This window comes from Microbulbifer sp. THAF38 (genome assembly GCF_009363535.1).
GTDB lineage: Bacteria > Pseudomonadota > Gammaproteobacteria > Pseudomonadales > Cellvibrionaceae > Microbulbifer.
In genome coordinates, this window is the sequence record NZ_CP045369.1 from 4,570,344 (window position 1) to 4,683,451 (window position 113,108).

At 53.5% G+C, this 113,108-nt stretch carries 104 protein-coding genes (1 of these 104 only partly in view); 36 read left to right on the plus strand and 68 right to left on the minus strand.

Annotated elements, in window-relative coordinates; all coding sequences use genetic code 11:
• From coaD to FIU95_RS19890, 3 genes are all read left to right on the plus strand, one after another.
• Positions 1–94, plus strand: the 3' portion of a protein-coding gene (coaD, locus tag FIU95_RS19880; RefSeq protein WP_152455845.1) for a pantetheine-phosphate adenylyltransferase. 383 nt of this gene lie to the left of the window's left edge; only the last 94 of its 477 coding nucleotides appear in the window; its start codon lies beyond the left edge, outside the window; it ends in the stop codon at positions 92–94.
• Between the two features lie 62 nt (positions 95–156).
• Complete coding sequence (gene ggt, locus FIU95_RS19885) at positions 157–1,875, plus strand: gamma-glutamyltransferase (RefSeq protein ID WP_152455847.1); 1,719 nt, start codon at positions 157–159, stop codon at positions 1,873–1,875.
• A 179-nt stretch (positions 1,876–2,054) separates the two neighbouring features.
• Positions 2,055–3,692: an NAD-dependent malic enzyme gene (locus tag FIU95_RS19890; protein ID WP_152455849.1), complete on the plus strand. Its 1,638-nt coding sequence runs from the start codon at positions 2,055–2,057 to the stop codon at positions 3,690–3,692.
• 55 nt (positions 3,693–3,747) lie between these two features.
• Here the strand turns inward: FIU95_RS19890 and FIU95_RS19895 are convergent, their stop codons facing one another.
• The 7 genes from FIU95_RS19895 to radC all read right to left on the minus strand — a co-directional run bounded on the left by FIU95_RS19895 (position 3,748) and on the right by radC (position 8,512).
• Entirely contained in the window at positions 3,748–5,409 is a 1,662-nt protein-coding gene (locus FIU95_RS19895; protein WP_172975467.1) for an amidohydrolase, read from the minus strand.
• An 85-nt stretch (positions 5,410–5,494) separates the two neighbouring features.
• Positions 5,495–6,034, minus strand: a complete 540-nt coding sequence (locus FIU95_RS19900) for a disulfide bond formation protein B (RefSeq protein ID WP_216646286.1) — start codon at positions 6,032–6,034, stop codon at positions 5,495–5,497.
• Positions 6,035–6,047: 13 nt separating this feature from the next.
• On the minus strand, positions 6,048–6,206 hold the full coding sequence (locus tag FIU95_RS21260; protein WP_172975468.1) for a DUF5993 family protein: 159 nt from the start codon (positions 6,204–6,206) through the stop codon (positions 6,048–6,050).
• A gap of 73 nt (positions 6,207–6,279) precedes the next feature.
• Positions 6,280–7,095, minus strand: a complete 816-nt coding sequence (mutM, locus tag FIU95_RS19905; protein ID WP_152455853.1) for a bifunctional DNA-formamidopyrimidine glycosylase/DNA-(apurinic or apyrimidinic site) lyase — start codon at positions 7,093–7,095, stop codon at positions 6,280–6,282.
• 86 nt (positions 7,096–7,181) lie between these two features.
• Complete coding sequence (gene rpmG, locus FIU95_RS19910; protein WP_020413983.1) at positions 7,182–7,337, minus strand: 50S ribosomal protein L33; 156 nt, start codon at positions 7,335–7,337, stop codon at positions 7,182–7,184.
• A 36-nt stretch (positions 7,338–7,373) separates the two neighbouring features.
• Positions 7,374–7,610, minus strand: coding sequence for a 50S ribosomal protein L28 (gene rpmB, locus FIU95_RS19915; RefSeq protein ID WP_020413982.1), 237 nt, complete (start codon positions 7,608–7,610; stop codon positions 7,374–7,376).
• 227 nt (positions 7,611–7,837) lie between these two features.
• Positions 7,838–8,512, minus strand: coding sequence for a DNA repair protein RadC (gene radC / locus FIU95_RS19920; protein ID WP_152455855.1), 675 nt, complete (start codon positions 8,510–8,512; stop codon positions 7,838–7,840).
• 151 nt (positions 8,513–8,663) lie between these two features.
• Between radC and coaBC the strand changes: the two genes are divergently transcribed.
• The 4 genes from coaBC (at position 8,664) to slmA (ending at position 14,101) form a co-directional block, all read left to right on the plus strand.
• The gene (gene coaBC, locus FIU95_RS19925) at positions 8,664–9,872 is read left to right on the plus strand and encodes a bifunctional phosphopantothenoylcysteine decarboxylase/phosphopantothenate--cysteine ligase CoaBC (protein ID WP_152455857.1); all 1,209 of its coding nucleotides are present in this window, start codon (positions 8,664–8,666) and stop codon (positions 9,870–9,872) included.
• 22 nt (positions 9,873–9,894) lie between these two features.
• Complete coding sequence (locus tag FIU95_RS21590; protein ID WP_152455859.1) at positions 9,895–12,288, plus strand: phosphomannomutase/phosphoglucomutase; 2,394 nt, start codon at positions 9,895–9,897, stop codon at positions 12,286–12,288.
• 159 nt (positions 12,289–12,447) lie between these two features.
• Positions 12,448–13,350 (plus strand): acetylglutamate kinase, encoded by a 903-nt coding sequence (gene argB / locus FIU95_RS19935; RefSeq protein ID WP_152455861.1) that lies wholly within the window; start codon positions 12,448–12,450, stop codon positions 13,348–13,350.
• Positions 13,351–13,492: 142 nt separating this feature from the next.
• The gene (gene slmA, locus FIU95_RS19940) at positions 13,493–14,101 is read left to right on the plus strand and encodes a nucleoid occlusion factor SlmA (RefSeq protein ID WP_152455863.1); all 609 of its coding nucleotides are present in this window, start codon (positions 13,493–13,495) and stop codon (positions 14,099–14,101) included.
• Positions 14,102–14,197: 96 nt separating this feature from the next.
• On the opposite strand, the gene FIU95_RS19945 is transcribed toward slmA, so the two are convergent.
• Together FIU95_RS19945 and pyrE are read right to left on the minus strand one after the other, a co-directional pair.
• Positions 14,198–14,797 carry a hypothetical protein gene (locus FIU95_RS19945; protein WP_152455865.1) on the minus strand — a complete coding sequence of 200 codons (600 nt, stop codon included), beginning with the start codon at positions 14,795–14,797 and terminating at the stop codon, positions 14,198–14,200.
• Between the two features lie 50 nt (positions 14,798–14,847).
• Positions 14,848–15,498 (minus strand): orotate phosphoribosyltransferase, encoded by a 651-nt coding sequence (gene pyrE, locus FIU95_RS19950; RefSeq protein WP_152455867.1) that lies wholly within the window; start codon positions 15,496–15,498, stop codon positions 14,848–14,850.
• A 114-nt stretch (positions 15,499–15,612) separates the two neighbouring features.
• Between pyrE and FIU95_RS19955 the strand changes: the two genes are divergently transcribed.
• On the plus strand, positions 15,613–16,380 hold the full coding sequence (locus FIU95_RS19955; RefSeq protein WP_152455869.1) for an exodeoxyribonuclease III: 768 nt from the start codon (positions 15,613–15,615) through the stop codon (positions 16,378–16,380).
• Positions 16,381–16,479: 99 nt separating this feature from the next.
• On the opposite strand, the gene rph is transcribed toward FIU95_RS19955, so the two are convergent.
• The gene (gene rph / locus FIU95_RS19960; RefSeq protein WP_152455871.1) at positions 16,480–17,199 is read right to left on the minus strand and encodes a ribonuclease PH; all 720 of its coding nucleotides are present in this window, start codon (positions 17,197–17,199) and stop codon (positions 16,480–16,482) included.
• A gap of 109 nt (positions 17,200–17,308) precedes the next feature.
• Between rph and FIU95_RS19965 the strand changes: the two genes are divergently transcribed.
• The 9 genes from FIU95_RS19965 to FIU95_RS20005 all read left to right on the plus strand — a co-directional run bounded on the left by FIU95_RS19965 (position 17,309) and on the right by FIU95_RS20005 (position 28,561).
• Positions 17,309–18,196 (plus strand): YicC/YloC family endoribonuclease, encoded by an 888-nt coding sequence (locus FIU95_RS19965; protein WP_152455873.1) that lies wholly within the window; start codon positions 17,309–17,311, stop codon positions 18,194–18,196.
• A 105-nt stretch (positions 18,197–18,301) separates the two neighbouring features.
• Entirely contained in the window at positions 18,302–18,874 is a 573-nt protein-coding gene (locus FIU95_RS19970) for a rhomboid family intramembrane serine protease (RefSeq protein WP_152455874.1), read from the plus strand.
• Between the two features lie 690 nt (positions 18,875–19,564).
• Positions 19,565–21,319, plus strand: a complete 1,755-nt coding sequence (locus tag FIU95_RS19975; RefSeq protein ID WP_152455876.1) for a S8 family peptidase — start codon at positions 19,565–19,567, stop codon at positions 21,317–21,319.
• Positions 21,320–21,673: 354 nt separating this feature from the next.
• Complete coding sequence (locus FIU95_RS19980) at positions 21,674–23,071, plus strand: S8 family peptidase (RefSeq protein WP_152455878.1); 1,398 nt, start codon at positions 21,674–21,676, stop codon at positions 23,069–23,071.
• Between the two features lie 316 nt (positions 23,072–23,387).
• Positions 23,388–24,632 (plus strand): sterol desaturase family protein, encoded by a 1,245-nt coding sequence (locus tag FIU95_RS19985; RefSeq protein WP_152455880.1) that lies wholly within the window; start codon positions 23,388–23,390, stop codon positions 24,630–24,632.
• Positions 24,633–24,877: 245 nt separating this feature from the next.
• Positions 24,878–25,498, plus strand: a complete 621-nt coding sequence (gene gmk, locus FIU95_RS19990) for a guanylate kinase (protein ID WP_152455882.1) — start codon at positions 24,878–24,880, stop codon at positions 25,496–25,498.
• A 100-nt stretch (positions 25,499–25,598) separates the two neighbouring features.
• Complete coding sequence (rpoZ, locus tag FIU95_RS19995) at positions 25,599–25,862, plus strand: DNA-directed RNA polymerase subunit omega (protein WP_152456479.1); 264 nt, start codon at positions 25,599–25,601, stop codon at positions 25,860–25,862.
• Positions 25,863–25,916: 54 nt separating this feature from the next.
• Positions 25,917–28,034 carry a bifunctional GTP diphosphokinase/guanosine-3',5'-bis pyrophosphate 3'-pyrophosphohydrolase gene (gene spoT, locus FIU95_RS20000; protein ID WP_152455884.1) on the plus strand — a complete coding sequence of 706 codons (2,118 nt, stop codon included), beginning with the start codon at positions 25,917–25,919 and terminating at the stop codon, positions 28,032–28,034.
• Positions 28,035–28,177: 143 nt separating this feature from the next.
• The gene (locus FIU95_RS20005; protein ID WP_152455886.1) at positions 28,178–28,561 is read left to right on the plus strand and encodes a Rid family detoxifying hydrolase; all 384 of its coding nucleotides are present in this window, start codon (positions 28,178–28,180) and stop codon (positions 28,559–28,561) included.
• Positions 28,562–28,656: 95 nt separating this feature from the next.
• On the opposite strand, the gene FIU95_RS20010 is transcribed toward FIU95_RS20005, so the two are convergent.
• Together FIU95_RS20010 and FIU95_RS20015 are read right to left on the minus strand one after the other, a co-directional pair.
• Positions 28,657–29,541: an NAD-dependent epimerase/dehydratase family protein gene (locus FIU95_RS20010; protein ID WP_152455888.1), complete on the minus strand. Its 885-nt coding sequence runs from the start codon at positions 29,539–29,541 to the stop codon at positions 28,657–28,659.
• Positions 29,542–29,772: 231 nt separating this feature from the next.
• Positions 29,773–30,033, minus strand: a complete 261-nt coding sequence (locus tag FIU95_RS20015; protein WP_020413961.1) for a GlsB/YeaQ/YmgE family stress response membrane protein — start codon at positions 30,031–30,033, stop codon at positions 29,773–29,775.
• 189 nt (positions 30,034–30,222) lie between these two features.
• Here FIU95_RS20015 and FIU95_RS20020 point away from each other — a divergent pair, with 189 nt between their 5' ends.
• Positions 30,223–31,146: a hydrogen peroxide-inducible genes activator gene (locus FIU95_RS20020; protein ID WP_152455890.1), complete on the plus strand. Its 924-nt coding sequence runs from the start codon at positions 30,223–30,225 to the stop codon at positions 31,144–31,146.
• Positions 31,125–33,227: an ATP-dependent DNA helicase RecG gene (gene recG / locus FIU95_RS20025; protein ID WP_152455892.1), complete on the plus strand. Its 2,103-nt coding sequence runs from the start codon at positions 31,125–31,127 to the stop codon at positions 33,225–33,227. Before FIU95_RS20020 ends, recG begins: the two co-directional genes overlap by 22 nt.
• Positions 33,228–33,239: 12 nt before the next feature.
• Here the strand turns inward: recG and FIU95_RS20030 are convergent, their stop codons facing one another.
• On the minus strand, positions 33,240–34,559 hold the full coding sequence (locus FIU95_RS20030; RefSeq protein ID WP_152455894.1) for a dicarboxylate/amino acid:cation symporter: 1,320 nt from the start codon (positions 34,557–34,559) through the stop codon (positions 33,240–33,242).
• Between the two features lie 146 nt (positions 34,560–34,705).
• Here FIU95_RS20030 and FIU95_RS20035 point away from each other — a divergent pair, with 146 nt between their 5' ends.
• The 4 genes from FIU95_RS20035 to phoR all read left to right on the plus strand — a co-directional run bounded on the left by FIU95_RS20035 (position 34,706) and on the right by phoR (position 38,472).
• Positions 34,706–35,287 carry a chorismate lyase gene (locus tag FIU95_RS20035; protein ID WP_152455896.1) on the plus strand — a complete coding sequence of 194 codons (582 nt, stop codon included), beginning with the start codon at positions 34,706–34,708 and terminating at the stop codon, positions 35,285–35,287.
• 63 nt (positions 35,288–35,350) lie between these two features.
• On the plus strand, positions 35,351–36,193 hold the full coding sequence (ubiA, locus tag FIU95_RS20040) for a 4-hydroxybenzoate octaprenyltransferase (protein WP_152456480.1): 843 nt from the start codon (positions 35,351–35,353) through the stop codon (positions 36,191–36,193).
• A 109-nt stretch (positions 36,194–36,302) separates the two neighbouring features.
• Positions 36,303–37,007 carry a phosphate regulon transcriptional regulator PhoB gene (gene phoB / locus FIU95_RS20045; RefSeq protein WP_152455898.1) on the plus strand — a complete coding sequence of 235 codons (705 nt, stop codon included), beginning with the start codon at positions 36,303–36,305 and terminating at the stop codon, positions 37,005–37,007.
• 133 nt (positions 37,008–37,140) lie between these two features.
• A complete protein-coding gene (gene phoR, locus FIU95_RS20050) occupies positions 37,141–38,472 on the plus strand; it encodes a phosphate regulon sensor histidine kinase PhoR (protein ID WP_152455901.1) in 1,332 nt (443 codons plus the stop codon).
• Positions 38,473–38,494: 22 nt separating this feature from the next.
• Here the strand turns inward: phoR and FIU95_RS20055 are convergent, their stop codons facing one another.
• The 4 genes from FIU95_RS20055 to FIU95_RS20070 all read right to left on the minus strand — a co-directional run bounded on the left by FIU95_RS20055 (position 38,495) and on the right by FIU95_RS20070 (position 40,789).
• On the minus strand, positions 38,495–38,854 hold the full coding sequence (locus tag FIU95_RS20055) for a hypothetical protein (protein WP_152455903.1): 360 nt from the start codon (positions 38,852–38,854) through the stop codon (positions 38,495–38,497).
• A gap of 2 nt (positions 38,855–38,856) precedes the next feature.
• The gene (locus tag FIU95_RS20060) at positions 38,857–39,468 is read right to left on the minus strand and encodes a DUF938 domain-containing protein (RefSeq protein ID WP_152455905.1); all 612 of its coding nucleotides are present in this window, start codon (positions 39,466–39,468) and stop codon (positions 38,857–38,859) included.
• Positions 39,465–40,241 carry a peroxide stress protein YaaA gene (gene yaaA, locus FIU95_RS20065; protein ID WP_152455907.1) on the minus strand — a complete coding sequence of 259 codons (777 nt, stop codon included), beginning with the start codon at positions 40,239–40,241 and terminating at the stop codon, positions 39,465–39,467. The genes FIU95_RS20060 and yaaA overlap by 4 nt, the downstream gene beginning before the upstream one ends.
• Before the next feature lie 68 nt (positions 40,242–40,309).
• Positions 40,310–40,789 (minus strand): DUF4265 domain-containing protein, encoded by a 480-nt coding sequence (locus FIU95_RS20070; RefSeq protein WP_152455908.1) that lies wholly within the window; start codon positions 40,787–40,789, stop codon positions 40,310–40,312.
• 69 nt (positions 40,790–40,858) lie between these two features.
• On the opposite strand from FIU95_RS20070, the gene FIU95_RS20075 reads away from it, so the two are divergent.
• Positions 40,859–42,145 carry a M48 family metalloprotease gene (locus FIU95_RS20075; RefSeq protein ID WP_152455910.1) on the plus strand — a complete coding sequence of 429 codons (1,287 nt, stop codon included), beginning with the start codon at positions 40,859–40,861 and terminating at the stop codon, positions 42,143–42,145.
• Between the two features lie 71 nt (positions 42,146–42,216).
• On the opposite strand, the gene FIU95_RS20080 is transcribed toward FIU95_RS20075, so the two are convergent.
• From FIU95_RS20080 to FIU95_RS20115, 8 genes are all read right to left on the minus strand, one after another.
• Complete coding sequence (locus tag FIU95_RS20080) at positions 42,217–43,248, minus strand: putative porin (RefSeq protein WP_152455912.1); 1,032 nt, start codon at positions 43,246–43,248, stop codon at positions 42,217–42,219.
• Positions 43,249–43,404: 156 nt separating this feature from the next.
• On the minus strand, positions 43,405–44,199 hold the full coding sequence (locus tag FIU95_RS20085) for a putative porin (RefSeq protein WP_152455914.1): 795 nt from the start codon (positions 44,197–44,199) through the stop codon (positions 43,405–43,407).
• Between the two features lie 277 nt (positions 44,200–44,476).
• Complete coding sequence (locus FIU95_RS20090; RefSeq protein ID WP_152455916.1) at positions 44,477–44,800, minus strand: antibiotic biosynthesis monooxygenase; 324 nt, start codon at positions 44,798–44,800, stop codon at positions 44,477–44,479.
• Positions 44,801–45,013: 213 nt separating this feature from the next.
• Positions 45,014–45,721, minus strand: coding sequence for a phosphate signaling complex protein PhoU (gene phoU, locus FIU95_RS20095; protein WP_152455918.1), 708 nt, complete (start codon positions 45,719–45,721; stop codon positions 45,014–45,016).
• Between the two features lie 25 nt (positions 45,722–45,746).
• Positions 45,747–46,556: a phosphate ABC transporter ATP-binding protein PstB gene (gene pstB / locus FIU95_RS20100; protein ID WP_253869151.1), complete on the minus strand. Its 810-nt coding sequence runs from the start codon at positions 46,554–46,556 to the stop codon at positions 45,747–45,749.
• Between the two features lie 100 nt (positions 46,557–46,656).
• Complete coding sequence (pstA, locus tag FIU95_RS20105; protein ID WP_152455922.1) at positions 46,657–47,943, minus strand: phosphate ABC transporter permease PstA; 1,287 nt, start codon at positions 47,941–47,943, stop codon at positions 46,657–46,659.
• Complete coding sequence (gene pstC / locus FIU95_RS20110) at positions 47,936–49,315, minus strand: phosphate ABC transporter permease subunit PstC (protein ID WP_152455924.1); 1,380 nt, start codon at positions 49,313–49,315, stop codon at positions 47,936–47,938. The genes pstA and pstC overlap by 8 nt, the downstream gene beginning before the upstream one ends.
• A gap of 138 nt (positions 49,316–49,453) precedes the next feature.
• Positions 49,454–50,506 carry a PstS family phosphate ABC transporter substrate-binding protein gene (locus tag FIU95_RS20115; protein WP_152455926.1) on the minus strand — a complete coding sequence of 351 codons (1,053 nt, stop codon included), beginning with the start codon at positions 50,504–50,506 and terminating at the stop codon, positions 49,454–49,456.
• A gap of 183 nt (positions 50,507–50,689) precedes the next feature.
• On the opposite strand from FIU95_RS20115, the gene FIU95_RS20120 reads away from it, so the two are divergent.
• The 3 genes from FIU95_RS20120 to FIU95_RS20130 all read left to right on the plus strand — a co-directional run bounded on the left by FIU95_RS20120 (position 50,690) and on the right by FIU95_RS20130 (position 53,153).
• The gene (locus FIU95_RS20120) at positions 50,690–51,262 is read left to right on the plus strand and encodes a TRAP transporter small permease subunit (protein WP_152455928.1); all 573 of its coding nucleotides are present in this window, start codon (positions 50,690–50,692) and stop codon (positions 51,260–51,262) included.
• Positions 51,259–52,623, plus strand: coding sequence for a TRAP transporter large permease subunit (locus FIU95_RS20125; RefSeq protein ID WP_152455930.1), 1,365 nt, complete (start codon positions 51,259–51,261; stop codon positions 52,621–52,623). Before FIU95_RS20120 ends, FIU95_RS20125 begins: the two co-directional genes overlap by 4 nt.
• Positions 52,624–52,754: 131 nt before the next feature.
• Complete coding sequence (locus FIU95_RS20130) at positions 52,755–53,153, plus strand: acyl-CoA thioesterase (protein WP_152455932.1); 399 nt, start codon at positions 52,755–52,757, stop codon at positions 53,151–53,153.
• 37 nt (positions 53,154–53,190) lie between these two features.
• Here the strand turns inward: FIU95_RS20130 and FIU95_RS20135 are convergent, their stop codons facing one another.
• From FIU95_RS20135 to uvrD, 4 genes are all read right to left on the minus strand, one after another.
• Positions 53,191–54,057 (minus strand): hypothetical protein, encoded by an 867-nt coding sequence (locus FIU95_RS20135; RefSeq protein WP_152455934.1) that lies wholly within the window; start codon positions 54,055–54,057, stop codon positions 53,191–53,193.
• A gap of 87 nt (positions 54,058–54,144) precedes the next feature.
• On the minus strand, positions 54,145–54,849 hold the full coding sequence (locus tag FIU95_RS20140) for a hypothetical protein (RefSeq protein ID WP_152455936.1): 705 nt from the start codon (positions 54,847–54,849) through the stop codon (positions 54,145–54,147).
• 192 nt (positions 54,850–55,041) lie between these two features.
• Positions 55,042–56,169 (minus strand): TRAP transporter substrate-binding protein, encoded by a 1,128-nt coding sequence (locus FIU95_RS20145; protein ID WP_152455938.1) that lies wholly within the window; start codon positions 56,167–56,169, stop codon positions 55,042–55,044.
• Positions 56,170–56,302: 133 nt separating this feature from the next.
• Positions 56,303–58,507, minus strand: a complete 2,205-nt coding sequence (gene uvrD / locus FIU95_RS20150) for a DNA helicase II (RefSeq protein ID WP_152455941.1) — start codon at positions 58,505–58,507, stop codon at positions 56,303–56,305.
• 140 nt (positions 58,508–58,647) lie between these two features.
• Here uvrD and hexR point away from each other — a divergent pair, with 140 nt between their 5' ends.
• Together hexR and FIU95_RS20160 are read left to right on the plus strand one after the other, a co-directional pair.
• Positions 58,648–59,502, plus strand: coding sequence for a transcriptional regulator HexR (gene hexR, locus FIU95_RS20155; RefSeq protein ID WP_152455943.1), 855 nt, complete (start codon positions 58,648–58,650; stop codon positions 59,500–59,502).
• A 114-nt stretch (positions 59,503–59,616) separates the two neighbouring features.
• Positions 59,617–60,876, plus strand: a complete 1,260-nt coding sequence (locus tag FIU95_RS20160; RefSeq protein ID WP_152455945.1) for a multidrug effflux MFS transporter — start codon at positions 59,617–59,619, stop codon at positions 60,874–60,876.
• Positions 60,877–60,891: 15 nt separating this feature from the next.
• Here the strand turns inward: FIU95_RS20160 and gstA are convergent, their stop codons facing one another.
• Positions 60,892–61,497, minus strand: coding sequence for a glutathione transferase GstA (gstA, locus tag FIU95_RS20165; protein WP_152455947.1), 606 nt, complete (start codon positions 61,495–61,497; stop codon positions 60,892–60,894).
• A gap of 167 nt (positions 61,498–61,664) precedes the next feature.
• Positions 61,665–62,063, minus strand: coding sequence for a DoxX family protein (locus tag FIU95_RS20170; RefSeq protein ID WP_253868763.1), 399 nt, complete (start codon positions 62,061–62,063; stop codon positions 61,665–61,667).
• A gap of 451 nt (positions 62,064–62,514) precedes the next feature.
• Between FIU95_RS20170 and FIU95_RS20175 the strand changes: the two genes are divergently transcribed.
• Together FIU95_RS20175 and FIU95_RS20180 are read left to right on the plus strand one after the other, a co-directional pair.
• Positions 62,515–63,822, plus strand: a complete 1,308-nt coding sequence (locus tag FIU95_RS20175) for a sodium:proton antiporter (RefSeq protein WP_152455949.1) — start codon at positions 62,515–62,517, stop codon at positions 63,820–63,822.
• Between the two features lie 13 nt (positions 63,823–63,835).
• The gene (locus FIU95_RS20180) at positions 63,836–65,692 is read left to right on the plus strand and encodes a monovalent cation:proton antiporter-2 (CPA2) family protein (protein WP_152455951.1); all 1,857 of its coding nucleotides are present in this window, start codon (positions 63,836–63,838) and stop codon (positions 65,690–65,692) included.
• A 96-nt stretch (positions 65,693–65,788) separates the two neighbouring features.
• Here the strand turns inward: FIU95_RS20180 and FIU95_RS20185 are convergent, their stop codons facing one another.
• Together FIU95_RS20185 and FIU95_RS20190 are read right to left on the minus strand one after the other, a co-directional pair.
• Positions 65,789–66,154 carry a cupin domain-containing protein gene (locus FIU95_RS20185; protein ID WP_152455953.1) on the minus strand — a complete coding sequence of 122 codons (366 nt, stop codon included), beginning with the start codon at positions 66,152–66,154 and terminating at the stop codon, positions 65,789–65,791.
• 63 nt (positions 66,155–66,217) lie between these two features.
• Positions 66,218–67,837, minus strand: a complete 1,620-nt coding sequence (locus FIU95_RS20190; protein WP_152455955.1) for a Na+/H+ antiporter — start codon at positions 67,835–67,837, stop codon at positions 66,218–66,220.
• 662 nt (positions 67,838–68,499) lie between these two features.
• Between FIU95_RS20190 and FIU95_RS20195 the strand changes: the two genes are divergently transcribed.
• Both FIU95_RS20195 and FIU95_RS20200 read left to right on the plus strand, forming a co-directional pair.
• Positions 68,500–69,447, plus strand: a complete 948-nt coding sequence (locus FIU95_RS20195) for an IS30 family transposase (protein ID WP_152455957.1) — start codon at positions 68,500–68,502, stop codon at positions 69,445–69,447.
• Between the two features lie 71 nt (positions 69,448–69,518).
• Entirely contained in the window at positions 69,519–69,740 is a 222-nt protein-coding gene (locus FIU95_RS20200) for a hypothetical protein (RefSeq protein WP_152455959.1), read from the plus strand.
• Between the two features lie 126 nt (positions 69,741–69,866).
• Here the strand turns inward: FIU95_RS20200 and FIU95_RS21265 are convergent, their stop codons facing one another.
• Entirely contained in the window at positions 69,867–70,040 is a 174-nt protein-coding gene (locus FIU95_RS21265; RefSeq protein WP_172975469.1) for a hypothetical protein, read from the minus strand.
• Between the two features lie 255 nt (positions 70,041–70,295).
• On the minus strand, positions 70,296–71,144 hold the full coding sequence (locus tag FIU95_RS20205; protein WP_152455961.1) for an alpha/beta fold hydrolase: 849 nt from the start codon (positions 71,142–71,144) through the stop codon (positions 70,296–70,298).
• Between the two features lie 398 nt (positions 71,145–71,542).
• Here FIU95_RS20205 and FIU95_RS20210 point away from each other — a divergent pair, with 398 nt between their 5' ends.
• The gene (locus FIU95_RS20210; RefSeq protein WP_152455963.1) at positions 71,543–71,857 is read left to right on the plus strand and encodes a helix-turn-helix domain-containing protein; all 315 of its coding nucleotides are present in this window, start codon (positions 71,543–71,545) and stop codon (positions 71,855–71,857) included.
• 73 nt (positions 71,858–71,930) lie between these two features.
• Here the strand turns inward: FIU95_RS20210 and FIU95_RS20215 are convergent, their stop codons facing one another.
• From FIU95_RS20215 to FIU95_RS21270, 3 genes are all read right to left on the minus strand, one after another.
• The gene (locus tag FIU95_RS20215) at positions 71,931–72,194 is read right to left on the minus strand and encodes a hypothetical protein (RefSeq protein WP_152455965.1); all 264 of its coding nucleotides are present in this window, start codon (positions 72,192–72,194) and stop codon (positions 71,931–71,933) included.
• A gap of 110 nt (positions 72,195–72,304) precedes the next feature.
• Entirely contained in the window at positions 72,305–72,613 is a 309-nt protein-coding gene (locus tag FIU95_RS20220; RefSeq protein ID WP_152455967.1) for a hypothetical protein, read from the minus strand.
• A 158-nt stretch (positions 72,614–72,771) separates the two neighbouring features.
• Complete coding sequence (locus FIU95_RS21270; protein ID WP_172975470.1) at positions 72,772–72,936, minus strand: hypothetical protein; 165 nt, start codon at positions 72,934–72,936, stop codon at positions 72,772–72,774.
• Here FIU95_RS21270 and FIU95_RS20225 point away from each other — a divergent pair.
• Entirely contained in the window at positions 72,935–73,129 is a 195-nt protein-coding gene (locus FIU95_RS20225; RefSeq protein ID WP_253868765.1) for a hypothetical protein, read from the plus strand. The genes FIU95_RS21270 and FIU95_RS20225 overlap by 2 nt on opposite strands.
• Before the next feature lie 386 nt (positions 73,130–73,515).
• Here the strand turns inward: FIU95_RS20225 and FIU95_RS20230 are convergent, their stop codons facing one another.
• From FIU95_RS20230 to glmU, 7 genes are all read right to left on the minus strand, one after another.
• On the minus strand, positions 73,516–79,722 hold the full coding sequence (locus FIU95_RS20230) for an RHS repeat-associated core domain-containing protein (RefSeq protein WP_172975471.1): 6,207 nt from the start codon (positions 79,720–79,722) through the stop codon (positions 73,516–73,518).
• 1,585 nt (positions 79,723–81,307) lie between these two features.
• Positions 81,308–83,137, minus strand: a complete 1,830-nt coding sequence (glmS, locus tag FIU95_RS20235) for a glutamine--fructose-6-phosphate transaminase (isomerizing) (RefSeq protein ID WP_152455970.1) — start codon at positions 83,135–83,137, stop codon at positions 81,308–81,310.
• A 45-nt stretch (positions 83,138–83,182) separates the two neighbouring features.
• The gene (locus FIU95_RS20240) at positions 83,183–83,959 is read right to left on the minus strand and encodes a DeoR/GlpR family DNA-binding transcription regulator (RefSeq protein ID WP_152455971.1); all 777 of its coding nucleotides are present in this window, start codon (positions 83,957–83,959) and stop codon (positions 83,183–83,185) included.
• Between the two features lie 136 nt (positions 83,960–84,095).
• Entirely contained in the window at positions 84,096–85,355 is a 1,260-nt protein-coding gene (locus tag FIU95_RS20245) for a dihydrolipoamide acetyltransferase family protein (protein WP_152455972.1), read from the minus strand.
• Positions 85,352–86,347, minus strand: a complete 996-nt coding sequence (locus tag FIU95_RS20250; RefSeq protein WP_152455973.1) for an alpha-ketoacid dehydrogenase subunit beta — start codon at positions 86,345–86,347, stop codon at positions 85,352–85,354. Before FIU95_RS20250 ends, FIU95_RS20245 begins: the two co-directional genes overlap by 4 nt.
• On the minus strand, positions 86,347–87,438 hold the full coding sequence (pdhA, locus tag FIU95_RS20255; RefSeq protein WP_152455974.1) for a pyruvate dehydrogenase (acetyl-transferring) E1 component subunit alpha: 1,092 nt from the start codon (positions 87,436–87,438) through the stop codon (positions 86,347–86,349). The genes FIU95_RS20250 and pdhA overlap by 1 nt, the downstream gene beginning before the upstream one ends.
• Positions 87,439–87,560: 122 nt before the next feature.
• Positions 87,561–88,922: a bifunctional UDP-N-acetylglucosamine diphosphorylase/glucosamine-1-phosphate N-acetyltransferase GlmU gene (glmU, locus tag FIU95_RS20260; RefSeq protein WP_152456482.1), complete on the minus strand. Its 1,362-nt coding sequence runs from the start codon at positions 88,920–88,922 to the stop codon at positions 87,561–87,563.
• A 215-nt stretch (positions 88,923–89,137) separates the two neighbouring features.
• Here glmU and FIU95_RS20265 point away from each other — a divergent pair, with 215 nt between their 5' ends.
• Positions 89,138–92,488 (plus strand): amidohydrolase family protein, encoded by a 3,351-nt coding sequence (locus FIU95_RS20265; protein WP_152455975.1) that lies wholly within the window; start codon positions 89,138–89,140, stop codon positions 92,486–92,488.
• 82 nt (positions 92,489–92,570) lie between these two features.
• Here the strand turns inward: FIU95_RS20265 and FIU95_RS20270 are convergent, their stop codons facing one another.
• The 23 genes from FIU95_RS20270 to rpmH form a co-directional block, all read right to left on the minus strand.
• Positions 92,571–93,365 (minus strand): formate/nitrite transporter family protein, encoded by a 795-nt coding sequence (locus tag FIU95_RS20270; protein ID WP_152455976.1) that lies wholly within the window; start codon positions 93,363–93,365, stop codon positions 92,571–92,573.
• Between the two features lie 267 nt (positions 93,366–93,632).
• Positions 93,633–94,265 carry a glutathione S-transferase family protein gene (locus FIU95_RS20275; RefSeq protein ID WP_152455977.1) on the minus strand — a complete coding sequence of 211 codons (633 nt, stop codon included), beginning with the start codon at positions 94,263–94,265 and terminating at the stop codon, positions 93,633–93,635.
• Between the two features lie 161 nt (positions 94,266–94,426).
• Positions 94,427–94,861: a VOC family protein gene (locus FIU95_RS20280; protein ID WP_152455978.1), complete on the minus strand. Its 435-nt coding sequence runs from the start codon at positions 94,859–94,861 to the stop codon at positions 94,427–94,429.
• 20 nt (positions 94,862–94,881) lie between these two features.
• Complete coding sequence (locus FIU95_RS20285) at positions 94,882–95,703, minus strand: hypothetical protein (protein WP_152455980.1); 822 nt, start codon at positions 95,701–95,703, stop codon at positions 94,882–94,884.
• 82 nt (positions 95,704–95,785) lie between these two features.
• The gene (locus FIU95_RS20290; RefSeq protein ID WP_152455982.1) at positions 95,786–96,025 is read right to left on the minus strand and encodes a hypothetical protein; all 240 of its coding nucleotides are present in this window, start codon (positions 96,023–96,025) and stop codon (positions 95,786–95,788) included.
• 29 nt (positions 96,026–96,054) lie between these two features.
• The gene (locus FIU95_RS20295; RefSeq protein WP_020413901.1) at positions 96,055–96,474 is read right to left on the minus strand and encodes a F0F1 ATP synthase subunit epsilon; all 420 of its coding nucleotides are present in this window, start codon (positions 96,472–96,474) and stop codon (positions 96,055–96,057) included.
• Positions 96,475–96,492: 18 nt separating this feature from the next.
• Positions 96,493–97,896: a F0F1 ATP synthase subunit beta gene (gene atpD, locus FIU95_RS20300; protein WP_152455984.1), complete on the minus strand. Its 1,404-nt coding sequence runs from the start codon at positions 97,894–97,896 to the stop codon at positions 96,493–96,495.
• 59 nt (positions 97,897–97,955) lie between these two features.
• A complete protein-coding gene (gene atpG / locus FIU95_RS20305; protein ID WP_152455986.1) occupies positions 97,956–98,816 on the minus strand; it encodes a F0F1 ATP synthase subunit gamma in 861 nt (286 codons plus the stop codon).
• A gap of 77 nt (positions 98,817–98,893) precedes the next feature.
• Entirely contained in the window at positions 98,894–100,438 is a 1,545-nt protein-coding gene (atpA, locus tag FIU95_RS20310) for a F0F1 ATP synthase subunit alpha (RefSeq protein WP_152455988.1), read from the minus strand.
• A 49-nt stretch (positions 100,439–100,487) separates the two neighbouring features.
• Positions 100,488–101,024 carry a F0F1 ATP synthase subunit delta gene (locus FIU95_RS20315; RefSeq protein WP_152455990.1) on the minus strand — a complete coding sequence of 179 codons (537 nt, stop codon included), beginning with the start codon at positions 101,022–101,024 and terminating at the stop codon, positions 100,488–100,490.
• Positions 101,025–101,036: 12 nt separating this feature from the next.
• A complete protein-coding gene (locus FIU95_RS20320) occupies positions 101,037–101,507 on the minus strand; it encodes a F0F1 ATP synthase subunit B (protein WP_152455991.1) in 471 nt (156 codons plus the stop codon).
• A 52-nt stretch (positions 101,508–101,559) separates the two neighbouring features.
• Positions 101,560–101,805 (minus strand): F0F1 ATP synthase subunit C, encoded by a 246-nt coding sequence (atpE, locus tag FIU95_RS20325; RefSeq protein ID WP_020413895.1) that lies wholly within the window; start codon positions 101,803–101,805, stop codon positions 101,560–101,562.
• Between the two features lie 61 nt (positions 101,806–101,866).
• Positions 101,867–102,793, minus strand: a complete 927-nt coding sequence (gene atpB, locus FIU95_RS20330; RefSeq protein WP_152455993.1) for a F0F1 ATP synthase subunit A — start codon at positions 102,791–102,793, stop codon at positions 101,867–101,869.
• Positions 102,794–102,842: 49 nt separating this feature from the next.
• On the minus strand, positions 102,843–103,205 hold the full coding sequence (locus tag FIU95_RS20335) for an ATP synthase subunit I (RefSeq protein WP_152455995.1): 363 nt from the start codon (positions 103,203–103,205) through the stop codon (positions 102,843–102,845).
• 202 nt (positions 103,206–103,407) lie between these two features.
• The gene (locus FIU95_RS20340) at positions 103,408–104,310 is read right to left on the minus strand and encodes a ParB/RepB/Spo0J family partition protein (RefSeq protein WP_152455997.1); all 903 of its coding nucleotides are present in this window, start codon (positions 104,308–104,310) and stop codon (positions 103,408–103,410) included.
• A 12-nt stretch (positions 104,311–104,322) separates the two neighbouring features.
• A complete protein-coding gene (locus tag FIU95_RS20345) occupies positions 104,323–105,132 on the minus strand; it encodes a ParA family protein (protein ID WP_152455999.1) in 810 nt (269 codons plus the stop codon).
• A 126-nt stretch (positions 105,133–105,258) separates the two neighbouring features.
• A complete protein-coding gene (rsmG, locus tag FIU95_RS20350; protein ID WP_152456001.1) occupies positions 105,259–105,888 on the minus strand; it encodes a 16S rRNA (guanine(527)-N(7))-methyltransferase RsmG in 630 nt (209 codons plus the stop codon).
• 88 nt (positions 105,889–105,976) lie between these two features.
• Entirely contained in the window at positions 105,977–107,866 is a 1,890-nt protein-coding gene (mnmG, locus tag FIU95_RS20355) for a tRNA uridine-5-carboxymethylaminomethyl(34) synthesis enzyme MnmG (RefSeq protein WP_152456003.1), read from the minus strand.
• A gap of 948 nt (positions 107,867–108,814) precedes the next feature.
• Positions 108,815–110,191 (minus strand): tRNA uridine-5-carboxymethylaminomethyl(34) synthesis GTPase MnmE, encoded by a 1,377-nt coding sequence (mnmE, locus tag FIU95_RS20360; protein ID WP_152456005.1) that lies wholly within the window; start codon positions 110,189–110,191, stop codon positions 108,815–108,817.
• A 75-nt stretch (positions 110,192–110,266) separates the two neighbouring features.
• On the minus strand, positions 110,267–111,934 hold the full coding sequence (gene yidC / locus FIU95_RS20365) for a membrane protein insertase YidC (RefSeq protein WP_172975472.1): 1,668 nt from the start codon (positions 111,932–111,934) through the stop codon (positions 110,267–110,269).
• 8 nt (positions 111,935–111,942) lie between these two features.
• Positions 111,943–112,176, minus strand: a complete 234-nt coding sequence (yidD, locus tag FIU95_RS20370; protein WP_083922742.1) for a membrane protein insertion efficiency factor YidD — start codon at positions 112,174–112,176, stop codon at positions 111,943–111,945.
• Positions 112,173–112,559, minus strand: a complete 387-nt coding sequence (gene rnpA / locus FIU95_RS20375) for a ribonuclease P protein component (protein WP_152456009.1) — start codon at positions 112,557–112,559, stop codon at positions 112,173–112,175. Before rnpA ends, yidD begins: the two co-directional genes overlap by 4 nt.
• Before the next feature lie 26 nt (positions 112,560–112,585).
• Entirely contained in the window at positions 112,586–112,720 is a 135-nt protein-coding gene (gene rpmH / locus FIU95_RS20380) for a 50S ribosomal protein L34 (RefSeq protein ID WP_020413885.1), read from the minus strand.
• Between the last annotated feature and the right edge of the window lie 388 nt (positions 112,721–113,108).

The window sequence follows — 113,108 nt, forward strand, 5'->3', positions numbered from 1 at the left end:
GTCCCTGGTCAGAGAAATCGCTTCTCTGGGCGGTGATGTCACCAAGTTTGTTCCAACCGCCGTGCAGAAGGCACTGGAAGAGAAATTCCGCTAACTCTGGAATTGGTTATTTCTGATACACTCGAGCGGATTTTTCCACAATCCGCGGAGTGTTTCGTGCGTCACCTTCTCCTCGCCTTCGCCTTTGTTCTGAGTCCGGCCATAGCCGATGAGCCGCAGCCGGAAGTCGATACCGGCCGCAGCGCAATCAAGTCTGCCAAGGCCGAATCCTATATGGCGGTTACCGCCAACCCCCACGCCAGCCGAGCTGCCGAGCAAATCCTCGCCCTGAACGGCGGTGCCGTCGATGCTGCGATCGCTGCGCAGATGGTTTTGGGGCTAGTGGAACCTCAGTCATCGGGTATTGGCGGCGGCGCTTTTATGCTGAGCTATGACGCTAAAGATAAGCAGCTGCGTTATTACGATGGCCGGGAAACCGCGCCAGCGGGTGTGGATGAAAATTACTTTATGCACGACGGTAAACCGCGTTCATTTATGCAAGCGGTTATCGGCGGCTACTCAGTGGGAGTACCCGGCGTCATCCGCATGCTGGAAATGGCACACCAGCGCGATGGCAAACTCCCCTGGAAAGTTTTATTTCAGCCGGCCATCCAGCTTGCCGAAAATGGCTTTGAAGTTTCACCACGCCTACACCAGCTGTTGAGTAAGCTACCCCACGTAGATGCAAGACCGGCGATCGCCAATTACTTCTTTGACAGCAACGGCAACCCCCTGCCTGTCGGCCACCGGCTGAAGAACCCGGAGTATGCCCGCACACTTCGCGTAATTGCCGCTGGTGGTGCGGACGCTTTTTATAAAGGTGAAATCGCCGAGGCCATCGTCAAGGCAGTGCGGGGTGACACAAAAAATCCCGGCCTGCTTAGCCTTGAGGATATGGCCAATTATCGAGCCAAACAGCGCCAACCGCTCTGTTCCGTTTTTCTCGAATACCAGATCTGTGGTGCGGATGCCCCCTCATCGGGCGGCACCACCGTGGGCGGAATTCTGGGCATGTTGCAGGAGTTTCCCATCGCTGAAATGGAAGCCGGGGACGATCTGCTTACCCATTTGTTTATCGAGGCTTCAGAACTGGCTTTTGCCGATCGCAACACCTATTCCGCCGACTCAGATTTTATCAGTGTGCCCAGCAAGGCCCTGGTATCCCCCGCTTACTTGAGCGAGCGTGCAACCCTGATTAACCCCGACAGCGCCAACATAGCCAAACCCGGCAAGCCCAATACTGGGGCGAGCAAACGACTAACAGCCCAGTCACCGGAGATGCCCAATACCAGCCATCTAGTGATTGTGGATCGCTACGGCAATGGCGTGAGCATGACCAGCAGCATCGAAACGGGTTTTGGCTCGCGCCTGCTGGTAAAGGGTTTCCTGTTGAATAACCAGTTGACCGATTTTTCTTTCACCCCAAAAGCAGACAATGGGCAGTTGGTGGCGAACCGTATTCAGGCCGGCAAGCGACCCCGCTCTTCCATGTCGCCGACGGTGGTATTTAATAAAGATGGCAGCTTGCGCCTGCTGGTGGGCTCCCCTGGGGGCTCACGCATTATCGATTACACCGCCCGCACCATCCTCTACCATCTGGGACTGAATATGCCCATCGCCGATGCCATCGCCGCCGGCAACATTGGCGCTATCGGACGGCGTGTCGAGCTGGAGCCCGGCTTCTTTAGTCAGGACACCATCGATAAACTCAAAGGGCGCGGGCATCAGGTCATTGAGCGCAATCTCAATAGCGGTATTCACGCGATCGCGATAAAAGACAATACGCTCTATGGCGGTGCCGACCCCCGCCGGGAAGGCAGTGCCCTGGGGCACTGATTTTCTGGAGGAGGTGTATCATACGCCTCCTCAAAAAAACCAAATCCCTCCCCGGAAAGCTGCTATTCCTAAACCGGCATCCCAGATAGCAGTGTCCCTTCTTGCAGTACCCCATCTTGAGAGTGGTCCATACTTCCCCCTAGCTAGCGAGAAGCCAAAACGCAACTGGAGGGCCCCTCTTGGACCAGCGCAAAGTGGATGCCACTGGCATCGATCTCCTGCACGACCCCCGCACCAATAAGGGCACGGCTTTTACCGAGGCCGAACGCAGCAAGTTTGGCCTTAACGGCCTGATTCCCTACGCTCTGGAAACCATAGAAACCCAGGTAGAGCGGGTGATGATGCAGCTGAGCCACAAACACTCGGATATCGATCGGTTTGTCTACCTGACCGGCCTGCTGGATACCAATGAGACGCTCTTTTACCGGGTGGTGATGTCCGATCCGGTGCGCTTCCTTCCGATCATTTACGATCCCACTATCGGCGAAGCCTGTACCAAGTTCAGCCATATCATGCGCAGGGTCAGGGGTGTTTATCTGTCTATTGCGCAAAAGGGCAGTATCGCCGACTCCCTGTCCCACTGGCCGGACCGGGACATTCGCTTTATTTGTGTCACCAATGGAGGACGAATTCTGGGGCTTGGGGATATAGGCGCGAACGGCATGGGCATCCCCATTGGCAAACTGCAGCTATACACCGCCGCAGGGGGCGTGCCGCCAGAACATTTACTGCCACTCTTTTTAGATGCCGGCACCAATAATGAGCAGGTACTCGCAGACCCTCTCTATGTGGGCCTGCGTCGTAAACGCCCGGATACCGAGACGCTATACCGTTTCGTGGATGAGTTTGTGGACACCGTTCAGCAGCGCTACCCACACTGCTGTCTGCACTTTGAGGACTGGACCGGTAGTGACGCCGTCCACTTACTGCAGCGATATCGAGACAAGGTCTGCTGCTACAACGATGATATCCAGGGCACTGCGGGTATTGCCCTGGCCGGCATGATTAACGCCCTGAAAATCAAACAGGGCTCGTTAAAGGATGAAAAGATTTTCTTCGCCGGTGCCGGCTCTGCTGGCATAGGGCTTGCGGATTTATTTGTGAGTGAACTGGTCAATGAAGGGCTCAGTAGGGAAGAGGCCCAAGCCCGCATTATTATGTTCGATGAAAAGGGACTGCTGGTAAAAAGTCGTGAAGACCTCTTCGACTTCCAGCGCCCCTACGCGCACGACCAAGCCCCAACTTCACAATTATTAGAAGCGATAAAAACCCACAAGCCAACAACCTTGATTGGCGTCAGTACTGTCGGCCAATTATTTACCCAGGAAGTCGTGGAAACTATGGCTGCGCTCAACCCGCGGCCAATTATCTTTGCACTCTCCAATCCCACCGAGCACGCCGAGTGCAGCGCGGAGCAGGCCTATAGTTGGAGTCAGGGTCGAGCCATCTATGCGGCAGGCGTACAATTTCCCAAGGTCACACTCCATGGAAAAACCTACCTGCCGGGTCAAGCCAACAATTTATATATTTTTCCCGCTGTAGCCATGGCAATTTATGCAACTCGTGCTAAACGCGTTCCCGACTCACTCTTTATTGAGGCCGCCCGCGGGGTTGCCGAGCAAGTCGATCAAGATCTGTTGCAGCAGGGCTGTCTATTCCCGCCACAAGCAAAAATTTTAGAAATAGCCCAAAATACAGCAGCAAGGGTTAGCAAGAAAATCTTTGAGCTTGGACTCAGTGAACTAGAGTGCCCGAAGGATTTACTGGTATTTATTAAGGAGCATACCTACAAAGCTGAGTACTTTTCTTATTGTTAAAATTTAATCTTACTCAATAGAAAAATTAGAATGCATCCATTTGCAAGCAAGCACTTTAATTATTGAAACTCTTATTTTTTTCAGACTTTCGATCAAATACCAACCTTCCTTTGTAAAAAGTTTTTATAATTCTGGCTTCAGTTTGCTGAACTGCAGTACTCTTAAATATATTTCTATCTAAAACAATAAAATCTGCCCACTTACCCTTCTCGATACTACCTGTTTCTTTTTCCATGTTACCGGCATAGGCAGCATTAATTGTGAAAGCCTCAACCAGATCAAAAATAGGGATATGGTGATTCACTCCCCGATGAATAACCACTAAAGGGCTTACCAAGCCATTAACCTGAGTGAGATCAGAAGATAGCAGTGAGACCCCCAGGGGAAGGTATTTATTATCTCTCTTTAAGCGTTTATCTAAACGCTTCTTTGCCTTCGAGGAATCAGAATGATTTTGCAAAGCAAAAATATTTTCCGGTTGTACAAAGGCCACACTATGCGCCTGGGAGATGCCTTCCAGGGCTGTCTCTCCTTCCAAATAAGCATTGACGATAGCATTGCGCATTTCGGTACCGAATCCCGCCGACGCCAGGTCTCCCAATACTTTCCATGCCTTATTGGTTCCCTCTTTTCCGGAAACCAATATCTGTAGAGGAAGTTGGTAAGAGTGGGCTCTCTGTGCCAGAGCAGTGACTGCTTTTAAAGTTCCTGACTCGGCATCAGGCACTTTCTCAGCAATCCTCATTTGTAATTTTTTTGGAAGCCACTCGATAAAGCTTACCGAAGACAGCTTATAATCACTGATAGATATTTGACTAATTTTCTGCTGTAACTGTGAAAAATCTTTTTCGCTAAATGTTGGACTCACCACCACAGAGGACAGCACACGAATATCCATAGAGTCGATATCGGATAGCATATCAAAATAACGACTTCTGGCTTCCTTATCCTTTAAGTAAACAGCCGACTCATACAGGGTTGTCACACCACTGCTAGCCGCCAACGCCTGTATTCGCAATAAATCTGTTCGATAATCGCCGTCAGGATCTTTCGGAATTAATGCTTCTATTAACGCGACAGCGCCAGGGCCGCGTAACCAGCCGGTAGCAATACCGTGCTCATTTTTTTCTATAAATCCATTGACCGGATTTTCGCTGTCGTTATCGATTCCAGCAGCAGCCAAGCCTTCAGAGTTTGTCCAGATACTGCTTCGATCGGATGAGAATAAAATAATTGGGATAAGGTCATTGATTTGATCGAGTATCCCTTTATGCGGAGGCTCTGCAGAAAATGCCTGCATATTCCAACCATCACCAACAATTACCTGTTGCTCGGGGTTTTCTCGAATATAACGTGATACCGCCAAACGGTAGTCTTCGATGGAGTTTCCGGAAAACAAATCGATTCTTGATGCAGAACCTCGAATTTTTGCCCGTTGAAAAAACCCGGGCAATACCAGCTTACCGTTTAGATCTGCAATTTTGCTATCGGCTCCGATATAGTCCTCAACATTCGCCTCGCTGCCAACAAAGACGATGCGCCCATCCCTGATTGCCATTGCCGCAGCAATTGAGCGCACTTTATCCGCGGTGTAAATAGTAGCGTTGCGGACAATTAGCTGGGCAGGCTGACTTGGGGGGGAGTCAGAGCTTGCGCTCTTCGCCATAGGATCGCAGGAAAGGAGCAAAAGAATCGATAACAAAATTAGCCAGCGCATATAGCTACCCATCGTGTTGCCCTAACCACGCCCAGTTTTGCATGGTGACACCAACCTTATTCGATTGAGCGATCGACCAATTTACTCAAGGCCAGAGCCAGTGATAACCAAATGAGCCACTCACACAGGGACCCAGACCACACTCCAGCAGCGTGCTGGCCAGATTCGCCATCGCAATGGTAAGAAACACGATCGCAATAAATTTCTCGGGAAAAGAGAACCGACGCGGGGAAAGATTACGCCGTAAAAAGCCCAACATCATTGCGACCCCGCAATAAGCGAGTAGAGCAAAAAAAGCCAAAGCCGCCCAGGTATAGAGATGCAGGCCCAGGAAGGGCTCTCCAAACCCGGAATTTTCGGGCAGGATATGCAGCAACACTTGGCGCCCGGCAGCGGCCAATCCGGCAATACACGACAGAATGACAATGCCGTAATGGGCTGGGCGCACACCAAAACGCAAGTTCATCAGCAGCCCCAAACCCGCCATGGTGAAAGCCACTCGCTGCAGCAGACATAGGGGGCAGGGCAGTTGGTGCTGGTATAACTCGATAATAAAAGCGATCCAGAGAACCGCAGAAAGACCGAGAAGAGCCAGGGCATCGAGCCTTCGAACCATATACACCATAGTGGCACCCCGGCTAAAAGGAGAGGTCCAGCGGAGTGGCCGAGTGATAAATCAACCAGATAATGTAGATCACCATGGTCAGCAACCACCACACGGTGGCCGCGCGCTGGCGGCGCTTCCATATACACCAGGCTGAAATCAGAACGGTGAGAAAAGGCAGTACCAATACCACTGGCCATCTCCACAGACAGCAATACTCTGATACTAGTAGTAAATTCCCGCCAACGCCCTATCGCAGGGTCAACTCAGCGCTGGCAGCGAGTGCAAAAGAAGGTACTGCGCTGGCCCAGAACCATGTCCCGCACCGGGCTTCCGCAACTGGGGCAGGGTGCGCCCGCGCGGCCGTAGACATTGAGTTCCTGGGCGAAATAACCGGGTTTGCCGTCCCCCCCGATAAAGTCCCGCAGGGTGGTGCCCCCCTGGGCAATGGCGCGACTCAATACCTGCTTGATCGCCTCTACTAAGCGCAAGTAGCGGGCTTTGGAAATAGACCCTGCTTCACGGTCCGGACGGATACCCGCCAGAAATAGGGATTCACTGGCATAAATATTCCCCACTCCCACCACGATACGCCCATCCATAATGAATGTTTTCACCGACTGCTTGCGCTTGCGGGAAGAGGTGAACAAATAGTCAACACTAAAGTCCTCCGACAGCGGTTCCGGTCCCAAGTGGCTGAGCAGATCGTGGGTCAGCGGGTCTGCCGCAGTCCACAGCAGAGCGCCAAACCGGCGTGGATCTCTATAGCGAAGAATCAGCCCGCTATCGAGACGCCAGTCGACATGATCGTGTTTCTCGGGAGGCTCACCCTTCTCGACCAGGCGCAGGCTACCGGACATCCCCAGATGCCAAATGGCACAACCCCTGTCTGTATGTACTAACAGGTATTTGGCGCGCCGCTCCAGCTTCAGGATATTGGCATTTTTGATGTGCTTGGCAAAATCCAGGTCCACAGGCCAGCGTAGCCGGGGCTGTCGCACCACAACGGATCTAACCCGCTGTCCTTCCAGGTGGGGGGCAAGGCCGCGGCAGGTGGTTTCTACTTCAGGGAGTTCGGGCATCTCTCATCTCACGACGGCTTTAGCCGGGGACCGGACACAAAAAAGCCCGGCAAAAACCGGGCTCTTCTGCGAGTACGCGGGGGCAATTACTTGATTTTGCCTTCCTTGTACATAACGTGCTTGCGAACAACGGGATCGTACTTTTTGATCTCCATTTTCTCAGGCATGTTGCGCTTGTTCTTGGTAGTGGTGTAGAAGTGGCCAGTACCGGCGCTGGAATTCAGACGAATCTTCTCACGCATTGCTCAATCTCCAATCAGTTAGCTGGATACAGCTAATTATACTTTTTCGCCGCGGGCACGCAGCTCAGTCAGGACAGCGTCGATACCTTTCTTATCGATAACGCGCATGCCTTTTGCGGAAACACGCAGTTTCACAAAACGCTTCTCGGACTCAACCCAGAAACGGTGACTGTGCAGGTTCGGCACGAAGCGACGCTTGGTGCGGTTCTTAGCGTGGGATACATTGTTTCCGGTTACCGGACGCTTACCGGTTACCTGACATACCTTGGACATCTGTTGGCCTCTTCAAAACGCTTGTGCCCGCATGGCGCCAATCCTGAAGAGGAAAAGGGTGTGCGGGAACATAAAAATCGGGATTCTAATCCGGTTCCTGGATGGCGGCGGAACCTGTGCAGAATCTGGCCCGGCCGCAAAGAGCGGCGTTTTATACCAAAAGAGCCCGTAGGGAGCAAGTTTTGTACAGTACTTCTGTGTCAATCAATGCTTCTCTATTGAACTACCTACAACAGCCCCTGCTCAGCGAAGGATAAGGCCTGCCCCTCGCCCACAATCAAGTGATCCAATACCTTGATATCCACAAGCTCAAGGGCCTGCACCAAACGCTCGGTAATCCAGATATCCGCCTGGCTCGGCTCACAGATTCCCGAGGGGTGATTGTGCGCCAGAATCACGGCTGCTGCCCCACGCTGCAAAGCCACCTGTACCACCTCGCGAGGATAGACGCTGGCGGCATTCAGAGTGCCCTCAAACAGCTCCTCGAAACTGATAACGCGGTGCTGGGTATCCAGATATAGACAGCAAAAAACTTCGCGACGCCGGTGGCGCAACTGCATAGCCAGGTAGTCGCGCACCGCTGCCGGGCTACACAAAGCACTGCCTTGCCGCATAATTTCTGCTAGATGACGCCGCGCCATCTCCAACGCCGCCTGCAGCTGCACAAACTTGGCATCTCCCAGTCCGCGCGCGCGGCAAAACTGCTCCCTGTCTACCTCTAACAGGGCGCGCAGGCCACCAAACTCGCTCAGCAGGCCCCGCGCCAAATCCACTGCGGAAACGCCCGGTAGCCCCACCCGTAAAAAAATGGCCAGCAACTCGGCATCCGACAGCGCCGCGGCACCCCGCGCCAATAATTTCTCCCTGGGCCTCTCAGCTGCCGGCCAATCCTTGATCTTCATCTTCGCTCTCCGCCTTCCCTGACAGTCTTTTTTCTGTGAAATCTCTCCCCAACTCACCACAAGCACGATTTTCGCGTCTATCCTGCGCCTTATAAGTCCAGACGCAGAAATGCTAATCTAACCCGCTCGCATATATTCGGAAACTGTATCTATGTCCTCGCTGGCCGAAAAACGCATACTTTTGGGAATCAGTGGCGGTATTGCCGCCTATAAGAGCGCCGACCTTGTGCGCCGCCTGAAAGAACGCGGTGCCCAGGTAAGGGTGGTGATGAGCGCCGGCGCGCGCGAGTTTGTGCAGCCTCTGACCTTCCAGGCCCTCTCCGGCAACCCCGTGCACACCGACCTGCTGGACCCGGCGGCTGAGGCCGCCATGGGGCATATCGAGCTGGCCAAGTGGGCCGACCTGATCCTGATTGCCCCCGCCAGTGCCCAGGTGATGGCAAAGCTGGCCTGCGGTATGGCCGACGACCTGCTCACTACCCTATGCCTCGCCAGTGAGGCACCTGTGGCCCTGGCACCCGCCATGAATCAGGCCATGTGGCGCCACTCAGCCACCGCTGCCAATGCCAAAACCCTGCGTGAGCGCGGGGTACAGCTGTGGGGGCCGGCGGCTGGCAGCCAGGCCTGCGGTGACGTGGGGCCCGGCCGTATGCTGGAGCCCGCCGACTTGGCCCTGCAGGCCGAGTCCCAGTTCGGCGCCAGCGACTGCCTGCGCGGCAAGCGCGTAGCAATTACCGCCGGTCCAACCCGCGAGGCCCTGGACCCTGTGCGCTACCTGAGCAACCACAGCTCCGGCAAGATGGGCTTCGCCCTGGCTGAGGCCGCCCAGAAAGCCGGCGCCGAGGTAACCCTTATCGCCGGGCCGGTAAATCTGGCCACCCCCGTACAAGTGAAGCGCGTCGATGTCATTGATGCGCGGGATATGCAGGAGGCCGCCGAGCGCGCGGCCGACCTCTGCGATATTTTTATCAGCGCCGCCGCCGTTGCCGATTTTCGCCCCGCCTCGGTGGCAGAGCAGAAAATCAAGAAACGGGAGGGCTGCGACGAAAGTGCTATCGCCCTAGTTAAAAACCCGGATATCGTCGCCGGTATCGCCGCACGCAGCGAACGACGTCCCTTTACCGTGGGCTTTGCTGCAGAGACCCAGCAGGTCGAGCAGTACGCGCAGAGTAAACTACAGCGCAAAAACCTCGATATGATTGTCGCCAATGACGTCAGTGGCAGCGACACCGGCTTCAACAGTGATCGCAATGCCGTCACAGTGATAGATCGCCATGGCAGCACGCAACTGCCCGAGGCTCTAAAGGCCGACCTGGCGCGACAATTAATAGAAATCATTGCCGCCAAAGCGCAGCAGTAAAGGTTTACAGGCAGGAAAATCAGTGGTTTCCAACAAGAAAAATCAGGGCGAAGCGCTATTACACAAGGGGCTGTTACTACCATCGCTGTTGGCGGCCGTCGCCTGGCTCTGCGGAGCCTATTTAATCGTCGAACATATAATCACCCCCTACAACCAGGCTCAGGTACAACAGGCAACTCGAGTACAGGGAGAAACTTTCGCTCAGCGTGTACAGGCACTGCTGGGGCAGCGCGCCCAGCAGCTGCAACAACTCGAACGCAGTGAGCAGCCCCTTGAGGAGCTGCTGAAAACAGCACAACTACCGGAACAGTCTCGGGTACAGGCATTCTCGGAGTCGCAGATCCGCGTGGACGCGGGCGAAAACCCAACCCTGAACTTCGCCCTGGTGGACCTGCTCAAGCGTACTCGACAAGACAGCCAACAACCTTTGGAAATACTGCGCACCGGTGCCGACAACAGCTGGGAGCTTCACAATGCAATCAGCCTGGCCAAACAAAAAATCCTGATCAGCCAGCCCTTTGCTGTTCTGCAAAAATCCCTGGAGGCTCTCGATAAAAACCTGGGACAAATTCAACTGATCCAGAAGTTTCCCGAATCAGCTGCACAACCCCTCTGGCGCGGCGGGCAGGGCGGTGGGTTCAGCCACTCTGTAGCGATTCGGGATAGTTTTCTGCAGGTACAATTCAGCCCCTCTAATGCATTCACTCAGCAGCACAGCCTGCCAACACTGTGGATTTATCTCGCCGCTGGCGCGGGCTTGCTGCTCTCCCTGCTGTTACTGATACGCCTCCTACCGCGAGACAGCCGCGCACCCTGGGAGCGCAGCCCAAAAAGCGGGAAGCGCGAAAGTGAGAGTTTCCCAACCGCTGAGCTGCAGCAGGATAGTCAACTGGCGGTAGACCCCATGCCCCAGGGGCTGGCATCGGCGCCCAGTATCGCCCCAGAGGTTCCCGTGCAGGACATGGAAAACCGCGCTGCAGAAAGGTCAGCGTCCACATCGGGCAAACCTCAACACCAGCCCACTTCCGAGTTTCCCCACCACGTGTTTCGCGCATACGATATTCGCGGCATCGCCGGTGAGGAAATCGATGAGCCCTTTGCCTACCAGCTGGGGCGGGCGCTGGGCACCCTGGCACAGCACGCCGGAGAACAGATCCTGTTGGTGGGCCGCGATGGCCGCAACAGTAGTGCATTGCTCAGCAACTGCCTGATGGAAGGCATCCTCGATAGCGGCTGCAACAGTATCGACCTGGGCCTGATTCCATCGCCACTGCTCTACTACGCCTGCGCTAAAGGCAAGAACACCAGCAGCGGCGTTATGGTAACCGCGAGCCACAACCCGGCCGAATACAACGGCTTCAAGATCGTGCTCAAGGGCCGTCCCCTGTCCGAAGAAAAGTTACAGGGCCTACACCAGCTTATGCAGCAGGGGCCCTTTAAAAATGGGGAAGGCAGCAACCGCGAGCAGGATATTAAAGACAAATATATCGACGAGATCTTTAACAACGTGGCCCTGGCCGGGCAGCCACATCTGGTAGTGGATGCGGGCAATGGCGCCACTTCTGTCCTGGCACCACGGTTGTTCGAACAGCTGGGCTGCGCGGTAACCCCGATATTTTGCGAAGTAGATGGGGACTTCCCCAACCATCCCCCCGACCCCTCGCGTCCGGAAAACCTGCAGGCGTTGATCGACAAGGTGACAGAGGCCGGCGCAGATCTAGGGGTGGCCTTGGATGGCGACGGCGATCGCGTCACCCTGATTTCCAGCAGCGGCCGCATCGCCTGGGCCGATCAATTGGTGATGCTGCTCGCTCGAGACATTCTGGCGCGCAACCCAGGGGAAACGATCGTCTTCGATGTGAAGAGCAGCCGCACCCTGGCCCAGCTGGTCAGCCAGTATGGCGGCCGCCCGGTGATGTGGAAAACCGGCCACGCGCCGATGAAAAATAAAATGCTCGAAACCAAGGCAATTCTCGGTGGTGAGTTATCCGGCCATATTTTCATTCGGGATCGCTGGTTTGGTTTCGACGATGGTATTTACGCAGCTGCGCGCCTGCTAGAAATCATGGCCCTGCGCGAGCAGAGCTTGGATGAACTCCTAGACTCCCTGCCGCAAATGGAGAGTACTCCGGAAATATTGCTGCCCGTGGAGGAACAAGAAAAGTTCTCCCTGATAAAACAACTGCGCGAGCAAGGCGATTTTGACAATGCCGATATCAATACTGTCGATGGTCTGCGCATTGAGTTTTCTGATGGCTGGGGACTAGTACGCGCCTCCAATACCACCAGCGCATTGACGCTGCGCTTCGAGGCCGAAAATAAAGAAGCCTTGGAACGCATTCAAAAAGTAGTCATGGCACAGATAAAGAAAATTGCTCCCACTGCTGTAGTTCCCAACTGGGAGCTGCTCAACTAACGCACCTATTTTATTCAGTGCGGCACAGGCAGGTGCCGCAACCGACTCGTGGTCGGTGCTTTATTTAATCCAAAAGACACCCAACCGCGCAGTATCTTCAGCGGCAACTGGATGGCGGGGGAAAGCCAGCCAATCGCATCCCATCAAAAAGGAATGACCATGTCTCTCGATAAGAAGTCCGCTCTGCGCATCGCCCAGGTTTTGAATGAGGCTCTGCCCTATATTCAGCAATTTACCAATAAAACTGTAGTAGTGAAGTTTGGTGGCAATGCCATGGTGCATCACGAGCTGCAAAACAGCTTCGCCCGAGACATTATCCTGATGAAGCTGGTGGGCATGAACCCAGTGGTGGTTCATGGTGGCGGCCCGCAAATCGGGCTGCTGCTGAATAAACTCAATATTGAGTCCCGTTTTGTCGACGGTATGCGCGTAACCGATAGCGAGACCATGGATGTGGTGGAAATGGTGCTGGGGGGCACGGTCAACAAGCAAATTGTCAACCTGATCAATAAAAACGGCGGTCGCGCGGTGGGCGTAACAGGCAAGGATGGTTTGTTAATCGAAGCGCGTAAGCTTAACCGTAAAAACGAGAGTGCAGGCCTGCACGCCTCTGAAATTATTGATATCGGCCAGGTCGGCGAAGTGAAAAAGGTTAATACCGATGTGATCAATATGCTGATCCAAGGTGGCTTTATTCCAGTCATCGCCCCTATCGGGGTCGACAAGGAGGGGGTTTCTTACAATATCAATGCCGACCTGGTAGCAGGCAAGATCGCCGAGTGTCTGCAGGCGGAAAAGTTGATGCTGCTCACCAATGTGGCCGGGCTGCAAGATAAGCAGGGAGAAGTACTCACCGGCCTGACCACACAACAAGTGGAAGAGTTAATAAAAGACGGGACAATTTACGGCGGCATGTTACCAAAGATCGATTGTGCCCTCGACGCAGTAAAAGCTGGGGTCACTTCTGCTCATATTATCGACGGAAGGGTACCTCACGCGGTGCTGCTGGAAATATTTACCGATACCGGCGTCGGCACGCTGATTACCAATCACTCAGATTAACCATAGTGAGACATAAGACGTCGCGCATTAGCGCTTGGCAATTGAAGACAGACGTACGAATCGGTAGGATTCCGCCGCCGCAATATGAAGGCAACAAGAGCAAAAATCACCGTCCGCTCCCCAAGTGGACTAAAGGCAGTCAATGAGCAGCGAAAAAATCAATCGGCGTCAACAAATTCTGGAAGCCCTGGCACATATGCTGGAAGCCAGTCCCGGCGCACGTATTACAACTGCAGCCCTGGCCAAGGAAGTTGGCTTTTCTGAAGCGGCGCTGTACCGCCACTTCCCCAGCAAGTCGAAAATGTTTGAGGGTCTCATCGAGTTTATCGAGGAGACTATTTTCAGTCGTATCGCACTGATCCTCCAGGAGGAGCCCTCTGCCCTGGAGCGATGCCAGAGAATCCTGCACCTTCTCCTGGCATTCTGTGAGCGCAATCCGGGTATTACTCGTCTGCTCACTGGCGATGCATTGACCGGCGAGACCGAACGCCTGCACGGGCGCATCCTGCAGTTGTTTGACCGTCTGGAAACCCAAATCCGTCAGATTCTGCGTGAAGCGGAACTGCGCGAACACCTGCGCCCGACCCTACCTCTGGGCGGTGCCGCGAACCTGTTGTTGGCCAGTGCCGAGGGTCGCATAGTGCAATATGTACGCAGCGGCTTTAAACGTAAGCCTACCGAGTATTGGGCCGAACAGTGGCCAGTACTGACCTCCGGCTTTTTCCGCGAGACCGTCGCTGCGGCCAGGTAACTGGCTGTGTGTCTACTGCACCGGGATAATAAAAATAAGTGGTAAGTGGACACGCGCCTGTCAGCGCCGGGGAAATGCTTGAATGATCGGATCCGATCAGGATTTGGATGTGATTTCTGTGTAGCGTGCCGCGGCTTTATCAAACTCCTCACCGATAGAGCTGGCTTCCTCATTGCGCCGCTTGAGGCGCTCGCGCAAGACCGCGACTTCTTTCTGTAAATCGACGATACGCTGTAGAAGCTCCGGAGCTACCTCGCGGCCGCCGCGCTGGGTGCGCGCTGCCTGCGCTTCCTCCTGGGTAATCTGGCGGGTAAGACTGGTGATATTTGAGTGCATGATCGCCATGTCCTGTTCGACAATTGCCAGCTTGCGTTTGCGCGCACTCTCGATATCGGCAAGGCTGTTATATCGCTTGAGCAGCTTGCGGTCCGCCTCTTCCTGAGCCTCCTGCCGGCGCTGTGCCTCAAATTCCTCGGGGCTCAACTGTGGCGGAACCACTTCTATAACACGGCCGGAGAGGTTGAGAATTTCGTAGCCCTTGCCCACGTATTCCGGCGGTACTATTTCGTTGAGCACCACAATGCCCTGCTCATCGGTATAGCGATAGAGCACCTGTTCATCACTGGCAGCATTCGCCAGAGCACTAAACAACAAAGTGATTGAGGCCAGTAAACGTACTATGGGGGCGATTCTCAACGCTCTTCTCACTAAATGGGTGCGGCCCGCTACGACGAGCGGGCTTTTAATTAACCCGTTACGCCGTAACGTTGCCGGTAATTCACAATTTTTTGCAGGGTTTCACTGTCTTGCGACTCCTGCTCGAGGAAACTGATTATATTATCCAGCTGTACAATGCTGATTACCGGGATATTAAACTGCCGCTCAACCTGCTGAATAGCGGAGAATTCACAATCCTCGCTGGCTTTTTCCTGACGATTTAAACCGATGACCACACCGGCCGCTTCGGCACCGTGAGATTCGATGATCTGCATCACTTCACGCACCGCAGTACCGGCCGTAATCACATCATCAATGATCAAAACCTTGCCATTAAGCGGCGCACCCACTAAGGTTCCGCCTTCGCCGTGATCCTTGGCCTCTTTGCGGTTGTAGCAGAAAGGCTTATCGACCCCTTTCTGCGCCAATGCCACGGCAGTCACCGCACCCAGCGGGATGCCCTTGTAGGCCGGTCCGAAAATGACATCAAACTCTACTCCCGAAGCGATAATCGCCTCGGCGTAAGCCTGTCCCAGTGCGGCCAGTGCCGCACCGGTGTGGAAACGACCGGCATTGAAAAAATAGGGACTTTGACGGCCTGATTTCAGAGTGAAGTCACCAAAACACAACACCTGATGATCCAGGGCCAGTTGGATAAAATTGCGCTGATATTGCTGCATGGAAAATTGTTAACTATTGGCTAAGGTGAAGGGAGACCTCCCCGTAGCATTTCCGGGGATAGGCATGCAAATAATGTTTCTAATGATACACAGTCCGCTGGTAAGGGGCTAATAATGCGAATAGTGAGCTTGTCTGTAGACGGCGTTCATCAGGCCGCACAACGCGGTCTCTACGATTGGTTAGCTGAGCAGGATGCAGACATTATCTGCCTACAGGACCTGCGCTCTCTGGAGCCGGAGCTAGACCACCCCATATTCCACCCCGATGGCTATTACAGCTACTTCTTCGATTCGGGAACGCCCCATGAAAACGGCGTGGCCATCTATACGCGCAATCAGCCCAAAGCCATTATTTTCGGCATGGGTTTCGCCAACGGTGAGGATATGTACGGGCGCTATTTACAGGCGGATTTTGAACGCCTGAGCGTCGGCTCGCTATTAGCGCCGGTGGCCACCGACGAGGCTTCGCTGGAAAAGAAAGTCCAGTTTTTCGACGATATGCAAGCGCACCTGCACAAAATCAGCCGCAAGCGCCGCGACTTTATTTTCTGTGGTAATTGGGGCATGGCGCACCGCCGCGCCGATGTGCAGAACTGGCAGGACCACCAGGACAGCCCCGGTTTTATGCGTCACGAACAGCGCTGGCTGGACCAGTTGTTTAACGAGATTGGTTATGTCGACGCCTTCCGCCGCGTCGTCAAGGACACCGATGAATTTACCTGGTGGCCGAGTGGCACCGTGGGTGAGGGCGATGGCTGGCGCACCGACATGCAGATCGTATCGCACGGGTTGAAAAACCGTATCGAATACGGCGCGATCAACAAGAATGTCACCTTCTCCAGCCACCTGCCGCTGATGATGGATTACGACCTGGAAGTGTAAGCAGCGCAGGACTCGGCTCGAGACAAAGTGGGCCGGGTCCTTTTACGAATGGGCCGGCTCTACAATAGAGCCTGCCTCATCTCAGCAAACTATAAAATCTCACTCATCCAGGGCTTTCTGCTGCAATTCAATCAACTCATCGATCCCCGCCTTGCCTAAGCCAAGCATCTGCGCGAATTCTTTCTCGGAAAAAGGCTTGCCCTCCGCCGTACCCTGCACCTCGATCATGCCGCCATCTGCCGCCATCACCAGGTTCATATCGGTATCGGCCGCACTATCCTCCGGATAATCCAGATCCAGTACCGGCTCGCCTTCATAAATGCCCACAGAAACCGCCGCTACCAGATTGAGCAACGGGTCCTCGGTGAGGATTCTTTCCCGCTGCATGTGCCGAAGAGCATCCACCAACGCCACACAGGCGCCGGTAATCGCCGCCGTGCGCGTGCCGCCATCGGCCTGGATCACATCGCAGTCCAATGTAATTTGGTTCTCACCGAGTTTTTCCAGGTCCACGGCTGCACGCAGGGAGCGGCCGATCAAACGCTGAATTTCCACCGTGCGGCCGCTCTGTTTGCCCTTGGCCGCCTCGCGCGGCATACGCGAACCGGTGGAGCGCGGCAGCATGCCGTATTCGGCAGTAATCCAGCCGCTGCCCTGGCCGCGCAGGAAGCGCGGCACTTCACTCGATACTGAGGCGTTGCACAGGACCTTTGTGTCACCAAATTCTACTAACACGGAGCCCTCGGCGTGGCGGGTGTAGTTTCGGGTAATTTTTATCGGACGCAATTGCGCCGCCGCGCGGCCACTGGGACGCTGCATAGCTCACCTCAGTCAATGAATGAAAGCCCTGCATTATATACCCCCACATGGATATCCGAACGCTGTGCTATGATGCCGGGCCGATAAATACGCCTGCAGGGGACGAGCAATGGCCAATAACCGGGAACAGAACAAAGTGCGAAGCATGACAGCCTTCGGTCGCGCCGAAGCCGCTTATGCCACAGGAAACGCCATTTGGGAGCTGCGCTCGGTCAATCATCGCTACCTGGAGCCGCACTTCCGCCTGCCAGAAGTTGCCCGTCCCTTGGAAGCTCAGCTGCGCGATATCTTGCGGAAAAATTTATCCCGCGGAAAAGTGGAACTCACGCTTACGGTAAAACCCAACAACGTGGAAACTAGCGGGCTCGAAATTAACCAACCTCTGGCACAGGCACTGATTCAGGCTGCCAAACAGGTCACCGGCGGCGTAGAGGCCCAGCCGCTCAACCCCCTGCAAATTCTCCAGTGGCCCGGCGTCATCAGTGAACCGGAAGCCGATACCGAACAGCAATCCGCCACTATTTTGCAGGCATTTCGCGAAGCGCTGGAACAGCTGCGCGCAAATCGCGAACGCGAAGGTGCAGAGCTGGCCAAATTTATCGAGGCCCGTTTAAAAAGTATTGAAGAACAGGTGACATTGGTGCGGGAGCAACTGCCTCAAATTTTAGAGGCACAGAGGGAAAAACTGCGCAGCCGCCTGGAAGAGCTGTCTGTGGAACTGGACAAGGAACGCCTGGAACAGGAAATTGTACTGCTCGCTCAAAAAGCTGACGTAGACGAAGAGCTGGACCGCCTCAATGCCCACACTGTAGAAACCCGCCGGGTACTCGCCGGTGGTGGCGCTATAGGCCGACGCCTGGATTTTCTTATGCAGGAGTTTAACCGCGAAGCCAATACTCTGTCCTCCAAGTCCGTGGTAACCGATACCACCCAGGCTGCGGTAGAGTTGAAAGTATTAATCGAACAGATGCGCGAGCAAGTGCAGAATATTGAGTAAGGCAATTATGGGGTTTTTAACTGAAGCCAAACTAAAGACCCCATATTAACACTGCCCATCAGCCTTTCTCTGTCCTTTCCCACCGCACATTGAACAGTATTAGTTATGCAAAACAATATAAAATGGGTTGGGGCTATATTCTTAGTTTTAACCGCTATTGAAATTATTAATCTATTTACTGGCCGATCGCTGAACTATTTTGGCCTGATTCCTCGATCCATCAACCATCTCCCCCATATTTTTTCCGCTCCACTGTTGCATGGAAGCTTCTGGCACTTTCTGTCAAACATCGTAACCCTTTGCGTTTTCAGCTTTTTGCTATTGCAATATGGTGCGAAAACCTATTTGAAAGTGACATTGACGATTATTGTGACCACCGGGCTTGCGGTCTGGCTATTTGCCAGAGGGGGAAACCACCTGGGTGCCAGCTCAGTAATCTATGGTTACTTTGGGTTTTTACTGCTGGCCGGATTTATCAGCAAGCAGTTTCTTCGATTAATGACATCGATTTTTGTCGGATTGGTTTATGGCGGACTTATTTTCGGCGTGCTGCCACAAGGAAAGTATATTTCCTGGGAATCACACTTGTTTGGTTTTCTATTCGGCTTGATGGCTGCAAAAATGTGGGCACATACACCCAACTATATTACGGCCCGACAGGCAGCTCCTAAAAATTAACGATTTGCCTTTGGCATGCTCACAGTACGCCTACTCGGTTAACTATATCCAGATCGCATGCAAAAGAATTCAAAAAATAAATCTCCCCTCTCACAACCTGAGTAAAGCATCGAATGATGTTTTGAACTGAGTACGGTACTGCGGTGGTGATCGATAAAGAATTATCACCGCAAGATCCGGCTAGGCCATCACTGACGACTCGAACGTGCTCCGGGAAAAATCCTGAGGCAAACAAATCTCTTTGTAAACTCTTTTGCGGACTCCCCTGTAAACGCCTCGGAATGGCATTAGGTGAGTTCCTGTCTTTCCGGGAAATGACATTATTTTTTCTTAACGCTATTAACCATTTCTCATCAGCCAGCCCCCGTGAACTACAACACACCCTCCTATTGACCAAGTTCTCGTTACCTGATTTTTTTCTGAAAATTTATAAATTTGTCGCCATAAGCCACACAATTACCAGTTCCTCCACTGAGGACAATAATTTCAAAATCGTTATATACCTGTATCAAAATGAAACCTTGGTACTATTTTGGGTCTTTTTAACCGCCAAAAGCCTAATAAGGCGGCTATCCGGATCTCTCTGTTGGCGGATTTTTTTCTGTCAGTGGGAGCTCTTTTCAGGAGTGACCGGCACACCAAATGACCTATTGGTGGCCGGAAAACAACAATTTCGAAGAGATAACAATAATGACCTCACCATTAAAAAGCCTTCGGCAGAAGACTGCTCTGGCAAGCGTATTCACACTGCTGTGCACCGCGCCCTTCACCGCCCTGGCTCAGAGTGCTGACAACACCCAGCTAACGGATCGCATCATCGTCAAATACAAGGAAAGTGCCAAAGTAGGCCGTGCAGCCAGTATGGCCAGGGACACTGTGGAAAAGGCCTCCCGTCGCGCTGGCCACAAAATGCGCCACCTGCGCCGTATGGCCACAGGCGCTCAGGTAATGCGCCTGGAAGGTCGCAAAAACAGAGCGGAAATGAACGCGATTATCAACCGCCTGAAGCAGGACCCGGATGTTGAATACGCTGAACCGGATTTGATGATGCACGCAATGGCTGTGCCCAATGACTCCAGTTACCTCAATCAATGGCACTATTATGAGTCCACCGGCGGCCTGAACCTGCCATCGGCCTGGGATGTCACCCAAGGTGAGGGAGCAGTTGTCGCGGTACTCGATACCGGTTACCGCCCACACCCCGATCTGGTGGACAATATTCTGCCGGGCTATGACATGATTTCCGACACCTTTGTGTCTGTAGACGGCGATGGCCGCGATAGCGACGCCACAGATCCGGGCGACTGGTTTGCCGATAAAGCCTGTGGCGATGATCCGAACATTCCCTCGGAAAGTGATAGCAGCTGGCATGGCACCCACGTCGCCGGCACCATCGCTGGGGTCACCAACAACAATATGGGTATCGCCGGTGTTGCCTACAAAGCCAAGATCGTACCGATACGTGTGCTCGGCCGCTGCGGTGGCTATACCTCGGATATTGCCGACGGCATTATCTGGGGCGCCGGCGGTTCTGTCAGCGGCTTGCCGACCAACCCCAACCCCGCACAAGTGCTCAACCTGAGCCTCGGTGGCGGTGGCAGCTGTGACACCACCACACAGGCCGCCATTAATACCGCGCGCAGCCTCGGCGCTACCGTCGTAGTCGCCGCCGGTAATGACTCAAGTAATGCCAGCCAATATTCTCCCGCCAGCTGCGATGGGGTAATTACCATTGCGTCGACCAACCGCGATGGTGGCCGCTCTTACTTTTCCAATTACGGCAGCGTTGTGGATGTTGCAGCACCGGGGGGCGCACAGAGCTTCGCTAACGATCCCGATGGCATTCTCTCCACCCACAATAGTGGCAGTACGATCGCGGGCAGCGATAGCTACGTCTACATGCAGGGCACCAGTATGGCAGCGCCCCATGTTGCCGGTGCGGCCGCACTACTGTATTCGGTAAACCCCAGCCTGGGCCCCGACGACATCGAATCAATACTCACCACCACCGCACGCAGCTTCCCGTCTTCATGCAGTGGCTGTGGTGCCGGTATCGTCGATGCGGCAGCGGCCGTTGCCATGGCGAGTGGCGGTAGCGATGGTGACGGTAATGGCGATGGTGGCGACAACGGAAATGGCGGCGGTGTCAGCTGGACCGAAACCAACCTTTCCGGCAACTCCGGCAGCTGGAGCGACTTCACTATCGAAGTTGCTGCGGGTACCTCGAGCCTGAATATTGAGATGTCCGGCGGCAATGGTGAAGTCGATCTCTATGTGCGTCACGCCAACTACCCGACTCTGCGCAGATATGATTGCCGCCCCTACCTCTGGGGTAATGAAGAGACCTGCACCATCAGCAATCCAGATTCCGGTACCTGGTATGTCAGCGTGTATGGTTATGACTCCTACAGTGGCGTTACCCTGAAGGCCGAAACAACTCCTTAAGAGCACCCTCTGGCCGGCACTTTAAACAGCCGGCCTTTATAGGGAGGTATTTTGGTGCGACTAAGCAGCAAATAGCTGAAATACCTCCCTTAAATGGTGCAAGGCACATAACAAAGGTTAGAAGTTCTCCGCCTCTTGGGTAGAGGACCGCATCTCTGTAACCTTGCACCAATCCCCAGCTTTGCCAGCAATACCGTCAGATCTCCTTAGTGCACTTTTTTCGGGCACATATTTTGCCTGTTAGTTAACGGTGCCTCGCCTTACGCAGCCCAATCAATAGCGGTGCACCCGGATTGATATCCATGTCAGCTAAATGCTGACTGGGGCAACAACCATCACGGAGAGATAACAATAATGAAAACATCACTGAAAAACCTACTGCAAAAATCTGCACTGGCCAGCCTATTTTCACTACTGTGCGCGAGCCCCTTCGCCGCCCAAGTGGAGAAGACAAGTAGCACTCAAATTACCGATCGCATTATCGTGAAATACAAGCAAGGGACCAAAGTAGGGCAGGCTGCCAGCCTGAGCCCGGAAACAATGGCAAAGGCCTCCCGTCGCGCCGGCCACAAGATGCGCCATCTGCGCCGTATGGCTACTGGGGCACAGGTGATGCGACTGGAAGGCCGTAAAAATAAGGCTGAACTGGAAGCCATCATCAGCCGCCTGAGACAGGACCCGGAGGTCGAATATGCGGAGCCGGATCTGATGATGAAGGCCATGGCCGTGCCTAACGATCCCAGCTACTACGACCAATGGCACTACTTCGAATCCACCGGCGGCCTCAACCTACCTGCAGCCTGGGACAGCGCTCAGGGTGAAGGTGTCGTGGTCGCAGTGATTGATACCGGCTACCTGCCCCACGCAGACCTGGTCGCAAATATCCTGCCAGGCTACGACATGATTTCCGATACCGACGTCTCTGTGGATGGCGATGGTCGCGATAGTGATGCCACCGATCCCGGTGACTGGTACACCAACACCCACTGTGGCGACCCGAGCTACCCAGAAATGGATAGCAGCTGGCACGGCACCCATGTGGCCGGCACCATAGCGGCGGTCACCAATAATAATATGGGTATCGCCGGGGTGGCCTACAAAGCGAAAATTGTCCCGGTACGCGTTCTCGGCCGCTGCGGTGGCTACACCTCGGACATCGCCGACGGCATTATCTGGAGCGCCGGCGGTTCCGTTAGCGGCGTGCCGAATAACCAAAATCCAGCGCAAGTGTTGAACCTGAGCCTGGGTGGCAGTGGCCGCTGCGACATCACGACACAGAATGCCATTAATACCGCGCGTAGCCTTGGTGCCACCGTTGTGGTTGCCGCGGGTAACTCGGCCCGCAATGCCCGCCGTTACTCGCCAGCTAGCTGTTCCGGGGTTATTACTGTCGCCGCCACAGACCGCTCCGGTGGTCGTGCCTACTACTCCAATTACGGAAATGTGGTCGACGTGGCCGCTCCCGGAGGTGAGATCAACGTAGTCAGCAGCGATGGCGTACTTTCCATCCTCAACAGCGGCAGCACATTTTCCGGTACTGATGCCTACGCTTTCTATCCCGGTACCAGCATGGCCACACCCCATGTGGCTGGCGCTGCGGCACTAATTTATTCGGTAAACCCCAGCGTGACCCCGGATGAGGTGGAATCGATTCTCACCAGTACCGCGCGCAGCTTCCCGGCGAGCTGTTCCCGCTGTGGCTCCGGTATTGTCGATGCCGCCGCCGCGGTAGCAGCGGCCAGTCTTCAATAGAAGGACTTCTCTCTGGAGCGGTCGTAAAGGCCGCTTCTCTTTTCACACCTTCCCCCCCTTTACCCTTTCACCTTTTCACCCCGCGTACACTTCTGACCTCCTTTCCCGTTCCATACCGGATTTCATTCCTGAACCCAATCCCGGTCCAAGCTACCCCCATCTCAAAGCTGCCGTATTAACAGGCTCAACAATCACCCGAATCCGACTGGAAATACTGACGGATTTCGGAATCCAGATCCTGTGGATATTTTTACCTCTGGTCCCGTGTGGCAAAGTCCATTGATACGGTATGAAGCAATAACAATAAGAGGTCGCCGTGGATCTGATTACCTTCGCCATCCCCTTTTTCCTGATCGCCGTGCTCACCGAGCTCGCCCTGGACCGCTGGAAAGGCTGGGGGCTCTATCGCCTCAACGATGCCCTGGGCAACCTGAGTACAGGCATCCTCAGCCGTATCCTGGGTCTCACCTACAAGAGCCTGTTTCTGGTGATTTACATCCCTCTGTTCCAGCTGCTACAGCCCTACTACCAGGCAGTCGGCTTTAACTGGTCTATGAGCAACGGATGGCATCTGGCGCTGGCTGTGCTCGCTTACGACTTTTGTTATTACTGGAAGCACCGTATCTGCCATGAAGTGAACGTGTTTTGGGCGGAACATTTGGTTCATCACCAAAGTGAGGATTACAACCTTACCACCGCTCTGCGCCAGTCCAGTGGAGGCCTGCAGTTGGATTGGGTGTTCTATTTGCCCCTGCTATTGATTGGCTTGCCGGCGGAAATGGTGATCGCCGCTGGTGCTATAGACCTGATTTACCAATTCTGGGTACACACCCAAAAAATTCCCAAAATCCGTTGGATGGAGTGGTTGCTGATTACCCCTTCCAACCACCGTGTGCACCATGCGCAGAACAAGGTTTATGTGGATAAAAATTACGGCGGAATCCTGATTTTGTGGGACCGACTGTTCGGCACCTATCAAGAGGAATTGAAGGAGGAACCGTGCATTTACGGTGTGCGCAAACCCCTAAACACTTTCGATCCGCTGGCGGCCAACCTGCAACATTTAAAACGCATGGCTCAGGACGCCTGGTATACCAAAAACTGGAGGGATAAATTTACCCTTTGGTTCCGCCCCACCGGCTACCGTCCCGCCGATGCCGAAGCAGCGATGCCTGTGCCCTCCACCGATTTGGCGCATTTCCAGCGTTACAATCCGCAGATTCGTCGGGGCCGGCGTAACTATGCGCTGGGCCAGCACCTCTGCTATTCCACCGCTACCCTGGCCCTACTCTGGTACTACCAGAGTCTGGAGATTACCTCACTGCTGGCCGCAGTGGCCCTGTTGGTTTTTAGCCTGGTGGTCAATGGGCGCATTCTCGATAACCACCCCCTGGCAAAATATCTGGAGCCACTACGCCTGACCCTCTACTGCGGGGCCCTGCCGCTGTTAAGTGCACAATTTGTCCCAGTTTTTAGTGCTTATATCGCACTCAGCGCTCTGGCCTGGGGGTGGTTGGCAATCACCGGCAAAGAGGATACAGTCGCTGTCGTTTGCGATTAGCAACCAGGAGTGAACCTCGATTACAGGATATTGGTGGTGATCGAGCAATCTCCCGCTGGGCGATCCCGGCCGGGCTCAGGAGGCAGTTTGTAGCGCCCCCTGAAACTCCCAACACATACCCCCCAACTCCGGCCGGGGTTTAGCCTTTTCCCCCCTATATCTCCTTGGGATTGCGCAACTGCCAGTCACCGCTCGTGTAACCGCTTCGGTTATAATGCGCGCTTTGCCCCCTAACAGGATCAGTTGTGCAAACAGGAACCCTCTATACCGTATCCGCCCCCTCCGGTGCTGGGAAAACCAGCCTCGTCAAAGCGCTGGTGGATAGCGACAGTCAAATCACCGTTTCTACCTCCCACACCACCCGGCCTATGCGCCCCGGTGAGGTCAACGGTGTCGATTACCATTTCGTGTCGCGCGAGGAGTTTCTGGCAATGCTTGAGCAGGATGCTTTCTTCGAGCACGCCCAGGTATACGGTGATAATTACTACGGGACTTCCAAGGGCAGTATCGAGGAAATTCTCGCCAGCGGTCGCGATGTGGTTCTGGAAATCGACTGGCAGGGCGCCGCCCAGGTGCGTCGGCTGCACTCGGAAACCATCGGCATTTTTATTTTGCCGCCCTCCCAAGAAGCGCTGCGCGAGCGCCTCACCGGCCGTGGCCAGGATGACGAAAGTGTAATCGAGCGCCGTATGGATCAGGCCATCGATGAAATGACCCACTATGTAGAAGCGGACTACCTGGTGATCAACGACGATTTCGAGCAGGCCCTGGTGGAGCTTCGTTCCATTTTCACCGCCCAGCGCCAACGTCTGAAAAAGCAACAGAAACGCCACGGTGATCTGTTGCAGGCACTGCTGCGCCATTGAGCCGGTTGATCGAATTGCGTACACTCCGCGGTCCGGTAAAATAACCGGTCCCCCGAACAGAATTCGCCCTCCCGGGCACAGTGAATGGAACCGAAAGTTTATGGCACGTATCACCGTTGAAGATTGCCTGGATCACGTCGACAACCGCTTCGAACTCGTAATCGTGGGTAGTAAACGCGCCCGCCAGATCGCCACCGGCGGACAGGATCCGATGGTTCCAGAAGAGAACGACAAGCCCACCGTTATCGCCCTGCGCGAAATCGAGGAAGGCTTGGTAGATGCGAGTATTCTCGATCAGCCTGACCGCGAAGAGGCCCCGGCGCCCATGGCCGCCCCGGCTTATCTATCCGACCAGGAAATCTGAGTTCGATCTGTTCTGACCAGAGTTTTATGAGTTATATGAGAGGCGCGCGCGGCATTGCACACCATCGATAGTCTGGCCCACCGCCTCTCCTCATACCTGCCTCCCGAGCAAATCCAGATAGTCCGTCGCGCCTATTTCTACGCGGAACAGGCCCACGACGGTCAGCAGCGCCGTTCTGGCGAGCCCTACGTGACCCACCCTCTGGCGGTGGCCACAATTCTCGCCGGCATGCATATGGATCACGAGAGTCTGGCAGCGGCCATGCTCCACGATGTGATCGAAGACACCGGAATCCCCAAAGCCGCTCTGGAAGAGCAGTTTGGTGGTGAGGTTGCCGATATTGTCGACGGCGTTTCCAAGCTGACCCAGTTTGAGACGGATAGCGCTGCGGAAAAACAGGCGGAAAACTTCCAGAAAATGGCCCTGGCCATGGCGCGCGATATCCGCGTGATTTTGGTCAAGCTGGCCGACCGCCTGCACAATATGCGCACCCTAGGCGCACTCAAGCCGCAAAAGCGTCACCGCATCGCCCGCGAAACCCTGGAAATTTATGCACCCATTGCCCACCGCCTGGGAATGAACGATGTGCGTATCGAATTTGAGGACCGCGCCTTTTTTGCGATTCATCCGCTGCGCGCCAGCCGGCTGCGCGCCGCGCTGGTAGCCGCGCGCGGCAATCGCAAGGAACTGTTGGAGCAGATTCAGAACGCCATAGAGCTGCGTCTGCAGCGGGAGGGAATAAGCTCCCTGGTGATCGGTCGCGAGAAGCACCTGTTCAGCATCTACCAAAAGATGCGCACCAAGAAGAAATCCTTCAAAGAGATCATGGATGTCTACGCTTTCCGCATCATCGTGGACAGCGTGGACACCTGCTACCGGGTGCTGGGCGTGATGCACAGCCTGTACAAACCGGTCATCTCCGAATTCAAGGATTATGTTGCCATCCCCAAATCCAATGGGTATCAGTCCCTGCACACCGTACTGCTGGGCATGCACGGGGTGCCTATCGAGGTGCAGATCCGCACCAAGGAAATGGACGAAATGGCCAACAGCGGCATCGCCGCCCATTGGCTGTACAAGGCCTCCGGCGATGAGGTAATCAATACTGGCGGTACCAGCCAGGTGCGCGCACGCCGCTGGGTGCAGGGCCTGCTGGAAATGCAGCAGCGCGCCGGCGACTCCCTGGAGTTTATCGAGAACGTTAAAATCGACCTCTTCCCCGACGAGGTCTATGTATTCACTCCCAAGGGGCAGATTGTCGATCTGCCCGCCGGTGCCACCGCCGTGGATTTCGCCTACTCAGTGCATACAGATATCGGCAACTCCTGTGTGGCCGTGCGGATCAACCAGCGGTTGGCGCCCCTGTCGCAGCCGCTGGCCAGCGGGCAAAAAGTGGAGATTCTCACCCGTAAAAACGCTCAGCCAAATCCAAACTGGCTCAACTTTGTTGTCACCGCCAAGGCCCGCAGCGCCATCCGTCACTTCCTCAAGCACCAGCGCCACCACGATTCCATCGCTCTGGGGCGGCGCCTGCTCGAAAAGGCCCTGGGTAAATTTAATACCCGCCTGGAAGAACTGACACCGGAGCAACTGGAGCAGGGACTGAAGGAAGCCAAATGTCCCACGTTGGAAAAACTGCTGGAGGAGATAGGCCTCGGCAACAAGGTAGCCTTCTCCGCAGCCAAGCTATTGACCCCTTCTCACAGTGAAGAGGCGGAAGCGAGCAACATCTCCTCACCGCTGACCATCGACGCCCAGGAGGGCATGATGATCAGTTTCGCACGCTGCTGCCGGCCGATTCCGGGAGATACCATTATCGGCCATATCAGCTCAGGCAAAGGCGTGGTAGTGCACAGGGATACCTGCCGCAATACCAACGAATTCCGCGAACACCCGGAAAACCTCATGCCGGTGAACTGGTCGCCGGATGTGCGCGGGGAATTCCTCGGCGATGTGCGGGTGGAAGTGGAGTCTGAGCGCGGCATTATCGCGCGCCTGGCCACTCGTATTACCGAAGAGGGCGCCAGTATCGAGCAGATCAACGTGGACGAAAAGGACGCCCATAACAGTGTGATTTCTCTCACCCTGGAAGTGAGCGGTCGGATTCATCTGGCGAGGGTCATGAAGAGGCTGCGCAATCTGCCATCTGTAATCCGCATCTCACGCCCTTGAGATAATCTGTCGATATATTTGTTAGCGGATCACAGCAGATAAGTTTTTGGCTTTTCTTGGCCTTTAGCGTCGCTGCCATTCAGCATTAAAGCGCGCTATATTTACCCGCTTTCTGCAAATAGCAATAAGTAATGGAGTGCCCAATGCCCAACCGCGCGATTATCAAGACAGACAAGGCTCCCAAAGCAGCCGGCACCTACTCCCAGGCGGTAAAGGTCAACGATACTGTGTACCTGTCAGGGCAGATAGGACTGGACCCCAAAACCCAGCAGATGGTTTCAGGCAGTTTTGCCGATGAGGCGCGCCAGGTTTTCCACAATTTGGGGGCGGTATGTGAGGCCTCGGATGGCTCGCTTCAGCATATTGTAAAGCTCAACCTGTACATCACCGACAGCAGCAACTTTGCTGCGGTGAATGAGGTAATGACAGAGTTTTTCCAGGAGCCATACCCAGCGCGTGCCACCGTGGTGGTTAAAGAGCTGCCTCTCGGAGCGCAATTTGAAGCCGAAGGAGTAATGGTGCCCTAACCCAGGAAAGCACGATGCTGCAGAGCCGGGCACACACCCGGCTCATTCACTGTTCTACCTTTCACTCTCTTAAATTTCCCACTCTTAGCTTTTTACTAGCCTTCCGCTTCCAATAATGCGCTGTAGCCCACTTTGTAATCGGGATATTTAAGCTGATAGCCACTGGCGAGCATGCGCTGGTTACTGAGCTTCTTCGAGCGGCGCTCACTGGTCTGCACAATCTCACGCAGATGGGCACTGGTGTAACCCATCGCCTTCACCAGCCATTGCTGCAGTTCATACATGGGCACCGGCTTGCTGTCAGCACCAATATACAGTGGCTCCGGCTTCCAACCCTGCTTGTGTCTTTCAACCAGGTGCAGCAAAAAGCCAATGCAGTCATCCACATGAATACGATTGCTGAATTGGGGGGGCTGGGGCGGGGCACAGCGACCTGCGCGCACCTGGGAGAGCAGGCGGTCGCGACCGGGGCCATAGATACCGGCAAAGCGTACAATGCAGGCACCCGGTATCGCCGAGTGAATAATATCCTCCGCCGCGAGCAGTGCCTCCCCCTGAAAACCACTGGGCACAGGGAGCGTCTGCTCATCGAGAAAATCATCGCCGCTTTGGCCATACACGCGGGTGGAAGATGCCCAAATCACCATGCGCGGTGGTTTTGGCAAGCGCGAAACGGCCTCACTCAGCGCCCGGGCAGTCTCCACATAGGCGCGCTGATAACCGCTTGGGGTATGTTCATCCGGGGTAAATGTGGCGAGGATGATATCGGCACCATCCGCCAGCAGGCGCTCTATATCCCCCACCTTGGTCGCATCCCCGCGGCGCCAATTGACGGCATCTGCCCGTCGCTTACTCGCCAGAGCCACCAGTGGATTGCGCCGCATGCCGTATACGCTGTATTGCTTGCGATCTATATTGAGCGCAAGACGCGCCCCGAGGTCGCCACACCCAAGGATCCAAAGCTTCTCTTTTTGTGTCATATAGTTCCCGGCAATCGGGCGCCTGGGATAGCGTCGATTGCCATATTCCCTTGATATTGTGCTGTTGCGTCCCGCTGGAGAAACCCTACCTGGGGAACCCCTAGCCTTTTCTCCGGCCGTTTATGCGGTACGCCAAAAATTATCCGCAAACGATTGCGGCTTTACCGTCCATGAATAACGATGCGGGGCACTTTCGCGCCTCGCCATTCCATCTGCCACTCTGAAATTGAACTAATTACCGCGCCGTTTGAGTAAGCGGTAGACAGCGAGAAAGATAATCGCACCAATGGTGGCCGTTATTATGTCGCCAAATCCGAAACCGGTCACGGGTCCACCGAATCCAATCAGGGCGCCCAACCAACCACCGATAAAGGCCCCAATGATGCCAATCACCATTGTGACTATCCAACCACCGGGATCTTTACCTGGCATGATCCATTTCGCTAAGGCGCCGGCAATCAGTCCGAGAATAATCCAGGATAAAACTCCCATGGCGTTTCTCCATTCTGTTGGCCCCCATAAGATATAGCAAAATTTTGCGCCTCAATCCCATATACCCTTCCATAATTGGTAATTTTTTCCAACTTTGTGCTTGAGGCGACAGCTTGAAGTTCAGTAGTGGCCAGCGGCCATTATTTATGAATAATAGCTATCAACTACTATTCTTTAATTGTCTTTACCATGACCCTCAATGAACTGCGCTACATAGTCACTCTCGCTCAGGAACAGCACTTCGGCCGCGCTGCCGAACGCTGCTTCGTCAGCCAACCGACCCTATCTATCGCGGTAAAAAAGTTGGAGAAAGAGTTGGGGGTCGCCCTGTTCGAACGCTCCAAGACACGGGTACAGGCCACACCACTGGGAGAGCGCATTGTCGCCCAGGCCCAACTGGTGCTGGAGCAATCCGCCGCCATTAAAGATATCGCCAGCGCCGGTAAAGACCAACTGGCGAGCCCCCTCTCGGTTGGGGCGATATTCACCATCGGTCCCTATCTGTTCCCTCATTTTATTCCGCAGCTGCAGCACTTAGCACCGGACATGCCCCTTTATGTAGAAGAGGGTTACACCGCCACCCTGCGCCAGCGCCTGCGCAAGGGGGAGTTGGATGCGATCATTATTGCGCTGCCATTCACCGAGCCCGATGTCGTCACCCAGCCACTTTATGACGAGCCCTTTGTAGTTTTAATGCCGGCGGGACACCCCCTTGCACAGCAGGAATTCATAGAGCCCGAGCAGCTCACCAAAGATAATGTACTGCTGCTGGGGGAGGGCCACTGTTTCCGCGACCAGGTGCTGGAAGCCTGCCCACATTTACAGGTGACTATGGACAAGGAGAGTGGCGGTGGAGGCATTCGCACAGCTGCCGATGGCAGTTCGCTGGAAACCCTGAGACACATGGTGGCTTCCGGGCTCGGCATCACCGTATTGCCATTCTCCGCTGCCACCGCCTCGCAATATGCCAGCGGGCTGCTGGAGACCCGCCCCTTTAAGGCACCCGGCCCTCGACGCACCGTCGCCCTGGCCTGGCGCGCCAGTTTTCCACGCCACCGTGCTATCGATATATTGCGTGAGGCCATCAGCCAGTGTCACCTGATCGAGCCATAAACAGCCTCGCGGATCAGCCGGTCACCAACCTCAAAGGGGTAGGGGACAAGTTTGCCCAGGTGCTGGCCAAACTGCATATCCACTCCCTGCAGGACCTGCTGTTCCACCTGCCACTGCGCTACCAGGATCGCACCCGGGTCGTGCCGGTAGCCGGACTCACCGCCGGCATGGACGCCGTTATTGAAGGTGAAGTGACCGCAGCCGATGTGGTCTTCGGCCGCCGACGCAGCTTGGTAGTGAAGCTGCAGGATATGAGCGGCAGTATCACCCTGCGTTTTTTCCACTTTTCTGCAGCGCAGAAAAATCGCTTTGCCCGCGGTATCCGCGTGCGTTGCTTCGGCGAGGCACGACGCGGCGCCGCCGGCCTGGAGCTGTACCACCCGGAAACTGAGGTGGTCGGCAGTGAAAACGCCGCTACTGAGGAAACCCTGACACCGGTTTACCCCCTGACCGAAGGCGTTAGCCAGGGGCGTATGCGCGACCTGATGCAGCAGGCAGTGGCTCTACTGCGAAGCGGAGCGGTTACTGAGCTGCTACCCGCTGAGTTGTTACCAAAAACACTGCGTTATCCCCTGAGTGACGCCCTGATTTATTTGCATTCGCCCCCTGCCGGCACCCAGCTGGAACAGCTCGCCGCCGGCACGCATCCCGCGCAGCAGCGCCTGGCATTGGAAGAACTGCTCGCACACCACTTGAGCCTGCTGGAACTGCGGCGCAACAGCGCCAGGGTCGCGGCACCGCCACTGCCCGTAAACAAATCCCTGGAGAGGGATTTTCGCTCGCGCCTGCCATTTGCGCTCACCGGTGCACAACAGCGGGTCTGCGAGGAGATCGCCGAAGACCTCGCCCAGGACATCCCCATGATGCGCCTGCTGCAAGGTGACGTCGGCGCCGGCAAGACTCTGGTAGCCGCCATGGCCGCCCTCAAAGGCATCGGCGCTGGGGCTCAGGTGGTGGTGATGGCACCGACTGAGATTCTCGCCGAACAACACAGAATCAACTTCTGCAACTGGCTTGAACCTCTCGGTGTTCAGGTCGCGCAACTCACCGGTAGCTTAAAGGCCGCCGAGCGACGCGAGCAGTTGGGCAAAATTGCCAGTGGCGAGGCGCAGCTGGTGGTGGGCACCCACGCGCTCTTCCAGGAAGGCGTGGTATTCCACAATTTGGTGCTGGTAATTATCGACGAGCAACACCGCTTCGGGGTGCGCCAGCGTTTGGAGTTGCGCGAGAAGGGCGCTGCCAGCGGAGCGACCGGCAGGCTGCAGCCACACCAGTTGATCATGACCGCTACCCCGATACCCCGCACCCTGGCAATGTCCGCCTTTGCCGACCTGGATTGCTCCATCATCGACGAGCTGCCCCCCGGGCGCCAGCCGATCAACACCGTGGCAATCTCCAACGATCGCCGCGATCAGGTGATGGAAAGAGTGCACTGTGCCATCGCCGAAGGGCGCCAGGCCTATTGGGTCTGTACCCTGATTGAGGAGTCCGAGAGCCTGCAGGCTCAGGCAGCGGAGTCCACCGCCGAGGTATTAGCGGAGATGCTCGACGGTGCGCGCGTAGCCCTGGTACACGGGCGCCTCAAGCCGGAACAGAAAGAGCAGGTTATGAGTGCCTTTAAAGCCGGTGAGGTGGATCTGCTTGTAGCAACAACGGTGATCGAGGTCGGGGTGGATGTGCCCAATGCCAGCCTGATGATTATCGAAAACCCCGAACGCCTGGGCCTCGCCCAGCTGCACCAGCTACGCGGTCGGGTAGGGCGCGGTTCTATTGCCAGTCACTGTGTACTGCTTTACGGCACTCCGCTTTCACAAAATGGCCGCGCGCGTTTACAGGCACTGCGCCAGCACAGCGACGGCTTCGCCATCGCGGAAGAGGACCTGCGTTTGCGCGGCCCCGGTGAAATTCTCGGCACCCGCCAGACCGGGGAGATCCAGCACCGCATCGCCGACCTACAGCGGGATGCGGAACTGCTGCCGCAGGTGCAAAAAATCGCCGTATCTCCGGCTCTGAATCAGGAAATGCGCAGCCAGCTGATCAAGCGCTGGCTACAGAACAAGCCCCGCTTTGCCGAGGCTTGATACCTGGGCGCCTCAGTGGGCGCCGATAGTATTTTGCTGGTCGTTGGCATTTACACTGTTGTAATTGGAGTCATAGTAGACCTCCTCATCCAGTGCGCCCTCACTCTTCGCCACCACGCTGCTCACCACCGCATCGCCGGTGATATTCACTGCAGTGCGCACCATATCCAACAAGCGGTCGACGCCGATAATAATCGCGATACCCTCCAGCGGCAGACCCACCTGCTGCAGCACCATACCGAGCATGATCAGACCAACTCCGGGCACACCCGCGGTACCAATGGAGGCCAGAGTTGCCGTCAGAATTACGGTGAGATAGCCGGTAAAACCAATATCAATGCCATAGAATTGGGCGATAAAGACCGTAGCCACCCCCTGCATAATCGCGGTGCCATCCATATTAATAGTGGCGCCAAGGGGTACAGTAAAAGCAGCGATCTTGTTATCGACGCCGAGACGCTTTTCCACCGTCGACAGGGTTACCGGGATGGTAGCCGCTGAGGATGCGGTACTGAAAGCGAAGACCATGGTCGACCACATTTTCTTTAGCAGCTCCAGCGGGTTGAGGCCGCTCAAAAGCTTCAAGATTATCGAGTAAACACCCAGAGCATGGAGCAACAGGGCAGATAAAACGACCAGGAAGTATTTACCCAGTTGCACTAACCCACTGAATCCAAGATCCGCAAATGTCTTCGCCAAGAGAGCGAATACTCCATAGGGTGCAAATACCATCAGCACTCCAACCATGCGCAGTACAACGGTATTCAAATCGTTAAAGAAAGCGGCAATTCGCTGGCCCGGCTCACCGCAACGGGAAATCGCGTAGCCCATCAACAGGGCAAACACGATAATCTGCAGCATATTGCCTTCGGCCATAGCCGCGACCGGGTTGGTGGGGAAGATATTCACCAGGACTTCAGAAAGGGGCGGAGACTCCTTTGGCTGGAATGTAGAATTTACTGTCGCAGCGGCCTCACTCACACCAACCCCAGGCTGGAATACCAGTGCCAGGCACAGGGCCACTGTTATGGCAATCGCCGTAGTGAGCATGTAAAGCAGGACAGTTTTACCCGCCAGCGGCCCGATCCGACTGCCCTCTGACAGGGCACAGGCACCGCTGATCAAGGAAACCAATACCAGTGGCACCACCATCAATTTCAGCGAGGCGATAAAGATCCGGCCGATGATGTCGAAGAGCCCCTCTGTCAGATAGAGATTGATGGCCTCGGTAACGCCGGCACCCAACAACTGGCTGGCATTCAAGTAATTGAACAAGACCCCCAGGCCGATGCCCGCCACCATCCCCAGAAGAATTTTGGTCGTAAGCCCCATAACAAGCTTCTCTTTATAAATTCATTGTTTTCATTAAAGGGAGCACTATATCCATTGCCGCCCCGGTGAGCAAAAATCCAACGGGGTGGCGCCAGCCGCCAGAGGGCAGGGTACAATGCCCCCTTTTGCAGACTGCGGAGTTATCGTTGCACCAATCTCCATTTGTACCTGCGGGCGATTGGCAGGGGCGGCCATTTGAACCGGCGCAGTCCCAGCCACCGGAAAACCTGATGCCGTGGCTGGCGTACACCGGTTCGCTCACTGCAGCCCTGAAGCAATTAAGTGGGGGGGACTTTAGCGTGCGGGTACTCGGCCAGAGCTGGCAACTGCCCCGCGCCGAGGAGTGCCGCGCACTCAATTTAAATCGCCGCAGCCGCGCCCTGGTGCGAGAGGTTCTATTGCTGGGCTGTGGCCAGCCCTGGGTTTACGCTCGTAGTGTCCTGCCCCTGCGCAGCCTGCAGGGCAAGTCCCGCAACCTGCGCAGCCTGGACAGCCGCCCCCTGGGGGAGCTGCTTTTCAGCGAACCGGGGATTCGCCGCGGTGAGATAGAGTTCAACCAATTGCGCCGCAACCCCGATTTGCAGGCTCAAGGGCTCTGCAACGAGGGCGATAACGTCTGGGGGCGCCGTTCAATATTTTGGCTGCGGGGCAAACCCCTGCTGGTGGCAGAGGCCTTCCTCACGCACTTTCGTCCCGACGGCCCACCCATAGCCCCCACAAACCAATAACCAAACACAGGGAGATAAGCTACCGTGATCAGCCAACAAATCGCCGCGCGCTGGCCCGCAGTAATGCCCTATTGGCAATTGGCGCGTATGGATAGGCCCATCGGCTCCCTGCTACTGCTATGGCCAACCTGGGCCGCACTTTGGCTCGCCGCGGGCGGCTGGCCAGGGCAGCACCTGTTTGCGGTGTTCACTCTGGGAGTCATACTGATGCGCGCGGCCGGCTGTGCGGTAAACGACTTTGCCGACCGCGAGATTGACGGCCATGTAAAGCGCACCGCCACGCGCCCCCTCGCCACAGGAAGCATTACCCCCAAGGCAGCCCTGGGCCTCTTTGCCGGGCTCAGCTTCGCGGCTTTTCTACTGGTCCTCACCACCAACCTGCTCACGATTTTATTGTCATTGCCAGCACTGGCATTGGCCTTCTGCTACCCCTTCGCAAAGCGCCATACTCACCTGCCACAAGTGGTACTGGGTGCGGCATTCAGTATGGGCATCCCCATGGCTTTTGCCGCAGTGACTGGCGAAGTCCCGCCACAGGCTTGGCTTCTTTATACTGCCAACCTGTTGTGGACTCTCTGCTACGACACCTTCTACGCCATGGTGGATCGGGATGACGACCTGAAAATCGGGGTCAAATCCACGGCAATTCTGTTCGGGGATATGGACAGAGCCATGACTGCAGCCCTGCAGTTTTTGGTGTTATTGGCACTACTGTTGATGGGCCAGCGCTTTGCTCTCGGAGCCATTTACTATGTGGCTATGGCTATCGTGGCGGCATTCTTCTGCTACCAGCAGTGGCTGATCCGCGACCGGGACAGAAACGCCTGCTTCAAAGCATTTCTCCATAACAACTGGGTCGGATTGGCGATATTTGCCGGAATATTCCTGCATTACCTCTTCAATTGATCCAGGTCTGGGAGTTGAGGCATAACCGTCATATATTTGTCATATAAATCCCGTTTAATCCCCGGTCATAACCGGGAACTTCTGACAACAGAACGGGTATGGCAGCCAAATGCACAGTAAAACAATCCTGATTGTCGACGACGAAGCAGCAGTCCGCGATATGCTACGGGTGGCGTTGGAAATGGCAGACTACCGCTGCCTGGAGGCGGAGAACGCCCAGGAGGCCCACGCCCTGGTCATCGACGAAAAGCCAGACCTCATTCTCCTCGATTGGATGCTGCCCGATGTATCCGGTGTGGAGCTGGCCCGCCGCCTCAAACGCGACGAGCTGACCACTGCGGTGCCCATTATCATGCTCACCGCCAAAGGTGAAGAAGATAATAAAATCAAAGGGTTAGAGACGGGCGCCGACGACTATATCACCAAGCCATTCTCCCCCCGCGAACTGGTGGCGCGCCTCAAGGCAGTGCTGCGCCGCGCCGGCCCAGCCACCCCCGAAGACCCCCTCAGCGCCGGAGATTTGGTTCTGGACCCTCTCAGCCACAGGGTCAACATCAAGGGACAGCCGGTGGATATGGGCCCGACCGAATTTCGCCTGCTGACCTTCTTCCTCTCTCACCAGGAGCGTGCCTACACCCGCACCCAGCTGCTGGACCATGTCTGGGGCGGTAATGTGTATGTGGAGGAGCGCACGGTCGACGTGCATATCCGCCGCCTGCGCAAGGCGCTGGCACTGGATGGTCACGACCGCTATATCCAGACGGTGCGCGGCACCGGCTATCGATTTTCTGTGCAAACTGTCGAAAAAGTGTGACAATCCCCTGGATCGGCACTGACTCCCGCGGTAACCCTTGGTCATTCCTGTAGAGGACCGGGTTTCTAAGATGTACTGAGTGCGGGGGTGGACACCAGCCCTCCCGACGACCGCCAGGTAACACGGCAAGGCTATGTTGGATCGCAGTATTGGCGAATTTTCGCGCTTTTTAATTATTGCACTGGGCTGCTTAACCCTAGGGTTCACCACCTCCGAGTGGTCCCTGACCCTGATCTTGGGGCTGGCAGCCTACCTGCTCTCGGTGCTGTGGCAACAGCACCGTTTCAATCGCTGGCTGGCCAATGGCCGCCGCGGCCCTGCGCCCACCGCTTTTGGCATCTGGGGCGAAATCTACGACGACTTCTACCGCATGCAGCGCCGCCACCGCCGCGAAAAACAAAAGCTGCACGCCATGTTGCGCCGTGTTCAGGACAGTACCAGTGCCCTGCGCGAAGGTATTGTGGCATTGGAAAATGGCGACCATCTGGCTTGGTGGAACCCCGCCGCCGGCGAGCTGCTCGGCCTACAGTCCAGCGATCAGGGACAGTCCCTGGTGAACTTCGTGCGCGATCCCGGATTTGTCAGCTATATGCACAGCGAGGACAACAGTCCCCGCGGACCACTGACCCTGCAGGCGCCGGGTAATGAAGCTCTTCACCTGCAGCTGGAAGTCACCCGCTACGGTAAGGATGAAGCTCTGGTGATCGTTCGCGATATCACTCGCCTGCACAATCTCGAGCAGATGCGCCGGGATTTTGTCGCTAACGTCTCCCACGAACTGCGCACTCCGCTCACCGTAATCGCCGGCTACCTGGAAACCCTACAGAGCAGCGATATGGCTCCCCCCGCCTGGCGTCGCCCTCTGGTTCAGATGGAGGAACAAGCCGCGCGTATGACCACGTTGGTCAATGATCTGCTCCTCCTGGCACGCCTGGAGACTTCCGAGCGGAAATCCAGCGACGTCTCCGTGGATGTCCGCGAGTTGATGGAGCGGGTTGCCCGGGAGGCACGCAGCTTTAGCGGTGACCGCCACCCGGTCACGGTGGACTGCGAAGGGGATTGCAGCATTCGCGGCGATGCCAGCGAGCTACACAGCGCCTTCGCTAATCTTGCGTTCAATGCGGTGAAATACAGTCCGGGGAACGGAGAAATCCAGCTGCGCTGGTGGCAGGATAAGGATGGCGGACACTTCAGTGTGCAGGACCAGGGTATCGGCATAGATCCGATTCATATCCCGCGTCTTACCGAACGTTTTTACCGAGTAGACCCCGGTCGCTCCCGCGATAGTGGCGGTACGGGATTGGGCCTGGCCATTGTCAAACATGTACTGTTGCGCCACGGCGCAGAAATGAGTGTTCGGAGCGTCCCCGGTCAGGGCAGTACCTTCACCCTGCACTTCCCCTCCACCAAGCTGGAAGAAAAACCCTCCAGGGCACTGCTACAAAACGAAAAGGCGGATTCCTGATCCGCCCCTGTATCAGTAAAAGCTATTCAAATTCTGACAGCTTTACCGGCTCACCATCTTTTATGTAGGTAGCTTCCTCTTCATCGTGTACCGGGGTACTCTCCCGGCGCAAAATCAAGTGATGCAACTGCAAGTCTCCATCCCGCAATAGCAGATGCTCATTGCCGTCATCATCTACGGGCAGAGGTTTGGTACCGACCAATGCATCGCGCAAAGCTCGCAGCCGCGGTACATCCTTATAGCGATTCAAGTCATTGGAGAGACGTGTTTTCATACGCTCACTCTCATGCAGGGCGGCGGCGGTCTCGCGGTATTTAGCGAAAAAGAAAACAGCCCCAATGGCAAACGCCACAACGACCGACACTTCAAACCATACGGGCATAATCACTCCTTGTTATCGTTTTTACGCCAAACAACCAACTGATTGTTCGCTGGCAGGTAATTTAATTCTTCTCGCTGCATGCCTACATCCCCTGCCAACTGGTCCAACCACTCCAGATCGCGAATACCGCTGTCGGGATTGCGCTCTTTAAGATAGGTGTCGAAATCTGCATTGCTGGGGCCGATAAAACTACCATCGATCTTGAAAGGGCCATAAACAACCAACAAACCACCAGGTTGTAGCAGGGTACGCAGTTGGTGAAAAAAGCGCTGGACCGACTCCCGCGACATGATGTGCAGGGTATTCGCACTAAACACCGCATCAAAATTCAACTCAGGCCAGGACGCATCGACATCCAGGGTCAATGGTTGGCGCAGGTTCTGTGCGGGCACACTCGCCAGCCAGGCGCGTACGCCGGGCAGCATTTCTGCGCGTTCCGAGGTCTGCCAGATTAAGTGGGGCAGGCGCGGGGCAAAATAGACCGCATGCTGGCCCGTGCCGCTCCCCACCTCCAATACCTTTTGGCTATCCTCCAACAGGCGGCGCAAGTGGGAAAGTATTGGATCGCGATTGCGCGCACAAGCCGGCGCATCCGGCAGACTGGAATCGCTCACGGCTGCTCATCCCGAGTAAAAACCCAATCCCGTTCACTGGACATCTTCGAGTTATAGGAATAGCCAGCCATATCAAAGCCTTTAAGCTCCTCCGCCTTCTTCACCCGCTGCTCAATGGCCCAGCGGCTCATCATGCCCCGCGCCTTTTTGGCAAAGAAACTGATCATTTTGTACTGACCATTTTTTAGATCTTTGAAGTGGGGAGTGATTACCTCCGCATCGAGCGCTTTGGGCTTTACCGCCTTGAAATACTCATTAGAAGCGAGGTTGACCAACTCCCGACTCTTCAGCGCTTGCAGCTGTAAATTGAGCGCCTCAGTAATTTGCTCTCCCCAAAATTCATACAGATTTTTACCGCGACTGTTTTCAAATTTGGTCCCCATCTCCAGGCGGTAGGGCTGCATCAGATCCAGTGGGCGCAATAGGCCATAGAGGCCGGAGAGCATACGCAGGTGCTTCTGGGCATAGCTGAAATCGCGCTTACCCATGGTTTCGGCAGCCAGACCAGTGTAAACATCACCCTTAAAAGCGAGCAGGGCTGGGCGTGCATTCTTATCAGTGAAAGGGCGTTTCCAGGATTGGAAGCGATCGTAATTCAGCACACCGAGCTTGTCGGAAATCTTCATCAGGCTAGAGACCTGTTGCGGACTCAAATCACGCAACTCTTTGATTAGTGCCGCTGACTCCTTGAGAAAATCCGGTTGAGTGGTTTCCAGGGTGGGAATTTCGCTCTCGTAATCCAGCGTCTTGGCTGGAGAAATCACTATTAACATCGGGTGCCTTACTTATCGCTGCTTCGCTTTCCGTTTGGGTCCAGCCGCTCGGACCGGCGGTCAATAGCCTACTCTGGCTTCAGTATATCCTGCCACCAATTGAGTGGGGTCTGGCCATCTTTGGGGTCGTAGACATTGCCGTAGTACCAAGCACTGTTAGCACCATCGCAGACACTATTAAGAATTTGTTCAATTTTGTCGAAACCACAGCTCACATGGATGCTGTATACCAGCATTCGTGGAACTTCCAGATCCAGCTCTCCTCCAAGTTTTTCCAACTGTGGGCTCAAGCGGTCGGAAAGTTCGGCGCTGTTACCGCGACAAAAGACGCGGATCGCCAGATTACCCGAACGCTTTACCAGCTCGAACTGCTGGGTATCTTTATCCACCTTAATGCAATCGCCGCTGGCGATGCCTTTTATAAACGCGGGAGAACGCACCAACTGGCAACTATCATCCTCGTTGACACGCACCTGTAAGCGCTCCACCACCGGTTCGCCATCGGGATTGGTGCCCGCAAATAACTCAATTACCTGAAGTGCCGTCATAACCTCTATTCCCCGACTGTGTACAATGGGTGATCGTTGAATACTCGGCATTATACAGGGAGGCAAGCAATGATCTCGCGTAACCAGGCTTTCTTCGCCGCACTGGCGTTGACAGCGACCTCAATTCTCAGTGGCTGTGTCACCAATCCGGTGACCGGAGAGCAACAGCTTTCCCTGATTTCAACCCAACAGGAATTGAATTTAGGGCAGCAACAATACCCGATCAACCAGCAACAGCAGGGTGGCCAGTACACCATAGACCCCAGTTTGCAAGAGTATGTGAACCGGGTTGGGCAGAAACTGGCACGGGTCTCGGACCAACCGCAGCTACCCTATGAATTTGTGGTGTTGAACAACTCCGTTCCCAACGCCTGGGCACTGCCTGGAGGCAAAATCGCCATTAACCGGGGCTTGCTGGTCCTGCTCGAGGATGAAGCGGAACTGGCCGCTGTACTCGGCCACGAGATAGTTCACGCTGCAGCACGCCACTCCGCCACCGCCATGTCACAGCAGCAGGTGCTCGGGGCGGGGCTGGCAGTACTCGGTGCGGCCACCAAGGAATCCGCCTATGCAGACCTTATTTCTACCGGCAGTCAGCTGGGAGGCTCCGCCTATATCGCCCGCTATGGTCGCAGTAACGAACTGGAGTCTGACGAATACGGCATGAAATATATGGCTGCCGCCGGCTATGATCCCCAGGGCGCCGTGCGTCTGCAACGCAAGTTCGTTGAACTCTCCAAGGGTCGCCAAAGCAATGGCCTGGAAGCCCTCTTCGCCAGCCACCCGCCATCACAATCCCGTGTCAGCGCCAATATCGAGCACAGTAAATCCCTGCCCAAGGGCGGGGTTACCAACCGCGATGCCTATCAAAAAGCCATAGCGCAACTGAAACGTGATGCCGATGCCTATGAAAATTATGATGATGCCCTAAACGCAGCCAATAAAAAGCAGTTTGATACGGCACTGAATTTGGTACGAAAGGCACAAAAGCAACAACCAAAAGAGGCCTCTTTCTTCGCACTGGAAGGAGATCTACTCGCCCAGAAAAAACTATTTGATAAAGCCCACCAAGCCTATGACCGTGCCGTGCAGAAAAACCCTGCACTGTTTTCCCACTGGTTAAAACGCGGCATGGCAAGTGCGCAGCTAAATGATTACACCGCAGCGGAGAGAGACTTAAACCGCTCACTACGCTACCTGGAAACAGCCTACGCACACTTCTACCTGGGCGAGGTATATGAAAAGCAGGGGAATAAACAAAGTGCTTTTAAGCACTATGAAACTGCAGCCGGGGCGGGAGGAGAAATTGGCTCTAAAGCGCAGGCCCGGATGCAGGCCTTGACGGGGAAAGGCTGAATTTACCGATTAGAAGTTTTGATTTTAAAAATTAAAAAGGGCTATTAAATAGCCCTTTTCTTTTCAGAAGATTATAACTGAACTCTCAGGCCCAGCCGGTATTCGTCATACCGATAAGCATCGCAATCATCACACCCATAATCTTCGTAATATCCATTGTACTTATTTGTTGCTGCAGCAAAGTAAGCTACGTCAAAGGCAATATTCCGATTAAAGAAGTGGGAGAACCCTAATTTATAACGATGATTTTCATCATAGGCTATATTGACGGAAGTCTCTTTATTAAAATAGAACTCTGCATTCAACCCGGAGGCGTTCAATTCGGAAACATTATCCCATGCTCTTCCGTTCCCATGATAATAATTCGCTTCAACACTTAGATATTTATCATTTCCAAAATTCACGAAGTATTTGGAGGATAAAGTATGATCGTCTGTTTCCTCGCCAATAATCATGGTAAAACCAAGATAGTCAGTATCACTCAATTGGTGGTTATACTGAGCGGTTAATGAAAACTCTTCTTCATCAAACTTGAAATGCCGGCTAGTCCATGAGGGAACTTCTTCATCTACACTGAAAGTCTTATATTTAATATCATACTCAAAATCACTATAGTTCAATTTCACTAAAAGATTCGGAGTAAATAAATAACCGACTGACTGACTATAAACATCTTTATCTCTTTGGTTAAGCACTTCAGTACTCAGCACTACACCATTTTCAGAAAAATACTCACCTTTTGTAGAAAATGAATTTTGATGGTTATTTTTCCGCCACCAATAATCTGCCGAATCTTCTAACCGGGTGAATTGTACTGATATATTGTTAACCTTATTGATGTACTCAAATTCTTTTAGAGGCCCTAGAGTTTCTTTTCCTCCAAAAAAGTAAGTAGTACCTACGGTTGAGGTTTCTGATTTTCTTTCCTCAACAAAATAACCTGACGTTGGGTAATCTGGCCATCCCATAGGGCTGTAGTAATGATCATGATAAGAGTACTCTAAATCTGAATAATTTAAAGTAGTTATCGACTTATACTCCTCCGCCGTTACGCCAGTAGCAATTACCATCAGGGGAAAAATTGACATCCTGAGACTTTTCATAGAATCCTTTTCCAACTATAAATTTGAGCTACAAGATTTCAATAGCGATTATTTTTTGTTGCTATAAACAATAACAATATGACAAGAAATAAACGCTTAGGTCAAAGCCGATAATGAATTAAGAAAAGAGCTACCTAAGATAGCTCTTTTTATGACTTACAGCTGTACGGTCATTCCAATTTGGTAAGTATCGTAATCATCATCGCTGTCAGTATTGGAAATATAAGCCGCTTCAACTGCGAAGTTGCGGTTGAAGAAATGATTCATGCCCAGCTTAAACTCTTCATTTTCATCGAGCGTAAAGCCGACGGAGGTGCGCTGAGTAAAGAAGTACTCTGTGCCCAACTTCCAATAGTCATCGCCCTCATCGTAGCTAACATAAGCCAGCTCTGCTGTCAGGTACTGCTCGCCACCCAGGTGAGTAAAATACTTCGAGGACAAGCTGCGGGTATCAAACTCTTCGTCAACGGAAAAGTCGAAACCGATGTAATCTGTTGCATTCAGCTGATGGTTATAACGAGCATTTACAGACAACTCATTATCGCTGTCGTTATCTTCATGCTCCAGGCTAACCAGGAAGTTAGGAGTAAAGAGATAACCTATTGATAGAGTATCAATATTTTCCTCGCCCCAATCGGCTAACTGAGCACCCAAAACGATCCCGTTAGATGCGAAGTATTCTCCACCAACTGTAAAAATATCAGAGTCTTCACTACCTTCATTGTAATGAGAAAAATCACCGTAAATATTGCTAACTTTGTTGATGTACTCAAATTCTTTCAGAGGACCGAGAGTTTCTTTTCCACTAAAAAAATACTGGCTGCCAATAGTAAACCTATCTGCATCATTCTCTAAATTGGTGTACTTAGATTTAGTAAAAGAGTTGTACTCCTCGGCACCAGCGGTTGCGGCGAGAAGCATCAGGGGAAGAGCTGCGAGCTTGAATCTCATTTTAAAATCCTTCGTTAACTATGGATCCAAATTGGGATGCGGATTGTAGCAAAAGTTTTTTTGTCCGCAACCACAGCTAATTACACAAAGTCAGTTTCTAAAGACTTTGCGACGAAGGGAATGAAAACGGAGGATATAGCGAATGACGAAGTCTGTACTAAATTACATGTTGCCGTAAGCAGCTATCTCCTTGTAAGGGTGTGTATTATTTGCTGTTGTTTAATGACTGAGAAAAACTTTTATTTATTCAGCTTCTATTCAGGTTTTCTAGTTATCCTTAGCGCTTACTATCTGCAAAAGAACTATCTACTTTTCGAAAATCCTCATACTCACCTAAAAGGCGTATACCTACAAAAGGAGCAACGCTTTGAATAATCCTGTCTATCTCTGCCGTGTGCCGAGACTGCATGGCATCACGTTCAATTTTACTATGCCAGGTAGCGATGGCGATCAGAGTATTTTCGTCACCGATCTTTTGCAAAAGTTCCGTCCCCATAGCCCCAGGTGCTCGCTGAATTAATTGGGACGCACGTACCCAGGCATCGGCATATTCTTCCGCTGTGAAGCCTTCCTTGATTCGAACCTCAAAAATATATTTCACCGACTATCCCCTTGAGCTATCTACTTGCAAATAGAAAGGTAGGAAAGAACGCTCCCCTCTTATGACACATTGTGAATAATTCCCTAAGCACTGGTAGCAGTCCTCTATTTCTCTCTCGACTCAAAAATTTAGTGAACTCTTCCCTTCCATCTTTTCAGTAAGCACATGCAATAAAAAAGGCCGCGTTAAGCGACCTTCTTTTGGGTGGGGAACTCAGGACTTCCTTAAGTTCAGGTTTCTCTCGTGGCCGTGGCGAATATCCGCCCCCTCCACCAGGTAGACCACCTGCTCACAAATATTCTTGGCGTGGTCACCGATGCGCTCCAGTGAGCGCAGTGTCCACAGCACATTGATTACACGGGAAATACTGCGCGGATCTTCCATCATGTAAGTCACCAACTCGCGAACGGCGGTGCGGTAATCCATATCCACCTGCTCATCCTCGGCGAGGGTGCGCAATGCGGACTCCACATCGAAGCGGGTATAGGCATCCAAGGCATCATTGAGCATTTTGCGCACAGCGTTGGCCAGGTGGCGTATCTCGGTATAGCCGCGCGGTGAGGTGCCCTCATCAGTGAGTGCAATTGCCATTTTCGCGATTTTGCTGGCCTCATCGCCAATACGCTCCAGGTCGCGGGCAATGCGGGTTACCGACATCACCATGCGCAGGTCCGAGGCGGCGGGCTGGCGCTTGGCGATAATCAAGGTCGCGTGCTCGTCCAGGGCCATCTCGCACTTGTCGATTTCCTCTTCAATGCGCAGGACCTCCTCCGCCAACTGACTGTCGGCATTGGACAGGGCATCAACGGCATCGGCAACTTGACGGGCGACCATGCCGCCCATCTCCAACATCTCGGTCTTAATTCCCTCCAGATCCTCGTTGAACTGGCGGGAGATATGTTGATCGAAGTGCATTTCCATAGTTATCCCTCGGGGCAGAACTGGCTCAGCCGAAGCGGCCGGTAATATAGGCTTCGGTTAGTTCGTGCTCCGGATTGGTGAACACGGTTTCAGTGTCGTTGACCTCGACAAGATGCCCCAGATGGAAATAAGCCGTGCGCTGGCTGACACGAGCCGCCTGCTGCATCGAGTGAGTCACGATGGCAATAGTGTAGTTCTCGCGCAGCTCATCAATCAGTTCTTCAATGCGTGCAGTGGCAATTGGGTCCAGGGCGGAGCAGGGCTCATCCATCAAAATCACCTCCGGGCTCACCGCAATAGCACGGGCGATACACAGACGCTGCTGCTGACCGCCGGACAGGCCGGTACCTGGTTTATCCAAACGATCCTTGACCTCATCCCAGAGGCCGGCGCGGCGCAGGCTGTTTTCCACAATTTCATCCAGGTCGGCGCGGCGGCTGGCGATTCCGTGAATTTTGGGGCCATAGGCCACGTTTTCATAGATGGACTTGGGAAAGGGGTTGGGTTTCTGGAACACCATACCCACCCGTGCGCGCAGAGGTACAACATCCACCTTGGGACCATAAATGGGATCGCCATCCAAACTCAACTCGCCTTCAACCCGACAGCCTTCAATGGTGTCGTTCATGCGGTTGAGGCAGCGCAGGAAGGTGGACTTACCACAACCGGATGGGCCAATCATCGCCACAACTTCATTGCGACCGATATCCAGGCCAACGTTGTGAATAGCCTGGGTTTCGCCGTAGAACACATTCACATTGCGCATGCGCAACTTGGCGGTGTCAGAGAAGGGCTGGCCCACTGTTTTCCGCACCTCGGTCTGGCTGATTGCCATTTTGTCACCGGTCAGTTCGGATTGCGCCGCTCCAGTATGTCCGGCGGCATCCAGGGTCATGGTACTCATAAATAATCCCGTTTTCCGATTATCCGCGCTGTTACCAGCGGCGCTCAAGTTTCTTGCGCAGCATTACCGCGCTGGCATTCATAAGAATCAATACACTCAGCAATACCATAATGGCTGCCGAGGTGCGCTCCACAAAGGCGCGCTCGGGGCTATCCGCCCAGAGGAAAATCTGCACCGGCAATACCGTAGCCGGATCGGTCACCCCTCCGGGTACATCCACAATAAAGGCAACCATACCGATCATCAGCAGGGGTGCAGTCTCACCCAGGGCCTGGGCCATACCGATAATCGCACCGGTGAGCATACCGGGCATGGCCAGCGGCAGCACATGGTGGAAAACCACCTGCATACGCGAGGCACCCATACCCATCGCAGCTTCGCGAATCGAAGGCGGCACCGCCTTCAGGGCCGCACGGCTGGAAATAATAATTGTCGGCAATGTCATCAGGGTGAGTACCAGACCGCCAACCAGGGGCGCGGAGCGTGGCAACTCAAAGAAGTTGATAAAGATCGCCAACCCCAGCAGGCCGAATACGATGGATGGCACTGCGGCGAGGTTATTGATATTCACCTCAATCAGGTCGGTCCAACGATTCTTTGGTGCGTATTCTTCCAGGTAGATGGCCGCAGCCACCCCGATTGGGAAAGACAGCGCCAGGGTCACCAGCAATGTAAACAGCGACCCCATCAAGGCCGCGCGGATACCGGCCTGCTCCGGTTCACGGGAGTCGCCGTTGGTAAAGAAGATGGTATTAAAACGCTTCTTCAGTTCGCCACTTTCCAATAACTGTTCGATCCAGCCGGCTTTCTGTTCCGAGGTACGGCCGCGGAAGCCTTCTTTGGAATCCTTCAGACTTTTAACAAAAGTATCCACATCGTCGTCAGCGGCAAACCACACCTTCTCACTCTTACCGAGCAGCTCTGGATTTGCGGCCAGGCGATCACGCAGGTTAAAGGGCGCTCCAGAGGAAACCAGCGAATACAGTTCACGCTTGTCACTGCGGCCAGTCACCGAAGGGAAACGCTCGCGCAGGGCCTCGCGGATCACCCCGGTGAAGTTGGCCCAGGCAAGGCTCTCGTCATCGACCTTCTCAATACCGAGTACCTGCGCATCGTAGTGTACTTCCAACTCAATGGCAGTCTGTACAAAGGCACCGCTACCCTTGCTGATAATATCGCTAAACAAAATAACAACCGCGAGAATGCCGAAAGCAATACTGGCAATACCCAGCCCGCGAAACAGTTTTTCCTTGCGATGACGGCTGGCGAGACGCTTTTCGATACGCTCGCGAACCTGCGTCTGAGTGAGATTAGTCATACTGCTCCCGGTATTTTTTCACTACGTGCAGGGCGATAAAGTTCAGTACCAGAGTCGAGACAAACAACATCAGACCAAGCGCAAACGCGGCCAGGGTCTTGGGACTGTCAAACTCTTGGTCGCCGACCAGTAGCGTCACGATCTGTACGGTAACGGTGGTGACCGACTCCAGGGGATTAGCGGTGAGATTGGCGGCGAGGCCTGCGGCCATTACTACGATCATCGTCTCACCAATTGCGCGGGACACCGCCAAGAGTACACCGCCGACAATTCCCGGCAGTGCTGCGGGGATCACCACTTTGCGCACGGTCTCCGATTGGGTTGAACCCAACCCCAGAGCGCCATCGCGCAGGGATTGCGGTACCGCATTAATCACATCGTCAGATAATGAGGAGACAAACGGGATAATCATAATCCCCATTACCAACCCAGCGGCCAGGGCGCTCTCACTGGAGGCCTGCAGGCCAATGGAGGTGGCCAGGTCACGAATAAACGGAGCGACGGTTAACGCCGCAAAAAAGCCGTATACCACTGTGGGTACACCGGCGAGAATTTCCAAAATTGGCTTGGCCACGTTGCGCACGCGCTTGCTGGCGTACTCGGCCAGATAAATAGCCGCCATCAGGCCCACTGGCACCGCCACGAACATGGCAATTGCGGAAACCATCAAGGTACCGGTAAACAGGGGTACCGCACCAAAAGCTCCACTGGAACCAACCTGATCGGCACGCAGGGCCATCTGCGGGCTCCAATGTAAGCCGAACAAAAATTCAGTCACCGGCACCGACTGGAAAAAGCGCAGCGACTCAAACAGTACCGAGAACAAAATACCCACAGTGGTAAAAATCGCGGCGCAGGCACAAGTAATCAGAATAGACTTAAGGACTTTTTCTACTTTCTCACGGGCGCGCAGCTCCGGAGAAAAACGCAACAGTGCAAATGCCCCCAGGCCCACCGCCAACACCAGACTTAAAAAGGCCTGCAGGGTATTGGAGTTATTGCGCAATTGACTGAGATGCTCCGCCGCCGACTGCAACTGAGGGGATGACTCCCCCACCAAATGGCCAGCAGCGAGGTTTTGAATTTGTGCATAGAGCAGGTTCTGCCCGGCAATGGTATCGGGTTTATCGGCAATGCTGTGCATCACCATAGAGCGAATAATGGCATCGTCAAAAATCAGCCAGGCACCCAGTAGTAAAAGTGCCGGTAAACCACACCAAAGCGCGGTAAATAAACCGTGATAGCTGGGCAGTGAGGCCAGATTACGCAGGCCTCCGCGGCTGCGCGCTGCACTCAGTGCACGACTAAAGCCGGTACCGTAGGCCACTAAAATCAACAGCAGCAAAAGGGCGAACAGTGTGGGGGTTTGCATTGAGTTACCGTGCTAAAAATGTCGATGTCGGCATTATCCCGACTTTTCCCTGTGTTTCCACTTGGCTTTCATAAAAACGGCCAAGCCCTCTCGAGCTTGGCCGTCAATTCCCTTTGACTGTACTACTCCAGGATAAATTTACTTCGCAGCAAGATTGCTCAGGGCATTCAGCTTGCGAACGTCAGTAGCAATTTTCTGGCGTTTCTCTTGGGGCAGCGGGATCATACCTTTGTCAGTCAGGTAACCTTCATCACCCCAGGCGCGCTCATTGGTGAACTCTGCCAGGAACTGCTTGATACCCGGTACTACGTCGGCATGTGCCTTCTTCACGTAAATAAACAGCGGGCGGGAAACCGGGTAGCTCTGATCTGCGATAGAGTCGAAAGTCGGAGCCTGCCCTTCGATCATAGAGCCTTGTACTTTATCGGCATTCTGGTCGAGGAAGCTGAAACCAAAGATGCCCAGGGCATTCGGATTGGCAACCAACTTGTTGACGATCAGGTTGTCGTTCTCACCGGCTTCAACATAAGCGCCGTCTTCGCGTACGTTGTGACAGATCGCCTTGTAAGCGCTCTTGTCTTTTTTCTTCATGGCTGCGATCCAATCGAACTTCTTACAGCCACCTTCCATTGCCAATTCGGCAAAGGCATCACGGGTACCGGAAGTGGGGGGCGGACCCAGAACTTCGATTTTGGTGTTGGGCAGCGCAGGGTTTACGTCTTTCCAGGTCTTGTAAGGATTGGCAACCAGAGTCTCGGAACCGTTCGGGTTCGGTACTTCTTTAGCCAGCGCCAGGAAGATGTCCTTGCGGGAAAGCTTGAAAGGAGTCGCTTTCTTAGCATTCGCCAACACGATGCCGTCGTAGCCGATTTGTACTTCCACAACATCAACGCCGTTGCCGTTACACATCTCCAGCTCAGACTGCTTAATGCGGCGAGAGGCACCGGTGATGTCCGCAGTGCTTTCACCAACGCCCTGGCAGAACAGCTTCATGCCGCCGCCAGTACCTGTGGATTCGACTACCGGAGTTTTGAACTGGGTAGCACGGCTGAAACGCTCCGCCACAGTGGTGGTAAATGGGTAAACAGTGGAGGAACCAACAACGCTGATGTAGTCGCGCGCCGCCAGAGCCACCTGAGAAGTGGCGAGGGTCAATGCCGCCAAGGAAGTAGCCAGAATTCGCTTGTTCATGTGTAACTCCGATGAGTGTTTTTTATTTCACGCGGCGATGCTAGGAAGAACGGATGACGATTCTATGAATAAAACATGACAAAAAGATTACAACCTGAAATTTGCCCCGCTGGTGCCCGGGCAGGCAAAGCGGTAACCTGCATGCAAACGAGATAACAATAAGATGTAAAGAGAGAAGCCCCCATGCTATTTCTGATGCGTGGAGCGCGTGCACTGGAGAGTCTGTCCAGTCGCACCGGCCACCTGCTCGCCTGGTTTACCTGGGCCATGGTCCTACTGCAATCTTGCGTCGTAGCCCTACGCCACCTGTTTGACAGTGGCTCTATCGCGCTACAGGAATCCGTGATCTATCTACACGGTGCCGCCTTCATGCTGGGGCTGGCCTATGCCCTGCAAACCGACGCCCATGTGCGTGTCGATGTCTTCTATCGGCGAATGGATCCCAAGGGCAAGGCTTGGGTTAACGCTGTCGGCTTTCTCTTATTTCTGCTGCCACTCTGTACCCTTATGTTACTGGGCAGCTGGCATTTCGTTTTGAACAGTTGGTCAGTGCTTGAGGAGAGCGCCAATGCCGGCGGCCTTCCCGGTGTCTTCCTACTGAAAAGCCTGATTCCCCTCGCGGCAATAACCCTTGGTCTCGCGGGCAGCGCCCAATTTCTTCGCGCTTTATTACAGCTGATGGAGGTTTCTAGCCCGGCGAGCGAGGCTGTGGCGAAACCACATCTCCTCAAACAAGTGGAGGAAGCCGAAGCATGATCGAGCTGATACCACTACTGATGTTTGCCGCCGTCTGTGGGCTGTTGATGTTCGGCTACCCGGTGGCCTTCACCCTCGCCGGTATGGCCCTAATCACCGCCGGCCTGGGTATCGTGTATGGCGTTTTCGATGCAGAACTTCTGCGCGCCTTCCCCGACCGCCTCTACGGCATTATGCAAAACGGCACCCTGGTAGCCGTACCACTCTTTGTCCTAATGGGAGTGATTCTCGAGAGAGCCAAGATCGCCGAAGACTTACTGGTCAATCTGACTAAAGTATTTATGGGTGCACCGGCGGGTATGGCCATCTCCGTGGTAGTGGTCGGCGCACTTCTGGCGGCTAGTACCGGTATTGTGGGTGCCACCGTGGTGACGATGGGATTGATGTCCCTGCCCACCATGTTGAAACAGGGCTACTCTCCCAAGCTCGCCACCGGCACTATCTGTGCCACCGGCACCCTCGGGCAAATCATCCCTCCATCAATTGCACTGGTTCTACTTGGGGATACTCTCTCCAACGCCTATCAGCAGGCACAGCTATCCGCGGGTATTTTTAATCCGAAGCCGGTCAGCGTTGGCGATCTGTTTATCGGCGCGATTATCCCTGGCCTAATGTTGGTTGCAGCCTACATTGTTTACCTATTGTTCGTGGCACGCCGTTCTCCGAGTAAGGCCGAGACCGCGCAGCGGCAACCTCTGGAAGTTTGGCCGCTACTGAGCAGCCTTTTTCCTCCAATCGCTCTGATGCTGTTAGTGCTGGGTTCCATTATTACCGGTGCCGCAACGCCTACAGAAGCCGCCGCCGTAGGTGCCCTGGGCGCCGGATTACTGGCTTACCGTCGCGGCGCTCTGCCTTGGACACAGGCGGGGGAGGTGGGTCGCAGCACTCTACAGGTAAGTGCAATGGTCTTTGCCATCCTTATTGGCGCCTCACTATTCTCTCTGGTCTTCCGCGGTTACGGCGGTGAAGAGTTAGTCACCAACATTTTCCACAACCTGCCCGGTGGTGTTGTCGGCGCAACTCTGTTGGTAATGCTGGTAATTTTTCTGCTCGGTTTTATTCTCGACTTTATCGAGATCACCTTTGTGGTGGTGCCCATCGTCGGGCCGGTACTGCTGGCAATGGGCTTAGATCCGGTATGGCTGGGTATCATGATCGCGATCAACCTGCAGACTTCCTTCCTTACGCCACCCTTTGGATTTGCATTGTTTTACCTTCGCGGTGTTGCGCCAAGTTCAGTGGCCACTTCCGCTATCTATCGCGGCGTTATGCCATTTATCGCTATTCAGCTGCTGATATTGTGCCTCCTGGCGCTTTGGCCTGCTCTGGTGACTTGGCTGCCAGGGTTATTAACCGGTTAACACCGTGTATTGCCAAAGGATTAGAGGAAGCTTTTACAAAGGATGCTGGTCATTTACTGGACAATTTGTGCTAGAATGCGCCACCTTCCCTCAGGTGGAAACCAATAACTCTAACAATCTGTGAGCAGTCGATGTCCGCACTTTCAGCCCTTGATGAAAACCCGCAACCAACAGGCACGCTTACCCTGCAAACCCTGGCTATGCCCCGTGATACCAACCCCCAGGGAGACGTATTCGCCGGTTGGCTGATGTCGCAGATGGACCTCGCTGGAGCAATTCTGGCCCAAAGCATCGCACGCGGCAGGGTAACTACCGTCGCAGTAGGCAGTATGGTGTTCTTACGCCCGGTTCCGGTTGGCTCAACAGTCAGCTGCTATGCCGAGGCTATCGAGGTGGGGCGTTCCTCTATTAGGACGATGGTTGAGGTATGGCTGACACGGGTGGATTCTGGTGAGCAGGTAAAAGTCACCGAAGGTGAGTTTGTTTTTGTCGCTATTGACGATAGAGGTCATACCAGGCCGCTGCCCTAGTATAGGGGTTGGGGGAGGCTCCTCCCCCAAGAGTCTACTAACTGACTGAACAGGTCTGCGCTTTCCTTTCAATTGGTACTGACTTCACCCAACCACGTAAGGTTCTAAAACTCATTCGATCACAACTCTCTGAAAGAATCCGGCCACGCTCATAGACTTTCTTTCCACCAGAATAAAAACTTAACGTTTTTTCTTTGCTATCTAACTTGTGCTCTCCTGATAATTCTGTCTTCATCACAACTAGTGAATCAACAAATAACTTGATGCTCAATTCATTAAGAGCTGCGACTGGTATTACATTTGATTTGTCTTCGTTTACAGGAGAAGAAACAACCTCAATCAGATTTTGATAGGCGGGATTTTCTCTATTATTTTTCTCGAAAATTGATACAGAATTCTTTAGCGTCAAGGTACTTCTGTCTTGCGAGAGAAAGAACATGGGGTAGGATTGAACAATCCAGGGATCGCTGTTTTCTGCCTCCCAAACATTGAATGCAATATTTTTTTGCTGAAAATCAACTACTGCAGCTTTTGTAAGATTCGCTGCAGTAAAAGTCGCGATAGCTTCTCGATAGAGATCTAAGATCTTGTCAGCCTCTTCCTGCTCAGCCTTTTTTTTACTATCTCCTGCAGCTCCTACAATTAAAGCATGAGCAAGAATAGAGCCCGCAAAAGCTCCAGGAGTCACACCTATATATGCCATTTGACCATGATTTACATCAAGGTTGTCATAATTAACCTGTCCACGGAATGGAGGGATCTCAAATTCTTCCACTTTGATTGCTATCGCGGAATTTGCAGGAATGCTAATGGGCTGATTAACATATTCAACATATGGGGAAGTTTTATTACTAGCACACCCTACAACTAACACACATAAGACAAATAATATTTGATATTTCATTTTAATTCTTGAAAAAACAGTCTTTACGAATTTAAGCTTGGGCGTCAATAAACATATTAACGCCCAATAGACACAGAGAATTAAGACTTACTGAATAGCTTTTTCTGTACCAAAAGAGGAAATTAGGATTTCTTTCCCTTCTGCAATCGCCTGATAATAAGCATTTGTTAGGGCAGGAAAATTTGGAGACTCATCCCATTCATTAGCAGCCGCTTTGAGGACTTTTACGGGACGATACCATTCATAGGTATTATCTGACAGATCCACTAAATAACCTAAAGCTTCAAAGTATCCCTTGGGCTCACTAGTAGGTATATAACTTGAGTAAGTTCTAAGCATACCCACTGCATTGAAATCTAACACCAAAAGATGACTAATATTATATTGCGCTGCAAAATGTGAAAAATCTCTCTTAGTAGAATTAGGAGCCTCAGATTTATGCTTAGGCAACCTGCGCAAATTGAGCTCCTGAGGAATTTCTATCACTTCAATATCTTTAGATTGAAGAAGTTCGTTCACATCGACAGCGATGACCATTACGTCATCTATCGAGAGTGATTCGGTATGCTTACTAAGTGAAGAATTCGCCACTTCAGCAGCTGCTAAGCACAGCAAACAACTTGCACCAGGAAGATATACATCTGGTGTTGGTGCCGAAGATATTATTATCCCCACACGCTTTTCTTGTTGTTGCCAAAATCTTTGATCAGGCTCAACAGGTAGTTGCGGCGCCCCCGCACAACCAGAAAGAAATACTACCCCCAAAACAAAAAGGCTAAAAACTCTAAACATTTATAACTCCCCAGTCATATTTTCTTTAGTCAGATAAAAAAGCCGCGGCATTATTATGTAAATATTGACGAAAAAAAAGACAAAAGGGATAAAATATAAGCGACCCGCTGGTTTCTCTTTCTTATAATAAAAAAGCGGGAGATGTCATGGAAAGCCAATATTCACTTACCCTGACCTCGAAGTGGTTCAAAGTTAATTTAACTCCCGAGCCTGGTAATAAGCCTCTTCACTAATCTGGTGATAGGGCCGCACATCACGCTCAAAGTCCTTAAAAGCTTTATAAATACGCGCAAATTCCGGGTCCTTATTGGCAGTCTCCTGCATAATCTGTGAATTGATTTTCTTCAGGTGTGAAAGTACATCATCTGGCAGGCGCCTAACCTTTACCCCGTGTGTTTCCACCAGCTCTCGCAGGGCGCGGTTATTACGCGCGGTGTACTCATCCAACATATCCTGGTTTGCTTCACGGGCTGCGACCCTCACAATGACTTGCAGGTCTTTGGGTAATTTCTCAAAGGCTTTTTTGTTGACGATAAATTCCATCATCGAGCCGGGCTCATGCCAACCGGGGTAGTAGTAATATTCGGCAACTTGGTGGAAACCAAAAGCGAGATCGTTGTAGGGGCCGACCCATTCAGTCGCATCGATTACGCCAGTTTGCAAAGCTGTATAAAGTTCGCCACCGGGGATCGTCACAGCGGTACCACCGGCCCGATTTAAAACTTCACCTCCCAGGCCAGGAATACGCATTTTTAGGCCCTGCAAATCCTCAACGGAATTAATCGGCTTATTAAACCAACCCGCCATCTGTACCCCGGTGGAGCCTCCGGCCAGGGGGATCAAATTGAACGGTTCATAAATCTCCGTCCAGAGCTCTAAACCGCCACCGTGATGCAGCCAGCCATTCATTTCCTGGGCGTTTAAACCAAAAGGCACTGCGGTAAAAAACTGAGCCGCTGGAATCTTGCCTTTCCAATAATAGGCGGCACCGTGCCCCATCTGTGCAGCGCCCTCAGATACCGCGCCAAAAATACCCAGTGCCGGTACCAGCTCGCCGGCACCATAAACTTTTATTTTGAGACGGCCGGACGACATCTTCTCAACATTTTTTGCGAAGCGTTCCGGTGCCTGGCCGAGCCCTGGAAAATTTTTTGGCCAGGTGGTAACCAGCTTCCACTCGAACAGCTCTTTGTTGTCCGTATCAGAAAAGTGTTGTGTAGGCCCCTGTGCCGCACGGGAAGTGACCAGTGCAGCAAAGGTAATAACCAGCAGGGCGATGAGGCCCAAAATAATAGCGGGATACCAGTTAACTTTTTTCATCGCTTTTAATTATCTTTTTTATGGCGCAGACCATCGATTAATGATCTTTTTTTAATATTCGAGACCTTGGCAAAAACCAAAACCACTGTAGAAAAATATCTTTAATGTGGCCCGGTTTTTACCAAAGCTAAATCTATAGGGGCTGCAACTTAGCCATAGCCACCACCAGCCATTTACTACCGGCATCATCGAAATTGACCTGCACCCGCGCACGTGGACCATTGCCTTCGAACTGTACTACGGTGCCTTCGCCAAACCTTGCATGCTCCACTCGACCGCCCAGGGCCAGTGGTGGCAGGTCATCGAAGTCCGGGGCCGGATCAGAGAACTGACCCACCTTACCGTAGTCCGCCTGATAGAGTGGTCGGGAAATTTCAGTTTTCAGGCGCACTTCGTGTACCAGGTTCGCAGGAATCTCACCGATAAAACGAGACGGGCTGTTATAGGTCTCGCTGCCAAACAGGCGACGGTTTTCCGCGTAGGTGATATACAGCTTGCGCATGGCGCGGGTAATACCCACGTAGCAGAGGCGTCGCTCTTCCTCCATGCGGCCGGGTTCTTGCGCGGACATTTTGTGCGGGAACAAGTTTTCCTCCACACCCGCCATAAATACCAGGGGAAACTCCAGGCCCTTGGCGGAGTGTAGAGTCATCAGCTGGACCGCATCTTCAAACTCATCCGCTTGGCCTTCACCGGCATCGAGGGCAGCACTGTCGAGGAACTGGTTAAGAAGAGGTATTTCCTCCTCATCTTCCTCACCCTCGGGAAGGTCCACACCGGTAAAAGAGCGACAAGCAGTCACTAGCTCCTGCAAGTTTTCCACCCGGGTCTGGCCCTTCTCACCTTTTTCTTTACCGTGGAATTCCAGCAGGCCGCTGGTTTCGATTACATCCTCGGCAATGGCGTCCAGCTCTTTATCTTCGGCATTTGCAGCCAGCTGGTTGATCAGATCCAGGAAGCTCTGCAAGGCATTACCGGCGCGCGCAGCGAGAACCCGCTGTTGCAACATCAGCTTGGCCGCCTGCCACAGAGAACAGCCCTGCTCGCGAGCAAAAGAGCGCACCATCTCCACCGTGCGCGCACCGATACCGCGCGTGGGGGTATTCACCACCCGCTCAAAGGCGGTGTCATCATTGCGGTTGCTGATCAGGCGCAGATAGGAAAGGGCATTTTTGATTTCCAGGCGGTCGTAGAAACGCTGGCCGCCGTAAATACGGTAAGGCACTTGCTCGCGCAGAAGGCCTTCTTCAAGTACCCGAGATTGGGCATTGGAGCGGTAGAGAATAGCGATACTGTCACGGCGGTTGCCATCGCGCACCCAGTCATTAATACGCTCGACAATAAAGCGCGATTCATCCTGCTCGTTATAGGCGGCGTAGACGGCGATGGGCTCGCCCTCATCGCCCTTGGTCCACAGCTCCTTACCCAGGCGACCGCTGTTATTGGCGATCACCGCGTTGGCCGCGTTCAAAATGGTGGAGGTGGAACGATAATTTTGCTCCAGTCGCACCGTCTGCACTTCGCGCAAGTCTGTGGAAAAGTGCTGGATATTCTCGATCTTGGCGCCGCGCCAGCCGTAAATGGACTGGTCATCATCCCCCACGGCGGTGATGTGGCACTGCTCCCCAGCGAGCAGGCGCAGCCAGGCGTATTGGATGGTGTTGGTATCCTGGAACTCATCCACCAGGATAAAGGGGAAACGCCGACGGTAGTGGGCGAGAATAGCGTCGTTATTCAGCCAGAGCTCGTGGGCACGCAGCAGCAGCTCACCGAAGTCCACCAATCCACCACGCTGGCAGGCCTCTTCATAGGCGAAGTAGATGCGCACCATGGTCTGCAGCCAGGGATCGGCGCCGGCATTAATATATTGCGGGCGCAGGCCTTCGTCTTTCTGCGCACCAATCCACCACTGGGTCTCCCGCGGTGGCCACTTCTTATCGTCCAGGCCCAGATCTGTCTGCACCCGCTTGATCAAACGCAGCTGGTCGTCGGAATCCAGAATCTGGAAATTCTGCGGCAACTTGGCCTCTTGCCAGTGGGCCTTGAGTAGCCGATGGGCCAAACCGTGGAAGGTGCCCACCCACATACCGAAGGTATTCACCCCCAGCAGCTCCTCAATTCTGGCGCGCATCTCGCGGGCGGCCTTGTTGGTGAAGGTCACCGCCATAATGGAGTAGGGCGAGGCGCCCTCCACCTGCATCAGCCAGGCAATACGGTGCACCAGCACGCGGGTCTTGCCCGAGCCGGCACCGGCCAGAACCAATTGATTGCCTGGCGCGGCAGCTACCGCTTCGCGCTGGGCGTCGTTAAGGGGGTCTAAAATCTGAGATACGTCCATGGGCGAAGATTGTACCAGAGCTGCTGTGCGAGACCTGTGTAAATAAACAGGATTTTGCCCCGGCTGACAATGCCAAGCCGCTCGCCAGCAGAGGGCGCAGCGGCTAAACTGCGGCATCTGGCATCAGAGAAGGTAGTCCTGTGAAACCGGCGGAAGTCACGCAAAAAATCAGCGAACAGCTGTCATCCATGCGCAAATCTGAGCGCAAGGTGGCGGAGTATATTCTCGCCAATCCCGACGAAATCATTCATATGCGTATCGTCGACTTGGCCACAGAGGCCCAGGTGAGCGAGCCCACCGTAGTGCGCTTTTGCCGTGCAGTGGGTTGTTCCGGCTTTCAGGAATTTAAGCTGAATCTGGCACAGCAACTGGCCTCAAGCCCCAGTTTCGGCCAGATTGCGGTGACTGAGACAGACACTATCGCCGAGTACAAACGCAAAGTATTCGACTCTACCGTAGATACCCTACTGAAGGTTCGCGACCGCATCGACGACCGCGCCCTGGAAGCCGCAGTGACCGCCATTGCCGCTTCCAAACGGGTAGAATTCTTTGGCTTCGGCGCCTCCGGTGCGGTAGCCGCCGATGCCCAGCACAAGTTCTTCCGCCTGCAGCTGGCCACCGCGGCCCATTCGGATCATCACATCCAAAATATGTCGGCCATGTCCATGCAGCCGGGCGATATCGTGGTGGCGATTTCGCAAAGTGGACGCACCAAGGCATTGCTGCGCTCCATGGGCATGGCGAAAGAGCAGGGCGCCCTAGTGGTTGGCCTCGCACCAAGCGGTTCACCGGTGGCACAGCAGGCCAGTATCCCGCTGGAAGTCGATGTGGAAGAGGATATCGAGATCTATACGCCGCTGTCCTCGCGGATCGCCCACCTGGTGGTGATCGATGTACTCGCCATTGGCGTTGCCCAGCGCAAAGGCCCCCAGTTGCAGGAACATTTATTGAAACTCAAACAGGGCCTGTACACATTGCGGGAAGACAAGCACTGAGGGAGCGGAATGCGGCACTAGATAAGGTGTCGCGCCCCCTCTACCATGCCTGCTGTATTCAGCGATCTATTGTCACCGCCAACAAGAGCCCCCAAATCGTCCCAGAGCAATTCCATGACATCCACTGCTTTATCCGCTGAGCAAAAGGCACCGCGCTGGCTGGTGGTATGGCTGGCGGCTCTGGTCTCCCTGACGCCGTTTTCCATCGACAGCTACTTGCCGGCCATACCGGCCATGGCCGGGGCGTTGGACACGGAGGTTGCGCGGGTTCAATACTCGGTTTCCAGTTTTTTATTGGGCTTTGCTCTCGGCCAGCTCTTCGGTGGGCCGCTCTCGGACCGCTGGGGAAGACGGTTGGTGGGCACTATCGGCCTGTGTATTTATATCGTCAGTTCGCTGCTGATCCTGTTTGCCGATCATGTAGACCAATTGATCATCCTGCGTTTTTTGCAGGCAGTAGGTGGGGGTTTTGCTACGGTGATTTGCGCGGCCATCGTGCGCGATCTGCACAGTGGGCGTGAGGCCGCCAAAATTATCTCCATGATCAGTACTATCATGCTGATCGCCCCCATGATTGCCCCGGTCATTGGCTCGCTACTGCTGACGCTGGGAGGCTGGCAAAGCATTTTTGTGTTTCTGTTGCTGTACGCCATCGCCATGCTGGTACTGGTGCGCTTACTGCTACCGGAAACCGTTTCGCGTTTCACCCGCGCACGACGCCAGTTGATGCCACTGGCCTCACTGGTCTCCACCTATGGCCAGGTTTTACGTAACCGCCGCGCCCTCGGGTTTCTCGCTACTCAGGCCTGTGTTAGTGGCTCGATGTTTATCTACATCACCACCGCGCCCTTTGTATTTATGGATTACTTCAATGTCAGTCCCAGCCACTTCCCGCTGTTTTTTGGCACCTGTATTTTGGGGCTCATCTGTATGGTGCAGGTCAACATCCGCCTGCTCAACCTGTTCCAGCCACGCAATATTTTGCTGATCGGCGTTACCTTGCAGATGCTCGGCTGTGGCTTGTTATTACTGGGTACTATGACGGGGATCCGAGAGTTAATCCTGTGGATGGTGCCGCTGGTGCTGGTGATGAGCTGTATCGGGATTACCGGGCCCAACGCCGCCGCCTGTTACCTGGAGTTTTTCCCCAAGATCAGTGGCAGCGCTAACGCCCTCTATGGGGCCACAATATTTATCACCGGCGGTGTGCTCGGCGGGCTGGTGAGTAGTCTGCACACAGGCACACTGGTTCCCATCGCCGGGTCCATGTTCGCCTGCGCCGTGGTAGCCCTGTTCTCCTCACTGGTCATCGCTCAGGCGCGCAACCCAATAGAATCGGATATACCGATTACCAGGCGCATCACTCCGCGCTGATACATACCTTCGAAATCAAGCTGCCTGGCTTTTTTCTTCTTGCAGAGCCTGCTGAACCGCCGGGCGCATTTCCATACGCTGCTGAAAAGCCTGCAGCCGGGGCCAGCGCGACATATCGAAATGCAGAGCCTTGAGCCAGCGGATAATGACATAAAGGTAGGTATCCGCCACAGATAGGGCGTCCCCCAATAGGAAATCGCTCTGCAACTGCTCTTCGACATAATCCATCCGACGCAGAATCTTTTCTTGAGCCTTTTTCTTCTCCTCCTCTGAGCCGTTCCAAAATAATGGCAGGAAACATTTATGGACTTCTGCACTGAGGAAATTCAGCCACTCCAACATGCGGTAGTGATCCAGAGTGCCCACCGGTGGTGCCAAGTCGGCGTCGGGCTTTTGCTCGGCGAGAAACTGCATGATTGCAGCGCCCTCAGTGAGTAACTCACCGCCCTCTAACTGAAGGGCTGGCACATAGCCTTTGGGGTTGACCCTGTGGAAATCATCACCATTTTCCAGGGTGTGCGTCTTCAGATCCACTTTGCAAAGATCCAGATCAATGCCCGCCTCTAGGGCGACAATATGTGGAGATAGGGAGCAGGCTCCAGGCGCGTAAAAGAGTTTCACGGTGATCCTCCCGAATGGATTGCGCGGCATCAGGCAGTCGCGGCAAAAGGCAGTATAGGTGCGCATTTGCAAAGTGCTCGGCACAAGTGCCGAATAGGGTCGACGAATGCCTGAGGTAGCCTCGGTAAGCCGCAAATCCCGCCCTAACCCATTCAGTCTATTTGGCGCTATTTTTTGCGAATCCAGTGATCCAGACTGAAGCGACCGGCCCCGGCACAGGCGAGGATCAGGAAGCCTCCGGCGATGGTGATGTTTTTCATAAAGCTCGTCATTTCACCGGGATCACCGGGGGAATAATGCACCATCCAGGCACTGGCCAGGCAGAAAAGAAAAAGGATCACCGCGGAGAAGCGGGTAAAGAACCCCAGTAATATCGCCAGCCCTCCAAGCAACTCCACAATAATCACCAGGGGAAGCAGTAGCGCGGGTATCCCCATGGACACCATAAAGGCCTCGGTCATTTTGTAACCGCCTATTTTGTTCCACCCAGCAAAAATAAATATCAGGGACATCAACACCCGCCCGACCAGTTTGGAGGTATCACATAACAATGGATGATTTGCCACGACTTCCTCTCTTGCACTTTTGCATTTGGTTTTACCAGATGCCTCCAGTGTAGTTGGGAAGCTACGCCTGAATGGAGGCTATGCCGAAAGCAATGAATTCAACGGAGAGAAACTTGCTCCGCAATAGATAGTCAGACGAACCAGAAATAAACGAATGGCAGTTTCGGCAGGCGCGAAAAAGCTGTTGTGGATATAAATCAAAAATGCGGTTGTGCCGCACCGAGGAGCCGTTACAATTGCGCGCCCCCAACCAGGGCGCAACCGGCGGTATCCACACCAGACACCCCTGTGCCCAGAGCCCTGTCAGGGAAACTCGAGCGGGCCCCTGCGCGACTACAATAACGGCACGCTCAGCAATTGATAATTTCGCCCCAAAAAAGCGCTGTAAGCCGCTGCTTTTGAGGGCTGGGCAGAGCCCCGCAATTCTTATCCCCTGGAGTCCACGCACGGCATGGAAGTCTATTACACCTTTTGTTTTCTTGCCGCGGTGTCGGTCTTTCTCGGCTTCCTAAACCAGTATGTGCTGCGCGCACAAACCACCATTGCAATCACGGCTGGAGCCCTGGCGCTGTCACTCATTGTTACCGGCCTGGGCAAATTGGGGGTGGTGGAGTTGCGCACCTGGGCGGACCAGTTGCTGCCGTTGCTCAATTTGGAGGATATCCTGCTCAAAGGGATGCTGGGTTTCCTGCTCTTCGCCGGCAGTTTGCATATCGACCTGTTGGAACTGCGCAACCAAAAATTGGAAATTGGCCTGCTGGCGATCGTCGGTACCCTGATTTCCACTTTTGTGGTGGGTGCCCTGCTGTACTGGTTCCTGATGTTGATCAACATGCCGGTGGCTTTCATCTATTGCCTGTTATTCGGTGCGCTAATCTCCCCCACCGACCCCATCGCCGTGCTGGCCATCATGAAAAACCTCAAAGCGCCTGAGCAGGTCTCCATCCAGGTGGAGGGGGAATCTCTGTTCAACGATGGCTTTGGCATCGTGGTGTTTGCAGTAATTTATGCCGTGGCTTTCGAGGGAGGCCAGCCAACGGTTCCTGCAGTGGCAGAGCTGTTCGCATTGGAAGCGGTGGGTGGCATTTTGCTCGGCCTGATTATCGGTGGACTGTTTCACTGGTTGATCTGCTGCACCGATGACCACAGCCTGGAACTGTTACTCACCCTGGTCATTCCCACGGCGGGATTCTCTCTAGCCAATATCCTCGGTGTCTCCGGCGCCCTGGCGATGGTGGTAAGCGGCATTATCATCGGGAACTTCACCCGCGAGCGCGGCTTTTCCCGGGTGAGCCAACACGAATTGGATAACTTCTGGAATATCACCGAAGACTTCCTCAACGGCTTGCTATTCCTGTTGGTGGGACTGTTCCTGATCACCATCGATTTGCGCCCGGCGGACTACTTGCTGATGGTCGCAGGCATTGTGATCGTGCTGTTGGCACGGGTAATGGCGGTGGGAGTGCCCTTCCTGTATTTAAAAAGGCGACGTCGCTATCACCCCTATACCAACCGGATACTGATCTGGGGTGGTCTCAAAGGTGGCCTGGCACTGGCTCTGGCAATGTCTATTCCCTCGGGCAGCGCTTACGTTCAGGGGCAGGATCTGCGTTACCTGTGGGTGGTCATGACCTATGGCGTGGTGCTCTTTTCTATTGTGATACAGGGCTCTACCATAGCGCCATTAATACGCCGCAGCCGCGAATTTGCCGAACCGGAAAGCGCGTCCGCCAGCGATCACCAACACACCATAAAATAGCGATAATCGATTGATGGAACACTCAAACTTCCTTGTTGAAGCGGTCATATTTATGGGAGCCGCGGTTATCGCCGTGCCTATTGCCACACGTTTGGGATTGGGTTCCGTACTCGGATACCTGCTCGCCGGGGTAGCTATAGGGCCCAGCGCATTGGGCCTGGTAGGGGATGCCAGCGACGAAATGCATGTGGCTGAATTCGGCGTAGCGCTGATGCTGTTTTTGATCGGCCTGGAGATGCAGCCTAAAAAGTTGTGGCAAATGCGTGGCGCCATTCTCGGCACCGGCAGCGCCCAACTGCTACTAACCGCCGCCGCCGTAGCCGGTATAGCGCTGTGGTTTTTCAATATGGGTTGGCCCACGGCTGTAGCGATCGGCTTGATTCTGGCCCTGTCATCCACCGCCATTGTATTGCAGTCACTCAGTGAGAAAGGACTCCTCAAGACCCAAGGCGGACGCAGTGCCTTTGCGGTGCTATTGCTACAGGATATCGCTGTAATTCCCATTCTCGCCCTGCTGCCATTACTCGCGGGCACTACCGCCGAGTCCCACGCTGGCGATTTGGAGGGCTGGGGGTATGCCGCTGCAGTTATCGGCACCATTGCCGCTTTCGCCATCACCGGCCGCTACCTATTGGGCCCTCTGTTGCGTCTGGTCGCCGGCAGCCAAGTGCGCGAAATGTTTACTGTTACTGCCTTGTTAATTGTCTTCGGTGCAGCAGCGGTAATGAGCTGGCTTGATCTCTCGCCCGCTCTAGGCACCTTCCTAGCCGGAGTCCTGTTGGCGGAAAGTGAGTTTCGCCACGAGCTGGAAGCGGATATTGAACCCTTCAAAGGGTTGCTGTTGGGGCTTTTCTTTATCGCCGTGGGCGCCAGTCTAAACTTCGCGCAAATCGCACAGAATCCGTTGCTGTTGTTCGGCCTGGTGGTGGCGCTGGTATTGGTGAAATTTGCCGTTCTATTTCTACTGGCCCGTTTTTTGCGCATGTCCAAAGGGGAGGACTGGCTGTTCGCTCTATCCCTGGCTCAGGCAGGGGAGTTTGGCTTTGTACTGGTGTCTTTTTCCATTCAAATCCAGGTGCTCGACGCCGAGGTGAGCAGCCTGCTCGTGGCATTGATTGCCCTGACAATGGCGCTCACACCGATATTACTGCTGGTATTTGAAAAATTTATCCAACCGCGTTTTCTAATCGGCCCTGAAGTCCCACAGGCAGTCGAGCACGAAACACCAATGGATTCCAATTCACCGGTCATCATTATCGGTTATGGTCGCTTCGGCCAGATCACCGGACGCCTGCTCAATGCCTGCGGTTTTAGCACCACCCTGCTGGAGCGCAACGCTGAACAGCTGGATCTGGTGCGTCGCTATGGCATTGAGGCCTATTACGGCGATGCCACGCGGGAAGACCTGTTGCGTGCCGCCGGCGCCGCCAATGCGCGTCTGGTGATTCTCACCCTGAGCGACCAGGCCGCGTCCCTGGAGATTGTCGCGCAGCTGCAAAAACACTTTCCGCACCTGAAGATTCTCGCGCGGGCACGCAGCCGCATGCATCAATACGCACTGATGGAGGCCGGAGTAAAATATATTTTCCGCGAGACCATAGACCCGGCCCTGGCGATTGGCGAGAAGGCCCTGGAACTTTTGGGACTCACCCCCTTACAGGCGCGTCGCGCAGCACGTAAGTTTAAACAGCACGACCAGCGTATGCTGGAGGCTCTTTTCCCCTACTGGCGCGACGAAGCGCAACATATCGCCCAGAGTCGTATTTATCGCGAGCAACTCCTGCAAGCCCTGCAGGAAGACCGTCGTGACAAGGATCTGCATCTGGATCATTACTGGGAAGAGGCCAAACTGGAAACAGAAAAGCCCTAAAGAATTTTGGCTAAGCACTTAGCATCAAGAAAAATCTGTTAAGTAAAACTATGTATTGGCAGAGAACATTCTCAGCGAGTCGGATTTAATCGCTACCTATTGGCGGCCATCAGCGGGATTGTGATCGAGTACAGCGATCACAGCCCGGCCTGGTGTGAGAGTTTCGCTCACATGGCCCTTTCCGCATAAATCTTTGGCCAATAAAATATCACCAGCTCTAAAAGTATGCTGCTCACCGGAACTCGTGGTTATTTTTACCTCTCCGGCCAAGTAAAAAATAAACTGCGCTCGTGGCGCGCAGTGCCAATCAAACACCCGATGCTCATCAAATTCACGAAAAAATAATTGTCGCACCTGAAAGGGTTCAGAATAGTCTCCAAGAGGTTCGTGGATTTTGGATGCTATTTTTTGCTTTTTAAAAGTAGATACACCATCCACACTCAGCAGCTCTATATATTCCATATATCTACACCTGAATCGCGATCATTGATCTATATAAGCCATAGAAATATTTCTGCCCATAGTCTATTCCTTGGAAATTAAACTGGCCTCAACCAGGTCTACTTCTAGTACTAACTTTCGGTGCAACTCATCATCAATTTCCCTGTGCACACGCAAATCAAAAAGGCGTTGCCGCTCGGCGGCAAGTGCCGCCAGACGAAAATTTCGCTCCACGCGTGCGCGTATCCATATGGTCTCACTAGTTTCATCATCACCATTAATTATGCGTCGACGGTATATTTCCAGCAGGTGATCAATCGCTTCATAAGCAATCTCTTTGTTTTTCCAGCGCCCGTCTATTTCTTTACGAAGACTGATCAGCCGTTGCTCCGCGGCTTTGGCAGCAGAAACCCTGGCCCCTTTCTCATCACCGATCGCCGCCAGGAGAGGAGTATCTGGTATATGCCTGAGCAAAAAGGGCAGGAATACACTAGCGACAAGCAGTGAAATCAGAATCACTCCCATAGCAATTGCCAGCGCCGCATCACGACCCGGCAGGGGTGAACCATCGGGTATTAGCAGGGGCAGAGAAAATGCCCCGGCCAGGGTGATTGCCCCACGCACTCCGGCCACACTCAAAATACTAACCAAAGTAAATTGGGTCGAAAGAGAAGGAATATTTCGACGAAAACGTGATAGGTAAAGCGACACCCATACCCAAACAAAGCGCAGTAACATTAGGACAAAAAATATAGCCAGGATATACAGCGACATCATTGCGAGCCCAACATCGTGGGCCCAGCTGGTATCGGAATCTATAAGCCGAACCAACTGTTCGCCCAAAAGCACGAAAATAATGCCATCAAGCACAATTTGCACCGTACTCCACACCGCGTGACGATCCATGCGGGTGGTGGATTTTTCCGAACCGTGAAGGCTGGTGTAATGCGTGGCAAACCCCGCAGTCGCGGCAGCGAGGATCCCCGATACACCAACACTCTGAGCGGCCTGGTAAGCAGCAAAAGGAACCAGCAGGCTTACCAAAATCTGAATAGCCGTATCTTCACCACTGAGATGGACCAGCCAGCGCAACAGATAACCGCAAATAAAAGCCACTCCCGCGCCAATGACTACTCCGCCTATAGCAACCCAAAAAAACCCAGTCACCGCTTGTGAAAAAGAAAAACTACCTGTCAAAGCCGCAGCCAAAGCAATGCGAAAAATATCCAGCCCAGAGGCATCATTAAATAGCGATTCTCCAGCAAGAATATGTTCCAGTCTCGGCGGAATATTGTTGCCCCCTTGCACGACAGATACTGCTACAGGGTCCGTAGGTGCGAGTATTGCCGCTAAAGCGAAGGCCATGGCAACCGGCATAATCGGTAACAACCAAGTAATGAAAAAACCCATTCCCACAACAGTAAAAATCACCAATCCCACAGCCAGAGTTAGGATTGAACCCAAGTCTCTAAAGAAGGCCCCCTTGGGAATACGCCAGCCCGCCAGAAAAAGTAATGGCGGAATAAAAAGCAGAAAAAATATTTCCGGGTCTAAGGGTATTCTTATGCCAAATACAGATCCCAGTAGAACACCACCCAGGATTTGAATAAGAGGTAGGGGAATCGGAAAAGGCAAAACACGCGCGACAATCAAGCTGAGCGCCACTACCAGCAGTAACAGCAGTGCAACAACGAGATAATGCATCGCCCACTTATATTCCTGTGAAAGACCGCACACCGCAGTTTTCAACCCGAATTATCGGGTCAGTTATTCGGCCAGTATAGGAAATAAGTTTTCCGGGTAATGAAATAAAGCGAAAGTCAATACAAGGAAATATTAGTAGCGCCTGTTTAATGTCACAGGTGCCAAAGCATCAGACTGTATGCTTTTAAGCAAATTTTCCGCATTTATCTCACCAAACTTTTGGCCCAGAGTGGTTTAATTATTCCTTTATCAATCAATTCCGACGGCCCATTTAGCAATTTATGTTGCGTCTCCATATCCTCTTTTTCAAAGAGTGAACGCGAAAAAATAAACTCCCAGAGGTACTTTTCTGCTAAAACGCCAATAGATCCAGATTTTCAAGATTATCAATGGGGGCAGTTTTTCTTTGCGGCTCAATACACTTTACGACTTCCGCCAGATGATCTTCGTTGTTAGTCAAACTAACCACGTAGTCCACCAGAAATACTGGCGCTCGCAAGCTCCTCTCTCAGTGGCTTGCGGTGATTAATAACATAGTGCACTCCCAGATTTTTTAGCCATTGGATCCTAGATTCTCACAATAACCGACACACTTGGCGATAGCGAAGGAGGCCAGCTGGTTGTAGGCTAGTAAGCTTCCACACAAACAAGCCAGGAACCTCATGGGAACCCGTACCAACCAGCTGACCTTGAAAGAACGATACCAGATTGAGGTCCTTAATGGGCAGAACTATTCAGCCCGAGCCATTGGACTACGCCTCAATAGATCCAATAAGACTATCTCTCGTGAGCTTGGTCGTTACAGCCCTTACTGTGCCGAGAGTGCCCACCGTCAGGCACTGCAACGACGGCACGGAGCTATTAAACATACCAAGCTCGACTTTGCCATGCAGGTACAAATCGACCACCAGCTGAAAAATGCAAGTCCTGAACAAATCGCTGGGCGAATGCAGCTTGAGAGGTGTGCGAAAACGGTTAGTTGTTCAACAATTTACCGCTGGGTCAGTCGACTTAACTGGAGGTCACGTCTGCCAAGGAAAGCCAAACCTTATCAGAAACGGGCAGGTTCCGAGGCAGGCGTAAAGCTTATTCCAGAGCGCATAGATATTGATCAAAGACCTGCGATTGTCGATGAAAACACTGAGATCGGTCACTGGGAAGGCGATACAGTTTATGGTCAAGATGGCTATCTGGTGACACTGGTTGAACGAGTTTCCAAATTATTGCTCACTCGCAGAGTCCCAAATAAGAGCAAGAAAACAGTGAGCCGGGCGATCAAGCAAATGTTGAAGCCATATCAGGCCATCTGTAAAACCATCACCTTCGATAATGGAGGAGAATTTGCAGATCATCAATCGATTGCGCAGAAGCTAGGATGCAGAATATATTTTGCGAAACCTTACCACTCTTGGGAACGCGGGCTGAACGAAAACACTAATGGCCTTTTGAGGCGCTTCTTCCCAAAAGGAGTGGAAATTGGCAAGATACCAAAAAGCCGTATTGATGACGCAGTGTTTCGAATCAATACTCGACCTAGGAAAGTACTAAATTACTTGAGCCCGCTGGAATTTTTGGCGGGTAAACGTGTGTCACTTATGTTGGCAATCTAGGGATGGTCTCGGTATACGAAGCGCTATCGATGACTGTGAGATCAGTCAAACGGTGGACTAATTGAATCAGAGTGGCCGCCACGCCACCAGCAGCATCGATTACCAAACCCAATCACAAGATAGAAATTTGTCACAGGCTCTCTTATCGATTGACGCTTGCCAACTATCGAATAGCAATCCCCAAAGGTGATGTCGGTGAGAGGCAAGGCCGCAGACTCAGTATCGCTGAGGCACTTTGGCGTAAATCCAGTAATTGGTTCATCGACCTGCTGGCACTGCGCATTACTACATGAGCGGGAAATACCCCCCGCGTACTAAACCCGATCACCCACAGAGAGCTGGCTTACATCGGCGCCAATTGCTTTGATTAGCCCAGTGACATCTAAGCCGAGAACTTTTCATTGTCCCTATCAGCGCTTCTAAGCAGCCTCAACTCTTTTACACACCTTGGTACCCACAGGATTGACCGAAACTGCATGTACTTCTACCAATAAGTCACGGCCTGAGATCTGGATTATCAGCAGGGAAATACCTTGTAGGGAATGCTCATAAGAAATAGGGAAGGATTGTTGATAACCTATGACCTCCATCATGAAATAGCTTCCCTTGTACACAGTTTAAAAGGAGTTGGGTCATTTGAAGGGTGGTTATCCACAGAAATACACGTTTGAACATGAAAGGGAATTTAAAGATTAGCTAAAAGACGAAACTTTGAATAACTTTCAATTAACTTATCCACTGTGAAAAATCACAGCTCGGGCAAATTGAAGTCTGTGGAAAACCATTAGGAAATAGTCGAGCCCCCTAAAGGGTTCCTCCATGCTGCAGCTTTATAGGTTTGTGCCCAATCAGCTATCTAGAAAATCCCGCAGCAGAGTATTGAACCTTTGAGGTGCTTCGAGAAATAAAAAGTGACTGCCACCATCTTCGGCCTCGATAATTTCCAGGCGAGAACCTCTGATTTGCTGATGAATCCACTGCTGGCATTCCACCGGGTGAGGGCTGGCACGACCGAAGGCAATCAGGGTGGGCTTTTTAATATGGGGGATAAAGTCACGCCAATCACGGGTGACATTATCGATAAAGAGCCGTGCTGCCAGGTCGCGTGGAAACTGCAGATTGACCGCAATTAGCTCCTTCCTCTGCCTCGGGGTCATCGCAGGAGTCACCATAGACATCAGTATGTTGCGGGTGGCTTCCTCCGCTTTGGAACTGCGCAACTGGCCCGTGAACTCAAAGAGTTGTTCGGCCGTGAGAATTGCGCCTGCCTCCAGTCGCTCTTGCTCAGACCAATAGGGCTGGGCCAGTAGGGCGGCGGGCTCATCGATAAAAACCAGTTTGGAAACCCCTGCATCGCCAAACATTTCCAGGTAGCTCCAGATCACCGAAGCACCAGCCGAGTGACCAAGCAAATAGAGAGGTTGGGGAGCCAGGGCGCTAATTATCTCCTGCAGGTCCTTCGCCAACCGGGCGATACGGTAGCCGTGCAGGGGTTTGTCCGACAGACCGTGACCGCGCATATCCAGAGCAATCACCCGATAGCGATCACTCAAGCCAGAGAGCTGGCACTTGAACAGGGCCGCCCCCTGCGACCAGCCGTGCAGGATCAGCAGGGTGGGACCAGCCCCGGCACTCAGAAAGCTGAGCCTCACTCCATCGGATGTGGTGAAGTTAAAGCGCTCTGCGGGTTTACTCATAAGCTGTAAGTTAACAATAATGTTTCATACTTTCACCAAGCTAACTTATTGATTTTACAAGGGTAGGTTTTTCGCAAAAAAGTTAAAGAATCATACTTTCCGTTTGTGATATGCATGTTCATCTTAAAAACCTGACAATAAATTATCATACTTTTAATATTGAGAACCTCTTTGCATGTACGGATGCTGGCCCGACTCCCATAGGTTGTTGAGATCTTCGCTAGCTGAATCCATTATCAGTTACTAGGGCTATAAGCTCAGTGCCTCCCAGATCCCCCGTTGGACGAAACGCAGGCATTGATAACCATGATTTGTATCTTAGTACTCTTCATGCACCATCATTTGTGATAAGTGTGAGTCATAGACTGAGCTTCTATGACTCACTTTAAGGGTGCTTTATGAGTCATAGATGCAAAAAGCCTCCATCGCTCTATACACAGAAGGAACTGGCAGAAGAGATCGGCGCGACGCGACGGGTCATTGCCTATTACGAGACCGAGAGCGAACACCTGCTGGTAGACCTGGCGCAGGCCCTAAAGGTCAGCACGGACGAGCTACTCGGTGTAAAGCCTGTGAAGAAGATCAAGCAGCCAGATTCCAGATTGCTGCGACGGATACAGCAGATTGAGAAGCTGGACGCCGCCACCAAGCGGCAGGTGATTCAGGTGATCGATACGTTTATCGAGAATGCCAAGCTGAAGAAGCAGGCTTGATAGGCTATAACGACAAAACCCCGGCAGGGTAACCTGCCGGGGTTTTGATAATTTTAATTCTTGGGAAAGAAGGTTATCTGCTGCGTTTCCCAAAGAATTTCTTAGGTGTTGGTTTTGCTATGAGGGGAGCAAAAAATAACCGTATTAATAAAACCAACACAATACAAACCGCCAATGGAACTACTGTTAAAAAGTAAAAAGAAACATATACCGATAATAGAACTGCTGCACCTTCCAAAGTCAGATAAAGCAATTTTGAAAATCCTGCAATCAGATAATTCGTGCCACAACTTAAACATCTAGCACCATCACCAGTCAGGCCAGCCAATGCAGCCATCAGTGGAATTTTATACTTCTTGCACGTTCTACAATATGCACCCATTTATAAAACCCACTAATTTTGACCAGAGAGAAAAGTGTTAGCAATATTACCCAACCTGCGTTCTGCTAAACTCGTACCGCGGCATCTGAAATCTGCGGTAATATCGGTCGAGTATAATCAACAGTGGAAACATTCAAATTTAGTTCTGAAGCTAGGGATTCAATGCCATAGTACACATCCCCCATACCAGCTACGATTCCAAGTGATGGCCCAGCCCCAGCACCACCTATGGCAACACCACTTACAAGTCCTGCAAGTTGACGACCAGCTATAGTCTCTCCACTTTCTAACAACTTATTACCACCCGTCTTAATTTGCTTTTGATTTGCATGTAACGCAATTCCCAATGCTTCCCCAAGCAGCATATGCTCCACTGTATTCGCCTGAACAGCTTCTCCTGCACCAGCTCCTCCTAGGATTCTGTTCTCATGCCGAGTGTATCTATACAAACCTCTAAAAAAGGAGCCCACTCCACGGAAAAAGCTTCCGCCACCCTTTTGTGCAAAGACATCACCCCGAGGCCAGTCGTACCTTATCTTTCCATTTTCCCTAGCGCAATCAGCGAGTTAACAACCATTTTTCCCGGCGCCACTGGCTCTTCACCATTTTTTTGCCCCGACGCGAGTTTTACCTTAGCCGGATGTTTTTCCAGAGGCAACGGCGCTTTCTGTTTAGCCGCGCAGGCGCTGGTGCGCATGACCGCCGACCGGCGGCTAAATGCAGGGGCTGCCCCTACAGAGGAAAGCCCCATCCGCAACGAAGTGCTATTTAAGCGCTTCAAGCTACTGGAGACTTTTGATGATCAAGACAAGGACACGGTGATTCGGGTGATCGATGCGATTATCGCCCAGCGTCAGGTGGAACATGCTATGCGGCCATTGGAGCGCTAACTACTGGTAGTTAGCGCTCTACTTTAGGCGCTCAGGATTCACCCCCCACCAATCATCCTGGTCAAATAAATTTATACTCATTTATTAGCTTTTGATTCTAATGGACTGATATACGCCAAAAGAAAAAAAACTATCACCATCAATATTAAGGTAATGACCAGGGAGTAAATAAAACCTACAACCCCCCAGAAAATCAGAATAAAACTTGGCAATAATGTTGCCATCAATATAGAAACAAACAATCTCATTAGTGATGGGATAGCTGCTCTTCGCCCACAGTTAGGGCAATTCATTAGGCTATCCCCCAGAAGTTTTGCTTTGAGAGAAATTGTGAACGTTCTTTTTTTACAGTTTGGACACCGGCTAAATAGAGACATCAATCAACCTTATTTTCCTGAAATAGCACCCGACATTAAAGACACAGGATCTCTAACGCCTTGGTCAAATAAATTAAGCCCTCGACCAAAACCAGAGACGGTTGTAGCAGAACCTGTAAGCCCTCCCCACAATGTCCCTTTCTTTAAAAGCCCCCGAGGCCCATATCTCATCACTAAGCCAACCATGGCACCCTGTGCAAGTTGTCTGCCAGCAAAATAAGCTTTATTGCTTGAAATTGTATCGAATACAGCATTATTAACTTCCGAACGGAAGTTAACCATTTCTCCGTTAAGTTCTATCTCGGCGCTGGAATAGTATAAAGCTCCAGCAGCACTTAGCGCTTGGTCTGCAAGCAACGCATGCGCCTTCTCTTCAGGCCCAAAGTCACCATTCAAAGCTCGATAATGCCAACGTACCCGAAATAAATCCTCGAAGAGCCCTTCAGCCCCACTTCGCATAAGTTGGAGGGTAGATGGCCCCTTTTGTGCAGCTCCACCGCCACCGATACTACCAGAAATTAATGAGCGGGAATTTACACTTACCATTGCCGCACTATTAGCGTCTAAGCCTCCATAAAGCCTCGCACTATCAATTTTATCAGGATCTAAACTATCAAGGACATCTCGCAATGAACGTGTTCCTGCATGATGTACAAGACCGTATTTTACGCCATCAATAACCTCACTAGTTCTTGTTGGGCTTAGAAAGACTAAACCACCCTTACTTGGGGCTGGCGGGTTCCATCTTCCTGTAACGGTTACCTCTTCAACAGGGCCCGACTCTGCGGTATCGTCCTTCTCTTGCGGCCTCTCATCCCATGCCGCATAACCACTGGGATCAGTAAAACTCAACGGGTTATTAAACACATAGCTATAGCGGTTCCAGCTCTGGCTATAGGTCGGTGCCTGCACAATGGGATCGGGACTGAGAAAGCGGCCCAGTGTGGGGTCGTAGATACGCCCATTCATATGGATCAGGCCGGTTCTGTCCAGGTGCTCGTGGCCGGTGTAGCCGCGCTTGGTGGTGAGGCCTTGTACTGCCAGCAGTTCCTGTAGTTGTTGCTGGCCCAGGTCTCCGCTCCAGTCCCCTTGGCGGCGACTGCCGTCCGGGTTAAAGGCGAGATTTAAGATCTCCAGCCCGGCTTCATCGGTGATTTTCTCAACGGAGCCCAGATGGTCCCGGTGCAGGTATTGGTATTCGCCGCTGGTGCCGGTGAGGTCCCTAATAGCGATATGCTGAACACTGCTGGCCAGTGCGGTTTTTTCGATAGTGAGAATGCTGGCATCTGCGGGGATCTGTTCCTCGTAGCTGCCCACAATAAAGGCCTTTTCGGTTTTGAGCTGGCCACCTTCCATCCAGCTGCTTTCGCGATAGAAGCGCTGGCCATCCGGTCCATAGTGGAAGCGGTCTCTGGCGGTCGGTGTGCTATCGCTTTGACTGCTGCCCAGCACAATTTCCGTGGCCAGTTGGCGCGCATTCCAACTGATCCATTTGTCGTCACCGCTGGCGGCGTCGTAGTGTTCAATAGCGCCGTTGGCATCGTAGTGCAGGCTGTGGGAGATGCCGTTAATGGTGACACTACTGACCGCATTGGGACCGGCATTGCCGAACTCACCGTACTGGTAGCCGCTGACCTGGGTGTCGTTGCTGACACTGGAGGTCTTGGCGAGGATATTGCCGAGCTTGTCGTACTGGGTGCTGAGCACGCGGTCACCACCGACTTGCATGGTGGCGTGGCGCAGGCGATTGAGACCGTCGTAGCTAAAGTCTTCCTGCTTTTGCAGTGCCTGGGAGGCGTTGTAGGTGAGGCGACTTTGCAGGGTGCCGTTGGAGCGCCAGCGGTATTCGTTATTTTGTACCTGACCGCCACCAGTGTTGATAGTTTGCAGGCGCCCGGTATCGGGATCGTAAGTGCGATTGGTGATCAGGCCGTTGCCGTAGCTCTCCTGCTCTACCTGACCCCAGGCGTTGATGCTGTCAAAGGTTTGCAGGGAATTGTTGCCGGCTGCATCGCTGCTGAGGCTCTGCATATAACCGCGCGCGTTATAGTGGTAGTGGGCTTCGACATTGTTGGGGTAAACCACTTTGTTGGTGCGCCCGTAGCTATCGTAACCGTACTGGTGTTGGTAATTACGGCTGGCACCAGCGGCTAGTAACTGGGTGCGGATACTGTCCAGCTTGCTGTCGGAACGGTAGATGTACTCCTCAAAAAACACCTGTGAGCCGTTTTCGGTATAACTGCGGCTAAGCAGGCCGCCCTTTGCATTCACGGCATCGTATTGCCATTGGGCCAGGCCCTGGGCATCTTGCTGCTCCAGCAGACGACCCAGCTGGTCGTACAGGTAGGTAATGCTCTGGCCTTTGTTATCGGTCTGCCGCTGCAGCTCGCCAAAGGCGTTGTAACTACTGGAGACGGAGCCCAGGTTGGCATCGGTCATGCTGGTGCGGAAGCCGGCATAGTCGAAGACAAAACTGGATTCGATATTGCGGCTGCCCCCGTTAACCAACACGGTTTTTGGTAAGCCACTGCCGTAGTAGGTGTACTCTGTCGTTACCGCTTCGCCGGTGGCGTCATCGATCGTGCGCGCCAGGTCGCCATTTAGGTCGTAGTAGCTCTCCTGCACCTGGGTGTTGTTACCACTCCCCCCCACTACCGATTCCGTTACGCTGACTTTAACCTGCTTGCCACTGTTGCCCGTCGCTACGCTGTAATCAATATCCACCGTGCCGCCACCGGCTTTCTCTATATAGTCGAGGCGGTTACGCAAGTCATATTTGTAATTGGTAATCGGTTTGTAACCATCGACCGCTGCGTTACCTTGGGCAAAGAAAGGGGCCGTCTCCATATTAAGCCGCCCGAGAGGATCGTACTTGTATTCGCGGCGGGAGACGTTGTTACCGAAGAAATCCTCTACATCCTGCTGTACCAAACGGCCCAGTTGGTCGTAATAGTATTCCGAGGTGGGGGTAATTGCCGAGCTGGTCTGTACCCAGTAAGGCACTTCGATACTGTCAACAACGGGGCAATTAGCGAAACAGAAGTTGTACTGGGTGCTGAATGCCACTCCATCGGCATTGGTGCTGCTAATCTCGCGGCCAAAAGGATCGTATTGAATACTGCTGGACTGGAGATTCGCATCGGTCACCTGAGTGATGCTGCCAAAGCGGTGGTCGTAGTCCATGGTAATGGTGTGACCCAAGATATTACTCAGGCTAGTCGGGTAGCGCCGATCGGAGAAGGCGCCGTTCACCTGGGTGCTGCGCGTTTGCGTGCTAGAGCCATTAATTGTGGCATCGACCTTGCCGGTGGCGCTTTCACTGGTCACATTGCCGTAGTCATCGTAATCATAGGTGACCACCATCTGGTATTTGGCATCACCGGGATACTGGGTAGCCGTATGCACCTTATTCGTGTTGCCATAAGGGGTCATGGCGCTACTGGACTGTTGATCTGGGCTGCCGCTGGTATCGCCACTAAAGTGACGCTGTTCCTGGGCACTGGGGAAGCCGATCAGCCAATTGCCGCTGACGCGGTTTTCCAGCAGCGTGGTGCTCTCCACACTGCGCTGGGTATCGCCGTAATTACTGGCCGGCAGCACCTCACCCCAAATACTCTGGGAGTCGTTGATCTGGGCAGTTTTCATTACACGGCTGGTACTTACACTACCGCTTAACAGATCACCCGCGTCGCCATAAGAGATAGCCTGGGGTGCGTTATCGTTGACTATATACCCAAGTGTTTGCCCTCCCTCTAACTGGGTGTCCAAGCTTTGCGCCATATAGGGGTAGTAGGTCTTGCTATCACCGGCATGGAGCTCAAGGGCATCGTAACTAAAGCGCTGGTTAGTGAGCAGTTCGCCAAACTGATAGTTGTTAAAATACTGAACCTGCCGCGCCACCTTGCCAAAGTAAGGGAAGTCCTGACGGAACTGGCGGTAGGTGACGATATTGGCTTCGGGATCGTAAATGCGCTGGGCGTGATAACCGAGGAAGCCCCAGCCTTTGTCACTGCTCAGGCCGACACCCTGATAAGCGTACTTGGTAGTATGCCAGCCTAGCCTGTAGCCGTTGGAGCGTTCCACCTTGGTCACTACCGTGCGGTAATCCCCGTTTACTGCCCGGCTGGTAGGGCTTGTGTCGGGAATAGTCACCATCGAACCAAAGAGGGTGGTGCCTTCATCAAAGCGACCGACTTCCTCTTCGCCGGGGTTATCGGAGATACGTTCCAGCGTAAATTTGGTTTGGGCGCCGAGGCCATTGGTGACCGTTTCAATGCCGGTTTCAAAGTCATCCGGGTTGGCAGAGTCGGTAAATTTCCAAGTAAATTCCAGCGGTTTCAGGCACTGACGACCGGTACCATTTTCATCATAAGCACACAGCTGTACCTGCTTGAGGCGGCGATAATGGGCCTGCTCGGGATCGGCGGGCTCCTCTTCGGAGATCAGCTTGTATTCCCGCTGCAGTTTGCCGTCCAAGTGCACGCGGATATGGTGCAACAGCACCAGCTGTTCCTGCTGGATTTCCTGCAGGGGCACTGGCGGTGCATCGGTACGGGTACCGTACTGGAATTCTATTTTTGCATCGCCCTGGTTGCCGTAGGTAATTTCCAGGGGATAGTTAATACCCTCGATAAGATCGCGATGATATTTATAGGCCATCGTATTGCCGAAGGCATCGGTAACTTTATTCAGGCTCCAGGCAAAGTGCGAAGTATCTTCCCCTCGCAGGCTACTATCCGCCGTTGCTCCATACTCATTGATTGAGCCATTGGGGTTTTTGACTTTGAACCAGATCTTACCGGCACTATTTTTCTGTAACTCAATCAGGCGGAAGCTATCGCGCAAGGTGCGATACTGGGCGCCCCCTTGCCAGTGAGTACCAGAGGCCAAAACTAAAGGCTCACCATCCAAACACAGTGAATCCGCGTCAGTCAGTCGAACTCTATCGCTATTGGGCCTATTCACCACACAGCGGCGAATACTGCTCAACCCGCCCAATCGCCAACCATAACCGAGGGTATCTTCCGGCAGGGCTTGCGTCATACGCTTCTGGAAACGGGCACTGGTGTAATGCAGGGATAAATTGGGTTGCAAGCCATTGACGCCGGGCGCCGGCTGCAGGGGGACATTAATAATGGCATTACCGGTGGCACTGACATCGGCACTATATGGCAAGGTGCCCGGTGTAGTTGCTTGCTCGGTGGTGACCGCTGGAGCTTCGTCTGTATTGGCCAGACTATGCACTTTGATCCAGGGGCTTAGTACCGAAGCACAATTATCCGCAAAATCAATACAGGCAGTCAGCTTATATTGGTAGGTACCAGGTTGGCTGCCGCCATCGAAGAAACTGGTTCCAGTGGTGCTGGCTAAGACCGTTAGCCAGCAGTTACCATCAGATTTTTCCGTACACCCACTTTCATCTTCTCCCTTACGAATGCGCTCCAGTTTATAGACACTCGCCCCAACATCTTTCCAGGTGATGGTTTGGTCCAGTTTAAAAAACTGCGTGGGATGATTATCAGAAAACTCAGGCTCTGGCGGTGTGGGGGGGCTCAATCGTTTTGTTGTGGACCAGGGGCCACAGCCGGAACGGTTACAAGCCCTAACCCGAAATTCATAGTCGCTCGCAGTGATATCTTTGCCTGTGGTGGCCTTACTGATATTCACTAATATAGAGGTGGGCTTAGTGGTAAAAACATCACTAAAACCACTGCCGTTTACATTCCATTCCAGGTCATAGTTAAGCACCGGATCGGAGGGATCAGGATTACCGACAGAATTCCACTTTAGTTGGAAACTAGGCCCTGGTAGCGTACTGCCACCCGGCTCCTGCCAGCCACTAACCTGGCCGGGGTAATGTTTAACATAGAGGGTGGAAGAGTAGCGCCAGCCGCTGTATTGATAAAGGCTTCCGGCCTTACCATAGGCGCGTACTCGATATCGATACTTGCCGGTGGGCATAGTGCCCGTTGTGGTGGGTAACGATCTGCTTCGAGTGCCGCTACTTACTTTGGGACAGCTGCTCTCAGATTGCCAGCTGCCATTAGTTTCCTGACACCACTGGTAGCCAGAGGCTGCAGGTCCTCCGCTGGGAGCACCCCAATTAATTGTATATTTTCCATTGGTATCAGTACTTCCGCTCTCTACAGAAGAAAACGTTAGCGATGAGGGCGTATTGGGTTTAAGTGCAACATTAACATCATGATAACCTGTCACATATTTTTCAAAATCCCACTCTTCACAACGCCCACTCAACCTATTCCAAAATAAACAAATCTTAAACCAGGCGGTATAACTATAAGACCCAGTGGATGAAACAGTAATCGACTTACTGCTTACAGTATTCCCTATGTCCCCGATATAAATATCCCTAACTTTCCTCCCATCCTTATTCTCAGTAATGTAATGAACTACCCCCTGCCAAGTCAGAGTAAATTTTCCATCGGAATCTGTTGAAGGTCCGGTTAGAGTGTCTATACCATTTAAGGGAGCTGAGATACTTACATTTGGTACAAAAGTAAAAATACCAGCTATAAAAACCAGTAAAAAATAAGCAGTAAGTCTAAAGCGCATCCGTTCACCCACCTTAATTGGTACCAAAAAACCAAAAAACCAAAAAACCAAAAAACCTTCTAAAATAAGGTTTATGAAAAAATCGACGGAATTTTAAAATAAAATTAATAAAGTGCAAATAATTAATTATTTTGAAAATTAAAAAATGTAATTCCTGACTTTCAGTCGCGCAAACAAAATAATTTCCAGAAAGAGAAAAAATTTTCTGAATAATTTATATTTTATATATGCAGCAGCAAAATATTTATATCCTCTACACACGATGGTTATAGATCGTATTTCTAGCTCACAATACTGTGAGTGTTTGAGCGAGCAGGGTTAACTTACCCGTATTTCGATCCTACATGTCGATTACCTTCTTTACATCTCTTTCAATCCATGAATCTAATGCATCCTATTCATTTTTTATTTTATTATCTGGATGACTTAAGTACTCTCGTACGGAAGTATTTTCGGCGATATAACTTCGTTTCCAGTTCCTCGCATTCAAACCTTCATCCTTATAGGATGTCATCAGTTCATCTAAGATACCTAAATAAGTTAATTCTGTGTCTCCCGACCGAAAAAAGTTTAAAGGCTTTCAGATTCTTCTGTACCATCTTTTTTAGTTTTATTCGTAAATTCAATTTCCAGAACTTGAATAGAAGTTTTCTAATCTCTTGCAATTACTGCATGACAGTAGCGACGAGGACGATTATTGACTAGATATTGAGAACGGCAACGCATTTTAGGCTCATCACCTATCTTGCTCTCAACTTTCCGACTACTTATTTTGATTATAACCTTCTCAAATCAATGGTTGCTTCAGGGCCGAAAGGAAATTGTTCCCAAATGCCACTGAAAACGGCTTGCTAGCCGAATAGTAAAAAAGCCACCACTCTAGATCAGAAGTAAGTGGACTACACGATCATGTGTAAACACTAGCCGACGATGGACCTCGCCCCTGGCCTCTTTTAGGGATATCCCGAACGGTCACAAGGGTTTGCAATCTTTGTCAAAGCCTTGGATACACTTTTCTTTTAAAGCCGCTTTAGAATGACAGGATCTAGGAGTTCAATGATTTCTTTGGGGTGGGGAATTAAGAAGGAAAAGCGTTTATTCATTTAAAGCATCCAAGCTACGCCTATTTCATTCAGCATAGCTCAGATTGCTGTAAAAGTATGATGCATTAATGTCTAGTATGATACTTTATTGTCAATTTACATAAGCCATCCATGGCCTTAAAGAATTACTCCACAGTGACCGATTTAGCCAGGTTTCGCGGCTGATCCACATCGGTGCCTTTCAGCAGTGCCACATGATAGCTAAGCAGCTGCAGGGGCACTGTGTAGAGGATTGGTGCCAGGCTCTCTGGAGAGTCAGGCACTTCAATCACGGTGATTCCTTCCTCACTGGTGAAACCGGCCTTGGGGCTGGCGAATACAAACAGCTGGCCGCCGCGTGCGCGAACTTCCTGTAAATTGGACTTCAGCTTTTCCAGCAGCTCATCATTGGGAGCCACAACAATCACCGGCATATCCGCATCCACCAGGGCCAGCGGGCCATGCTTGAGCTCTCCGGCCGGGTAGGCTTCCGCGTGGATATAGGAGATTTCCTTGAGCTTTAATGCCCCCTCAAGGGCAATGGGAAACTCAACACCGCGTCCGAGGAACAATGCATGGTTCTTCTCAGCAAAGGCCTCGCTGGTCAACTGAACCAGTTTATCGAGGCCGGTAAATTCCTCCATCAACTGCGGCAACTGATGCAAAGCATCCACCAACTCTGCCTCGCGCTCACTAGGCAGCCCATTGGCCTTGCCCAGGGCAAGGCAGAACAGCTGCAGAGCCACCAATTGAGTGGTAAAAGCTTTGGTGGAAGCCACGCCAATTTCAGGGCCCGCCTCCGTCATCAGCGACAGCTCGGATTCTCGCACCAGGGAACTGTTGGGCACATTGCAGATAGTCATAAAACCCAGGTAGCCGAGTTCTTTGGCCTGGCGTAATGCCGCCAGGGTATCCGCGGTCTCACCAGACTGGGAAATAGTCACGAACAAGGTGCCGGGGCGCACAACCGTCTTGCGGTAGCGGATTTCACTGGCCACTTCCACCGAGCAGGGAACGCCCGCCCAGTCCTCCAGCCAGTAACGTGCAACCATGCCCGCATGGTAACTGGTGCCACAGGCGACGATCTGCACCTGCTCAACCTTGGGCAAAATCTCTTGGGCGCGGCTACCCAGCGCTTGCGACAGTACCGAGTGGTCTCCGATACGCCCAGCCAGGGTCGCCGCAACAACTTCAGGCTGCTCAAAGATTTCCTTTTGCATATAGTGGCGATAGTGACCCTTTTCGGCCACGTCATGGCCGGAGTCGAGCTTATGCACCGGGCGGCTAACTTCCTCTCCGCTCTTATCGCGGACCGAAATACCCGTGTGGCGCACCTCTGCCACATCACCTTCTTCGAGAAAAATAAAGCGATCGGTCACCTGGCGCAAGGCCATCGGGTCCGAGGCGATAAAGTTTTCCTCAATGCCGACGCCCAGAACCAAAGGGCTACCGTAGCGCGCACAGGCCAGGACCTCAGGCTCCTCACTGCTGATCACGGCGAGGGCGTAGGCACCCTCCAACATTTTGGTCGCCTTGCTCACCGCATCCATTAAGCCCAGCCCCTCTCCACTGAGAGAGTGGATCAGGTGAACCACCACTTCGGTATCGGTATCCGAAGCAAACTCATAACCCTTGGCCTGCAACTCTTCGCGCAGTGCTTGGTGATTTTCGATAATACCGTTATGTACCAGAGCGATGTGTCCGGACATATGGGGATGGGCGTTTTCATCGGAAGGCACCCCGTGAGTCGCCCAGCGGGTATGGGCAATTCCCTGATGGCCCCCAGCGGGTTCTGCCTTCAATTTGGCTTCCAGGTCAGCAACCTTTCCCAAACTCTTGCGTAACTGTAACCGGCCATCATCACCGCGTAGACAGACGCCTGCAGAATCATAGCCCCGGTATTCCAGGCGACGCAGGCCCTCAAGAAGGATACCGGTCACATTGCGCTGGGCCAGTGCCCCAACAATTCCACACATATCTTTCTCCTCGCAATTCCTAAAAGTCTTTTGTTTATTCTCTCGCTAACCGCCAGCCACCGAACTTGTGGATGCGCAGATAACCCGCACCCCCAGCTTTTGCAATTGCTGGCGCGCGCTCTCCTCCAGCCCGGAATCTGTCACCAGTACATCCACTTGGCTCCAGGATAGTTCCAAATTGGGGATTCGCCTGCCGACCTTGCTGGACTCCGCTAATACCACTACTTCCCGTGCAACTTCCGCCATTACCCGGGAAAGACCTATCTGTTCGTTGAAGGTGCAGGTACCGCGCTCCAGGTCTATGCCATCGGCACCAATAAAAGCTCTGTCGAAGTCGTAATCACGCAATACCTGCTCTGCCACCTTGCCCTGAAAGGCTTCGAAGTGCGGGTCCCAGGTGCCGCCGGTCATCAACAGGGTTGGCTCGTTCTCCAACTCCCGTAGGGCGTTAGCCACGTGCAGGGAATTGGTCATCACCACCAGACCGCGCTTGCACTCCAACTCGGGGATCATGGCCGCTGTGGTGCGGCCATAGTCGATGACTATTCGATGATGGTCTGGGATTAGGGCTGCAGCGGCGCGGCTGATAGCGCGTTTAACTTCCGATGGACCTTCCTCCACAACCAATTCACGTGGTACCGGTATGGCACCACCTCGGCGACGCAGCAGCAGGCCGTGGTTTTCCATCGCGGTGAGGTCCTTTCGAATCGTAACTTCTGAAGTTTCGAAGCGCCGAGCCAATTCTTCGACACTCGCCTCTCCGGCCTCATTCAAAAGACTCATAATGCCATGGCGGCGCTGTTGTGTATTACGTTTTGACATAACCACTTAACTTTCGTTTCGAAACTTAAAGATAGCAAAGTGAAAGATAAGTTCCCACACAGATTTCAAAAAAATGAAGGCCCGGCGGCCCAGCAGGATACGGGCAAGATAGATAGTGGCAGCTCTTAAACGGTACTTAAGCTGAAAGGGCGGATAACATCGCCTTGAGAAAACGCGCCAACTCACCGCCGGTTACCGCGCGGTGATCCGCACTAATGGAGAGAGGCAGTAGGGGACGCATCGCCGGCCAGCGGTCTATCACCACGACGCCCTGGCAAACCCTGCCAGCACCGACAATCGCCACTGTTGGCGGCAGCACGACCGGTGTCGCGTAGCGACCGGCGATAGTGCCAAAATTGGATAAAAGAATGGTTGCACCCTGTAGGTCACTCTGGGCAATGCCGGTTTCCCGGGCCTGGTGTTTAAAATCGGCCACCTGGGCCATTAATGATTTATCCGAGCGCGCAGCCACATCTTTCAGAACAGGGACAAATAGGCCGCGAGGAGAATCCACCGCCAATCCGATATTAACGGACTTCTGGGGCGTCAGCTGATCATCCTGGAAAAAAGCGTTAAGGGTTGGCTCGGCAATACAGGCAGACTGCACGGCGCGAATCAATTTCAACAGGGCCGGGGCGCTGCCCCACCAACTGGATATATCCGCATCATCACACAGGGTAATCTGTGCCACCTGGTCCCGGGCACGACTCATGGATATACCCATGGCACGCCGTGCCGGTGTCATAATCTCTCCCGGCTCTGAGGTTTTTGCTACCTCCTTCACCGGCACTGGTGATTGTCTTTGCTCGGCGTTTTCCTCCACGGCACTAAATTTAGCCCCCGCAGCAGCGCGTACCTGTGCTGCAGTGACCAAAGCGCCATCCGTGGAGAGTTTTTCCAGCTCCACTCCCAGGCGGCGGGCCAAGGCGCGAACCGAAGGTGTTGCCAGCCGTTTGTGAGCCTCGCTGAAATCCTGCTCGACGCCGAGGACATCCTCTCCTTGCTCCAACTTGCCCACGACAGTCCCACTGTCGGCCCGCGCTTGATGAGGTGCCGACGCGCCGCACACTTTTTCCTCTTCAGGTTCAGTCGTGATGACGGCCTCTTTGGGAGATGTAACCTCAGCGGGCACCTCTGATGGCGATGCCTCTTGCGCACTACCTTCAGCGACAAAACCCACAAGGGGTTCGCCCACATTGACGGTTTGATCCGGCTGCGCGAAGAGTTTTTCAATCTTCCCCCCCCAAGGGGCGGGCACTTCCACTAGCGCTTTGGCGGTCTCGACAGTGACCAAGCTCTCGTGGGCGGCAATTTCATCTCCCTCGTGTACATGCCATTCCCGCACTACCGCATCGGGCAGGCCCTCACCGAGGTCCGGTAAAGTGAAAATTTTCATGCCACCCCTCCACTGGCGTATTCGAGCACTTCGCGCACCGCTGTCATAATCCGCGGCACACCGGGTAGGTAGGCTTCCTCAAGCTGGAAGTAGGGCATCACCGTATCGAAGCCCGTTACTCTCTGTACCGGGGCGTGCAGCAGGTCGAAGGCGTATTCATTAATCTGCGTGGCCACTTCCGCGCCCAGGCCACAAAAGCGTGCGGCTTCATGTACCAAAACACAGCGATGGGTCTTTTCCAAAGAGTCGATAATGGTGTGGATATCCAGGGGTTTTAGGGTGGCGAGATCTATCACCTCGGCTTCGATACCTTCAGTGGATAGCTGCTCGGCAACCTGTAGGGTTTCCTTTAAAGAGGCTCCCCAGGCGATCAGGGTGATATCGCTGCCCTCACGTAGGACAAAGGCTCGATCTAGAGGCAGTGCTTCACCATTATCGATCACTTCCTGGCGCACCGCGCGGTAGATCCGCTTGGGTTCGAGGAAAACAACCGGATCGGGATCGCGAATCGCTGCCAACAACAGGCCGTAGGCTCGCGCCGGAGAGGAGGGCACCACTAGGCGCAATCCGGGGATATGGGCGAACAGCGCCTCGGTGCTCTCAGAGTGGTGCTCCGGGGCATGGATACCACCGCCATAAGGTGCCCGGTAGACAACGGAGCAGGACAGCCGCCCCCGGGTTCTGTTGCGGTATCGCGCTGCGTGGCTGAGGATTTGATCGAGGGCGGGGTAGATAAACCCCATAAACTGGAACTCTGCCACCGGCCGCAGGCCTTGTGTGGCCATACCGATAGCAATCCCGGCGATCATATTTTCCGCCAGCGGTGTATCCAGTACTCGCTCACAGCCAAAGCGCGCTTGCAGGCCATCGGTGGCGCGAAATACACCACCGTTGAGTCCCACATCCTCACCGAATACCACCACCTTGGGGTCTCTTTGCATCTCAAAGGCGAGCGCCTGGGTAATCGCTTCCACCAGCGTGATTTGCGCCATCAGCTGTCCCCTTGCAGTTGCTGGTATTGCTCGATAAAGGCCTCGGGCAATGTTTCATAGAGATGGTCAAAAATAGCCGTGGGCGCGTCCTGGGATTTTTGCCGATATGCACGAACGGCCTCCTCCAGGATCTCTTTCAACTCCCGCTGCAATTCCTCTTCTTGGGCATCTCCCCAGATCCCCAGCCCTTCCAAATAGGTTCTCAAGCGCCTCAGTGGCTCTTTGCTCCAAGCCTCCTTGAGCCCCTCTGGTGGCTGGTAGCGGCTGGCGTCATCGGCGGTGGTGTGATCACAGAGGCGATAAGTCACCGCCTCAATCAGTGAGGGGCCGCCGCCGGCATGGGCCTGCTGCAGCGCTTCTAAAACGGCTTGGTAAACAGCGATGACATCATTGCCATCCACTTGCAAACTGGGGATTCCCGCGGCAATCGCTTTCTGTGCAAGGGTTTTACAGGCAGTTTGCCCGGAGCGGGGCAGGGAAATCGCCCACTGGTTGTTATTGATCACCACCACCAACGGTAACTTCCAATCCCCCGCCAGGTTGATAGCTTCGTAGAAATCCCCTTTAGACGTGGCACCGTCACCGCCACTGGTAACCGCAGCGCGTATGGGCTCACCGAGTTGCTCGTGTTTATATTTGAGGGCAAAGGCAACGCCGGCGCCGTGCAGCATCTGTGTCGCTATAGGCACGCTTAGCGGCAGGTCTTCACGTGCATGGCGATAATTCTGGCCGCGCTCGTCCCCTCCCCAAATAGCGTAGATTTCCTCTATGCGCACTCCGCGCTCCAAAAGGGCGCCGGTTTCCCGGTAGTTGGGACAGTAGATGTCTTCTTTTGCCATGGCGGCACCCACACCCACGCCGATGGCCTCCTGTCCGAGGCTGGATGGGTAGGTGCCGAGCTGACCGGTACGCTGCATCTTCACCGCACGATCATCCACCACCCGCGCCAGGGTCATTTGCCGGTATAGGGCAACCAGAGTATCCGGGGTGGCGAAATCGGGCAGCGCCTGGGTGGTTTGTCCAGATTCATCCAGATACTGTAAAGAGGCGATATCGAAGCTGGCGAGCAGCTGCATTCTGGGCTTGTGCATCGGGCCATTCCTTTTGTTCCCGAAGCGCAAGTTTAATGGAAAGGAGGTATCCCACCGGGTGGGAGGAGTGAAATCCCGCCGGAATTCGATTTTCCAGCGGGTTTCATATCAAAATGGAAAACCTAGTTTCGCTTTATCGGGCGCTCCCAGCCGGTGATATTACGCTGTTTGCCCCGGGCCACGGCCAGCTCCTCACTACCCACTTCCCGGGTGATGGTGGAACCCGCCCCGACGGTGGCACCACTGCCGACTTTCACCGGGGCAACCAGGGAGGTATTGGAACCGATAAAAGCCCCGTCACCAATTTCGGTGAGGGACTTATTCACACCATCGTAATTACAGGTGATGGTACCGGCACCGATATTCACCGAATCGCCCAGGACCGAATCCCCCACATAAGAGAGGTGATTGATCTTGCTACCGATACCCACTTTGGCTTTTTTGGTTTCGACAAAATTCCCCACCTTGGCACCATTAGCCAGCTCGGTGCCGGGGCGCAGGCGGGCAAAAGGACCTATGGTGCAGGCTTCTCCCACATCGGCACCTTCAATGACCGAGTTAGCCTCCACACGGGTGCCATCCGCTAAACGGCAGTTTTTTAGCAGGCAATTGGGGCCAATCTGCACGCCTTTACCCAGAGAAACCTTGCCTTCGAAGATGCAATTGATGTCGATAGCTACATCCGTATCGCATTCGAGATTGCCACGGATGTCGATTCGGGCCGGATCGAGCAGGGTCACCCCGGCATTCATCAGCGCCACAGCACGGGTGTGCTGCAGGGCACGCTCCATTTGCGCCTGCTGGGCGCGACTATTTACGCCGGCCACTTCCAGCGTGTCACTGGCACGCTCGCCGGTAACCGCAATTTCCTCGTTCACCGAGCGTGCAATGACATCGGTCAGGTAGTATTCGCCCTGGGCATTGTCACAAGACAACTCTGGCAGCCAACGTGCCAGCAAATCCGCTGGGGCCGCCAGAATGCCGGTGTTTACCTCGCGGATAGCCAGTGTATCAGCATCGGCATCCTTCTCTTCGACAATCGCCTGCACTCGGCCTGTATCGTCGCGCACTATGCGCCCATAACCGGCCGGATTGGCCATTTCTACTGAGAGCAGGGCGGGGCCGTGATCTGCTGCCGACAACAGGGACTGCAAAGTGCCCGCCCTGACCAGTGGCACATCCCCATAGAGCACCAAGACGGTGGAGCCCTCGCGGAACTGGGGAATCGCCTGCGCCACAGCATGGCCAGTACCCAACTGTTCCGTCTGCTCAACAAATTTCACACCACTATCGGCAAAACGCTCCCGCACCTGATCCGCGCCGTGTCCGACAACCACGGTGATTTCAACGCCCTGCAACTGCCGCGCTGTCTCAATCACATGCCCCAACATGGGAATTCCGCCAATTGGGTGCAGTACTTTGGGCAGGTCAGATCGCATACGGGAGCCTTTGCCCGCGGCCAAAATCACAACATCGATAGTCATATTGGTTTGAAATCTCTCTAATTTCATAAATTTGGCAACATTGTGGCCACTAGCCCCCACTAACTCAACCCACCCCGGCAGCTTGGCGCTAGGCGCATTGCGATTGCCGCCAAACGGCGATACCGGTACTTTAGCGTCCTGAAAATCAATTCACTGCCCATTAAAACTGAACAGTAAGAACCAGCGCTGAAGAATGCGGTGGAGGGAAATTGTCCATGAATGCGAACGAGCAAAAAAAACCACGGCGCCATCTATTGGCTCTGGCAGCACTGGCGCTGTCTTTGCCAGTAGGAGCTTTAGCGTCGACAGAGGAAATCTCAAAAGACCAGGAAGCACAGGAAGAGAAGCAGGAAGAAAAATCCTGGGATATCAACAAGCCGCCCTACGAATTTAAACCGATCCAGTTGGACACCCGCGAGACCACCTGGAGCAACCTGGATATCAGCCCGGATGGCAAAACCATCCTGTTCGATATGCTCGGCGATATCTACACAGTGCCGGTAGCAGGCGGCGAGGCGATAGCCCTAACCAATGAGATCGCCTGGAATATGCAGCCGCGCTTCAGCCCGGATGGCAAGAGCATCGTATTTATCAGCGACCGCGATGGTGCCGACAATATCTGGTTGATGGACCGCAATGGTGAAAACTTTCGCCAGCTCACCACAGAGAAGGAAAACTTGCTGCACTCACCCAACTGGAGCCCCGATGGCCAGTACCTGGTAGCGCGCAAAGGCTTTATGTCCGGGCGCAGTATCCCCGCCGGTGAAATCTGGATGTATCACTACGGTGGCGGTGAGGGGCGCCAACTGAAAGAGCGTATCGGTGGCGATATCGCGCAGAAGAACATTGCCGATCCGGCATTCTCCCCGGATGGACGCTATGTCTATTACTCCATCGACACCACCCCTGGCACCGTATGGGAGTACAACAAAAACTCCACCCAGGAAATTTTTGCCATCAACCGCTACGACCTCCAGGACGGTGAAGAGGAAACCTTCATTTCCGGTCCCGGCGGTGCGGTGGCACCCGTACCCTCCCCGGATGGCAGTAAACTGGCCTTTATTCGCCGCCAGGACAATCGGACCTCCCTGTTCCTGAAAGACCTGGAAACCGGCTTGGAAACCCCGGTTTACGCAGGCCTCGAGCGGGACCTCCAGGAAATTTTCGGCCCCCATGGCAACTATGTGCAATACGATTGGATGCCCGATGGCGAGTCGCTGATCGTATGGACCGGCGGCAAATTCCTTCGCATCTCCATCAACGGGGACAGCGTCGCGCCAATTGAAGCCCATGTGAAGGTCGAGAAGCAGGTGGCCGATGCGGTGCGTTTCCCGGTGGAAGTGGCCCCGGAAACCTTCGATGTGAAGATGATTCGCTGGGCGCAAAAATCCCCCAACGGCAAGCAGGTCGCTTTCCAGGCATTGGGCAAGATTTATATCCAGGATATCGACAGTGGTGAGCGCCGTCGCCTGACCCGCCAGGGCGACCACTTTGAGTTCTACCCCAGCTGGTCCCGCGATGGTCGCCAGATCACCTATGTCACCTGGGACGATCAAAAACTCGGTCATGTACGGGTGGTATCCGCACGCAGCGGTCGCGGCAAAAACATCACCAAGCAGCCCGGCCTGTACGTAGAGCCGAGCTTCTCCCCCAGTGGTGACATCGTAGCCTACCGCCGCTTTACCGGTGGCTACTTGCTGAGCCCCGAGTACTCCTTGGAGCCGGGTATCTACCTGGCAGACGTCGACGGCGACTGGCAGCGCCGGGTCGTGAAGTCCGGCTATGAGCCGCACTTCGGCGCCAGCGAGGAGCGTATCTATTTCTCCGAGTACCAACACGCCGGCGGCGGCAAGCGCGTACTGAAAAGCACCAACCTGGAAGGCAAAGATGAGCGCGAGCACCTGCATGGCGCTGAGATCACCTCCTTCCGCCTATCCCCGAACGGCAAGTGGGTCGCCTTTACCCAGGACTTCAAAGCCTTTGTCGCGCCCTTTATGCACACCGGCAAGTCCGAGGTAATCGGCCCCGATAGCAAAGCGGTTAAAGTCTCCCAGGTATCCAAACGCGCCGGTGAATATCTACACTGGTCCGCCGATAGCGACACCTTGGGCTGGGCACACGGGCCCAAGCTGTTCGAGCGCGAATTAAAAGACGCCTTCGAATTTGTCGCCGGAGCCCCGAAGGAACTGCCAGAGCCGGTTTCTGAAGGCATCGACCTGAGCTTTGAGCAGTCCTTCGACAATCAGGCAGATCTCGTTGCCCTCACCGGCGGCAAGGTCGTCACTATGCGCGATGCGGAAAACACCCGTGAAATCATCGACAATGGTGTAGTTCTATTCCGGGGCAACCGCATTGTCGCGGTGGGGCCAGCTGCAGAAGTTGAAATTCCGGCCGAGGCGAAGCGTATCGATATCACCGGCAAAACCGTATTGCCAGGGCTTATTGACGCTCATGCCCACGGTGCTCAGGGACGCGAAGAAATTATCCCGCAGCAAAACTGGAACCTGTTCTCCAGCCTGGCATTTGGCGTGACCACCATTCACGACCCCTCCAATGACAGCAGCGAGATCTTCTCCGCTGCAGAAATGCAAAAGGCCGGCGTGATTACCGGACCGCGTATTTTCTCCACCGGCACCATCCTCTATGGCGCCAAAGGTCCAGGCTATAAAGCCAAAATCAACTCCCTGGAGGACGCCCAGTTCCACGTCAACCGCCTCAAGGAAATGGGCGCCATTTCGGTGAAGAGCTACAACCAGCCCCGCCGTGACCAGCGCCAGCAAGTGCTACAGGCAGCCCGCGAGGCCGGCATTATGGTAGTGCCCGAGGGCGGCGGTAAGTACCAGCACAATATGAACATGATTGTGGATGGGCATACCGGTATCGAGCACTCGCTGCCGATCGCCAATGTCTACGGCGATGTGGAGCAACTGTGGAGCCAAACCCAAGTGGGTTATACACCGACCTTTGTCGTGGCCTATGGCGGTCTCTGGGGTGAGGAGTACTGGTATGACCGCACCGAAGTGTGGAAAAACGAGCGCCTGACCCGCTTTACCCCGGACTTTATTGTTAACCCCCGCTCTATCCGTCGCCCCACTGCACCGGATGCCCACTACAACCACTTCAATGTGGCCCGCCAGGCCAAGCAGCTGCGCGACGAAGGTGTCACCGTACATATCGGCGCCCACGGACAGCGCGAAGGACTGGGAGCGCACTGGGAGATGTGGATGATGGAGCAGGGCGGCTTTACCCCCTGGGAGGCCTTCCGCGCCGGTACCATCGATGGTGCCCGTTACCTGGGTATGGATGGCGATATCGGCAGTATCGAGGCAGGTAAGCTCGCTGACCTGATCGTGATCGACGGCAACCCCCTGGATAACCTGCGCCTGTCGGAGAACATTACCTACACAGTGATCAATGGCCGCGTATTTGAGGCGGAAACCATGAATAAAATGGGTGCTGGCGAACGCCTGGCATTCTTCCATGAGCGCCTGCCTATCAGCGCTATGCCCGCTCCTACGGCGGAAGCGGTACAGGAGAAGATGGAGCGCCACCACTGGGTGCACTAGAGCACAGACTGTGCCCCTAACTCATAGCCCGGCAGTAACTGCCGGGCACTACTCCCATTGACCCTTGGGAATAACACATCGACTAGGGCAGGTTATTGGTGATATATCCATATTTCAGCAGCCCCACAAATACCGCACCACCAAAGGTATTACCCAATGTGGCGATGACTTGAAATCGCAGTAGCTCTAACCAATCAACAACCCCCTCTCCACCAATCCAGGCACTAAAAATGGCTACGGCTCCCGCAATACAGTGGGGCAGACTTCCTAGGCCGATAACAAAGGTCACTATGGCAATAACAATGATTCGACCTATGGTGTCTGTACTGGATGAAACCAACCAACCGAGCAGCCCCATTAGCCAACCAGCCAGAATCGCCCCAAGAAACAGCGCCACATTACTATCGTCAATGAGCTTCTGCCCATAGTAATCAAACCCTTCCTGAGTAATGTTTTGACTGACCAGGGCATAACTCACCAGCATAAGCGCAAATATAAAAGCACCAGTCATATTGCCCAGATAAATCAATCCCCAAATGCGCCCTAAATCTCGTAACCGTTGCCTTCCATCCACAACCGGAAGAATTGCCAGTGTCGTATGTTCAGTAAAAAGGTCTGTTCGACCGATAATGACCAGGATAAAACCAACGGGATAGCTCAACGACAACACAAGGTGTAAAGCTGGTTTTCCCAACTCCCCATAAAAACTACTAAACAGCGCCATCATCAAAAAAAAACTGAAGCCGATCTCCAACCCTGCGGCAACAGATGACAATAACAGCGAGCGACTCTCTCGTTCATATTCTTGCAGGCTGGCATCCATTTGCTCACGCAAGACAGCCCGCTCACTCTTAGGTTTATCGCTATCAATACTCATTCAGTAAGAAGAAATAGATATATAGGCATCATATCGTGGAAAGAAACGTCGTATAGATAGAGTAGCTGCTTTGGAATTCAACGAGATTACTGACTAAAGCAGATGATGAATTGGCAGAGGCAAGAATAAATCCTGAGGCCTGATCAACAATCAGAAAAAGATCATCTTCCACAGGTATATCAAATAAAGGTCATCGCGATTTAAAATCGCAACGATAAAAAAGCCCTGCTAAGCAGGGCTTTAAAAAGTCACTAGGGTTACCTTCTGCTAGGCCTCGTCAACCTCTTTTAGAAGGGCTTGATCAAGAGCTTGCGCACGCTGAAAAGCCTCGCGTTTAGACAAGCGCTCCACATATTCCTGAAACTCTTTTCGCTTCTCAATAGTGCCAAATTCCATACCCCAGCCCAGTTGAGCGGCGATATAAACATCCGCAGCAGTAAATCGCTCACCTAGTATATAGGGGTTAGATTTTATCCATTCAGAGAGAGTATCCAGCGCCAATTGGTAGTTACCGTAACCAAGCATCATCTGGTTATCCGCGCTGGCTTCGTCACCAAAGATATTCTTGTTCACAATGGCCTGTTCCATGGGCCCAGCTGCAAAGAACATCCAGCGGTAATAGCTTGCTTTCTCATCATCACTCTTTGGCGCCAGTTCAGCATTACCAAAAACTTCTGACAGATAGACACAAATAGCCGCAGTTTCAGTAATGATTCTCTCACCGTGAATCAGAGTTGGCACCTTACCCATTGGATTAATCGCCAAGTATTTAGGCGTCTTCATGGGCTCACCGTACTCAAGTACTTCTGTGCGATACGATAAATCCAGCTCTTCCAACATCCAGCGCACTATACATCCACGTGACTGGGGGTTAGTGTATAAAGTCAAATTATTAGACATGAATCTCTCCCTGAGAATAGGAGGTCACAGTTTAGGGGACTATTAATTTTTTTCGAGAGTTTTTTGTGCCAATGGAAGATTAGTGACTAATATCTTCAATTAAATGAAGGGGGAGATGTAAAACTATTAAAAGATTATTACTTTCTTTTAACTCAACCCCATTAGAGCCATTCCGCTAACTCCACAGTAATATATTCTGGTCCTTCAATATACACCAACTTTCTATGTAAGTACTCCATAATATGACTGCGAATCTTAATACCATTTTTTCTCAAATGATCAACAGCCAACTCAATATTTTCGACCTTGAAGCAGAGATGGTTGTATCCAGGACGCGCTAGATTCGATATTTTTGGATCGGAGAATATTTTTGGGTTTCTATAATGCAGCAATTGAATCTCAAACCTTGGTTCAGCGCCCTTTAACACCATGGTTAAGTGATCAGCTTCTATATCGGGTACATCCATATATTTGGCAACTTCCTCCCCTGAAATAACATCAGTTATTTTCAACTCAAAGTCGAGCAACTCAAAAAAATGCTTGCTTCTCTCTAAATCTGTAACTGCAATCGTGACGTGATCGGGATTTTTCACCATCGGAAAACTCTCGTAATAAATTATCTATCTCTGGATATTGCCCTACCCATTTTCTCATATTCATTGCGTAATACGGGTATATTTTCAATTCCAATATAAGTTTCTGTGTGCTCTACAAATCCTTTCCAGTGGAATGGGAAAACCACTTCTACTTTTGAGTGAGAAACCGCAAAATTGTAAGCCTGTCTAGCTCGTAAAAGAAGTTCCGTTACTGATAAAGTCTCGTAACCACTATTAGTTGTCTTGAACCCTCTAGGAATTAAATAATATTTAGCATCCATGTGCTGGGTTTTATGCATCAATTTTTCAACAATCTTATTTTGAAAATTCACACCATAATAATAATCAACTCCAAATAAATTAAAATTTTCAGGAACAATTAACTGAAATCTCGCTTGACTCACCGTGTTATGTGTAAAAGTAATTGCCAACTTTGCCGTAGGGAAGTCTTTCTTTATCAGCGCTCCAATTTCTTCAAAGTAGAGTTTTAATTCTTTATCAGGCAAAGAAGAGCGTTGAAAAGGTTCATCCAGTGGATCAAAGGCGTAAATAATATCTTTAAAGGGCAGTAATTGATGCCTAGCTCTTTCCCACCGCTCTCGGTAATCTTCCTGTTTATTCTTGCCAAAATCCTTAAAAAAAATTGGAGCCAGTGCCACCCAGATCTTTAACCCGTGTCTCCTGGCGACCTCCATCAGGTCTATGTCAAAACACCAAACATCTACAAATGTAGAGAATTTTGCTACCTCTGGAATATCATCTTCATCCCAGCCCGAGTGATAAAAACCAAATTCTTTTAAATGACTCGGCACATGGTTCTTTTTAGGAACAATTCCTGTCACAAAAATATTCCCTGGAATAATTATAGGCTTGGTCTCTCTGAGGTATTCAGCAGGAGTATGGTAGGTATAGAACTGAGAGTGGCTATCCATTGACCAGGACAGCATAAGACACATCAAAAAAGCCGCAAGTTTTTGAAAAGAGGCCTGATACAACCTTATAAAAAACATAAATCAGCGCCATTTTTAATTGATGGAATACATTTAGCTTGATCAACCAACATCCAGTATAGAAAGGCGCGGAGATGAGATAGGGAGATTGTGGGGAAACAGCGTATTCAAGAAATAAAAAAAAAGCAGCCGAAGCTGCTTTTTTTGTCGCCAAAAACAGGCCTTACAAACTGTAAGAACTGCTTACTTGCCGGCCGCCTTGCGGATTGCCTGCAGGGTGCGCAGACGCGCCTCGGCTTCGGCCAGTTGGGCTGAGATACGCGCATAATCGACTTCAGAGGGCGCTTTGTGCAGGGCGTGTTCCGCTTCTTCGCGGGCCTTCTGCGCAGCTTCCTCATCGATTTCACGCTCGGCTACATCCGCGAGGATGGTAACCATGTTCGGCTGAACTTCGGCGTAGCCACCGCTGACGAACAGTACTTCCTCTTCACCACCGGGCTTGATGATGCGTACCGGACCGGGCTTCAGGGCGGTTAGCAGTTGCGCGTGGCCGTAGGAGAGACCCAGCTCACCTTCGATACCACTCACAATCACCATCTGCACCAGTCCGGAGAAGAGAGACTGCTCGGCGCTGACAATGTCACAATGTACTGTCATGGCCATAGTATATGCCTCTCTGGCTTAGCCTTTGCTCTTGTTGGCTTTTTCCACAGCTTCGTCGATGGTTCCCACCATGTAGAAGGCCTGTTCAGGCATGTGGTCATATTCACCGCTCAGGATGCCCTGGAAGCCACGGATGGTTTCTTTCAAGGAAACGTATTTACCTGGTGCACCGGTGAAGATTTCCGCAACGTGGAATGGCTGGGACAGGAAACGCTCGATCTTACGGGCGCGGGCTACGGTCTGTTTGTCTTCTTCAGACAGTTCGTCCATACCCAGGATCGCGATGATGTCCTTCAGCTCTTTGTAGCGCTGCAGTACGGACTGAACGCCACGAGCCACTTCGTAGTGTTCCTGACCAATTACCTGCGGGTCCAGCTGACGGGAGGTGGAGTCCAGCGGGTCAACAGCCGGGTAAATACCTTTGGCGGCGATATCACGGCTCAGTACTACGGTGGAGTCCAAGTGCGCGAAGGTGGTCGCCGGAGACGGGTCAGTCAAGTCATCCGCCGGTACGTATACCGCCTGGATAGAGGTGATAGAACCAGTCTTGGTGGAGGTAATACGCTCCTGCAGAACGCCCATCTCTTCCGCCAGGGTCGGCTGGTAACCTACCGCAGAAGGCATACGGCCCAGCAGTGCGGATACTTCGGTACCGGCCAAGGTGTAACGGTAGATGTTGTCGACGAACAACAGTACGTCTTTACCTTCATCACGGAATTTTTCCGCCATGGTCAGGCCGGTCAGGGCTACGCGCAGACGGTTGCCGGGCGGCTCATTCATCTGGCCGTAAACCATCGCCACTTTGGAGTTGGCTTTGTTTTCCAGGTCAACAACGCCGGATTCAGCCATCTCGTAGTAGAAGTCGTTACCTTCACGGGTACGCTCACCAACACCGGCGAACACGGACAGACCGGAGTGCTCGGTAGCGATGTTGTTGATCAGTTCCATCATGTTTACGGTTTTACCAACACCGGCACCACCGAACAGACCAACTTTACCACCCTTGGCGAACGGGCAAACCAGGTCGATTACCTTAATGCCGGTTTCCAGCAGTTCGGTAGAGCTGGACTGCTCTTCGTAGGTCGGCGCGGCGCGGTGGATAGAGGAGCGCTCTTTCTCACCAATAGGGCCACACTCGTCAATCGGGTTGCCGAGCACGTCCATGATGCGACCCAGGGTTTCCTGGCCAACCGGTACAGCAACCGGAGCGCCGGTATTGCGCACGGGCAGACCGCGGCTGATACCTTCGGATGAACCCATGGCAATAGCGCGTACCACGCCGTCACCCAACTGCTGCTGCACTTCCATGGTGAGGTTCTTGTCCTCAACCACCAGTGCGTCGTATACATTCGGAACAGAATCGCGTGGGAATTCCACGTCGATGACCGCTCCGATCACTTGCACAATTTGCCCGTTACTCATTTCCGGATCCTCAGCTTTAAATTCTTTCTAGGCTGACCATTACTGCTAGGGGCAGCGGATTAAACCGCCGCCGCACCGCCGACAATTTCGGACAGTTCCTGGGTAATGGCCGCCTGGCGCGCCTTGTTGTAGACAAGCTGCAACTGATCGATCAGCTCACCGGCGTTATCGGTGGCGCTCTTCATCGCGATCATACGCGCTGCCTGCTCACAGGCTTTGTTTTCAACTACTGCCTGGTATACCTGAGACTCGATATAGCGAGCCAGCAATCCATCCAGCAATTCAACCGGATCCGGCTCGTAGAGGTAGTCCCACTCGTGCATGAGCTTTTCATCTTCGTCCTTCGGCAGCGGCAGCAATTGCTCGACCCGCGGCTTCTGCGACATGGTGTTGATAAACTCGTTGGATACCAGGAACAGGCGATCGATATCGCCTTCTGCGTAACGGTCCAGCATTACTTTTACTGAGCCAATCAGCCGGTTGGCCTGGGGCGCATCGCCCAGGTCGCGAACCGCTGCGACAACCTTGCTGCCGATGGCATTGAAGAAACTGGCCGCCTTGTTACCTACCGCGCAGACTTCTACGTCAACGCCTTTTTCGGACCACGCCTGCATCTCGCGGATAGCAGCTTTGAACATATTGACGTTCAGGCCGCCACAGAGACCGCGGTCAGTGGATACCAGGATAAAACCGACCCGCTTGGCCTCACGCTCCTGCAGGTAAATATGCTGGTACTCGGCCGAAGCGTTGGCGACGTGGCCGATCACTGCGCGTATGCGCTGGGCGTAGGGACGCCCCAGTGCCATGCGATCCTGAGCCCTGCGCATCTTACTGGCTGCAACCATTTCCATTGCGGCAGTAATTTTTTGCGTGCTCTTGATGCTGGCAATTTTTGTGCGTACTTCTTTTCCGCCTGCCATAGTGATTTACCTTGTTCGCTGGAAGTTAGATTCCGAAAGAGCGGCAATGCCGCTCTTTCGCGCTCTCCAGGGAGTTCTTACCAGCTGCTAGTAGCGACGAACTTCTCGATAGCCGCTTTGAAAGCTGCGTCGATTTCGTCGTTGTAGTTACCAGTCGCGTTCACTTTCTCCATCAGCTCTGCGTGTTCGCTGTTCATATAAGCGAGCAGGGCGGCTTCGAAATCGAGAACCTTGGCAACTTCTACTTCTTTCAGGTAACCCTTGTCAGCGGCGTAAACGGAAACAGCCATGTCCGCGATAGACAGCGGAGAGTACTGCTTCTGCTTCATCAGCTCGGTTACGCGCTCACCGTGATCCAGCTGGGCCTTGGTGGCTTCGTCCAGGTCAGAGGCAAACTGGGAGAATGCCGCCAGTTCGCGGTACTGGGCCAGAGCGGTACGGATACCACCGGACAGCTTTTTGATCACCTTGGTCTGCGCTGCACCACCTACACGGGATACGGAGATACCCGGGTTGATCGCAGGGCGGATACCGGAGTTGAACAGATCGGTCTCGAGGAAGATCTGGCCATCGGTAATGGAAATCACGTTGGTCGGTACGAACGCGGATACGTCACCGGCCTGGGTTTCGATGATCGGCAGGGCGGTCAGAGAGCCGGTCTTGCCTTTCACTTCACCATTGGTGAACTTCTCTACGTAGTCGGCGTTTACACGCGCGGCGCGCTCCAGCAGACGGGAGTGCAAGTAGAAAACGTCACCGGGGTAGGCTTCACGTCCGGGCGGACGCTTCAGCAGCAGGGAGATCTGACGGTAGGCCCAAGCCTGCTTGGTCAGGTCATCGTATACAATCAGGGCGTCTTCACCGCGGTCGCGGAAGTACTCACCCATGGTACAGCCGACGTAGGGAGCCAGGAACTGCATCGCTGCCGGATCGGCGGCGCCAGCGGCGACTACGATGGTGTGGTCCATAGCGCCGTGCTCTTCGAGCTTGCGCACTACGTTGGCAATAGAGGACTGCTTCTGGCCCACGGCAACGTAGATACACTTAACGCCGGTGCCTTTCTGGTTGATGATGGCGTCGATCGCCACAGCAGTCTTACCGATCTGGCGGTCACCGATGATCAGCTCACGCTGGCCACGGCCGATCGGGATCATGGTATCAACCGCTTTCAAACCGGTTTGTACAGGCTGGTCAACGGACTGACGGGCGATAACGCCGGGCGCTACCTTTTCTACCGCGTCGGTCAGCTTGTTGTTCAGCGGGCCCTTGCCGTCGATCGGGTTACCCAGCGCGTCTACAACGCGGCCGAGCAGTTCCGGACCAACCGGGGTTTCCAGGATACGGCCGGTACAACGACACTTCTGACCTTCGGCCAGAGATTTGTAGTCGCCCAGGATTACAGCACCAACGGAGTCGCGCTCCAGGTTCAGCGCCATACCGTAAACGCCGCCTTCGAACTCGATCATCTCACCGTACATCACGTCGGCCAGGCCGTGGATGCGGATGATGCCGTCGGATACGGAAACAATGGTGCCCTCATTTTGGGCTTCAGTGCTCACATCGAGATTTTCGATGCGGCTCTTGATGATTTCACTGATCTCAGAGGGATTCAGTTGCTGCATGCTCTGTTCCTCAAGTCCCCCGCCGGCTGACGCCGACGGGGAGAGTAATTTAGGAGTTCATCGCCTCGGCGAGCTTGGCCAGACGTCCGCGTACGGAACCGTCGATGACTGTATCACCGGCACGGATGATCGCGCCGCCCAGCAGGCTCTCGTCCACCGAGCTGTGCAGATGTATTTCGCGTTCAAACTTCGCGCTGAGCTTCTGGCTCAGCGCTTGCGCCTGTGCATCGCTCAGGGCTTGCGCGGAAACAACTTCCACCTCGAGGGTGGCTTCCGCCTGCGCTTTCAGCTCTTCGAACAGCTCGGAAATTTCCGGCAGCAGCTGCAGGCGGTGGTTTTCCGCCAGCAACCGGATGAAGTTCTTTCCGTGCTCGCCGAGCTCGTCTGAACAGATCGACAGGAATTTATCTGCGCGCTCTTCACTGGTGAGCTGTGGGTTATCCAGCAGCTCACGCACTTTTTCGTTCTGGCTGACCGCCGCCGCGGTTTCCAGCGCAGCGCTCCAACCACCGAGGTTGGAGGCTTGCTGCGCATAGGCAAATGCGGCTTTAGCGTAGGGCCGGGCCAGTGTGCTGAGTTCCGCCATGGGGTTCCTCGCTTACAGCTCGGCTGCCAGTTTGTCGATCAGGTCGTCGTGCGCCTTAGCGTCGATATTGACCGCGAGAATCTTCTCCGCACCCAGGACAGACAGGTCTGCCACACGGCTGCGCAGTTGCTCTTTAGCGCGATTCACTTCTTGGTCGATCTCAGCTTTGGCCGCAGCTTTCAGGCGGTCGCCCTCAGCATGCGCAGACTGCTTTGCTTCATCGATGATCTGATTGGCGCGTTTGTTGGCGCCATCGATAATCTCGCTCGCCTGATCTTTGGCTTCTTTCAGCTGCTCGGCAGCTTTACGCTTGGCCAGTTCCAGGTCTTTCTGCGCGTGTTCGGCGTCAGCAAGACCATCTGCGATCTTTTTCTCACGCTCTTTCATCACGCCCAAAAGTGGCGGCCAAACAAACTTCCAGCAAAACCAGACGAAAAACAGGAATGTGATCGACTGGCCGATTAGAGTCAGGTTGATATTCACACCGACACCTCTTGCTCTTTAAATAGGGTTAAGGGCAATTGGAACGGCGTAATTAAACCAGACCAGGAGCGACGGCGAAGATCAGGTACATAGCGATACCAACACCGATCATCGGAACCGCGTCAAGCAGACCAGCCATCAGGAACATTTTGCCCTGCAGAGCCGGAGCCTGTTCAGGCTGACGAGCGGAACCTTCCAGCAGTTTGCCACCCAGGGTACCGAAACCGATTGCGGTGCCCAGGGCGCCCAGACCGATCAGCAGTGCACTTGCGATGTAAACCAGACCTAATGCTTCCATTGTGTTCTCCAAATCAAAGTTAAAGAGTTGTTGTAAAGGTCGAAAAAAGGGTTAAAAAAACTTATTGATCGTGCTCGTGCTCATCGTCGCGATGGTGCGCCATCGCCATGTACACGGTGCTCAATACCATAAACACGAACGCCTGCAGCACGATGACCAGCACGTGGAAAATCGCCCAGCCCATATGCAGGAGGCCCGCACCGATAAAGCCGAGAACACCAACGCCAAAGACAATCGCGATCAGGATAAAGATCATTTCACCGGCATAGAGGTTTCCGAACAGACGCAGGCCCAGGGAGATCGGCTTGGCAATCAGGGACACGGCTTCCAGCAGGAAGTTGACCGGGATCAGCAGGATGTCAAAGAACAGCTTGCCGGTATGGAAAGGGTGCAGAGTCAGCTCTTTCAGGAAGCCCAGCGCACCTTTCTCGCGAATACTGAAGAAAATCATCAGCGCGAATACCGCCAGCGCCATACCCAGGGTGGCATTGGGGTCGGTGGTCGGAACCACTTTAAAGAAGAGGTGATCGTTGCCGGAAATCTTGGCGGCGGCCATGGGCAGCCAGTCGACCGGTACCAGGTCCATCAGGTTCATCAGGAAGACCCACACAAAAATGGTCAGCGCCATCGGGGCAACCATGGTGTTGCGGTGGGGGAAGGTTTCCTTAACCAGTTTGTCGATAAACTCGGTGACCAGCTCCACAAAACTCTGGAAACCGGTGGGCTTGTCCACGCTGGCCTTCTTGGCGGCGCGGGCAAACAGGAAACAGAAAATCAGACCGAGGCCGATAGACCAACCCAGGGTATCCACATGTAGGGCCCAAAAGCCCATATCTGCGGCTTCCTGAGAGGAATGCGCCATAGTCCAGGTGGACTCACTAAGCACAGAGCCATCGGCGCGGGTGTAACCGGCCGGCAACTTGCCGTAAGTCATATTTTGCAGGTGGTGTTGGATATACCCCGTCGCAGTTAGAGCTTCGCCCGCCATAGTTCCTCAACAATCGTAAAAGTAAGAATTCTTTTTTCTTATCCGCCGGCTAGCGGACCATGCGCGCCACCATAATCCACTGCACGATTACACAGAGGACGTAGCTGATAAAAAGCGCTGCCGCATTCAGCGGCTTGACGGTGGCAAAAACTGCCGCAAAACCCGCCATGGTCAATATAAATTTGCCGGTTTCCGCGCGGTAGAAATTGCCTACCACGCGATGGGCCGCGCGCGCACCGCTATCGCGAAAGGCGCGCCTGCCAAAATATGCTCCGGGCAGTGCGCACAGGGCACCACCAATAAATACAGAGAGCGCCGTCACCGGTTTGCCACTCAAGTGCAGTACCGCACTGGCCAGCGATACCAGCAGAAGCTGTACCGCGGCAATTCGTAATACCGGGGGTTTAGTCATAGACGGGATAAGCCGACTTTTTTTGCGCTGTCCGCCCAAAATTTGGGCGTGCGAATTATGCTGCAACAGCATCGCCGATTCAACCGGCAAATGTCGTCAACTTATTTGATTTTCGGGAGGTTTTGGGTGGAATGGCTCGGCGCAGTGAGTATTTGCCAACAGTTATTGCGCGCGCCACTAGGGCGCGCATTTCGCCAAGGCCTCAATCCTCGGCGTAACCCAGGTGGGCGAGGATTCCATCCAGCTCTTCCAGGTTGGTGAATTTCAGCACCAGGCGACCATTGCCCTTTTCGTTGTGATCGATAGATACGGGCACACCGACCTTTTCCGCCAGGCGCTCGGTAAGACGGCGGATATTGGGATCGGGCTTGGGTTTTTCCGCTGCCGGGGTGGCCGGCTGTTGCAGGCGACGCACCAGCGCTTCTGTTTGTCGCACAGTGAGGCTGCGCTCGACAACCTGACGTGCGGCAGAACGCTGGGTGGCACCGGAGAGACCGAGCAGCGCCTTGGCGTGTCCCAGCTCCAGGTCGCCGCGCTCGAGAAAAGTACGCACTTCTTCACTGAGGCTCAACAAACGCAGTAGGTTGGTCACAGCGGTACGGGATTTACCCACTGCATCGGCCACTTCCTGCTGGGTCAGCTTGAATTCATCCTGTAGGCGCTTGAGGGCTACGGCTTCCTCCACCGGGTTCAGGTCTTCGCGCTGAATATTCTCGATCAGCGCCATGGCGATAGCGGCTTCATCGGAGACACTGCGCACTATTGCCGGCACCTTTTCCAACCCGGCCAACTGGGCAGCGCGCCAGCGCCGTTCACCGGCGATAATCTCGTAACTCTGCTCACCAATGCCGCGTACGACAATCGGCTGCATAATGCCCTGGGCACGAATGGAGTCCGCCAGCTCCTGCAGGGATTCCTGTGGAAAATCCCGGCGCGGCTGATAGCGACCGCGCTGCAAAAACTCGATCGGTAGCTCTTTCAACACTCCATCGGCTACAGCAGCTTCAGTTTCCGTGTCACTGGTTACCTCGGCAATCGCGCTGCTGGCGTTATTGCTGATCAGGTGGGATAAACCCCGTCCCAGTCCTTTGCGCTTCGCGGCCATAGTAATTACCCCTTATACCGCTTCCGCCACAGGGCGGGTTTTCTTGTTGGAAGATTGGCTGGCGGGATGGCGGCGATTGATTTCGCAAGCCAACGCCAGGTAAGCGATAGCCCCCTTAGAGTGGCGATCGTAATCCAACGCCGGTTTACCAAAACTGGGCGCTTCCGCCAGGCGCACATTACGCGGAATACAGGTGCGGTACAGACGATCGCCAAAGAACTCCTGCAACTGCGCCGACACCTCACTGGTGAGGCTGTTGCGCGGGTCGTACATGGTGCGCAGGATACCCTCGATTTTCAGGTCTGGATTGGCAGCCTGTTGAATCTGAGTGATGGTATCGACCAGCGCCGAAAGGCCTTCCAGCGCGTAGTATTCGCACTGCATAGGAATTAACACGCCGTGAGCCGCACAGAGGGCGTTCACTGTGAGCATATTCAAAGACGGCGGGCAGTCGATAACCACGTAATCGTAGCGACTGACGACTGTGGCAAGAGCATTGCGCAAACGGGACTCGCGCCCCTCCAGATTGAGTAACTCCACCTCTGCCGCAGACAAATCGCCGTTGCCGGGGATTAAATCAAACCCACTTTCTGTGGAGACAATGACCTGCTCCACAGGCAATTCAGCGGCCAGCACATCGTAGCCGGACACCTGCAGGTCACTTTTATCCACACCACTGCCCATGGTGGCATTGCCCTGGGGATCCAGGTCGATCAGCAATACGCGCCGCTTGTTGGCAACCAAAGATGCGGCCAGGTTGACGCAGGTAGTGGTCTTACCAACCCCGCCTTTCTGGTTGGCCACAGCAAATATCTTGCTCAAGATTCTTGTCCTTTGTTGTTTGCGGGTGCGATTGCCCCGACGCCGGTTCGGCTTCTGGCCACGGCTAATGAGCTCCCAGGAACGGGAAAGCTATATGGCGGGTGATAAACCCACCAAATTATTCAATTATTCTGTGCGGCAGAGCTGGATCAGATGGCGCTCGCCGTCGCAACTGGGCACCGACAAACGGTGCACCTGCTCGACCTTAATGCCTTTTGGCAGAGCGCTCAACTCATCCTCCGGCAACTTGCCTTTCATGGCGTAAAAGCGACCAGCGGGAGCTAGCATATGCTCGCTGCCATTAACCATATCCTCAATGGAAGCAAAGGCGCGAGAGACTACACCAGCAAAAGGTTGCTCCGGCACAAAAGCCTCCACCCGCTCATTGACCACGGTGACATTGGGCAGGGGCAGGGTGCTGGCCACCTGGAACAGGAAGCGGGTCTTTTTGCCGTTACTGTCGAGTAGGGTGATAGAGCGCTCGGGATGGACAATGGCCAGGGGGATGCCCGGCAGTCCACCTCCGCTGCCCACATCGATTAAGGGGCCCTCGCCACAGAGGTTTACCACACTGAGGCTGTCGATAATATGGCGCTCCAGCATCTGCTCCGGGTCGCGTATGGCAGACAGGTTGTAGGCACTGTTCCAGCGGGCAAACAGCGCTAGGTATTCCAGTAGCTGATCCTGCTGCCGGTCGCTCAGTACAACCGACATCTGAGCCGCTGCCTTGTGCAGGCGCGGGCGAAACTGTTCCATTGAGTGAGAAATGGGTCTATCCCCCAGTATTCCCGCGAAATTCAAATCCCCCCGCAGGGTCTCGCGGGATACCCTGTGGAAAACCGATTTATACCGCTTTTTTGCGCTTAAGCAGCCCGCGCTTTTTCAGTTGGATCAACAGCAGTGAGATGGATGCCGGGGTCACGCCCGGAATCCGCGAGGCCCGCGCCAATGTATCCGGGCGGGTCTCACCCAGCTTCTGTTTGACCTCGTTGGAGAGGCCGGAGATATCGCTGTAGTCGAAGTCCGCCGGGATCGGGGTGTCTTCATAGGCTTGCAAGCGCTCGATTTCCTCGCGCTGGCGATCGATATAACCGGCGTACTTGGCCGAGATCTCCACCTGCTCGGCAACCTGTTCGTCGGTTATCGCTTCCCCTTTAAGGCCCGCCACATCCCCATAGCCCAGCTCCGGACGGCGCAGTAGGTCCATCAGGCTGTATTCCCGCGCCAATGGCTGCGGCAGCTTGGTTTCCACAGAGGCAGCCTGGGGCGTCTTGGGATGCACCCAGGTCTCCTGCAGACGCTGGGTCTCCCGAGCGATCGCCTCGCGCTTTTCACTGAACGCTGCCCAGCGGGTATCGTCGACTAAACCCAATTCGCGACCTTTTTCGGTCAGGCGCAGGTCAGCATTGTCCTCACGGAGCAGCAAGCGGTATTCCGCGCGGCTGGTAAACATGCGGTAGGGCTCTTTAGTGCCGCTGGTGATCAAATCATCCACAAGCACGCCCAGGTAGGCTTCATCCCGACGCGGGGACCAGGCTTCGCGCTCTTGGGCCTGTAGGGTAGCGTTGGCGCCAGCCAGGAGTCCCTGGGCGGCCGCTTCTTCGTAGCCGGTGGTGCCATTGATCTGGCCGGCAAAGTAGAGCCCCTGGATAAATTTGGTCTGCAGGGAGGGCAGTAGATCCCGCGGATCGAAGAAATCGTACTCAATGGCATAGCCCGGGCGGGTGATATGCGCCTTTTCAAAGCCCTTGATGGAGTGCACCAGCTCAATTTGCACATCGAAGGGCAGACTGGTGGAAATACCATTGGGGTACAGCTCGTTGGTAGTCAGCCCCTCGGGCTCGATAAACACCTGGTGGCTGTCTTTGTCCGCAAAACGGTGCACCTTGTCCTCGATGGAGGGGCAATAGCGCGGGCCAATCCCCTCAATCACACCGGAGTACATAGGCGAGCGATCGAGTCCACCCTGGATAATTTCATGGGTGCGGGCATTGGTGTGGGTAATCCAGCAACAGATCTGGCGCGGGTGTTGGTCGCGGCTGCCCAGGTAAGACATCACCGGAGTGGGAGCATCCCCCCATTGCTCCTCCAATCCACTGAAATCTACAGAGCGGGCATCAATGCGGGGAGGCGTGCCGGTTTTCAGGCGATCGACACGGAAGGGCAATTCGCGCAGGCGGTCCGCCAGGGCAATCGAGGGTGGATCTCCAGCGCGGCCACCGGCATGGTTATCCAATCCAATATGGATTCGGCCGCCGAGGAAGGTCCCTGCGGTCAGTACCACTGTCCTGGCGCGGAAGCGCACGCCAGCATTGGTGACAACCCCGACCACGCGTTCGCCTTCGACAATCAAATCATCCGCCGCCTGTTGGAAGATCTCCAGGTTTTCCTGAGCTTCCAGGATTGAGCGGATGGCAGCGCGGTACAGGGCCCTGTCGGCCTGAGCGCGGGTTGCCCGTACAGCTGGCCCCTTGCGAGCATTCAGTACCCGGAACTGGATACCACCCAGGTCAGTTGCAGTTGCCATAGCGCCACCGAGGGCATCCACTTCCTTCACCAGGTGGCTCTTGCCTATGCCACCAATGGCTGGATTGCAGGACATCTGCCCGAGAGTTTCGATGTTGTGAGTCAGCAGCAGGGTAGAGGCTCCCATTCGTGCGGCTGCCAGGGAGGCTTCGGTACCCGCGTGGCCTCCGCCGATCACGATCACATCATAGGTTTTGGGAAAATCCATAGTGGCTGCTACTGGTTACAACTTGGGGCGCACATTTTATAGTCAGTAAGACTCCTCAGCAATTGGCTTTATTCAAGCCGTTCAGGAAACCTGTGCCTCTGTCTTTCTCTCTCTTTCCAGAGCATCAACTTCTAATCGCTTGACCCTCTTAGAGGGATGAATCTCAAAACGCTGTCTAGCTTTCTTAAATACTCTTATTAATGAATATATGTATATCTTAAAGAGTATTTTTTTATATTTGTTGTTTTTATTAGGCTGCGACCAATCCGGTATAAGCCTAAAAAAACCTTTAAAAACAACAGGTTATGGATATGAAAACCCTGCCGACAAACCCTTGGTGGACACAGGGGTAACCGCGGTATGAGGCTGTGAAAACTTGGGACAACTTTGCCTCATCTACCGTTCTTAGGAAGTTATCATCATACCGTTGTTCTATTTTGCAGGTGCTTATCCCCTCTTTTGCCCACAGTCAGTTTTTTTCGACTAGTGCTTGTTGTGCTTTACCCGGAATTTCTGGGGGGGACCTGTGAGTAGTTGAGCATAATGTATAAATCTGTGCATATACCCATTGGATCGGTGTGGGTTAATGGTGAGATAACTGCCAATAAGCTTATCCACGGGAAATCCCCGTGGACATGTATAACTTCTTTCCCTCAATAGCCTTTTAAACAGTGGCTTAAAGCTTATTTCTTACCTATTTCGTGGAAAATATGCGGGAAAGCTGGGGATTAAATAGAACTTTTTTGGCAACCTAGGATAGATCTGGGCTCTTCCTGTGAGCAAGAGGTGTGGAACTTGTGCCTGAATGAGAATAAGGAAAATAAGAAGAAGGAAGAGTAGGGAGGTAGGATAGGGAAGAGAAGAGGACGCTATTTTCTAGCGTCCCAAATTGGATAAGTTGCGGGTTGAATACCTTTGAATCTATGCGTCTATTTACCGAAACAGAAGCTACTTACCGATACAGAAGCTACCGAAAATCTTTCCGAGCAGCTCGTCCGCGCTCACTGTGCCGGTGATTTCCCCCAGTGCCTGCTGGGCCTGACGCAAGTCTTCCGCAAGTAACTCACCGGCACCGTGACTGTGAAGCTGCTGGGAGCCTTGCTCGATAAAAGCGCGGGCCCGCTCAAGTGCCTCCAAATGCCTTCTCCGCGCGCTAAAGTTGCCTTCGGCAGCGCCACTGAAGCCGATAGACTGTTTTAAATGCTCCTTCAGCGCTTCGAGGCCCGCACCGGTCTTGGCGCTGATGGCGATTACCGGCACGCCTTCAGTGTGGGCTTGGAGTCCGGCACTGTAATCGCTGAGATCAATTTTATTCAGTACCAGTGTGAGCTTGTCTAAGTCCTGAAGCTGGTGGGTAAACTCCGGCCAGGCCTCTGCCGGGTCCAGTGAGTGGAGTTGCTCTGCATCCATTACCAGGAGCACGCGATCCGCCTGGTGAATCTCCTCCCAGGCCCGCTCGATTCCGATCTGCTCTACCTTGTCCGGCGCATCCCGCAGACCGGCGGTATCGGCGAACTGCAGGGGCATGCCGTCAATGTGGATATCTTCCCGCAAGATATCGCGGGTGGTGCCGGCGATATCGGTGACGATGGCGGTATCGCGCCCCGCGAGGGCATTGAGCAGACTCGACTTGCCGGCGTTGGGGCGCCCGGCAATGGCCACTCGCATACCCTCGCGCATAATGGCGCCCTGGCGCGCCTGGGCTTCCACACCAGTCATTTGCGCCAGTAGGGCCTGGATATCCGCAGCCACCTTGCCATCGGCGAGAAAGTCGATCTCCTCTTCGGGAAAATCGATGGCGGCTTCCACATAGATACGCAGGTGGGTGAGACTTTCCACAAGGTCTTCGATCTTGTCGGAAAAAGCCCCTTGTAGTGAACGCATGGCGTTGCGTGCCGCTTGGGCACTACCGGCATCGATCAGATCGGCGATCGCTTCGGCTTGGGTGAGATCCATTTTATCGTTGAGGAAGGCGCGCTCGGAAAACTCACCGGGGCGTGCCTGGCGGGCCCCCAGTTCGATCGTTGCCTTTAGCAGTTGATCGAGAATGACCGGGCCACCGTGACCTTGCAGTTCCACGACATCCTCTCCGGTAAAGGAGTTGGGGCCTGGAAAAAATAGGGCGAGCCCCTGGTCGATCAGCCGCTCATTGTGGCAAAAATCCCGGTAATGGGCATAGCGCGCTTTAAGAGGTTTTTCCCCGCATATTTGCTCGGCAATGGGCAGGGCTTTGGGGCCTGAGAGGCGGATTACACCGATACCACCGCGCCCCGGTGCGGTGGCGACGGCGGCGATGGTGTCACGATTAAGGCTTTGTTGTGTCATCGGCTGAGTGTACTCGACATAACGGAAAAGGGCCGCAGTTGCGGCCCTTGTTGTTTGTGATCCGTGGATACTTGATCAGTATTTTCCGGCATCCACCTGCTTGTTGATATACCAGGTTTGACCGATGGTGATCAGGTTGTTGGCGATCCAGTACAGGACCAGGCCAGCCGGGAACCAAAGGAAGAACACCGTCATCATCACCGGCATCAGCTGCATGATACGGGCCTGGGTCGGGTCGGTGGGGGCCGGGTTTAGCTTCTGCATAAACCACATGGACAGGCCCATCAGTACCGGCAGAATGAAATAGGGGTCCTTCGCCGACAGGTCGTGAATCCAGAAGATCCAGGGCGCATGGCGCAGCTCTACGGTTTCGGTGAGCATCCAATAGAGGGCAATAAACACCGGCATCTGCAGCAGGATCGGCAGGCAGCCCCCCATGGGATTGATCTTCTCGCGGCGGTAGAGCTTCATGGTCTCTTCCGCCAACTTCTGACGATTGCCCTTGTACTGCTCCTGTAGCTTTTTCATCTGCGGCGCGAACTTGCGCATGCGCGCCATAGACTTGGTGCCTGCGGCGGACAGCGGCAGCAGCAGTGTCTTGATAAATACGGTGAGCAGGATAATCGCCCAGCCCCAGTTGCTGACGATATGTTCCTGGATAAAGTGCAGTACACGGAACAGCGGCTTGGCGATCCACCAGAGCCAGCCGTAGTCCACGGTCAGGTCCAGGTAGGGAGAGATCTCCTCCAGACGGTAGACATCCTTGGGGCCGGCATAGAATGAAGCACTCAGCTCACCCTGGGTCGCGGCGGGAATTTGTACCGGCTGGGCGGTGAAGCCCATACGGAATAGTCCGTTGGATAGCTCGCGCAGCTCAAAAGTATTGCGCTCGTCCTGAGGGGGAATCCAGGCACTGAGGAAATAGTGCTGCACCATGGCTACCCAGCCGCCTTCAATGGTTTCTTTGGTGGGCTTCTCGGCGATTTCCTCAAAATCCTGCTTGAAGTAATTTTCTTCGTTGGTGTGCAGGGCAGCGCCGAGGAAGGGTGACATACCAAAACCGGTATCCGTCACCGGCTCACTGGCATCGCGCTTGATCTGGCCGAACATAGCGGCGGACCAGGGCTTGGCGCTGGTGTTATCCACCAAGTAGGCCACCTGGACAAGGTAGTCGCCACGCTTAAAGGTGTAACGCTTGGTGATATTTGCGCCTTCTTGCTGCAGGGTCAGGTCCACAACCAGCTGATCCTGGCCTTCGACCATGGCGTAGTTGGCCTTTTCAACTTTAAACAGGGGACGGCCGGCGGCGCTATCGGTGCCATTGTTACCGATCAAGCCACTCTGGGCGATATAGGTGTGGTAGCGGGTCTGGTTTAACAGGATCAGAGGCTGGTCCGGCGTATCCAATTTTTCCTGGAATTGCCGCAGGGCCACTTTAACGATATCTCCGCCACGAGGATCGATCAGAAGATCAAACACATCGGTGGTGACATGGATGAGTGTGCGCTCGCCGCCATCGGTGCCTGTCTCTGCCGGCGCCTGGGACTCCAGTTGGGGCACATCGCCATTGCCGTTGTCGCTGGTCTGCGCCGGGATCTGGCTGCCGCTTTGTACATCGTTGTGTACTATGGTTTCGCGGTCGAGTTCAGGAGTGTGCTGCTCTTGAAATGCATTCCACTGGAAGATAAGTGCCAGGAGAACCGCGAGAATTCCACCAAGCAGCGTATAGCGTTGCCAATCCATCTTAATACCTAGAGCGTGTTCTTGTGTTTGGTGGGGGGAACCGGGTCCAACCCACCTGGGTGCCAGGGGTGGCATTTTATAAGGCGGCGCGCGGTTAAATAACCCCCTTTTAGGGCCCCGTGAGTCTCAATAGCCTCTTCGGAGTAGCGGGAGCAGGTTGGGTAAAAGCGGCATTGGTTGCCTACCCAAGGGCTGGCCAGATAGCGATATACGTGTATCAGCTTGATCAGCAGCCACTTCATGACTTCGATTGTGGCTGTTGCGCGCGCTTGGCCAGCTTGCGCCAGAGCTTGTTGAGTGTCTTTGCCAGTGCGGCCTTATCCAGATCTGCAACCCCAGGTCGCGCCAATACCACAGCATCCAGCGGCGGCAACTGGTGTTGCTGCAGGCGGAAAGTTTCGCGGGTGATTCGCTTGATTCGATTGCGATCGGAGGCATTGCGCACGTGTTTCTTGGCGATTACCAGGCCGAGGCGCGGGTGTTCCAAGTCACTAGGGCAGGCGAGAATCAGAAGATGGGGATGCGCGGCGCGCACAAAGTTTTCATTGAAAACCTTGCGATACTGCGCCGCATTAAGCAGGCGCAGCGTCTTGGCAAATCCGAAGCTGCTACGCGCCTGCTGCATAAAAGAGGTCTCTAAAAGAAGAGAAATTATGCAGACAGTACTTTGCGGCCTTTAGCGCGACGGCGGGCCAGGATTTTACGGCCGTTTTTAGTTGCCATACGAGCGCGGAAACCGTGTGTGCGTTTGCGCTTCAAGTTGCTGGGTTGAAATGTGCGTTTCATAGTCTTGCTACCTGAGACTTTGTGTTCAAGATTTCTCGGGACCATCCCCGGCCGCGGCCTGGGCTCCGGTCCGGCACAGAGCCGGGGCAGACGGAGCTACGCGCTGCGAAGGCCGCGGATTGTATAGAAAGGCAGCAGTGAAAGCAACGCACAGGCCGGGGAAATTCGGTTTGTTTATCACCTAAAGCACGGCTTCCCATCACGTCAATTTAACAAGCCCTTGAGCTGCCTGAAATATTTGGCGATGCCCACCGATTGGCCCCAAGATATACACAGCATCCTGTGGATAAGTGTGTCGATATGCGCGCTTCACCTGTCTAATTGTTGCGCAAATACCTGATTGCATGGACCTTTTTACTTAATTTTTTCAACAGATCGATGCTTTCTT

Bases quoted from the DNA above. Each gene is read 5' to 3' on its own strand.
- FIU95_RS20005 (WP_152455886.1), top strand. From the start codon at position 28,178: ATGCCCAACCGCGCGATTATCAAGACAGACAAGGCTCCCAAAGCAGCC.
- atpD (WP_152455984.1), bottom strand. From the start codon at position 97,896: ATGAGTAACGGGCAAATTGTGCAAGTGATCGGAGCGGTCATCGACGTG.
- FIU95_RS20225 (WP_253868765.1), top strand. From the start codon at position 72,935: ATGACCGCCGACCGGCGGCTAAATGCAGGGGCTGCCCCTACAGAGGAA.
- yidD (WP_083922742.1), bottom strand. From the start codon at position 112,176: ATGAAGTGGCTGCTGATCAAGCTGATACACGTATATCGCTATCTGGCC.
- FIU95_RS20315 (WP_152455990.1), bottom strand. From the start codon at position 101,024: ATGGCGGAACTCAGCACACTGGCCCGGCCCTACGCTAAAGCCGCATTT.
- FIU95_RS20140 (WP_152455936.1), bottom strand. From the start codon at position 54,849: ATGTTTAGAGTTTTTAGCCTTTTTGTTTTGGGGGTAGTATTTCTTTCT.
- atpG (WP_152455986.1), bottom strand. From the start codon at position 98,816: ATGGCAGGCGGAAAAGAAGTACGCACAAAAATTGCCAGCATCAAGAGC.
- slmA (WP_152455863.1), top strand. From the start codon at position 13,493: ATGAGCAGCGAAAAAATCAATCGGCGTCAACAAATTCTGGAAGCCCTG.
- mutM (WP_152455853.1), bottom strand. From the start codon at position 7,095: ATGCCCGAACTCCCTGAAGTAGAAACCACCTGCCGCGGCCTTGCCCCC.
- FIU95_RS20250 (WP_152455973.1), bottom strand. From the start codon at position 86,347: ATGGCGCAAATCACGCTGGTGGAAGCGATTACCCAGGCGCTCGCCTTT.
- glmU (WP_152456482.1), bottom strand. From the start codon at position 88,922: ATGACTATCGATGTTGTGATTTTGGCCGCGGGCAAAGGCTCCCGTATG.
- glmS (WP_152455970.1), bottom strand. From the start codon at position 83,137: ATGTGTGGAATTGTTGGGGCACTGGCCCAGCGCAATGTGACCGGTATC.
- atpB (WP_152455993.1), bottom strand. From the start codon at position 102,793: ATGGCGGGCGAAGCTCTAACTGCGACGGGGTATATCCAACACCACCTG.
- FIU95_RS19970 (WP_152455874.1), top strand. From the start codon at position 18,302: ATGCAAAACAATATAAAATGGGTTGGGGCTATATTCTTAGTTTTAACC.
- pstB (WP_253869151.1), bottom strand. From the start codon at position 46,556: ATGGCAATCAGCCAGACCGAGGTGCGGAAAACAGTGGGCCAGCCCTTC.
- pstC (WP_152455924.1), bottom strand. From the start codon at position 49,315: ATGCAAACCCCCACACTGTTCGCCCTTTTGCTGCTGTTGATTTTAGTG.
- FIU95_RS19955 (WP_152455869.1), top strand. From the start codon at position 15,613: ATGCGAATAGTGAGCTTGTCTGTAGACGGCGTTCATCAGGCCGCACAA.
- FIU95_RS20010 (WP_152455888.1), bottom strand. From the start codon at position 29,541: ATGACACAAAAAGAGAAGCTTTGGATCCTTGGGTGTGGCGACCTCGGG.
- radC (WP_152455855.1), bottom strand. From the start codon at position 8,512: ATGAAGATCAAGGATTGGCCGGCAGCTGAGAGGCCCAGGGAGAAATTA.
- FIU95_RS21265 (WP_172975469.1), bottom strand. From the start codon at position 70,040: ATGATGGAGGTCATAGGTTATCAACAATCCTTCCCTATTTCTTATGAG.
- FIU95_RS20205 (WP_152455961.1), bottom strand. From the start codon at position 71,144: ATGAGTAAACCCGCAGAGCGCTTTAACTTCACCACATCCGATGGAGTG.
- FIU95_RS20135 (WP_152455934.1), bottom strand. From the start codon at position 54,057: ATGAAATATCAAATATTATTTGTCTTATGTGTGTTAGTTGTAGGGTGT.
- FIU95_RS20175 (WP_152455949.1), top strand. From the start codon at position 62,515: ATGGAAGTCTATTACACCTTTTGTTTTCTTGCCGCGGTGTCGGTCTTT.
- yaaA (WP_152455907.1), bottom strand. From the start codon at position 40,241: ATGTTAATAGTGATTTCTCCAGCCAAGACGCTGGATTACGAGAGCGAA.
- argB (WP_152455861.1), top strand. From the start codon at position 12,448: ATGTCTCTCGATAAGAAGTCCGCTCTGCGCATCGCCCAGGTTTTGAAT.
- FIU95_RS20115 (WP_152455926.1), bottom strand. From the start codon at position 50,506: ATGAACAAGCGAATTCTGGCTACTTCCTTGGCGGCATTGACCCTCGCC.
- FIU95_RS20295 (WP_020413901.1), bottom strand. From the start codon at position 96,474: ATGGCCATGACAGTACATTGTGACATTGTCAGCGCCGAGCAGTCTCTC.
- FIU95_RS20015 (WP_020413961.1), bottom strand. From the start codon at position 30,033: ATGGGAGTTTTATCCTGGATTATTCTCGGACTGATTGCCGGCGCCTTA.
- FIU95_RS20145 (WP_152455938.1), bottom strand. From the start codon at position 56,169: ATGAAAAAAGTTAACTGGTATCCCGCTATTATTTTGGGCCTCATCGCC.
- rpmH (WP_020413885.1), bottom strand. From the start codon at position 112,720: ATGAAACGCACATTTCAACCCAGCAACTTGAAGCGCAAACGCACACAC.
- FIU95_RS20080 (WP_152455912.1), bottom strand. From the start codon at position 43,248: ATGAAAAGTCTCAGGATGTCAATTTTTCCCCTGATGGTAATTGCTACT.
- yidC (WP_172975472.1), bottom strand. From the start codon at position 111,934: ATGGATTGGCAACGCTATACGCTGCTTGGTGGAATTCTCGCGGTTCTC.
- FIU95_RS19900 (WP_216646286.1), bottom strand. From the start codon at position 6,034: ATGGTGTATATGGTTCGAAGGCTCGATGCCCTGGCTCTTCTCGGTCTT.
- pyrE (WP_152455867.1), bottom strand. From the start codon at position 15,498: ATGCAGCAATATCAGCGCAATTTTATCCAACTGGCCCTGGATCATCAG.
- FIU95_RS20125 (WP_152455930.1), top strand. From the start codon at position 51,259: ATGATCGAGCTGATACCACTACTGATGTTTGCCGCCGTCTGTGGGCTG.
- atpA (WP_152455988.1), bottom strand. From the start codon at position 100,438: ATGCAGCAACTGAATCCCTCTGAGATCAGTGAAATCATCAAGAGCCGC.
- FIU95_RS20275 (WP_152455977.1), bottom strand. From the start codon at position 94,265: ATGTCTAATAATTTGACTTTATACACTAACCCCCAGTCACGTGGATGT.
- rpmG (WP_020413983.1), bottom strand. From the start codon at position 7,337: ATGCGTGAGAAGATTCGTCTGAATTCCAGCGCCGGTACTGGCCACTTC.
- mnmE (WP_152456005.1), bottom strand. From the start codon at position 110,191: ATGACACAACAAAGCCTTAATCGTGACACCATCGCCGCCGTCGCCACC.
- atpE (WP_020413895.1), bottom strand. From the start codon at position 101,805: ATGGAAGCATTAGGTCTGGTTTACATCGCAAGTGCACTGCTGATCGGT.
- uvrD (WP_152455941.1), bottom strand. From the start codon at position 58,507: ATGGACGTATCTCAGATTTTAGACCCCCTTAACGACGCCCAGCGCGAA.
- FIU95_RS19965 (WP_152455873.1), top strand. From the start codon at position 17,309: ATGGCCAATAACCGGGAACAGAACAAAGTGCGAAGCATGACAGCCTTC.
- mnmG (WP_152456003.1), bottom strand. From the start codon at position 107,866: ATGGATTTTCCCAAAACCTATGATGTGATCGTGATCGGCGGAGGCCAC.
- FIU95_RS20280 (WP_152455978.1), bottom strand. From the start codon at position 94,861: ATGGTGAAAAATCCCGATCACGTCACGATTGCAGTTACAGATTTAGAG.
- FIU95_RS20190 (WP_152455955.1), bottom strand. From the start codon at position 67,837: ATGCATTATCTCGTTGTTGCACTGCTGTTACTGCTGGTAGTGGCGCTC.
- FIU95_RS20030 (WP_152455894.1), bottom strand. From the start codon at position 34,559: ATGGGGCTTACGACCAAAATTCTTCTGGGGATGGTGGCGGGCATCGGC.
- FIU95_RS20270 (WP_152455976.1), bottom strand. From the start codon at position 93,365: ATGAGTATTGATAGCGATAAACCTAAGAGTGAGCGGGCTGTCTTGCGT.
- FIU95_RS20075 (WP_152455910.1), top strand. From the start codon at position 40,859: ATGATCTCGCGTAACCAGGCTTTCTTCGCCGCACTGGCGTTGACAGCG.
- rpoZ (WP_152456479.1), top strand. From the start codon at position 25,599: ATGGCACGTATCACCGTTGAAGATTGCCTGGATCACGTCGACAACCGC.
- FIU95_RS20185 (WP_152455953.1), bottom strand. From the start codon at position 66,154: ATGGAATATATAGAGCTGCTGAGTGTGGATGGTGTATCTACTTTTAAA.
- FIU95_RS20335 (WP_152455995.1), bottom strand. From the start codon at position 103,205: ATGACTAAACCCCCGGTATTACGAATTGCCGCGGTACAGCTTCTGCTG.
- rpmB (WP_020413982.1), bottom strand. From the start codon at position 7,610: ATGTCCAAGGTATGTCAGGTAACCGGTAAGCGTCCGGTAACCGGAAAC.
- FIU95_RS20160 (WP_152455945.1), top strand. From the start codon at position 59,617: ATGACATCCACTGCTTTATCCGCTGAGCAAAAGGCACCGCGCTGGCTG.
- phoB (WP_152455898.1), top strand. From the start codon at position 36,303: ATGCACAGTAAAACAATCCTGATTGTCGACGACGAAGCAGCAGTCCGC.
- FIU95_RS20120 (WP_152455928.1), top strand. From the start codon at position 50,690: ATGCTATTTCTGATGCGTGGAGCGCGTGCACTGGAGAGTCTGTCCAGT.
- pstA (WP_152455922.1), bottom strand. From the start codon at position 47,943: ATGACTAATCTCACTCAGACGCAGGTTCGCGAGCGTATCGAAAAGCGT.
- rsmG (WP_152456001.1), bottom strand. From the start codon at position 105,888: ATGGAACAGTTTCGCCCGCGCCTGCACAAGGCAGCGGCTCAGATGTCG.
- phoU (WP_152455918.1), bottom strand. From the start codon at position 45,721: ATGGAAATGCACTTCGATCAACATATCTCCCGCCAGTTCAACGAGGAT.
- FIU95_RS20340 (WP_152455997.1), bottom strand. From the start codon at position 104,310: ATGGCCGCGAAGCGCAAAGGACTGGGACGGGGTTTATCCCACCTGATC.
- FIU95_RS20215 (WP_152455965.1), bottom strand. From the start codon at position 72,194: ATGGCTGCATTGGCTGGCCTGACTGGTGATGGTGCTAGATGTTTAAGT.
- FIU95_RS20180 (WP_152455951.1), top strand. From the start codon at position 63,836: ATGGAACACTCAAACTTCCTTGTTGAAGCGGTCATATTTATGGGAGCC.
- FIU95_RS20240 (WP_152455971.1), bottom strand. From the start codon at position 83,959: ATGTCAAAACGTAATACACAACAGCGCCGCCATGGCATTATGAGTCTT.
- FIU95_RS20020 (WP_152455890.1), top strand. From the start codon at position 30,223: ATGACCCTCAATGAACTGCGCTACATAGTCACTCTCGCTCAGGAACAG.
- FIU95_RS21270 (WP_172975470.1), bottom strand. From the start codon at position 72,936: ATGCGCACCAGCGCCTGCGCGGCTAAACAGAAAGCGCCGTTGCCTCTG.
- FIU95_RS20130 (WP_152455932.1), top strand. From the start codon at position 52,755: ATGTCCGCACTTTCAGCCCTTGATGAAAACCCGCAACCAACAGGCACG.
- FIU95_RS19975 (WP_152455876.1), top strand. From the start codon at position 19,565: ATGACCTCACCATTAAAAAGCCTTCGGCAGAAGACTGCTCTGGCAAGC.
- FIU95_RS20055 (WP_152455903.1), bottom strand. From the start codon at position 38,854: ATGCCCGTATGGTTTGAAGTGTCGGTCGTTGTGGCGTTTGCCATTGGG.
- FIU95_RS19895 (WP_172975467.1), bottom strand. From the start codon at position 5,409: ATGCGCTGGCTAATTTTGTTATCGATTCTTTTGCTCCTTTCCTGCGAT.
- FIU95_RS20245 (WP_152455972.1), bottom strand. From the start codon at position 85,355: ATGAAAATTTTCACTTTACCGGACCTCGGTGAGGGCCTGCCCGATGCG.
- FIU95_RS20265 (WP_152455975.1), top strand. From the start codon at position 89,138: ATGAATGCGAACGAGCAAAAAAAACCACGGCGCCATCTATTGGCTCTG.
- FIU95_RS20195 (WP_152455957.1), top strand. From the start codon at position 68,500: ATGGGAACCCGTACCAACCAGCTGACCTTGAAAGAACGATACCAGATT.
- coaBC (WP_152455857.1), top strand. From the start codon at position 8,664: ATGTCCTCGCTGGCCGAAAAACGCATACTTTTGGGAATCAGTGGCGGT.
- rnpA (WP_152456009.1), bottom strand. From the start codon at position 112,559: ATGCAGCAGGCGCGTAGCAGCTTCGGATTTGCCAAGACGCTGCGCCTG.
- FIU95_RS20210 (WP_152455963.1), top strand. From the start codon at position 71,543: ATGAGTCATAGATGCAAAAAGCCTCCATCGCTCTATACACAGAAGGAA.
- phoR (WP_152455901.1), top strand. From the start codon at position 37,141: ATGTTGGATCGCAGTATTGGCGAATTTTCGCGCTTTTTAATTATTGCA.
- FIU95_RS20070 (WP_152455908.1), bottom strand. From the start codon at position 40,789: ATGACGGCACTTCAGGTAATTGAGTTATTTGCGGGCACCAATCCCGAT.
- FIU95_RS19980 (WP_152455878.1), top strand. From the start codon at position 21,674: ATGAAAACATCACTGAAAAACCTACTGCAAAAATCTGCACTGGCCAGC.
- FIU95_RS20085 (WP_152455914.1), bottom strand. From the start codon at position 44,199: ATGAGATTCAAGCTCGCAGCTCTTCCCCTGATGCTTCTCGCCGCAACC.
- pdhA (WP_152455974.1), bottom strand. From the start codon at position 87,438: ATGCACAAGCCCAGAATGCAGCTGCTCGCCAGCTTCGATATCGCCTCT.
- rph (WP_152455871.1), bottom strand. From the start codon at position 17,199: ATGCAGCGTCCCAGTGGCCGCGCGGCGGCGCAATTGCGTCCGATAAAA.
- ubiA (WP_152456480.1), top strand. From the start codon at position 35,351: ATGCCCTATTGGCAATTGGCGCGTATGGATAGGCCCATCGGCTCCCTG.